Here is a 115343-nt window from a genome sequence, read left to right as displayed (position 1 = left end):
TCGGACCCAATGAATGTGACATAGTCGCGCCCCGCCTGAGCGACGGCCTGATCGACATTGCGGTCAAGCAAAATCACCGGAATGCCCGCACGCTTTGCCGCCATGACAGCCGGAACCAGCGGCTTTTCTTCGCGTGGCGCAATCAGGATGACGTCAACGCCCTGTGCAATCAAAGAGCGCACATCCGATACCTGTTTGGCAGCGGAACCCGCCGCATCCGTGAACACCAGCTGATGCCCCAGATCGGCTGCTGTCGACTTGACGCTTTCGGTTTCGGCCAAGCGCCACAACCCGTTACTTTCCGCCTGCGCGAAACCAACCTTGTAGCTTTCCTTCATCGTCAACGTCGGCAAATCCTGTGCCATTGATGCGGTTACACCAAATACTGACGCAATCATCCCTGCAGCAATTTTCTTGAACATGTCGCCCTCCCTTTCGTAAAAATCCCACGTAATTATGAGATCACAGATCGCAAAAATAGTATGACGTCCCCGAATTTGTCAACATGGGACCGGAACCCGGAAAGAGAGCAAACAAACCCTTGGCGTGATTGGCGTTTTTGACCAACACGCCCTGTTCGGCCCCAAAATTGGTATTCGCGCCCTGGTGGCGGGGCGTCGCCATTGGCCCTGGCACTTGCACTGGCATCTGCGCCCACGCCCGCAGGTGGCAAGGGACATGGCGGCGCCCACGCCCCATTCGGCGCTTGCCGGAGCGGCGGCAGAAATGATCTAAGGAGGCCAGAGAAATCAAGGGCAGATGCGATGACGGAACTGATGTTCAAGGGCAAGGAATTTGTTTGGAATCATCACCTTGCCGTACCGTTTCGCCCCTTGATCACGCAGCCGGACAAGGGGATTGGCGATGCTCGGCTGGACGGCAACCTGATCGTCCAGGGCGACAATCTGCATGCGCTGAAGGCGCTGCTGCCGATGTATGCCGGCAAGGTGGACTGCATCTTCATCGACCCGCCCTATAACACCGGGAATGAGGGCTGGTCCTATAATGACAACGTCAACGCCCCGATGATCCGGGAATGGCTGGACGCGAACCCGATCGGGGTCGAGGACGGCCTGCGCCATGACAAATGGTGCGCGATGATGTGGCCAAGGTTGCGGCTGTTGCAGCAATTGCTGGCAGAAACCGGCATGATAGCGGTCGCCATAGACAACAACGAGATTGATAGCCTGTTGCGGCTGATGGATGAGGCCTTTGGCGCTGACAACCGGCTTGCGATTGCCTGCTGGCTGTCTGATCCCAGTGGCGGCAAACAAAAATCCGCGCTGCGGACAGGTCACGAATACATCGTATTCTATGGCGGCGGCGATCCTGTGCTGACGAAACAGGTCAGCGCCGAAATCGTTCTGAACCTGGAAGATTCGATTGGGGAATATGCCAAGGGGCGTGAGCTGAACAAATGGGGTGCGAACTCTCACCGGCGCGACCGGGAAACCATGTTCTTTCCTCTGACCGCGCCGGATGGAACGGTTGTCTATCCGATCAGAAACGACGGCAAAGAGGGCTGCTGGCGCTTTGGCAAGGACAACAAGCTGATGAAACAGCTGGAAACCTCGCCAGATCCGGCCCATTGGGAAATCAGACCCTTTGATGATGGCGTCGTCGTCAATGGCAAGACCGAACGCTGGGTTCCCTATGAAAAATTACGGGACCCGGACAAGGCATTCGGCTGGTCAACCTGGCTGGCGGGTCAAGGCAGCAACGCCGATGGCACCGCTCAGCTCAAGGCCATATTCGGCACCAAGGTGTTCGAAACCCCAAAGCCAAAAGCAATCGTTGACTATGTCCTGGGCGTCTGTGGCAACGAAAATGCCATTGTCCTCGACTCCTTTGCCGGCTCCGGCACCACCGGCCATGCGGTTTTGGACGCCAATCAGCGCGACAATGGCAACCGGCGCTTCATCCTTGTCGAGATGGAGGATTATGCCGACCAACTGACCGCGGAACGGCTGCGCCGGGTGATCAACGGCTATGACTTTACCGGCACACAGCGCACCGAATTGCTGCGGGAAAAGCTGTCTTGGTCGAAACTGCAAAAGGCCGACAAACTGACCGAAAAGGTACAGGCGGTCGAAGCCCTGCATGGCCACGCATACAACCGGATCAAGAAAGAGGTGAAGGGCGGGGAATTGATCGTCACCGGCGAAAAGCGTGTGGAAACGCGCGCCGAGGGGCTGGGCGGGGCATTCACCTATTGCACGCTGGGGGAACCTGTGGACCTCGACCACATTCTGACCGGCAAGGACTTGCCATCATACGATGCTTTGGCGGGGGTGCTGTTCCACATGGCGACGTCGCAACCGCTGGACCCGGCCACAACCCGGGCGGCGGCGTTTTATGTGGGCGCGGCCAGTGGCACCCATGTCTGGCTGATGTATCAACCCGATCTGGACTGGTTGAAATCGCCCAGCGCGGCACTCACCCTGAGCTTCGCCAAACAGATTTCGGCAACAGATGACGGCGCCAGACATCTTGTCTTTGCCCCGGCCCGCCATGTCAGCCAGCGGATGCTGGATACCGAAGGTCTGGCCGTCGAATTCGTTCCGCTGCCCTTTGCACTCTACCGGATGGCGGGCGATTGATGCGCGCACTCGACTATCAGGCGCGGGTGCTGGACACGCTGGATGCCTATCTGGACGAATTAAAGGCGCGCAAGGCCGAAGCGGATCAGATTGACGCCCTGCGCAGATCCAATCCGAACCTGCCGCTGCCCGCCTTCGACTTTGCCGAAGCGGCCTGGAACAACATGAAATCCGCCGGGCGCTTGCCCCCGTCGCGGGCGGCGATACCTTTTTCGCCGCGCAAGGACGGCATCGGGCGGTCGGTGCCCAATGCGACGTTCAAGGTGCCCACCGGCGGCGGCAAGACATGGCTGGCGGTCAATGCGGTCAGCCGCGTCATGGGGCGCTATCTGGCGAAAAACACCGGCTTTGTCCTGTGGGTCGTGCCGAATGAGGCGATTTACGCCCAGACGCTGAAGACCCTGAAGAACCGGCAGCACCCCTACCGCCAGGCGTTGGATCGCGCGGCGGCGGGCCGGGTCAAGATCATGGAGAAATCTGACCGGCTGGATGCGCGCGATGTGGCATCGCATCTCTGTGTCATGGTGTTGATGTTGCAGGCCGGCAATCGACAGAACAAGGACACGCTGCGCATGTTCCGCGACCGGGGGGACGTTCATGGCTTTTTCCCGCCCGAAGGCGATCAGGCCGGACATGCACGCGATCTGGCGCATGTCCCCAACCTGGACGGTTATGGCGGCCTGTTCCCGATGGTGAAGGACTGCTCGGCAATGCCCTGCGCAAGATCCAGCCGGTTGTAGTGCTGGATGAAGGCCAGAAAGCCACATCCGAACTGGCGCACAAGACCCTCTATGGTTTCAATCCGATCTTTGTTCTGGAACTGACCGCAACCCCCAAAGATGTGGCCGCCCGCAGCGGTGCCACCCCTGCCCCGGCGCGCTACGCCAACCTTCTGGTCGAAGTCACCGGACGCGAATTGCACGCAGAAGACATGATCAAGATGCCCCTGAACCTTGAACCAAGGCAGGGCACCGATTGGCGCGGAACGCTGACGGCGGCGCTGGCCAGATTGGACAGCCTGCAAGCCAAGGCAAGCGCCTATACGGCTGACAACGGGGCTGCGACCCATATCCGGCCAATCATGCTGGTTCAGGTGGAGCGCACAGGCAAGGACCAGCGCGACGGCCACCATATCCATGCAGAAGATGTAAAGGAATGGCTGTTGCAATCCGGTCTGGATGCGGCGGAAATCGCGATCAAGACGGCGGAGCAAAACGATCTGAAACAGCCCGAGAACCAGGATCTGCTGTCGCCCCTGAACCGGGTGCGGGTGATCGTGACCAAAGCGGCGCTGCAAGAAGGCTGGGATTGCCCCTTTGCCTATGTGCTGTGCTCGCTTGCGGCGGCGTCCAACCAATCCGCAATGACCCAGTTGGTGGGCCGTATCCTGCGGCAACCCCATGCGCTTAAAACCGGTGTGGCGGCGCTGGATGAATGTTATGTGGTGACACATCACGCGGCAACGCGCGACGTGGTCAAGGCGATCAAGACGGGGCTGGAACGCGACGGTCTGGCCGATCTGATCATCGAGGTGCCACAGGACGGCACCGACGCCGCCCCCAAAACCGCACACAGGGTCAATCGGCGCACGCCCCTCAAGAGCCTGCAAATCTACCTGCCCAAGGTTTTGAAGGTCGATGGCGATGAGGTACGTGAGCTCGACTACGAAACCGATATCTTGTCGGCCATCGACTGGCGCGGCTACACACCCACCGATGTGATCGCGGCGATCCCGGACACCCCCCAACAAATCGCGGCGCAGATGCAGCGCATTGCCCTGACCGAGGCAGGCGCAGACCAGCATTTCAAGGGAGAGTTGGGTGCCGCGGCGGCCGAGGCCCTGCGCTTTGATCCGCCTTATGCGGTGCGGGTGATCTCTGATCTTGTGCCCAATCCCTTTGTGGCGCGTGCGATCGTCGCGGAGGTGCTTCAGGGGCTGGAGGTTCGCGGATTTGACGCGGCGAAACGCGGCGAAGCCTCTGGCGTGATCATCGACCGGCTGCGCAGCGGCCTGACCAAGGAACGCGATGCACGCGCCGAAGCGGTCTTTCGCGCGCTGGTGAAATCCGGCGGCATTCAGTTCCGGCTTCGCCTTGACGGCAACAACTGGCAGATGCCCGATCACATCCTGTCTACGCAACCGCCCAATGCGCCACATCTGACCGGGGTTGATGGCGGGGCGCTGAAACAGAGCCTGTTTTCGCCAGTGTATCGCAATGACCTGAACGGCCAGGAACAGGGCGTCGCGGTCCATCTTGACGGCGATGCCGCCGTGACATGGTGGCACCGCAACGTGGCGAAATCGAACTATGGATTACAGGGTTGGAAACGCGGGCGCATCTACCCCGATTTCATCTTTGCCACGGGCAAAACTGCGGGCGCCGGGCGCATCGTTGTTCTGGAAACCAAGGGCAAACACCTGCAAAACCCCGACACCGACTACAAGCGGGACGTGCTGAAATTCCTGACCCAGAATTTCGCCTGGGATCAGGCCGTGCCCGCCGGTCAGCTTCAGATCGCCATGACCGGCGAAACCGTGGAATGCGCCCTGATACTGATGGAAGACATTCCCGCCGAACTTCCGCCACTCATTTCAAAGTAAGGGGGGCGGCACATGCCAGGTGCCGTCATCCCATATACGAATTGGGCGCCATCGTATTGGCCAGGAAATGCAAAGCGTCGCGCAGCGCATCACGTGTCACCGGCCCGCCAAGGCCGACACGGATATGTTCGCCCGGCGGCCCCGTCACGGTGAATGCGTCCGAAGGCATAAGACCAATCGGCCTGGCGCGCCATACGCGCAATCACATCGGCGCGGGTCACGCCCGTGGGCAGTTCGAGCCATAGGTTGAACGCATTGTCAGCCGCACGAAATTCGAACCCGCGCAGCACCTCTGCTGCGATGGCCTGTCGCGCGGCGCTTTCTGCCCGCACAAACCGGCGAATGCTGTCGGCGGTGCCATCTTCGATCCATTGGGTGGTCAGCGCCATCGACAGGGGCGAAGGCATGACCGACAACGCCCGGATCGCCTGGGTCAGATGAAAGGCACAGCGCGGTGAGGGCGCGATGGTATAAGCCAGCCGCAGCCCCGCGCCGATGCATTTTGCCAGCCCGCCAATATGCCATGTCAGTTCCGGCGCAGACAACGCCAGCGGCGGCGGGGCCTTGGCCGGAATAAAGCCATAGGCGTCATCTTCGATCAGGGTCAGATCATGGCGCAACAGCACCGCCGCAATGGTTTCCCGGCGCGGCGCAGGAATGGTCAGCGTGGTGGGATTGTGCAGCGTGGGATTGAGGTAAAGCGCCTTTGGCGCATGTTCGACAATCGCCGCGTCCAGCGCATCGGGCAGAATGCCATCGTCATCGGTGGCCACCCCCACCAGTTTGACACCAAACCGCCCCGCCACATTGCGAATACCCGGATAGGTCACCGCCTCGCAGAGCACGGTATCGCCCGGGCGGGTGATGATCGACAGGATCGCCGCCATCGTCGCATGGGCCCCCGGCGTCACCGCCACCCGTTCCAGCGCCGGCACCATGCCGCGCATCGACAGCCAGCTTGATGCGGCGGTTTTATCGCGATCCGATCCGGTGGTGGATTGATAGCGCAACAGATCAATCAGATTGGCGGACACATATCCCAACCCCTCCTGCATCCGGCGCAGCAGCTCTGGATCAGTGGGTTCGGGCGGCATGTTCATCGACAGGTCTTCTTCGCCGGCGCGGGCGGTGTCGGGGGTATTTGACACCACGCTGCCGCGCACGAATGTGCCCCGCCCGACGTGGCTTTCGACATGGCCACGTGCCTGCGCCTCGGAATAGGCGCGCGACACGGTGGTGAAATCAATGCCCAGAACCTCGGCCAATTTGCGTTGCGGCGGCAGACGGGTGCCATCGGCCAGACGCCCGCGACGGATGTCATGCGCAATGGCATCAGCAATCGCCAGATAGCGGGGTTTGCCGTTTTCAAGGCCGGTGGGTGTCCATGTGATCATTGCTGTGCCTTCGTCTTTTTGCCTGCTTACGCCAATTGCCCGACAATTTGAAGGGGTATTGTATGGATTGATGCGACTCAGCCGATTGCGGGACTGATGCGCCTTTGGGGCCAGAAATTGTAGGACCATTGATCGGTTTTGCACAAATTACAGGCTATTTTCGCCATATTTCGGAAAATCATCCGATAATATTGTATGCATATTGCACTGACAATTGATTCATACAATCGGACTGCTGCACCAATTGTTGCATCACAACGCAACAACAGAAAGCGGATCACACGATGCCCGAAGTCACCAAAGAGATGCACAAAGACGGCGATTTTTTCGTCAACTACGAAGAAAAAGTTTTCGAAGACGTCAAAGCAGATGAAGGCGAAAAGGCACTTGTGACCTTTCACACCGTGGCCTTCGAAGGGTCGATCGGGCTGGTCAATATCCTGAATGCGATCCGGCTGAACCGCAAAGGGTATGAAACCTCGATCCTGCTTTATGGCCCCGGCGTCACCCTGGGCATTCAGCGCGGGTTCCCGACACTGGGCGATGAGGCGTTCCCCGGCCACCAGAACTTTGCCGTCAATCTGAACAAATTCATGGGCGAAGGCGGCAAGGTCTATGCCTGCCGGTTTGCGCTTCAGGCGCTGTATGGCCACGGCGAACCATCGCTGTTGCCGGGCATCATCCCGATTGCACCGCAGGACGTGCTGGATTGCATCCTGCTGCACAAAAAGGCGGATGCGGTGATCCTCGACACCTGGACTGTCTGATCGCCGAGGGCCGGATTGGGCGTTCTCCCCCGTCTGATCCGGCCAAATTTTTCGAAACCAAAAAGGCCACCACGCATGAGAACCGACATCGTTCGCGCCGCCGCTGTTCAGATCGCGCCCGATCTGTCGGGGCGTGCCGGCACCATTGAACGGGTGCTGAATGCCATCGCCGAAGCGGCGGACAAGGGCGCAGAGTTCATCGTATTTCCCGAAACCTTTGTGCCCTATTACCCCTATTTCAGCTTTGTTCTGCCGCCGGTTCAGCAAGGCGCGGCGCATCTGGAATTGATGCAAGAGGCGGTTGTCGTGCCCTCGCCGGAAACCAACGCTGTGGCCGATGCGGCGCGCAAACGCGGGGTTGTGGTGGTGCTGGGGGTGAACGAGCGTGACCATGGATCGCTGTTCAACACCCAGTTGATATTTGATGCCGATGGCACGCTGGCGCTGAAACGGCGCAAGATCACGCCGACCTATCATGAACGCATGGTCTGGGGTCAGGGCGATGGCGCGGGGCTAAAGGTGGTGGACACCAAAGTGGGCCGCGTTGGGGCGCTGGCCTGTTGGGAACATTACAATCCGCTGGCGCGCTATGCGCTGATGACCCAGCACGAAGAAATTCACGCCGCGCATTTCCCGGGCAGTTTGGTCGGCCAGATTTTCGGCGAACAGATCGAAGTGACGATGCGCCATCACGCGCTGGAGGCGGGCTGTTTTGTGGTCAATGCCACCGGCTGGCTGAGTGAGGATCAGATCACATCGCTGCACCCCGACCCCAAGCTGCAAAAGGCGATGCGCGATGGGTGCATGACCTGCATCATCAGCCCCGAGGGTCGGCATCTGTGCGATCCGATCACCGAAGGCGAAGGCATTGCAATCGCCGATCTGGACATGCGGCTGATCGCCAAGCGCAAGCGGATGATGGACAGCGTCGGGCATTATGCGCGGCCTGAACTGCTCAGCCTCAATCACGATATGCGCCCCGCCGTGACGCGCCATAGCCAAGACCCGATTGCCACCACCGACCCAGAGGAGACGCCGGAAAATGTCTGATACTGCGACGCTTATCAATGACTTGCAAACCCGGGGCATGCGATTGGTTGATCCGCGTGCCGGACAGGAAAGCCGCCGGGGCGGGGCCGGGCCATCCGATCACAAGGCGATCACCATTGGCGACCGGACGGTCATGATCCCGGTGCATACCGCGCCATCCTTTGACAGCCCGTTTCTGGTAGAGGCGCCGGATGCCACCGGCGCGGCGCGGGTGCTGCGTGACGGGGCCGAGGTGGCGCAGGTGCGCTTTCCCACGCGAGCGAAATTCTATCAACGCAAGACGGCGGATGGCATTCCCTATAGCCATATTGCGACGTTGCATTCACGGGATGTGCTGGCGACCACGGTGCTTCAGACCTGTATCCGCTATGAAAGCCGCAAGAAGACCTGTCAGTTTTGTTCCATCGGTCAGAGCCTTGCCGCCGGGCGCACCGTTGCCCACAAAACCCCCGCGCAACTGGCCGAAGTGGCCAAAGCCGCAGTCGAACTGGACGGGGTGACGCATATGGTTTTGACCACCGGCACGCCCGCGGGCAAGGACCGGGGCGCCAAGGTGCTTTGCGAAAGTGCCGAGGCGATCAAGGCGGCGGTGAACCTGCCGCTTCAGGGGCAATGCGAGCCGCCCGAAGACGACGCATGGCATCAGCGAATGTTCGACGCCGGGATTGATACGCTTGGCATGCATTTGGAAGCGGTGACGCCCGACGTGCGCAACCGGATCATGCCGGGCAAGGCCAGCGTGCCGCTGGAGAAGTATTTTTCCAGCTTTGGGGCGGCGGTCAAGGTATTCGGGCGCGGGCAGGTGTCGACCTATATCCTGGCCGGTCTGGGCGACACTCCGCGCGCGATTCTGGAGATCAGCGAAAAGCTCTGTGATATGGGGGTCTATCCCTTTGTGGTGCCCTTTGTGCCGATTTCGGGCACGCCATTGGAAAGCCACCCCGCCCCGACATCGGAATTCATGGCGTCCATCCTGCGCCCGCTGGGCGCGATGATTGCGCGGGCCGGCATCAACTCGTCCAAGATGAAGGCGGGCTGTGGCAAATGCGGCGCATGTTCGGCGCTGGCAACCTATGAAAAGCTGAAAGTCCCGGCGCAGGTGCCCGCATGATCGAGCTTGAACCCCGCCAGTTTCAATGCCCCGGCTATTACATTCGCGCCGCATCCAAACCGTTTGAAGCCAGCGGTGCGGCGGCCCTGCGCCAGCGGGTCTTTGTCGAAGAACAGCGGATTTTCCCAGATCACGACCGGGACGAGACCGATTTGATTGCCACCCATCTGGTGGCGATGTCCACCTATGCCCATGAAGCGGACGAAGTTGTTGGAACCGTACGCATTCACGAAGAAACGCCGGGCGTGTGGTGGGGATCGCGATTGGCCGTCGATCAGAATTTTCGCCACGTCGGTCGGCTGGGCGCGGAATTGATCCGGCTGGCGGTGTCGACCGCCAATGCACGCGGCTGCACCCGGTTTCTGGCCCATGTGCAGATGCAAAATGTGGTGCTGTTTCGCCGGTTGCGCTGGGAACGGCTGGAAGAGGTGATGATCCAGAACACCCCCCACATGAAAATGCAAGCGGACCTGAACCACTATCCCCCCTGCGATGATCCGGTGTCCGGCTGGTATCACCGCCCCCGCATCAGAGAGATGCGGAAATGAGCCTCGCTGATCTGACCGACGCGCTGCGCGCACATCCTTCGGTCCAATCCAAACTGGGTATTTCCAGAACAACGGCGGCGCTGGGGCTTGCGGCCTCCAGCCCCGGCACCCCGGGGGACGATGCCGCCCCCCTGCCCCGTAACGGCGGTTATGATCTTTTGGCGGGCGAAGGTTTCATCCCGGCCTTTGTCAAAGATGATCCGTGGTTTGCAGGCTGGTGCGCGGTGATGGTGAACCTGTCAGACATTGCGGCGATGGGCGGACGGTCTGTGGCACTGGTGGACCAGATCTGGGCCCCGGATGACGACACAGCTAAGCCCCTGTTGCAGGGGTTGCGCGATGCGGCGGATCGCTATGGCGTGCCGCTGGTGGGCGGCCATACCAATCTGTCCGCCCCGGATCTGGGCATTGCGGCCACGGTGTTTGGCCGGGCCGAACAGTTGATCACCAGCTTTGACGCCCGCCCCGGCGATCTGTTGATTGCGGCGGTGGATCAGCGCGGCAGCTATCGCAACTTTGACAATTATTGCGCCGCTCTGGATGCGCCCGGCGATCGGCTGCGCCGCGATCTGGCGCTTTTGCCGGAACTGGCCGAGGCCGAATTGGTGCGCGCGGGCAAAGACATAAGCCAGGCCGGGATGATCGGAACCGCGCTGATGCTGGCGGAATGTTCGGGGGTTGGCATGACGATTGACCTTGATGCGATCACCCCGCCACCGGGCGTGCCAATGGACCGTTGGCTGCGCAGCTTTCCCAGCTTTGGCTTTCTTTTGTCGGTCGCGCCGGAATGGGCGAATGCGGTCTGTGGCCGCTTTGCCGCGCGCGGGATCGACGCCGCCCCGATTGGGCGCGTGACCGAGGGCAGCGCCGTGACGCTGACCCGTGACGGGGACAGCGCGCTGTTCTGGGACCATGCGACCACCCCTTACATGAACCTCGGAGAGTCTGATGCCTGAAACCATTTGGACCGTGCGCTGGCCTGATGGCCGCGAAGAAGCGCTGTATTCGCCCTCCACCGTGGTGGCCGAATTGTTCACCCCCGGTCAAAGCTATCCGCTGGCCGATTTCCAGACCCGGGCCCGCATCGCGTTGGAACGCGCATCAAACCGGGTCGCGGCGAAATATGGCTTTGCCTGTTCCTCGGCGATGGATCAGCTCGACAAGATCGAGGCGCGGGTGGCGGAATTTGACGGTGCCGCCACGGGCGACGTCACCTGTCTGAAGATCACCCAGTGAGACCCCGAATGAGGACAACATCAATGCAAGAGACGCAGATCAATCATATCCCGGTCGTTATCGTGGGCGGTGGTCAAGCCGGGCTTTCGACCGCGTGGTGCCTGAAGAAAAAGGGCATTGAAAGCGTGGTGTTTGAACGCCACACCAAGTTTCAATCCTGGCGGCACAATCGCTGGGACAGTTTTTGCCTTGTGACCCCGAACTGGCAGTGCCGGTTGCCCGATTTCCATTATGACCGCGATTATGGCGGGGCCGATCCCGACGGTTTCATGCTGCGTGACGAGATCACCGAATATCTTGATGCCTTTGCCGAAAAGACCCGGCCCGATCTGCGCGAAGGTGTCAGCGTCACGCGGGTGACGCCGCAACAGACAGGTTATATCGTCGAAACATCAGCCGGGGTTTGGGCCTGTGATCAGGTGGTGATTGCCACCGGCGGTTATGACACGCCGATTGAACCGGGCTATGCCAAGAACCTGTCGCCGGACATCTTTCAGATGCATTCGGTCGATTATCGCCGGGTGGATCAATTCCCCGAAGGCGGGGTTTTGATTGTCGGCACCGGGCAATCCGGGGTCCAGCTGATGGAGGATTTCACCCGCGCCGGGCGCGATGTGCATCTGGCCGTCGGCCCCGCGCCGCGCAGTCCGCGCAAATATCGCGGGCGCGATGCCACCGATTGGCTATTTGATGCCGGGATCTACGATGTGACGATTGATCAGCATCCCGATCCGGTCAAGGCGATGACCCAGACCAACCACTATATGTCGGGCCGGGATGGCGGCAAGGAAATCGACCTGCGCCAGTTTCATGTCGATCACGGGGTCGAGCTTTATGGCTCATTGGCCAATATGGACGGCACGCAGGTGGAATTCCTGCCCGATCTGGCCAAGAACCTGGATGATGCGGACAAATCCTATGTCGGCATCCGTACCCAGATCGACGCCTATATTGCGCGCGAAGGCATTGATGCCCCGTCAGAGCCACCCTTTGCCCCGGTCTGGACGCCCGAGGTGGAGCGCACCGAAATTGATCTGGCCGAGGCGGGCGTCACATCGGTGTTGTGGGCCATCGGATTTCGCCCGGATTATTCCTGGATCGAGGCCGATGTGTTTGACGCCCGTGGCAAGCCCCAGTTCCATCGCGGCGTGACGGCACAGCCGGGGTTGCATTTCATCGGCTTGGGATGGCTGAACACCTGGGGATCAGGGCGGTTCCTGGGGATCGAAGAAGACAGCAAATATCTGGCCGATCAGATCGCCGGACAATTGGCACAGGTCGCAGCATGAGTGTCGCCGTTCTGCGCCCAATTGCCCCCGCGCCCGAAAGCCGCGCGGGGCTGACCCTTGGCATGGCGCAATTGTCGCCTTTTGGTCTGTCGGAACAATGGCTGTTGCGCGATTGCGGCGACCGGCATTGGGGGTTGATCGCAGAGGCGGCAGGGTCCGGCATGGCGTTTCACAGCGCGGATGGCACCCCGGTTTATGCCGCCTTCTGTGCCACCTCGGTCACGCTGGCCACAGCCCCGAAGCTGGGTTCACAGGCAGAGGTTCAATCACGCCTGTTCGATGTGGCCCCGCACAGAATTGGATCGGTGCATCACGTCACCGGCCCGTCGGGCAGATTGGCCACGGTGCGGATGATCAGCTGTTTTCTGAGCCATGATGGCAGCGGATCGAACCGCCGCTTGTTCCGCAACACGCTGGCCGGGCTGGACGATCTGCCGCCACCGCCCGCGGATCTGGTGGGGCTGCTCGACCGTTCGCGCGTTTTGGCCCGCATGGCCCGCGCCACGCAGGGGGATGAAACGCTGTTGCAATACACGCCGCTGCCAGCGCTGGATTTCAACGCGGTTGGACTGCTTTATTTCCCGGTATTTTCCAAGATCGCCGAAATGGCCGCCCAAACCACACCGTTGCAGCACCGCACCGTGGTTCACCTCGGCAACATCGACCCCGGCGAAACCGTCACTGTGTCGCATGCGGGGCCGCAACTGTTGTTGCAGGCCGGGGATCGGACCATCGGCATCACCGAAAGCGGCTAGGGTCAGGCCCCATAAATCCTGCGCCCGCGCTCAGACATCCCAGACCATGCGAAACCCCTGATGGGTGGTGGTGCTGTCGGGTGAATTGCCCGACCGCGCGGCGATGCGGTATCGGTGGCAATAGCTGCTGTGGCACAGGAACGACCCGCCTTTCAGCAGCTTATAGCCCTTCATCCCGCTCATCCGCGCCTTGACCTGCTTTTTCAACGACCGGATGCGAAACGGCTCTGCGGTCCATTCCCAGATGTTGCCGACCATATTGAACAACCCGTATCCATTGGCCGCAAACGACTGTGCCGGGGCGGTCGCAAGATATCCGTCAACACCGTTGTTCACATCGGGAAAGCGCCCCTGCCAGATATTGCAGGGCAAGAACCCGGTATCATCGGGGTCTTCATCGCCCCAAGGATAGCGCACATCGCCCAACCCGCCACGCGCGGCATGCTCCCATTCGGCTTCGCTTGGCAAACGCCCGCCGGCCCATGCGGCATAGGCGCGGGCGTCATTCCACGACAGTTGAACCGCCGGATGATCAGGATGCCAGGCCGTCGCCGCGGTCCCCGGACCATTGATGTCACGCCAGTTTGCACCGTCAACACGCCGCCACCATTCGACACCAACCACCCCTTCGGTTGGGCCCAGCGTGTCAGGCACCTGTGACCAGAACACGAAGGACCAGCCGAATTGTTCCGCTTCGGTCACATAGCCGGTATCGGTGACGAATTCTTCGAATTCGGCATTGGTGACAGAGGTCTTGCCGATGCGAAACGGTTTGACCTGCGACTTGCGCAGCGGGCTTTCACCATCGTCTGGAATGATCTCATTGGCAGTGCCAACCAGACCACGGCCGCCGGGGATCAGCTGCGCCGTTGCGGCCAGATCTTTTGCGGAGGTCCGCAGGCCTTGCGGCGCGGCGGGGGGGCGGGGCGACGTCGTCGTTGCGGCGGCGGGCGCTGATGCCGCCGACCGACCGGCCGCGCACAGCAAGACGTTTTGGATGTGGTCACAGTTCGAAAGCTTCCTTGCACCCCGACGCCACGCGCCGGGAAAATCACGGATGGGCCGCCAGTGTCGGTCATTCTCCGGGGCTGTGCAACCGGGCATATCCTGAAACACCCGCCTGCGTCAGCCCGACCTCTGCCCCGCCCCGCCTTCACCTGGATCCTGTCATCTGGTCTACCCGGTTGCTTAGTCTCCGTCGGCCACACCAGCCGCGCGATTGCGGGCCACCCGTGCCCGATAGCTTGGCAGCAGGATCAGGATCACCGCAATCACCAACAGCCCCAATGTCATTGGACGCTCCCAGATAAACGACACCCCATCATAAAGCTGCATCGAACGGGCAAAGGCGATATAGGGGATCAATGGCAGGTTCAGGATCAGCAACACCAGATTGCCGATGAACATCGTCCTTGTTGCATTGATGGATGATCTTGTGCTGCGTCTGCCCCCCATCGCCGAAATGCAGGCTCTGGAATTGCGGCGACGGAGCGATACCAAAGTAAATTACCTCCGCGTTCCGATCCCCATGCGAAACGCGATACGCAATCTCGTCGACAAAGCGCTTAAATATTCCCCCGGCGAAAGCCGGGTCGACATTCAGGTCACAGCCGAGCCGAATTTCCAGATCATAGTCGGAGACAGCGAGTTGGGCTTTGCCCTTGGCGAAGTCGATACGCCGACAACACGGTTCAAATGCCGAAGGCACCATTGGCTCGGGGTTGGGATTGACCATTTAGCCTGTCAATGCTGCTCGGGCGCTAGCCAACACGCCTCCCATGGGACCAGACACCGCGCACCACCGGCAAGGCATGAGACGGACCATCAGACAGGCGCACCCGCACCAAATCGGCAACCAGCCCCGGTGCAATCCGCCCCCGATCCGTCAATCCCACGGCACGGGCCGGCGCATCCGAAACCGTGGCAATGGCACGCGGCAAATCCCCCCAAACCCCGGACAACCGAAACGCCGCCTGGATCAAACCGGCCGGCACATAATCCGACGACAGGATATCAAGCAGCCCGGCCTCGGCCAACGTGGCGGCCGCGACATTGCCGGAATGCGATCCCCCCGGATCAGGTTAGGCGCCCCCATCATGATCGCGATGTTCTGGTCACGACAGGCGGCGGCGGCCTCCTCGGTAGTGGGGAATTCCGCCAGCCGCACGCCATGATCCGCCGATTGCGCGACCTGCGCCGCCGTCGTGTCATCATGGCTGGCCAGCACCGCGCCCAACCGCCGCGCGGCGGCCACTGCGGCAGCTTCATGGGCGTCGCCCAACCGGTCGCGCAAATCCATAAGGTTTGCCACATGGGCGGTGTATTCGGCATCGCTCAGGCCGTATTTTCCCACCAGATATTCGCGCAGCTTGCTGGCATCGCGGAATTGCCGCTGCCCCGGCGTGTGATCCATCAGGCTGATCAGGCCGATGTCCTCGCCCACACCGAATTCCGCCAGCTCCTCGATCAGGGTTTCCGAACAGACCTCGGCGCGCAGATGGATCAAATGCGAAATCCGCAGCGCCCCCCGCCGCTTCATGCCCAGCAATTCCGAAGCCACATTCCGTGCATATTTGCCGTAACTCGACCGGTCCTCTGACACCACCGATCCGACCCGCAGGGCGTCAAACACCGTGGTGATCCCACAAGAGGCCAACTCGCCGTCATGCGCCAAAATGGCCGCATCATGCGGCCAATTCACCCCCGGACGTGGCTGCATATGGCGTTCCAGATTGTCGGTGTGCAATTCGATCAACCCCGGGATAAGCAGATCCCCCCCAAGGTCCACCGCCCCTGCCGGAACCGCATCCCCCTCTTCAACACCAACAATTTGACCGGCCTCCACGATGACACGGCCCGTCATTTCAGAATCCGACAGCACAATCCGTGCATTCGCCAGAGTGAAATCGCGATCTTGTTGCTGTTCCGGGGCCTCGACCCCGGTACTGACCATCACATCCATCTCATCTATCCTTGTTCTGCATCTGCCAAAGACAGCGCCGCCAATGCCGCGCGCACCGTCTCTTGCAAGGGGCCGTCATTGTTGATTGTCACCCCCGGCACATTGCCGGGAACGGGCGCGCCACTTCGGGCCAACCGGCGGGCAATGGCCTCCGGGGTTTCACGCCCGCGTGCCGCCAATCGCCGGGCCAGGGTTTCGGGGGCTGCCGTGACATTCAGCGCCAGCACCGCCGGAAACACCGCCTTGGCCACGGCCAATGCGCCACGCGACAGATTGGCGATCACACTGGTGCCATTGCGCGCCGCGACCACCGCCGACGTTGGAATGCCATACCGCAAATCATGCGCCCCCCAGCAGAGGCAGAACGCACCCGCCGCCGCCATCGAGGCGAATTCCGCGCTCGACACCGCGCAATAATCTTCACCGCCCAGATCGCGTGGCCGCGTGATCACCCGCCGCACCCTCACCAAGGTCGGCTGCGCCGCAACCAAGGCGTCGATCAGACTGTCCTTGCCCACGCCAGAGGGCCCCACAACTGCAATCAATCGCCCCGGCTGTGCCATCACGCGGCCCGCGCCGGGGTGTAACTGGTGACATCCACCTCGCGATCCGCAACCTGTGCGCGGGCCTCTTCGTCATGGAAAATCCCGACAATCGCCGCCCCGCCGGCCTTGGCCTCTTCGATCAACTCCAGCACAATCGCGCGGTTCGCCCCGTCAAGGCTGGCGGTGGGTTCATCCAGCAGCAGCGCCGGATAGGCCCGTGCAAAGCCGCGTGCGATATTCACCCGTTGCTGTTCGCCACCGGAAAACGTCGTCGGCGACAAGGACCAAAGCCGCTCCGGCACATTCAATCGCGCAAGCAATTCCGCCGCGCGGGCCTGTGCCGGGGCTTCTGCGACCCCAACGGCCCGCAATGGATCCGCCACCACATCCAGCGTCGACACACGCGGCACCACCCGCAGGAACTGGCTGACATATCCCAAAACCTCGCGCCGCATCGCCAGGATCTCACGTGGTTCCGCGCGGGTCACATCCACATCGCCCACCCGGATCACGCCAGACGCCGCAAGGTAATTGCCGTAAATCATCCGCATCAGCGTCGATTTCCCCGACCCCGACGCCCCGGTCAAGGCCACGCATTCACCGGCCTCCACATGCAGATTGGCCCCCCGCATCACCCGGATCACCGCGCTGCCCTGATTGTGCAGGGTAAAGGTCTTGGACACATCAATAAGGTCGATCATGATTTCATCTGACTCCAAATATCCCGGGGTCCGGGGCAGCGCCCCGGTTCCATCCTGTCAAACCTGCAAAACGCTTGAAACAAGCAGCTGCGAATAGGCATGCTGTGGGTCGTCCAGCACCTGATCGGTCAACCCGGCCTCAACCACATGGCCGTCCTTCATCACCATCAGCCGATCCGCCAACAACCGGACAACCGCCAGATCATGGGTCACAATCACCGCCGAAAGCCCCATGTCGCGCACCAATCCCCGCAACAGATCCAGCAGCCGCGCCTGCACGCTGACATCCAAGCCCCCGGTGGGCTCATCCATGAACACCAATCGCGGACCGGTCACCAGATTGCGGGCAATCTGCAACCTCTGTTGCATCCCGCCGGAAAACGTCGTCGGGCGGTCATCTATCCGGCTGGCGGCAATTTCGACCCGCTCCAGCCAATCGGCCGCCTGACCGCGAATATCACCGTAATGCCGCGCACCAACTGCCATGAGCCGCTCGCCGACATTGCCACCGGCGCTGACCCCCATGCGCAGCCCGTCGCGCGCATGTTGATGCACAAAGGCCCAATCGGTGCGCCCCAGCATCCGGCGTTCCGGTTCCGACATGGTAACGGTATCGCATGCGCCATGCGCGCGGGTGGCAAAGATCACCTGCCCCTCGTCCGGCGTCAGATGCCCCGCCATGGATCGCAACAGCGTGGTCTTGCCGGACCCGCTTTCGCCGACAATGCCCATGACCTCGCCGGGCCAAAGATCAAACGACACATCGCCGCAACCGATATGGTTGCCATACCGCTTGGTCAATCCGCGCACCGACAACAGCGGGCCGGTCGCAACCTCTTGGCTCAGATCCTTCATTGCGCCTGCTCCCCCAGATGGCCGGCATCGCGCCGTGCGGTGCAATAGTCAGTGTCGGAACAGACAAACATCCGCCCGCCACGGTCATCGGTGATGATCTCGTCCAGATAGCTGTCGTCAGCACCGCAAAGCGCACAGGGGTGCGGGGCCTTGCTGGGATCAAACGGATGATCCTCAAAATCCAGGCTGACCACCTTGCTATAGGGCGGCAGCGCGTAAATCCGCTGTTCGCGCCCGGCCCCAAACAATTGGATCGCAGGGCTTTCCAGTTTGGGATTGTCGAATTTCGGGATCGGCGACGGATCCATCACATAGCGCCCCTCGACCCGCACCGGATAGGCATAGGCGGTGGCGATATGACCGTGGCGCGCAATATCTTCGTATAGCCGCACATGCATCAACCCGTATTCCTCAAGCGCATGCATCTTGCGGGTTTCGGTTTCACGCGGTTCCAGAAACCGCAGCGGTTCCGGGATCGGCACCTGATAGACCAGGATCTGATCTTCGGTCAGCGGCTCTTCGGGGATGCGGTGGCGGGTCTGGATCACATCGGCCTCACCGGTGTGGGTGGTGGTCGCAACGCTGGCCGTCTTTTCAAAGAATTTGCGGATCGACACCGCGTTGGTGGTGTCATCCGCGCCCTGATCAATCACTTTGAACGTGTCATCCGGGGTCAGCACCGCCGCCGAAACCTGAACCCCGCCAGTGCCCCAACCATAGGGCATCGGCATTTCGCGGCTGGCAAACGGCACTTGATAGCCCGGAACAGCCAAACCTTTCAGGATGGCGCGGCGGATCATCCGCTTTGTCTGCTCATCCAGATAGGCAAAATTATAGGATTGATCGGTCATCCCCTGGCCTCTCTTTTGCCACGCTACGGGCGGCGGTTTGAATGGCACGTTTCACCGCGCCGGGATCATTCAGGACATCGCGGTGCCAGATCCGCAGAACCCGCAGACCGCGTTCCGCCATCCAGGCATGGCGCTGTGTATCGGCGCTGTTGCCGCTGTGCGGGCGGGCGGCGGATTCGATCACCAACTGGCACTCGGCACAGTAAAAGTCGGCCACATAGGGCCCAAGCGCCGCGTCACGGCGAAACCGCAACCCGTCGTCCACCTGAATATGACGCAAAATCTGCCAGAGCTGATTTTCCGAGCCAATGTCATGCGGACGCAGCCGCTTTTTGTCCGAGACGCGGGATTTGCTTTGGGGCATCGCCGTGTCTTGCCCGGTACGTGCGGATGTGGCGGGCGTGTCGGTCTGCGGGGCATTGGCAAGTCTGAAAGGCAAAGTCGGAGTTCCTGGTATCCTGGGGACATGCGCAGGGGCATGGTTCGGGGTGCTCAATCTCACTCCGCCGCCTCCTGTGCAATGCGCAGCTCTGCCTCGCGACGCAGTTTTCGGATCAATTCCAATTCTGATTGGAAATCCACGTAATGTGGTAGTTTTATGTGCTCAAGAAAGCCGGTCGCCTGAATGTTGTCGCCATGGGACAGGACAAATTCCATGTCCTGTGCGGGTGCGCCGACATTGTCTTCGCCCAATTCCTCCCAGCGCAGGGCACGGTCCACCAGCGCCATCGCAATTGCCTTGCGTTCGGATTGCCCAAAGACAAGACCATAGCCCCGGGTGAACTGTGGTGGTTCGGTCTTGGACCCTTTGAACTGGTTCACTGTTTCGCATTCGGTCAGCGTGACCTCGCCGATTTCGATCGCAAACCCCAGTTCCGGGATCTCCATCTCGACGGCCACGGTGCCGATGCGCAACTCTCCGACAAAGGCATGGTTGCGGGCGTAGCCGCGCTGGGTCGAATAGGCGAGCCCAAGGGTAAAGCCCTCATCCGCGCGGGCCAGCGCCTGAAGCCGCAGCGCACGGTCGGCGGGCAATTCCAACGGTTCGCGGGTCAGATCGCGTGGAGCTTCCCCGCGATCCGGTGCCGCTTCGATAAGGCCTTCGCGGTCAAGGAATTCCATCACATGTGGCACCGGGGCCGGGTCTGGCGCGGCCTCGGCTGCCGCATCCGGGGTGCCGCCATCTGCCGCCAGTTTGAAATCCAGCAACCGGTGGGTGTAGTCAAAAGTCGGCCCCAGGATCTGGCCGCCCGGCAGATCCTTGAACGTTGCCGACACCCGCCGATCAATCGCCATTTCGCCGGTGTCCACCGGCAGGCTCGCGCCAAATCGTGGCAACGTGGTGCGATAGGCGCGGATCAGGAACACCGCTTCGATCAAATCACCGCGCGCCTGTTTGAGCGCGAGCGCGGCCAGATCGGGATCATAGAGCGAGCCTTCGCCCATCACCCGCGCCACAGAAAGCGCCAGTTGCTCGCGGATCTGATCAAGCGACAGTTCCGCAACGCCCGGATCGCCGCGCCGTTCCTCGGCCAGCCATCCATGTGCATTGTCAATCGCGCGTTCGCCACCTTTTACTGCTACATACATCGCTCAGGCCACCTTTGTGCTGCGTGGCAACGCCGCGAGGCGCTCACCACAGGTGAAAAAGAAATCACATCCCAGCGGGAACCGCGCAGCATTGGCTTGGAATGCGGCGGTTTCCGGCAGGTTGAGCTGTGCCGTGTCGGCGATACCGGGCCCGGACAGGGTTGCGCCCGCGGCGTGCAGCTCGGCCGCCTCGACGATCAGGGTCGTCGAACGGTCCGGGTATTCAGCGGTGCCAAAAGGGTATTGGTCAATCGGGGTCAAAGCATCCCAAGTGCCCAGCGCAAAGACGCATGTCACCGGTCCGACCAGCGGCGCGCCGGTGTGGAACCGGACCCAGTTGCGCACCGCTTCGCAATCGGTCGCACCCGCCAGATACAGCGGCGTATCCGGGTCACATAGGGTCAGCAACAGGGTGCCGGCGGCAATCGACAGCGGCGCTGGTGGATTGGCCCCGCGCAGCGTCTCGACCAATCCGGGGCGCGCCATGGCGTTCATCGCCGCGCGAAACGCCATGGCAGAGGCCCGCGCCGGATCGCCAAACCCGCCTTCAAGCATTTGTGCCTGATCGCTCATGCGTCTTCTCCCCGTACCATGGTAAAGAAATCAACCTTGGTTGCCGCCGCTTTGGCCGCGCGTTTTGCGGCCTTGGCGCTGTGCTCGTCCCGCAAGGGGGTGATGATCGCCGCCGCGACGGTCGCCGCCGCGGATGTCTGCATCAATGCATCGACCAAGGCCGCATTTTCCGCCGCGCGCTTGCTGCGACCCTGGACGTAGCCATGGCCAACCGCCCCGCCGGGCAATTTCACAGAGGCGCGGGTCACGGTCATTTCGCCAAGGTTAAAGGCATCTCCGGTGCCCCCGGTCCGCCCGCGAACCATCACAGTTCCGATTTCAGCCGCGCGCAGCCAGGTCGCGGCACCGCCGCCCAAAACCCCGTCCAGCGCCGCGCCCAGCGCAGATGCGCAAAGCCCGTTCAACCGGTCATGTGGCGCACGCGCCAAGGTCGACATCCATGATTTTCGCTGAGCAATGTTGGCCGTCATGTGGGTTGCCTTTCTTCCTAGACAACTATACAAATTCAAGCGTTGTGTATCCTTCCAACCGCTGAGTTGGCAACACCCGAAACGCGAAAGTTTTGTGACATGCCCGACCCCTCCTCCGTGTCCTCGTCTGGCACAGCCCCGACACGCACCCCGATCTGGAAAGCGATTCACACCGACATTGCGGATGCGGTGGCGCGCGGGCAGTATTCGGTGGGGGACAAGCTGCCGACGGAATCCGATTTGGCGGCGCGCTTTGGTGTCAATCGCCACACCGTCCGGCGCGCGCTCAAGGAATTGGCGGCAGATGGTCTGGTCCATGCGCGGCGCGGTGCGGGGGTTTTTGTGACCGGGCGCCCGACGGACTACAAGATTGGCCGCCGCACAAGGTTTACCCGCAATATCGAAGCCCAGGGAAAGGTGCCGGCCCGCAGCATCGACGTGTTGGAAACCCGCACCGCCGATCCGACAGAGGCCGAGGCGCTGCACCTGCCCAAAGGGGCGCAGGTGCTTGTCTGTGAAGGGGTGTCCCTGGCGAATGAAGAGCCAATCGCAGTGTTCCGCAGCGTCTTTCCCGCCGACCGATTGCCGGGGTTCCCCGAGCATCTGGAGCAGATGAAATCCATCACCCGCGCCCTGCAGGCGATTGGCATCGCCGACTACACCCGTGAAGACACGCGGATCACCGCCCGCGTGGCCGATGCCACCCAGGCGCTGAAACTGCGCATCGACGAAGGGGATCCATTGATCCTGTCGATTGCGATCAACCATGCCGCCGAAGGCTGGCCATTGGAATATGGTCTGGCATGGTTCGTCGGCGAACGGGTTACGCTGCAAATCGAAACCTGAACGTTTCGCCCAAAACGGCTTAACCGCCGTATTTCTCCAGAAACGCCTCGGCGCTCAGGCTGCGAAAGTCACCCAGACGCGCCCGCAGGGTGTCATGATCCCAATCCCACCAGGCCAGCGCAATCATCCGCTCGGCCACATCGGCAGGTTGACGTTTTCGCATCGGCTTGGCCGGGATGCCCGCCACAATGGTATAGGGGTCGACATCGCGGGTCACAATTGCCCCTGAGGCAACAACCGCACCATGGCCGACCGTCACCTCTGGCTTGATCTGGGCATTGTGGCCGATCCAGGTATCATGGCCGATTTCCGCCCGGCGCGCGCGACGTTTGGCAAACCACGCGGCATCATTTTCGACCTCATCCCAATAATCAGCAGAACGATACAGAAAGTGATGCAGGCTGGCGGTGTCCAGCGGATGATCCGTGGCCCCGATCCGCACAAAGCTCGCCAGATTGGCGAATTTGCCGATCCGGGCGTTGGCGATATCGGTGCTGCGGTCACAATAGGCATAATCATCGAAATGGCTGGCTGCGATCCGGCTGCCGGCACCGATTTCGACAAACGCACCAAAGGTGGTGTCGGTGATGGTACAGCCGTCATGAATGACCGGCAGCTCAGCATTCAATCGCGGCATGTCATTTCCCGTCGCTGCTGCCGGCAATCAGCCGCTCGCGCAACTTGCCCGACACCCAATCCATCACCATGACCACACCGAGGATCAACAGAATGTAATAGCTGACCTCTTCCCAATCCTTATGTGTTGCCATGGCCTGGGTCAGCATCAAACCAATGCCACCACCGGTGATGGCCCCAATGATGGTCGCGGACCGTGTGTTGGATTCCAGATAATAGAGCACCTGACTAAGCAACACCGGCGTCAGCTGTGGGATCACACCAAAGCGATAGCGTTGCAGCGGCTTGGCCCCGGTCGACCGGATGCCCTCGATCTGTTTCTTGTCGACGTTTTCCAGCGCCTCAGAGAACAATTTGCCAAAGGTGCCGGTATCGGTCAGCAAAATCGCCAAAGACCCGGTCAACGGCCCCGGTCCAAAGGCCCGCGCCAGAATGATCGTCCAGATCAGGGCGTCGACACCGCGCAGGAAATCGAACACCCGCCGCACCGCCATACGCACCACCATCAGCGGGGCAAAGTTACGCGCCGCCATAAAGGCCAGCGGCAAGGCGACCATCGCCGCCCCGAATGTGCCAAGAAACGCCATCAACACAGTTTCAAACATCGCCCAGGCGACCTCGCCGTGGCGCCACATGGCATTGTTCCAGAAATCACTGAATATCGCCGCAAATTCGCCCGAAAAGGCACGCGTCACCAATTCGCCAAAGCCCATGCCATGATAGCGGCTGTCGAGGGTGAAGAAGAACAATTCCCAGCCGGTGAAATAGCGGAACACCTCTGACCGGTTACGGGTCACGGTCAGCCGGGCATTGTCCAATGTGACGGTCATGCGGTTTTTCGACAGGTTGATCCACTCTGGCAACGGACCTTCGGGCAAGACCGCCTGCACACCGTTGCGTCCAGGGGTGGCGGTGATGGTGCCATAGCCGGGGATCACCTGGGTGATGGTCTGTGCCCCAAAGGTCACCGTGCCATCCTCTGCCAGATCAATCACTGTGTCGGTATCGCCAAGTGTCACCCAGTCCGGCGATGTGCCTTCCGGGTATCTGCCCTTGCGTTCGCCTTCGATGGCCAGCGACACCTCGCCATTGCGGTTGTCGCGGGTCACATGTGTCTTGTAGCTATAGCTATCGGCCACCAACGCGCGGGCATTGTCGAGGCTGGCGCGCTGGCTCAGCCCCGGAATGTCAAAGGCAAAGAACACATAGGTCAGATAGACCAGGATCACGGCGGGCACCGCCAGCGCCACAATCTTCTTGCGTGACAAATGCGCCTGAGCGCGGCTTTTCAGCAAATCGGTCGGGGCGGCGTGGGTTGCATCGGTCATTGGGTTCTCTCCCCTGCGGCGCCATGGGTCAACCGGTCGCGATAGCGGCTGGACAATTGGTCGATCAACATGATGGTGGCGAACAACAGAATGAAAATCGCCGCCGCCTCGTCGTATTTGCCCTGCCCCCAGGACATGGCGTTCTTCAGCTCATAGCCAATGCCGCCGGCCCCGACAAAACCAAGGATCGCAGAGGCGCGAATGTTGATTTCGAACCGCAGCAGCGCATAGCTGAGATAGTTTGGTGCCACTTGCGGGATCACGCCCAGCACCATGCGCTGGGTCCAGGTCGCTCCGACGGAATGCAATCCTTCGATCGGTTTCAACGAGGCGTTTTCATTGACCTCGGAAAACAATTTGCCCAGCGCCCCAACCGTATGAAACGCAATGGCGATCATCGCCGGAACCGGGCCACCGCCAAGGACAAAGATCAGCACCAGCGCAATCACGATTTCTGGCACCGCGCGCATCACATCCATCATGCGGCGAAACACCGGGATCAAACGCGGCCAGCGCGCCAGCCCACGGGTGGCCAAAAGCGAAATCACGATTGCGACCAACCCGCCAAACAGCGTCGCTGCGGCCGCAATATTGATGGTTTCCAGCAAGGCCGGAAGAAAATGCAAAAGATGCCCAGGCAACAGCGCCAGCTTCTCGCCCGCTTCGCCGAGAACTTCGGCCGGGAAATCACCGATGCGATGCAACCCGTCCCAGAACCCGCCAGGCGTTGCGGTCATCGACCATCACAAAGCCCGAGGTCATCAGCGCCACAAAGACCAGCAACAACACGCCGCCATAGCGGCTCTTTTGGCGTTTCATTGCCAGGTAATCATTGCGCAAATCGCGCAAGTGTTCGTCAGCGGCGCTCATTTCGGCCATGGGGATCCTGCCTCACATAAGAAACGGGCCCCTCCCGAAGGAGAAGCCCGCAAAATCACAAATCGCGATCAGTTCGATTTCGACTGACGTGCCGCGATGATCGACAGATATGCGTCATGGGTGATCGGGTCGAAGCCCAGCGATTCACCGGCAGAGATGTTGTAGGTACATTCTTTGTCGGCGTCATACATGCCATCAACCATGGCGGTCATTTTGGCTTTGACTTCTTCCGGCAGCGACGTGCGCAGAACAATCGGGCCTTCCGGGATCGGCTTCGAGCGCCAGATTTCAACCAGATCGTTCATGTCGATCAGGCCAGCGTCAACCGCTTTGCGCAGCGCGCCCGAGTTGAAGCCGTCTTCCCATTCGCCCTGGCCGTCGGCCCAGGTCACACCGGCGTCGACATCACCATTGTTGACCGCAACGATGGTCTGCTCGTGACCGCCGGTGAATTTCACTTCACCAAAGTAGTCGCCGGATTCCATGCTGGCGCCGGTTGCGTCAGGGATCTCGATCGACGGGATCAGGTAGCCGGAGGTCGAGTTGGGATCGCCAAAGCCGAACACTTTGCCCTTCATGTCGTCCAGCGAAGCAACGCCGGCGTCTTTGCGGGCAAAGCCGATCGAGTGATAGCCGTAAGAACCGTCAAGGTTGATCTTGACCAGAACCGGTGTCACCGCTTCGGGGTCGGTCAGATAGGTTTTGGCATAGGCCGAGGCACCAAGCCACGCCATGTCGATTGTGCCACCCAGAAGACCCTGGATCACGCCGTCATAATCGGCAGGGGCGAACAGTTTGGTTTCAACACCCAATGTTTCTTCGGTGTATTCTTTCAGGCACTCGTGGCTGTTCAGACGGTCCTGGGCGTTTTCGCCACCAAGGATGCCGATGCGGAATTCGGTGATGTCCTGGGCCATGGCGGGGGCCGCGATGGCGGTTGTGGCCATCAGGGCAACAAGCAGATTTTTCATGAGTCTTCTCCGTGAAATACGCCCCATCGGTCATTCGGGGCTGGTGAAAAGGTGGGAAACGTCAGGCAGGCACCGCATCCAATGCGGTGATCTCGGTCGAGGTCGCCGCTTCGGAAAAGGCACCCGACGCGCCGTAGATGTCGCGCGCTGCGCCTGTGGTCAGCTGTTCGGGCAAGCCGTCAAACACCACGCGCCCGGCCCGCATACCAATGATGCGGTCGCAATAGCGGCGGGCGGTGTCGAGCGTGTGCAGGTTGGCCACAACGGTGCGGCCGTCTTCGTCGTGAATGCGGCGCAGGGCCTCCATCACGATCTGGGCATTCATCGGATCAAGCGAGGCAATGGGTTCATCCGCCAGAATGATCTGGGGATCCTGCATCAGCCCACGGGCAATCGCGACCCGCTGTTGCTGGCCACCCGAAAGCGCCTCGGCGCGTTTCGTGGCGTGATCCGCAATGCCGAGCCGGTCGAGAATATCAATGGCCCGGTGAATATCTTCGGTCGGATATTGATTGAACATCGTCGCCAGCGTCGAGCGGCGGTTCAACGTGCCGTGCAACACGTTCGACACCACATCCATACGCGGGACGAGGTTGAATTGCTGAAAGATCATCGCACATTGCGATTGCCAGTTGCGCATCTCTGCGCCTTTCAGCTTGGTAACATCATGTCCTTGAAACAGGATTTCGCCGCTGCTGGCGTCGGTCAGGCGATTGAACATGCGCAGGAGCGTCGATTTGCCCGCACCCGAGGCGCCGATGATCCCGACCATCATGGGCCGATCCACCGTAAAGCTGACATTGTCGACAGCTGTGTTGCCGCCAAAAATCTTCGTCAGCGCATTTACTTCTAGCATTCCATCCCCCGGCACCATGTCCGTGGGCCGGGTACTCAGGTTATGCGACCGATAGTTTGCAGTTTTGCGAAAGGTTTGTAACGCCGAGCTTTCCCTGGCGGAATCCTGTCACGCGCCCGCGGTCATCGGGGCAAATCGACCGCAGGGCGCGCAATAAACAGGCAACAGATCAGCGCACCACATAAACCGAGCAGGTCGAATGGCGCACCACCCGCGCGGCATTGGGGCCAAGCAGGTAGTCTTTGAAATCCGGGCGATGGGCGCCAATCACGATCAGATCGCTATCGGCCAGTCCCGCCGCCTTCAGCACCTCTTCATAGACCCGCCCGATCGCAACGATATGGCGCACCGATTTGTTACGCTCTGATCCCAGGCTGGCCTCCACCGTGGTTTTCAGGATTTCCCCGGCCTTGTCACGGGCGGTTTCGACCTGATGGTCCTGAAAATAGACCCCTACCAGACTGGCGCCGAAATCCGGCACCACGGTGATCACATCCAGACGGGCGCCATCCAGATCGGCCAGCCGTGCCGCCGTTTCCAGAACCCGCTTTTCATCTTCGGGGCGGTTGATGTCGATGGCACAAAGTACACTCGCGGTCATGCCGGTTCTCCTTCGCGGATCGTGGGTTGCGCCCGGCGGGACTGCAAGTAGGCAATCAGCGCCAGCAACATCAGCGCCGGGATAAAGATCAGCTCTTTGGGCCATTGATCGGCACTGGCCTGAACGCTGGCAATCGCCACCGGATCATCGCCGTAGAAATCAAACGACGCCAGAGCATCGCCCAGATCGGTGCCAAATCCCGGCTCGTCCAGCCGCACCACATCGCCCTCGGGGATCAGCACAAAGCCCAGGGCATCAAGCCGCGCCTCTGCGCCGTCCACATCCGGCACCGTGACAGGCACGGTCAGATCCTTCATCTCCAGCGTATCAAAATCCGGTCCCGACACGACAACCCGCAGCTGGCTGCCCGGTTCGGCATCCCCAACCGCCTGCGAGAATGCGGCGGGCTCGATCTGAACAAAGGGGGGTTGCAGCTGGTTCATGAAGACGCCGGGCCGGAACAGGGCAAAGGCCACCAGCAACAGCGCCACGGTTTCCCAGATCCGGGTCTTGGTCAGGAACCAGCCCATTGTCGCGGCGGTGAACACCAGAATGCCGATGGTCGCGACAATGAACACAATGATCCCCTGATACCAGGTCACGTCGATCAGCAACAAATCGGTGTTGAAGATAAACACAAACGGCAACGCCACGGTGCGCAGCGAATAGAAGAAAGCGACAAAACCGGTGCGGATCGCATCCCCGCCCGACACCGCGGCGGCGGCAAAACTGGCCAGCCCCACCGGCGGCGTCACATCCGCCATGATCCCGAAATAGAACACAAACAGATGCACCGCGATCAACGGCACCACCAGTCCCGATTGCGCGCCCAGTTCGACCACAACGGCAACCATCAGCGATGACACAACGATATAGTTCGCCGTCGTCGGAAGCCCCATGCCAAGGATCAGCGACAAGATCGCCACAAAGATCAGCATCAGGATAAGATTGCCGCCAGACAGGAATTCAACAAAATCCGCCATCACCTGGCCAATTCCGGTCAGCGACACGGTGCCGACGATGATACCGGCGGTTGCGGTTGCAAGACCGATGCCGATCATGTTGCGCGCGCCGTCAATCATGCCTTCGATCAGATCAACACCGCCCTCACGCAGGCGGGAAATCGCATTGTCCTCGCCACGGAAAAACGCCTTGAGCGTCTTTTGCGTCAGCAGGATGCCAAACAACAGGAAGGTCGCCCAGAACGCCGACAGACCCGGCGATTTGCGCTCGATCATCAGGAAATACACCAGCACGATGATCGGCAGCAGGTAATAAAGACCGGATTTATAAATTTTCGGGATCTCGGGAAGTTCCACAACCTCGGCGTTGGGATCATCGGGTTCAAGGTCCGCAACGGTCGACGCAAGATAGATCAGCGCGATATAGACCGCCGCCAACAGGGCCGCCAAAATCCAGCCCGATCCAGCCGGGAACATCGACGTGATCAGCTGCACCGGGAATTTTGTCGCGTAACACAGCACCGCAAATCCGGCAAAGAAGCCAAACATGCCAAGGATCGTGTTGAACAGGTTCACCACCTTGTTGCCGATCGTCGGCATGTTGTTTTTCACCGCCTCCAGGTGAACGATATAGACCAGCGCGATGTAGGAAATGATCGCAGGCAGGAAGGCGTGGGTGATGACCTCGACATAGGAAATGCCGACATATTCCACCATGAGAAAGGCCGCGGCCCCCATGACCGGCGGCATGATCTGGCCGTTGACGGACGAGGCAACCTCGACCGAGCCGGCCTTTTCCGCGCTGAAACCAACCCGTTTCATCAGCGGAATGGTGAATGTGCCGGTGGTCACCACATTGGCAATCGACGAACCGGAAATCAGCCCCGTTGCGGCAGAGCCGACAACGGCGGCCTTGGCCGGACCACCACGCAGGTGGCCAAGCGCACCAAAGGCCATTTTGATGAAGTAATTGCCCGCCCCGGCCTTATCCAACAGCGCGCCAAACAGCACAAAGAGGAAGACGAATTTGGTGGAAACCCCCAGCGCGATGCCAAAGACACCTTCGGAGGTGATCCACATGTGGCTCATCGCCTTGCGCAGGGATGCCCCGGCCCAGCGGATCTGATCCGGCACGGCCTCGGACGAGCCAAAGAAGACATAAAACAGAAAGACCACCGCCAAAACGACCATGACCGGGCCAAGCACCCGGTAAGAGGCGATGAACAACAAGATCAGCCCCGCCAGCGCGAAAAGCGCGTCTAAATCATCGGCCAAACCGCCGTTGCCGACGATCTTGGCGTAAAAGAAATACCCGTAAAGCGCCAGAAACGCCCCGGCGATGCCCAGCGCCCAATCGTACCAGGGGATATAGTGGCGCGGGCTGGATTTGAACAAGGGATAGGCCATGGCGGCCAGGAAAACAGCAAAGGCCAGATGGATCTGGCGGGAATTGTTGATCAGATCACCGGGCAGGATATAGGGCGCGGATGGCGACGCCAGCAGTACCTGAAACACCGACCAGATCAACGCCACCGCGGCGACAAATATGCCAACCGCCCCGGTCGGGCTGCGCGCCCCGCTGTCGCTGGCGGCGACAAGTTCCTGAAGCTCTTCCTCGCTTAATGCGCGATTTGCTTGTTCCGACATCTGACCCCCTGTTGCCGTTGTCCGGCAGACCTTGTTTGGTTCGTAAGCACGGCAAACCGGGGACGCGCACGCCCCCGGTTTTTGTCACGTCATCAGGCGCAGATCACTCGATCCAGCCTTTTTCCTTGTAGTATTTGGCCGCGCCATCATGCAGCGGCGCCGACAGGCTGGCAGAGACCATTTCCGCTTCGGTCAGATTGGCGAAGGCCGGGTGCAGGCTTTTGAAATCGTCGAAGTTTTCAAAAACACCGCTGACCAGCGTGTAGACCACATCTTCGGACACATCCGCAGAGGTCACAAATGTTGCGCGCACACCAAACGTGGTGGTGTCGGCATCATTGCCGCGATACATGCCGCCGGGGATCGTGGCGACCGAATAGAACGGGTTGTCGTTGACCAGTCCCGCGACCGCATCACCGGACACTTCCACCAGGACGGAATCACAGGCGGTTGTTGCCTCCTGGATCGAGCCCGACGGGTGACCCACGGTATAGACCATGGCGTCGATCTGGTTGTCGCAAAGCGCCGCTGACTGCTCGGCTGCCTTCAGCTCGGTTGCCAAAGCGAAATCATCGGTGGACCAGCCCATGGCCTCCATCAACACTTCCATTGTGCCGCGCTGGCCGGAACCGGGGTTGCCGATATTGACCCGCTTGCCCTTGAGATCCGCAAAGGATGCGATGCCGCTGTCGGCGCGGGCCACCACTGTGAAGGGTTCGGGGTGAACCGAAAAGACCGCCCGCAGACCTTCGAACGCACCCGCGTCAGAGAAGGACGAAGACCCGTTATAAGCATGGTACTGCCAGTCCGACTGGGCCACGCCAAATTCCAGCTCGCCTTCGCGGATGGTGTTGATGTTGTAGACCGACCCGCCGGTCGATTCCACCGAGCAGCGCACGCCATGATCGCGCCGGCCCTTGTTCACCAGACGACAGATCGCGCCGCCGGTCGGGTAATACACGCCGGTCACGCCGCCGGTGCCGATGGTGATGAATTCCTCAGCCACCAGCGCGGCGGGCGCCAGGACAGCCGCGGCGGCAATGCCTGCGGCGGTGAGTTTCAGTTGTGAAAACATTGAGTTTCTCCCTCTTGGATTGGATAGGCATCTGGGCTGCCGGTCCCGATCTTGTGCCGGAGCGCGGCTCTTACCTTCGATCCCAGGATAGGCGCTGGCGCATATCCTGTCTTTTGCGTCACACCGGTGCGCCGCTTGATCTGCGGGGTTCGGGTGCTGATGGCCGAGATGTGCGTGCTGTCCACTGCCGGTGGTCGATTTGGCACGATCGCCAACACGACCCCAAATTCAGAAAGCTGCCAAAGAGCACCGGTCAACATAGCATAACAATTGGCTGAGCGCGGCTCGATGGTCAGGGACAAAACAATCTCCACCAGGTACAGGGGGAATGTTCACGTTGTTTCCGGCATTGTCAACTTGCGGTTTTTTTGGTTCGATTGAACACCAGCCGGAGGTGACCTATGTCCCATGTGTTTCCACGCCATTGCCGCGCCACCCTGCCAACAGCCGTTCGCGGCGACGGGATCTATCTTTATGATGCTCAGGGCAAGGCCTATCTTGACGGATCTGGCGGGGCGGCGGTGTCCTGTCTTGGCCACAGTGACCCGGATGTGATTTCCGCAATAAAGACCCAATTGGACACATTGGATTTTGCCCATACCGGGTTTTTCACATCGGCCCCCGCCGAAATCGCTGGCGGATCGGTTGATTGATGCCGCGCCACAGGGGCTGGACCGGGTCTATTTCGGCTCTGGCGGGTCAGAGGCGGTTAAATCCGCCCTGAAACTGGCCCGACAATACATGATCGAAATCGGCCAACCGCAGCGCACCAAATTCATCGCGCGTCGGCAAAGCTATCACGGCAACACGCTGGGCGCGCTTGGCACCGGCGGCAATATGTGGCGACGCGCGCCATTTGACCCGGTGATGGTGTCCGCCAGCCATATTGCGCCCTGTTACGAATATCGCCTGCGCGCGGCTGGCGAAACCGAAGAAGACTATGGGCTGCGCGCCGCTGACGAGCTGGAAACCGAAATTCAGCGGTTGGGCCCGGAAAATGTGATCGGTTTTCTGGCAGAGCCGGTTGTCGGGGCGACCGCCGGGGCGGTGCCGGCGGTCAAGGGATATTTCAAACGCATCCGCGAGATCTGCGATCGCCACGGCATCCTTTTGATCCTGGACGAAGTGATGTGCGGCATGGGGCGGACGGGCACGGTATTTGCCTGTGAACAGGATGGTGTCAGCCCGGATATTCTGACCATCGCCAAAGGTCTGGGCGCCGGGTATCAACCCATTGGCGCAATGCTGTGCTCTGGTGCGATCTATGCCGCAATCGAGACCGGCAGCGGATTTTTCCAGCATGGTCACACCTATATCGGCCATCCCGTTGCCTGTGCGGCTGCCGATGTGGTGGTGACCAAACTGACAGAGGGCGGCATGGCGGCGCGGGCGATGCAGATGGGCACCCAATTAAGCAAGGCATTGGAGGCCGAATTCGGCCAGAACCCGCATGTCGGCGATTTGCGCGGGCGCGGCATGTTTCGCGGCATCGAATTGGTGGCGGATCGCGACACCAAGGCCCCTTTTGCCCCGGAAAAACAGGTGGCCGCGCGTTTGAAGAAGGCCGCAATGGCCAATGGTCTGATCTGTTATCCCATGAGCGGCACGATTGACGGCGTCGAGGGCGATCATATCCTGCTGGCCCCGCCGTTTATCATCAACGACGATCAGATCGGCGAATTGGTGGACAAGCTATCGCGCAGCCTGGCGACGGTTCTGGAATAACGCTGTCGCGGAGAGATGCGACTTCTGCAACGTGTGTGGGCGGCCAGTGTCGATGCAGTCCAGTGTGCAATGACGGCTGGGGTGGCCGCGCAGATCACAAGCCCCGGATCACGCCAGATTGCGCAAGGGTCCGGGCGCTTTATGCCTCTGCCGCCACTTCCAGTTTATCCAGCACATTGCGGAACACCCGCATTTCTTCTTCGGAAATGTCCGCTTGCAGCCTGCGTTGACGAACCTGTGTCACCGGCAGGGTTTTTTCAAAGATCTCCTGACCTTTTGCCGTCAGCTTCAGGATTTGTGCCCGGTGATCATGCTCATCAACACGCGCCGAAACAATGCCATCAGCGATCAATGTCTTGAGATTTCGGCTAAGCAACCCTTTGTCCAATGCGGATTCACGCGCCAAGACCGAAAGCCGCGTTGTGCCCGCCACCCCGGTCAGGGCAATCACCCGCCATTGCGTCACCGTCACGCCCGATGCTTCGCGCAGAATCCGCGAGGCCTGTGCATTCAGCTTTGCGTGAACGCGGGCAATCCGGTAAGTGACATATTGATGCAAGCTGATCGGCGCATTGGGGGTGTCATCAACAACTTTTAGATCTTCTGGTGGCATTTATCTCTCCATAACGCCTACGGTCCGCAAATGTTAAAATAGAACACCGACGCCGTTGATGCATCAACAAATTTTTGCATCACACAAGAACGCAGAAAAGGAATATCTCGTGACTTGGTTTATCAAAGCTCTGGCCGCAACCGGTTTCGTCGCAGCGTTGACAACGTCGGTCCATGCTTCGGATTGGTCACCCTCTGGTCCAGTCAAATTGATGATCGCCTTTGCTGCGGGGGGCGGTGCCGACACCCAGGCGCGATTGATTGCCGAGGATCTGGAGGCCAAGCTGGGCTGGGAATTGATCCCGCAGCAGGTCACCGGCAAAGGCGGGTTGAATCTGGCCAAGGCTTTGCACGACATGCCGGCGGATGGCACGGCCATTGGCATGGTTGTGACGGAAACGCTTGGCTACAACATGCGTGTGGCGGATGCCGGGATGACCCCCGATGATTTCACCGCCATTACCACCACATCCAGCTTCCAGATGGCCGTCGTTGCCCCAAGCACCAAGGGCTGGACCAGCTTTGCCGACGTGATTGCCGCGGCCAAATCCGGCGAAACGCTGCGGTTTGGGGTGATGTCCCCGAAACTTGCCGACCTTGCCTATCTTGTTAGTGAGGCACAGGGTGTCGAGTTCAATATCGTGTCGGTGCGCGGCGGTCGGGAAGTAATGAATGGTGTGATCGCGGGCGATATGGATCTGGGATTCATGGCCGGCATTCAGGGCAAGGCGGTCGACGCCGGCGAAATGGTCAATCTGGCCTCGGCGCTGTCGACCCCGCTGATCCAGACGCCGGACGCGCCGGTGTTTGCCGACCTTGGCGTGCCGTTTAACGCCGATGGCTATTTCCTGTTCATCGGCCCCAAGGACATGCCAACCGCGACCCGCGATGCGCTGGCGGAGGCTATTTCCGATGTCGTTTCCACAGAAGGTTACAAATCCAACGCCATGATCACCGCCGCCTTTGGCGGTGCCACGGTGATTGCCGGTGATGCGGCGCAGACGCTGGTGACCGAAGGGTATGATGCGGCGGGCGCATTGCTGGCCACGGTCGAAGCGGAGTAGTCCGCTGCACGACGCAAAATCAGAGCCCGCGCCGATCCGGCGCGGCGCTGTTTCCGATCAACTGTGGCTTGGCCTGGGGTGTACCGCCCTGGCGGCGGTGATTGCGCTGATCTGGATACCGATGGACAGCGGCACCGGGTTGATAGAGGTGCAGCGCCGCCGGATCACCCTGGGCGATGCGCTGGCGCCGACACTGGCCGCCGGCTTTATCGGCTTGGGCGGATGTGTCCTCTTGCTGCAAAGCCTCGCAGCGAAACCCGGGGAACCCGCCGCCAGATTGCAGCGCAGTCACCTGCTGTTTCTGCTGCGCTTTCTGGCGATCTGTGGTCTGGGGCTGGTGTTGATGCGCTGGGCCGGGCCCTTGGCGGTGGCATTGGCTGACCCCTTTGTTGCGGCAGATCTCAACTATCGCAGCCTGCGCGACACCGCCCCGTGGAAATACATCGGTTACCTGACCGGCGGGACCTTTATCGCCGCGGCCCTGATGGCAGGGGCCGAAGGCCGCTGGCGCCCGCGCCATCTGGCCCTTGCCCTGGCGACCTCTCTGGCGCTGGCGCTGTTGTTCGATCTGCCGCTGGACGGTTTGCTGTTGCCGCCAAATGGCGATCTCTGATGGGACTGACCGATTACATCTGGCTTGGTGTTCTGGCGGTGTTTCAGGGACCAGAGGCCTTTGATCTCTTTGGTCTTTCGGTGTCGATCACCGTGCTGATGGTGGTGGCGGGTTTCATTCTGGGGATTGTTGTCGGCGCAACACCGGGGCTGGCCGGGCCGATGGCCATGGCAATTGCCCTGCCGCTTTTGATTTCTGCCTTCGGCTTTACCCCCGATGCGCTGTTGCCGGTCATGGGGTTCCTGATCGGGGTGATGAAGGGCGCGACATTGGGCGGGGCGGTGCCCGCAATCCTGTTCAATACCCCCGGCACGCCGGATGCCTATCTGACCACGCTTGACGGCCACCCGATGACCCGCGCCGGACAGGCCCGCAAAGCGCTGAAAATCGCGCATGTCAGCTCGGCCACGGGTGACACTTTTTCGGATGTGGTGCTGATCCTGTGTGCACCGTTTCTGGCGGTGGTGATCGAGGGCTATCTCGACCTGCCGGAAAAAACCGCATTGCTGATCCTGTCGCTGGCCTTTGTCGCGTCGGTGATCGGGAACTCGGTTGGCAAGGGATTGATTGCCATGGGGCTGGGTCTGATGGCCGCCTATATCGGCACGGGCGAGGATTTTTATCCCCGGCTGTCCTTTGGCACCCAGTCGCTGGCGCGGGGGTTTCCGGTCACCACTGCGGTTCTCGGGGTACTGATCCTGGGAGAGGTGTTCAAATCGCTGGACGATCTGCGGCGCGATCGCCACAGACCGGACGCACCCAAGGCCCCAAAACCCACCGATCACGCGGCGCTGAGCCGGGCAGATCTGCGCCGTATCGCGCCCTATATTGCGCGGTCAGCGGTGATTGGCACCGCCGTGGGGGCGCTGCCGGGCATTGGGTCAACGCTGGCGGCGACCCTTGGCCATACCTCTGGCGCACGCCGTCATGCCCGCAAACACCCCGACCGCCTGCCCTTTGGCAAAGGCGCCCCGGAGGGCATCGCCGCAACCGAGGCCGCCAACAGCGCAGTGTCGGGCGCGAACCTGATCCCGGTGTTATCCTTGGGTATTCCCGGCAATGCCGCTGCGGTTTTTCTGATCCTGGCCACCGAAAGCATCGGCGGCTTCAATCCCGGCCCAGCGGTGTTCCGCATCCCCCCCGACCGGATCAACCCGGAACTTGTGGTCGCCTTTGGTCTGTTTACCATGATGATGCTGGCCAATTTGATGAATTGGACCATTGGCGGGGTGTTCATGCGGATGGCGGGGGTAATGGCACGCGCCCGCAAGGAATTCCTGATGCCGATGGTGTTGTTGCTGACCCTGACGGTGATCTATGTGCAAGATCCGCGAATGATCGCAATCTGCTTTGCCATCGGCTTTGGTGTTTTGGGGTATCTGATGCGCCGCGTCGGCATGTCGCCGTTGCCCTTTGTCATCGCCTTTTTGCTGGCCAGACGGCTGGAAGATACGGCGCGTCAGGCATTTTCGGCCACCGGCGGCGATGCCTGGTTCCTGTTCACCCATCCGATTGCTGCGCTGTTCATGGCATTGGCGGTGGTGTCGGTGGGGTTGTCACTGCGCAGATCGGCAGGGCAACAGCGGCCATAGCCGCCTTGCCCCACCAAGTGCAATTTTGCGTATTATTCGCCCTGTGTCGGCGTGTTGACCCCAACCGATTGCAGATACCGGCGCACATTGCGCGCGGCCTGGCGGATGCGCTGTTCGTTTTCGACCATGGCGATGCGCACGTAACCTTCGCCGCGCGGGCCATAGCCGACACCGGCGGCCACCGCGACCTTGGCGTGGGTCAGGAGCTGCTTGGAAAACTCAAGCGAGCCCAAATGCGCCAGCGCCGGTGGCAACGGCGCCCAGGCAAACATGGAGGCCGCAGGTGCCGGAATGTCCCAGCCAGCCCGCGCAAAACTCTCGACCAGCACATCACGCCGCTTCTGATAGCGTTCGCGGTTCTGCGCCACGATATCCTGTGGGCCGTTCAACGCGGCACAGGCGGCAGCCTGAATCGGGGTGAACGCACCGTAATCAAGGTAGGATTTCACCCGCGTCATCGCCGCGATCAGCCGGGGATTGCCCACCGCGAACCCCATACGCCAGCCAGCCATGGAATAGCTTTTTGACAGCGAAGTGAACTCAACCGCCACTTCCTTGGCGCCCGGCACTTCGAGGATCGACCGGGTCGGGTTGCCATCGTAGTAAAGTTCCGAATAGGCCAGATCGGACACCACATAGAGGTTGTTTTCACGGGCAAAGGCCACAAGCCGTTCGTAAAACGCCAGATCGACGGTTTCAGCGGTCGGGTTGGACGGATAATTGACCACCAGAACCTTGGGCCGTGGGCGGCAATCGGCAACCGCCTTTTCCAGGCTTTCGAAATAGAATTCATCCGGCGTGGTTGGCACCGCGTGGATCGTCGCGCCAGCCATGATGAAACCAAAGGTGTGGATCGGATAAGACGGATCGGGGGCCAGCACCACATCGCCCGGCGCGGTGATCGCCGTGGCCAAACTTGCCAGCCCTTCCTTTGACCCCATGGTCACCACGACCTCGGTCTCGGGGTCAAGGTCGACGTTGAAACGATTGCCGTAATAATTCGCCTGTGCGCGGCGCAGGCCGGGAATGCCCTTGGACTGGGAATAGCCATGCGCATCGGGTTTCATCGCCACTTCGACCAGCTTGTCGATCACATGTTGCGGCGGCGGCAGATCGGGGTTGCCCATGCCAAGGTCGATCACATCTTCGCCCGCGCGTCTTGCGGCTGCACGCATCGCATTGGTTTCGGCGATCACATAAGGCGGCAACAGGCTGAGGCGGTAGAATTCGTCTGACATGGCACTTTCACGATTTGAGGACAGATGCCATCGGCATAACGCCCCCCGCCACCAGTTGATAGCCCGATTTGCGCCGCCCGCCCGTTAGATGGCAAGGAATCCAGATCCGTTCCCGTCCATCGCGCCCCCAAATCCCGGTCTGTTCAATCCGCCGACCCCGACAGCATCGCCGCAACCATCATCAGATAGGTCAATTGATGCAGGCTCTGATCAATCCCGATGGCGCGCCAAAACCCCGGTTGTGCCGCCGTTACCGCGTGATGGCGCACCCATCGTTCCTTGGCCCAGTCGAGATGATAATGCACCAGCACCTCGGCCAGCACGATCAACAGCACCAGACCAAGGGACGGCCCGGCAAAGACCACAACCGCCAGCAACAGGATCGGCAAGCTCAACACCCCATGCAGCGCCGCATGGGACAGCCCGCCAATATGGCCATAGCGGCCTTTTCCCGCCAGCATGAACGGCGTTTGCAGGACGAAATCCGCCAGCAGATGTTTGACCTGCAACCCGGCCAACAACACCAGTGTCAGGATCATGTTGTCCATCACGGCGCAATTGCTTTGTAATACATCATCGCCCCCGGCATTTCGAGACTGCCATCGGGCAGGATATATCTGGTGAATTCAGCCTGAATCTCCGCGGCGATCGCATCGCGCTGCGCGGTGTCCGGCTGTTTCAACCGGTAAAGGGTCGAGATCGGCCCGACATATGAAAGCGATTGCATAAGCGCAGCAAGCCCCTGTGGATGGCGGATGGCGATGGTTCGGCGCTGGCCGGTCACCTCATCATAACCCGCTTTGGTCAATAAGCCTGTAACATAGGTCACATCCGCAAAAGCCAGGGGCCCCGGCGGCGGGGCGGCGCTGACAGGGGGGGGCTGATCGGGGCGGCGTTGTTAGGGGCGGGGCTGGCCGGTGCAGAGGGCAACGGCCCAAGATGGCGTTCCGCCACCTTCAGCGGCAGGGAAAACCACGGGTTGTCGTCCTGCCCCCAGCCATTGAACGCAATCACGGCACCGGGGCAAAGATGCGCGCGAATGCGCCGCAACGCCCGGACCGGATCGGAAAAGAACATCATGCCGATTTGCGACGCACAGAGATCGAACCTTGTCGCGGACTTTGCCCCCGGCTGATCCAGATCATCGGTCTGAATGTCGAGTTTGCGAAAGCTCGGGCTGTCGCGCCCCACGCTGCGCCTGCGTGCCAATTGCAACAGCGGCTCTGACACATCCAGCCCCAGGACCGCGCCGGTCTCTGCCACCTGATCCGCCATGCGCAGGCTGAGCGTGCCCGCACCACAGCCGATGTCCAGCACATTTGCGCCGGGTGTCAGCGGCAGGTCGGCCAGCAATTGATCCATTGCGTCACGCAGGAAAATATCCAAGGCACGCTGATTATCCGCCCAATCACGTCCTGATTGGCCATTCCAAATGTCATGGGTGGCGGTGTTCGCCATGTGTGCTGTCCTGTTCTTGTTCATGAACCGCCGCCAATGCCGCGCGTGCATCGCGCACATCGGGCACTTCCATCGTCGGCGGATAACCCGCCAATGCCACCGCCAGATCCGGCGCCTGTGTCGGGTCGACCCGCACCGCAGAGACCCGCGCGCGCAACGCACAAAAAACCGCCCCCTGAGCATCCGCCAATGTGGCGGCCTCATTGAACATAGCAAGCGCCTGAGCGATCTCGCCACGCTCCGCGAGCAACTCCCCCTGAACCCGCAACACTTCGGGCCGCACCAGGCCTTCGCCCGTCAACCGCAGCCGCTCCAACGCTTTTTGCGAAAAATCCCAGGCCTCGTCCGGTTTGCCACGGTCCCGGGCAATGCCGGCCATCAGGGTGAAATACAACGGCTGCAACATATGGCTGCCAGAGGCGGTATATTGCGCATATCCCTGTTTCATGATCTCCCAGCCGCGCGCCCGCGCGCCCTGTTGGCACAGACACCACCCCCAGAGAATACGCCCGACCCCGGCATGAAATGGAAATTCATAGCGGTCCGCATGGCGGGCGGCCTGTTTGGCAATGGGCAACAATCGGTCAAAATCGCGCATCAGATGAAAGGTAAAGGCCGCAAAGGTCAGCGACCGCGCCATGGAAAACGGATGCCCGATCCGGCGGGCGATCTCCAGCATTTCATCGGCACAGAACCCGGCCTGATCCGGTTCGCCCAGATACCAAAGTGTCGATGACAGATACGCCATACAGGCCAGCCCCGGATCATCGCCATAAAGCGCGGTATTGCCGGAACCGACCCCGCTTGCATAGCCGTCAATTGCCAGCCCAAGATGCCAGCGCGCCAAGGACAGTTTCCCCAGCATGAAGGCCGTGGCCCCCAAGGCCCGGTTCGCCTCGAGTGCGAGGGCCGGGTCAGACCCGTCTTCATCGACCCTTTGCAGCATATGTTGCGCCACCTCTTCGGCACCAACGTATTGCGCGCTCATCTGATAATAGAGCCACAGGCCGCGGCGCACCTTGAACCGGTCCAATGCGGTGCCCACACGATCGGCCAGTTCCGCCGCTTCGGTATAGACCGCCCCCACCTGTTCCGCGCCATACCCATCGTGCGACGACACCGCCGGGCCGAGCGCCAATAAAAGCGTCAGATGCCGCAGATCGGTGTCGCGCCCCTTTGGCAGATGTCCCACCAGATCAAGCCCGCGATTGTAAAGCTCAATTGCTTCGCTTTGGGCGGACCGGCGCACGGCCCGGTCGCCGGCCTCTTGCCAGCGGGCAATGGCGGCGTCAAAACGTTCCGCTGCGGTCAGATGGTTGGCCAATTGCCGCACATCATGGCCGGAATTGTCGTTCAACACATCGGCAATCGCCCCATGGCGCTGACGACGCAGCGATTTCGGCTGCGATTGATAGGCCGCCTCCTGAATCAGCGCGTGGCGGAAAAGATACCGCGTGTCGCCAAGGTCCACCGGCTCGATCAGCGCCAGTTCCTCCAGCTTGGCCAGACTGGGGCGCAGATCAGCCGGGGCCGCGCCCAGCACGCGGGCCAGCAGCCCCGTATCAAAAGCCCGGCCAATGCAGCTTGCGATCTGGGCGAGAGGTTTGGCAGACCCCGCACTGTCGAGACGGGCCGACAACACCCCCTGAAGCGTGGCGGGAATGGTCAATGCCCCATTGGGCTGGACCGTGTTGCCGCTGCGCGCCAGAAGATCGCGGGTCAGTTCCGAAATGAACAACGGCACCCCGTCCGAGGCTTCGACGATCTGGGTCCGAATATCATCGGCCAGCACCCTGCCGACCGCCAATTGATCCACCATCCGCGCCGCCGCCGACCGCCCGATCCGCGACAATTCCAACGTGCGGCTGGTGTCCGACGATTGCCAGGCCGGGCGGGTCTGAGGCCGTGACGTGGCCAATATCATCAGAGGCAGATCCTGACAGGAGCCAGCCAACGCCAACAGAAATTGATCGGTCAGCGGATCAGTCCAATGCATGTCCTCGATCACCATCACCACCGGACCACCGGCACAAAGCGCCCGAATGTCATCGACGATTGCGGCAAACCATGCGGTTTGGCGTTGATCGGTGGTCTGGCCTTTCGGCGGTGGCGCCAGATCCAGAAGATCCCCCAGCCCCTGAAGATAAAGATAGGGGGATACCCCGCCGCGCAGCGCCAAATCGACAAAGGCCGCCCGACGCTGGTCCAAGGGGGCATCGGGGCAAATGCCCGCCCGTTCGTACAACCACGCCACAAAGGGATAAAGCGTGGCATTGTCGTTATATGGCCAGCATTGCAATTCAAACGCGCCGGCGCCCTCTGCCTTGCAATTGCGCAGGAAATGCGCGGCCAGGTGGCTTTTGCCAATCCCCGCCTCGCCCACCAATGCCACCAACCGCAGACCGCCGCCCGCGGCCGTACCGCGCCACCAATCCTCTAGTCGGGACAGGGGGCCATCGCGGCCTTCAATCGGCTCGCCGCCCAACCGCGCCGCGGGCGAAGCGCCCGAGGTTTCATGACGCTGTGCCGTGTCCAGCCGCCAAACCCCCACCGGACGGGCAAATCCCTTGACCTGACGCGCGCCCAGATCGCTGCGCCGGAATTGCGGGTTCGGCAGCAATTCCGCCGAGGCCGCATCAATCAGCACCTCTCCGGGATTGGCCAGCGCCTCAAGCCGGGCGGCCAGATTGGGGGTTTTCCCAAAGACGGTTTCAAGTTGCCCGGTGCCGGCATCCAGCTTGCGCCCGACAAGGACCAGCCCGGTTGCCATGCCAACCCGCACCTGCAACGGTCGCCCGGACGGGCCGCGCAATTTCCCCACCGCCCGCACCAGCTCAAGCGAGGCATGCGCCGCCCGTTGTGGTGCGTCCTCATAGGCCTGAGGCCAGCCGAAATACACCAGCACACCATCGCCAAGGTAATTGCCCAGATGCCCGCCCCACAGCAACACCGTCTGCCGACAGATGTCGACAAACCGCGCCATCAGCACCTCAAGATCTTCGGGATCCATTTCGGTCGCAAGCCCGGTGAAATCGACCAGATCACAGAACAGCACCGTGATCTGACGACGTTCGCCATCGGCGGCATTCGCGGGATTGCCGCCCGGGTGTGACGTCGCGGGGGATTGGGTGGCATTGTGTTTGGCCTGCGGGCTTGGGGCGATTGATTGCTCTCGGCCAATCGCCCGCAGCAGACGTTTGCGGGCGCCCATCGGCAGGCCGATCTCGCGCAGGTCGGCGTCGGTCAATGTCCCCAGAACATCAAGCCCGATGTCGTGTTCCAGAAACCAGGCGGCGTATTTCTCAAGCCCATGACCACGAAGCCAATCTTCAACTTGCAAGTGGCCTCCTTTCGATGGCGCTTGTTTCGCTTGGAACTGACACCATCAAGCGCGTAAGTGACCCATATCACAAGTTAAATTGTTTAAGGTGGCAAGCAATACAGACGATAGTCGCTTTTTTTTCCGTTTCGTGCCAGAAACACCACCATAAGGGGAGACCCGTCATGCATAATCGCAGACAAATCATGGCATTTGGCCTTGGCGGTCTGGCCCTTGGCGGGGCCACGATCACAGGATTATCGCGCGCGTCGGCCAAGGACGGGCTGGCGGAACATGCGCTTGGCGGGGTCGGCGATCTGGCCAACCCGCCGCAAATCCACAGCCAGAACGGCCTGTTGCAGACCACCCTGCGCCCCACCCTGGCCGAGGTATTGGTGGACGAACAGCCCCGCAAGCTTCGCCGATACAATGATGGATTGCCGGGACCGACCCTGCGGGTGAAACCGGGCGACCGCATGGAAATCACGCTGGAGAACGCCCTGCCGCCCAATGCGCCGCCGTTGCGTGCGCTTGACACATTTCCGGCTTTCGGGCCGGGGGATATTTGCGGGCCGGTCGGCACCACCCATGTTGCGCCGCATGACCTCAACACCACCAACCTGCATTTTCACGGCATGCATGTCAGCCCCAAGGGCAACAGCGACAATGTATTCCTGACGGTCGAGCCGGGGTCCGCCTTCACCTATGAAGTGCAGATCCCCGACAATCACCCGATTGGTGCCTTCTGGTATCATCCGCATTGGCATGGCTCTGTTGCCGCCCAGATCGGCACCGGCATGGCCGGGCTGATCCTGGTTGAACCGGAGGATTATGTGCCGCCGGGCCTGCCCGAACGGCAGGTCATCATACAGACCGTGATTGGCAGCGATCTGGCGGCGTTTGACGATCCGCAACAATTCATGTCGCTGCAAGCGCCACGTATTTTCACCCTGAACGGTCAGTTTCGGCCCACCATTCGCCTGCGTCAGGGTGAGCGGCAATTCTGGCGCATATTGCTGGCCAATGATTTCCAATTCTGCCCGCTGAATTTTGCCGACATGGGCCTGCGTGCGATCCTGATTGGTCGCGATGGCATCCCCCTGCCCGCCCCCAAGGAGGTTGACCGCCTTCTGTTGTCACCCGGCAATCGGTTCGATGTAGTGGTTGAGGGGGCGCAGCCCGGCCTGCATGACATGGTGCGCCAACCCTATCGCCATGGGTTGGTGGATCTGGAGGAACGGATCATCGCCCAGGTCCAGATCGAGGCGGGCGGCATGCCCTCGGACCTGATGCCGGCCCCGGCCGCGACACCGCCCGACATTACCGATGCCGAGATTGTCCGCAGCCGAAAAGTGGTTTTGGGCGAGGTCCGCGATCCCCGTGCGGTCTTTGACCTGGCCTTTACCATTGACGGGCAATCCTATGATCCGAACACTTGGCATCTGGACCCGAAATTGAACACCGCCGAGGAATGGACCTTCGTCAACACCACCGCCTATCCGCACCCGATGCACATTCATATCAACCCGTTTCAGGTGGTCGCCATCAACGGTGTGCCGGTGCCGGACCGGCCCTGGTACGATACATGCGTGGTGCCCGCCGCCGGAACATTGACCATCCGCACAAGGTTCGAGGACTTCGATGGCGATTTCGTCACCCATTGCCACATCCTGCCGCATGAAGACGCCGGAATGATGATGAACATAAGGATCACCACATGAGCATTCTGCGCCTCGCGTTTGCCGCCTTTGCCGTTGCCGCCGCGCCAGTTCTGGCCGAGGTTCAGACCGTGAATGCCCAGACCTGCCTGTCCTGTCATTCGGTGGATGGTGTGGCGCATATTGATCATGTCCCGATCATTCATGGCCAATCCGAAACCTATCTGCGCCATGCTTTGCACGCCTATAAATCCGGCCAGCGCAGCGGCGGCACCGCCGATGTGATGCAGGCCGTGGCACAGGATCTGAGCGCGGCGCAGATCGACCAGCTGGCGGCGTTCTTTGGCACCGACGCCTCCATCGTGCAGACCGCGCCCATTTCCCATTTGATCAAGGCATCTGCCGAGGGCGCCGATGGTCGACTGGTCTATCTGACCACCAAAGAGGGCAGCGCGCGGGTCGTCGAAAGCCGGTTCAACGGCGATTATTTCCGTGTCGCGCCCTATGTCGAAAGCGAAAAGTTCCTGACATTCTGTTCCATCGCCACCATGGCGGCGGTGCTGAATTCCTTTGAAGACGCGCTGAAACGGCCCATCGACACCGCGCGTTACCCCTATCCCTATTTCACCCAGGACAATATCTTCAACGAAGACAACCAACAGGTCAAAACCTTCGAAGGGGTGGTGACCGACGGGCTGACCCTGGATCAGATCGGGCTGTTCCTGACCCATCTGGACGTGCGGCCCAGCACCATCTTTGCCGATGAAAACAGCATCGAACACATGCGCAATGCGATTATGGAAGGCCTGTCAGACCCGGCTGTGCGGGTGATCTTGAATTACAACCGCGGCATTGTCGGCCAGAACGGTTCTGGCCATGTCTCGCCCATCGCGGCTTATCACCAGCCCAGCAACTCTGTGCTGGTGCTGGATGTGGCGGGTTACAAATATCCGCCCGCCTGGATTCCGATGGACATGCTCTACAAGGCAATGCTGGACGTCGATACCTCGTCCAAGCGGTCCCGTGGGCTGGCACTGGTGAGGACATTCTGATGATGGAATTTGGTCGTCGCGATGTGATCCGCATTCTTGGGGCGGCCATGGCAATGGCCCCGGCCCCCGCTTTGGCGCGGCTCGGGGTTGCGGATGATCTGGCGGTGTTCCGCGACATCATCCGCGCCGTCGGCGGCACCAACTATATGCCACAAGCCTTGGCCACGGCCTGTGAAACTGAATTTGCCCGCGCCTTTGGGGTTGAGGCGATGTTTTCGCTGGTGGCCTTGGCCCGGCGTCGTCCGGTGCTGGATGACATGGCCGCAGATGCCAGCACCCGTGCCGCCGACCAACTGCGCTGGATTGCGACCTTCCTTTACACCGGCGAGGTCGATGGCGAGGTGCGATATTACGATTATTGCCTTGGCTGGCAATCGCTGACCTTTGCCACCGCGCCGGGGCTTTGTGGCGGGCCATTTGGCCATTGGGTGGAGCCGCAGCGATGACCATGCCAGTGCCGGAAAACGTCGATGTGCTGGTGGTTGGCGCCGGTATGGCCGGATCACATCTGGCGCTGGAACTGGCCAATGCCGGGCGACAGGTCACGGTGCTGGAGGCCGGGCCAAAACGACCGCGCCAGGATTGGATGTCGATTTTCACCAATAACCCGGTCAAAGGCCCGCAGGCGCCTTATCCATCGAACCCCTGGGCGCCACATCCCGAGGACAATGGCTATGCCACGTTTTACGACCAGGCCGGGCCGATGGAATTTGCCGGGGCTTATCTGCGGATCTACGGCGGGTCGACCTGGCATTGGACCGGCTTTGCCGACCGCCTGCGCCCGGCTGATTTCGCAATGAAATCCACCTATGGCGTCGCCGAGGACTGGCCGGTGACCTATGAGGATCTGGAACCCTATTATGCGCGCGCCGAAAAGATCTGGGGCGTTGCGGGCAGCATGGACGATGTCTGGGGCGCGCCGCGCAAGGAACCCTATCCCATGCCGCCAATTCCGGCGACCTATATGGACAGCCGGGTCGATATTGCCCTGGCCGAAATGGGCCTGCATTCCGGTATTTTCAGCCATGCGCGCAATTCCGTGCAATTCGACAGCCGACCGCCGTGTTGCGGCAACAATACCTGTGTGCCGATCTGCCCCATCGGGGCGAAGCTGGACGGATCGGTGATCGCCGACAAGGCCGCAGCGGCCGGCGCGCAGATCATCACCGAGGCGGTGGTGACGATGATCCATGTCGGGCCGGATGGCATGGTCAGCGGCGTCGATGTGCGCCGCCCGGATGGCACACAAACGCGCGTCACCGCCAATATCTATGCCCTGTGCTGTCATGCGATTGAAAATCCCCGGCTGTTGCTGATGTCAGCCCAGGAAAACGCCCCGAACGGCGTGGCAAACGGATCGGATGCGGTGGGCCGTTACCTGATCACCCAGGCCAATCAGGACACCAAAGGCGTGACCCGCGATCCGGTGTTCCCCTATCGCGGGCCGCAACAGACCAGCGGTTTGATCGAGCTGCGCGATGGTGATTTCCGCGCGTCCCATGCGGCCATTGGCACCAGCTTCATGAATTCCGGGCATTCCGGCAATTCCGATGGGACAAATGTGGCCAAGGATCTGATCGCGCAGGGGTATCTCGGGCAATCTCTGGCGCAGGAATTGAACCGGATTGTGTCGCGGCATCTACGGCTGAATTCCTCGGCCGAGATCCTGCCCGACCCGGACAATCGTCTGACCCTGTCGGATGAAAAAGACAGCGCCGGACTGCCGAAATCCCGCATCGCCTATTCCATCGACGCATATACCCGTGCGGGCATGACAATTTCCCAGAAAATGAACACCGAGATCCTGCAACGTCTGGGATCCACCGAAATCACCTCTAACGAGGTTTATCTGTCCAATGCCATCATCGGCGGCACAACACGCATGGGGCTTGATCCCGCGACTTCGGTGGTGAATGCCCAGCAACAGGCCCACCAGCATCCGAACCTTTATATCATGGGGTCATCGGCGCATGTCACCATGCCGGTGAATGCGCCGACCCTGACCATTGCCGGGCTGGCGATGCGCACCGCGGAACATATTCTGGCGTAGGGTCTCAGGCCCCCGCAGTTGCGCTGAACCCGGCAGATCCCAGAAAATACTGCGAGGCGATAGGCCGATACGCCGCGCCAAGAACGCGGGCATTGGCCCCGACCCCGCCTGCGCGAATGTCGGGCCGCAAAAGACCGATGGTCTCGATTTTCGCGATCTTATCAACGGTGCGCTGCACCAGCCGCTCGCGCACCCCTTCGGGGAAAGCGCCGTCAATCACCACCGCTTCAAAGTCGATCACAGCGCAGGCCGACAGGGCCGCCATCGCCAGCTCCTGGGCCGCCATATCAATCCACGGGCCGACCTGCTCTTCGAAATCGGACCAATCGGCACCCTGTGTCCAAAGCAGTTTCGGGTCGCGCCCGGCCAGACGAATGGTGTTTTCCAGCCAAAAGATCGACGCGTGATCCATCAACTGCACCGGTTTGCCCGTCGCATCGCGGTGCATCAACGATCCCAGCGCCCCCGCATTGCTGCGGTTGCCCTCGTACACGGCATCGTTCAACACAACACCGCCCCCGGCAAAGGCACCAATAAAGAAATACGCGTAGTCGCGCAGCCCGCGGCCATTGCCAAAAATATTCTCGGCATAACAGGCCGAGGTCGCGTCATTGAGGATCGACACCGGAAGATCGCTGAACTGCGCCACCTCCTCTGCGATGGCAATGCCGCGCCAGGATTGAAAATCGCTGTCGTCCGCGCCGATGATCTCATGCGGTTTCCACAATTCGAACGGGGCCGCGATCCCGATGCCACACACCCGTGTCTGTTCCGCAGACGGCAGGGTCGCAAGCATGGCCGCCAGACTTTCGCGCAGAAAGGGGAAGACCACTTCGGGCCGGGGAAAGCGGTAGCTGACCTGTTTTTGCATCCGCACGTTGCCCAGCAGATCCATCAACGCCACATCCGCCGAGCGCCGCCCGATCTTGAGCCCGACAGAATAGGCGCCCGAGGGGTTTAACTTCATCGGCACGCGCGGCTTGCCGACCCGGCCGCGCTGCGGGGCGCCCTTGATCAGAATCCCATCCGCCTCCAACGAACGCAGGATCACGGACACGGTTTGCGCCGACAGCCCAGCCTGGCGCGCAATGTCGCTGCCGGGCAATTGCCCCACCCGCTGGATCATCGAAAGCAACAGACGTTCATTATAGTCGCGCACACCACTTTGGTTCACACCACCACTGAAACCTCTGACGTCTTCTTGCGTCATGGCATTTCCTCCCTTACCTACCCTGCCATTTCGTAATTAATAAATCAACATGATTTATTAATTGACGCATGAAACAGAATCAGATCATATAACGGTGATCTCGCTCCAAAAGGGCGAATTCGGGGAGAAAGGCCCAGTTTCGGGCCAAAATCAAATGTCTCTGGGAGGACATCATGAAAAAACTACTTTTGGGTAGCGCAATTTCCTTTGCAACACTGGCGGGCGTCGCCAATGCCGAAAGCCACGCCGTCAACGCCTGTCTGATCACCAAGACCGACACCAACCCGTTTTTTGTCAAAATGCGCGAAGGTGCGGCCGCCAAGGCCGAGGAACTGGGGATCTCGCTGAATTCCTATGCCGGTAAAGTTGACGGCGACAACGACACCCAGGTCGCGGCCATCGAAACCTGCATCGCCAATGGCGCCAAGGGCATCCTGTTGACCGCATCCGACACCGCCGGAATCGTGCCCGTGGTACAACAGGCGCGGGACGCCGGCATTCTGGTCATCGCGCTCGACACCCCGCTGGAGCCGATCGACAGCGCCGACATGACCTTTGCCACCGACAACTTCCTTGCGGGTGAGCTGATTGGCAAATGGGCCGCCGCCACATTGGGCGACGAAGCCGCCAATGCGAAAATCGCGATGCTCGACCTTGCGGTCAGCCAGCCATCGGTTGGTGTTCTGCGCGACCAGGGCTTCTTGCAGGGGTTCGGCATTGATCTCGGCGATCCGAACAAATGGGGTGACGAAGACGATGCCCGCATCGTTGGCAACGACGTGACCCAGGGCAACGAAGAAGGCGGCCGCCGCGCGATGGAAAACCTCCTCGCCTCTGATCCGATGATCAACGTGGTCTACACCATCAACGAACCTGCCGCTGCCGGCGCTTATGAAGCGCTGAAGGCCATTGGTCGCGAAAATGACGTTCTGATCGTGTCGGTTGATGGCGGCTGCCCCGGTGTTGCCAATGTCGAAGAAGGCATTATCGGCGCGACATCGCAGCAATATCCCCTGCTGATGGCCTCCAAAGGGATCGAAGCGATTGCCGCATGGGCCAAGGACGGCACCAAGCCGCCGCGACCGAAGGCAAAGGTTTCTTTGACACCGGTGTGGCACTGGTGACCGACAAACCCGCCGACGGCGTTAACTCGATCTCGGTTGCCGAAGGCAAAGATCTCTGCTGGGGCTAAATACCTGAGCGCCGGGCCGCATCAGCGGTCCGGTTATCACATATATTCCCAGAGTTTCAGGTATCCGGGCCACGGCCCTGTCCCTTGCATCGTCTGACATCAGACCGATCATCCAGCGGCTGACGTAAGCGCATCCGCCACAGCAAGCTGAAGCATCCCGGGGGCGGGCAGCCTGTCCGTCCCCTTTTTCTATTCCCGAACGCCAAAACGCGTTTTTGATCTTACGGAGGGGAACATGTCCAACGCGGACAATTACGAATCCGTCATTCAGGAGGCGAACACCGACGTCGCATCCTTTGACGAGCACAACAAAGGCCTGGTGGGCCGCTTCCACCACTTGTTACACACAACCCCGGCGCTGGTGCCGCTGATCGTTCTGGTCGCCGCCATCATCGTCTTTGGGCTGGTGCTGGGCAGTAAATTCTTTTCACCATTTGCCATGACCCTGATCCTGCAACAGGTGCAGATCGTCGGCGTGTTGGCTGCGGCGCAGACGCTGATCATCCTGACGGCGGGCATCGACCTGTCGGTCGGGGCGATTGCGGTGCTCTGCACGGTTGTAATGGGTAAATTTTCCTTTGATTATGGCCTGCCGCCGTTCTTTGCGGTTCTGGGCGGTCTGGCCGTGGGCACCGGCATTGGCGCGGCCAATGGCTGGCTTGTCAGCCGGGTGAAACTGCCGCCCTTCATTGTCACGCTGGGTATGTGGCAGATCGTTTTGGCGGCCAACTACCTGTATTCCGCCAATGAAACCATCCGGTCACAGGACATCGAGGCCGAAGCGCCGTTCCTGCAATTCCTTGGCACCACATTCAGCGTCGGCGGCGCGCGGTTCACCCTGGGCGTGTTCCTGATGATTGCCCTGGTTGCGATCCTGGCCTATGCGCTGCGCTCGACCGCCTGGGGCCGCCATGTCTATGCCGTCGGGGATGACCCAGAGGCCGCAGAACTGGCCGGTGTCGATGTGCACAAAACCCTGATGTCGGTTTATATGGTTGTTGGTTTCATCTGCGCGTTGGCCGGCTGGGTGATGATTGGCCGCTTTGGATCGGTGTCGCCGTCGGCCACCACCGGGGTCATCGGCAACATTCAGTCAATCACCGCCGTGGTGATTGGTGGCATCTCGCTCTTTGGTGGGCGGGGGTCGATTGTCGGGGCATTCTTTGGCGCATTGATTGTGGGTGTGTTCGAACTTGGCCTGCGCATGGGCGGGGCGAACCCGCAATGGACCTTCCTTCTTATCGGCGCATTGATCATTGGCGCTGTGGCCGTGGATCAATGGATCAGAAAGGTGTCGGCATGAGCATTCTGCAAAATACTGCAACGGACCGTGGCACCCCATTGTTGAAAGGCCGCAATCTGACCAAACGCTATGGCAAGGTCACGGCGTTGGACAATTGTGATTTCGATCTCTATCCGGGCGAAATCCTGGCGGTGATCGGCGACAATGGCGCGGGCAAATCCACCCTGATCAAAGCAGTCTCCGGCGCGGTCATTCCCGACGAAGGCACGGTCGAGCTGGAGGGCAAGAAGGTGAAATTCCAATCACCGATTGATGCCCGCAACGCCGGGATCGAAACCGTCTATCAGACGCTGGCCATGTCCCCCGCCCTGTCGATTGCCGACAACATGTTCATGGGGCGCGAAATCCTGCGCAAGGATTTCATGGGCAAGTTCCTGCGCAAGCTGGACAAAAAGGCGATGGAGGAATTCGCCCGCGAAAAGCTCTCTGAGCTGGGATTGATGACGATTCAGAACATCAATCAGGCGGTCGAAACCCTGTCGGGTGGCCAGCGTCAGGGGGTTGCGGTGGCGCGTGCTGCGGCCTTTGGGTCAAAGGTGATCATCCTCGACGAACCCACCGCCGCTTTAGGGGTCAAGGAGAGCCGCAAGGTGCTGGAATTGATCCTTGATGTCCGCTCGCGCGGGATTCCGATCATCCTGATCAGCCACAACATGCCGCATGTGTTCGAGGTCGCAGACCGCATCCACATTCACCGGCTGGGCAAGCGGCTTTGCGTCATCAACCCCAAGGATTACTCCATGTCGGACGCTGTGGCCTTCATGACCGGTGCCAAGGTGCCCGAAGGCGCCGAAGCGGCCTGATCCGGGCCAAATCAAATCACCGCAAAGGCCCCGGAAAATTCCGGGGCCTTTGTTGTTCCCCCCTATCGCGCCATGGCGCAGTGGCGCTAGGATGACCCACACCCAACCTCGGATTTCATATGTTTCTAGGCATTGATATTGGCACCTCCGCCGTCAAAACCTCTCTGGTCGGGGCCGATCTGCACTTGATCGCAAGCGCCACCGCGCCGCTTGCAACCCACACGCCCAGCGCCGACCAAAGCGAACAGGACCCCGAGAGCTGGCGGCACGCAACGCGGCAGGCCCTGCGCGATCTGGCGGGGCAATACGACCTTGGCGCGGTGCGTGCGATGGGTCTTTCGGGGCAGATGCATGGCGCGGTGGTGCTTGGGGCCGACAATCGCCCGTTGCGCCCGGCGATCCTGTGGAATGATGGCCGGGCTGACGGGATCTGCAACGCGCTGACACAGGATCACCCCGCCCTGGCAGAGATCGCCGGCGTGCGGCCGATGCCGGGATTCACGGCGCCGAAAATCGCCTGGCTGGCCGCGCATGAGCCGGACACCTATGCCAAGATCCACCGCATTTGCCTGCCCAAGGATTATCTCGGGCTTTGGCTGCACAACACCCATGTCACCGACAGATGCGACGCCGCCGGCACATGGTGGTTTGATCAGGCCGCTGGCCAATGGTCGACGGCGCTTTGCAAGGCCACCGCAACCGATCCGGCCTGGCTGCCGCAGGTGAGGAATGGCACCGATCTGGCCTGCACGCTGCGGCAAGAGGCGGCAAAGGAACTGGGTCTGCCAGCCGGTCTTCCAATTGCCGTTGGCGGGGGGGATGCGGCGGCTGGGGCGGTATCGCTCGGCGCGGTTGATCCGGGGCGGGGCTTCATTTCGCTTGGCACGTCGGGGCAATTGTTTGTCACCACCGATGGTTATCGCGCGGCCCCGGAGGCGGGATTGCATTCCTTAGCCCACTGCCTGCCCAATCGTTGGTTCCAGATGGCGGCGATGCTGAATGGCGCCCGCCCAATGAGCTGGTTCGCCGGCGTCACGGATCAGCCCGTCGGCGATCTTCTGGCCAAGGCACAACAGGCTGACACCAACATCCCGCTGTTCCTGCCCTATCTCACGGGCGAGCGGACACCACATGGCGACAGCCGCATTCGCGGCGCGTTTTACGGCCTTGGCGATGCCACCGGATCTGGCGAGATGATGCGCGCGGTTGTCGATGCGATTGCCTATACCTTTTGTGACGCGGCGGATGCGATGCGCCAAACCACGGACATCCCCCAGCCGCTATTGGCCATTGGGGGCGGCACAAGATCGGATCTGCTGTTACAGACCATTGCCGATGCCACCGGCCTTACGTTGCATCGCGGGGCTGGCGCGGAAAGCGGCCGGCACTGGGCGCGGCGCGTATGGCCGCCGTTGCCATTGGCGCGGCGACATTGGCCGATCTGGGTCAAAGACCGCCAACCGACCGCATCTTTGCCCCCCGCATAGACAAGGCCGGTTATCACGCAGACCGCCTCGCCCGGTATCGCGCGCTTTACATCGCGCTGAAACCGCTGCGACAATAGCCACACCAGATCGCTCACAGGCACGTGACAGCATTGACAGATATTGGACAATTGCCCGCCAACGCCCCACATGAGCAAGATCCAAGACAGGAGGCCCTGCAAATGAGCTATCAGAAATCCGCCGACGCCATTGCCGCACTGACACCCGAAGAATATCGCGTGACCCAGGAAAGCGGCACCGAACGCCCCTTTACCGGCCAATACAACGACCACGCAGAACCGGGCATCTATGTCGACATCGTGTCCGGCGAGCCGCTGTTTGCCTCGTCCGACAAATTTGAATCGGGATGTGGCTGGCCCAGCTTTACCAAACCGATCGAACCGGCCCATGTGGCCGAATTGCGCGACACCAGCCTTGGCATGATCCGCACCGAGGTCCGGTCGACCCATGGCGACAGCCACCTTGGCCATGTTTTCCCCGACGGTCCACGCGACCGCGGCGGCCTGCGCTATTGCATCAACTCTGCCTCATTGCGGTTCGTTCACCGCGACGCAATGGTGGATGAAGGCTATGGCGATTATCTTGATCAAGTTGAGGAGGTCTCATCATGAGCGCACGTGCAGTTCTGGCGGGGGGATGTTTCTGGGGGATGCAGGATCTGATCCGCAAGCGTCCCGGTGTCCTGAAAACCCGTGTCGGCTATACCGGTGGAGATGTGGAAAACGCCACCTATCGCAACCACGGCACCCATGCCGAGGGCATTGAAATCCTGTTTGATCCTGACAAGGTCAGCTATCGGCAGCTTCTGGAATTCTTCTTTCAGATCCACGATCCCAGCACGATGAACCAGCAGGGCAATGACCGGGGATTGTCCTATCGCTCGGCGATTTATTACGTCGATGAGGATCAAAAAGCAGTGGCGCTGGACACCATTGCCGATGTCGATGCCTCTGGCATCTGGCCCGGCAAGGTCGTGACCGAGGTGGAACCGGCAGGTGCCTTCTGGGAGGCCGAGCCAGAGCATCAGGATTATCTGGAACGCCTGCCCCACGGCTATACCTGCCACTTCGCGCGGCCCGACTGGGTTTTGCCGAAACGCGACGCGGCAGAATAACGAGCGGTTGCACAGGATCAGGGGCGCCAGCACATGCGCTGCGCGCCCCTACCCCGCCTCTTGAAAACAAAACATGTTGCCTGAGGCCGAATTCAAATAGCACACGGCATTGTCCGGCAGATTGTCCCACATCCGTTCCGCCTTGGCCCCATTGATCTTGGTTGCGAAATTCAGCGTCTCCAGCACCGTTTTGGCCCCCGACGGCCAGACAAAGGTTTCCAGGACATAGAGTTTCAGATCGTCCATCATGGTTTCCGCAACCTGTTTGGTACAGGGATCGTTGTCCAGCATTTGGCCAGAACTCCAGACGCTGCAACGCCCCTGCATTTCACGCCGTTCAGTGGGATTGAAATCCGCCACATCCCGCAGGATGATCTGGTCATCATTTGGCCGTGCCAACGCCACCAGCGGCGTGCGCGGATCAAAAAACAGCGCGGGCGAGGCCTCGAATCCGATATCGTCGTCGCCGATCGACACATGGGCGAAACCGCCGCCAAAGCTTTGCAATTCATCCGCAATTGCGGTGTCGGGCGAAATCCACAACCGGCATCGCATCGCGCCTTCCTGCCCGAACCCTTCCATTTCGACCTGAATACTGTCGTTTTCGTGGGTGATTTTCGGATCCCAGCCAAATCGGTTGGCCGGATCAGCCACGAACCCCAGACCATTGGTGGCAAGCCGATCACCCACCCAGCCATAATACGCCCCACAGACATTGCTCGCGGCCAGGGCCGTGACCTCCTGTGGGCGCACCGTTCCGACAACCGGGATCAGCCAACGCCCGGCGCGATGCACCGTGTCGATATAAAACATGTCATCCGGCGGGGTGGCCAGCATTTCGGCAATCAGGGTTTGCGACAGTTTCATCACCCCCATGCGCTGCATCAGATCACCCAGCGCTGTCACGGCAATCCTGTAGGCCTTGTTGACCTGCGCTTCGCTGTATTGCCCGGCCGCCACTTCAAGCGAGGGCGCATGAAATCCCAACCGCCCGGCGGCATGCAATTTGCGATTGGCCACGACCCCGGCGTCGCTTTCGGTGGAAAAAGACCCCGCCATGAACACCATGGAACAGGCCGACAGGCATTCCGCCCCGCGCGGCACCGCCGTGCCCAATTCGCCAAAGATGACATCCACGATCCGCACGGCCTCGGCAAAGCTGCCGCCGGGGCTGTCGAGACACAGGCGGCTCTGGCCCAATTGTGATCCCGGCGGCAAGGTGCTGGTCCTGTCCAGAAGCCGCTGTTTTTCGGTTGCGATCCATGCCTTGATCTTGTCGGCGTCGCCGGGGCCAATCACCCCGCTCAACCGGGCGCGACAGCCCATGTAGCTGTCTGTATGGTCTTCGAGGGTGGCGGCACGCGCCCCACTGGCAAAAGACAGCATGCAGAAGGCGGAAATCCCCGCCAGACACAGGTTTCGGAACAATGACATGGGCAATGTGGCTCCTCTTTTCCGGGGCGGGCGGTCGCCGAGACGCGATGATATGGGCAAGAACCCCTTGGAAATCCGCCCGGAATGACCCACCTATGGGACATGAACCAGACTGCCATAAAATTTGCCTTCGACAATAGCTATGCCCGCGATCTTGACGGGTTTTACGTGCAATGGAAGGGCGACACGGTGCCCGAACCACGTATTTTGCTGTTAAACGCCGAATTGGCCACAGAATTGCAGCTGGACGCCGATGCGCTGGACAGCGACGACGGCGCGGCAATTCTGGTCGGCGCACAGGCCCCGGAGGGGGCCGAAACCCTGGCCATGGCTTATGCCGGGCATCAATTTGGCGGGTTTTCCCCGCAATTGGGCGATGGCCGCGCGATCCTGTTGGGGGAACTCATCGACCGTCACGGCAAGCGCCGCGATCTGCACCTCAAGGGATCGGGCCGCACGCCGTTTTCACGCGGCGGCGATGGCAAGGCGGTGCTGGGCCCTGTTCTGCGCGAATTCCTGATGGGCGAGGCGATGCATGCGCTTGGCATCCCCACGACCCGGGCGCTGGCCGCGGTGACCACCGGCGAAACGGTCTACCGCGACACGGCCAAACCCGGCGCGGTCCTGGCGCGGATCGCCGCCAGCCACCTGCGGGTCGGCACGTTTCAGTTCTTTGCCGCGCGGGGCGAACATGACCGGGTCCGGCAATTGGCGGATTATGCCATTGCCCGTCATGATCCCGATCTGATCGGGAATGACGACCGCTACCTTCAGTTCCTGCGCGCGGTGATCCGGCGTCAGGCCGATCTGGTCGCGGGCTGGATGCAGGTCGGTTTTGTCCATGGGGTGATGAATACCGACAACATGACGATTTCCGGCGAAACCATCGACTATGGTCCTTGTGCCTTTATCGACGATTACGACCCGGCGACGGTGTTTTCATCAATTGATCACGCTGGGCGCTATGCCTTTGGCAACCAACCCAATATCGCGCAATGGAATTTGGCGCGTCTGGCGGAAACGCTGATTCCGCTGCTCGACCCGGATCAGGACAAGGCGATTGAAATCGCGACACGGGAAATCCAGCAGTTCCCCGAACGCTATGCCAAGGCCTGGACAGATGGCGCATCCGCCAAGATCGGGATATCGGGCACCCAGCCGGGTGACCGTGACCTTGTCAACGCCCTTTATGCGGCACTGTCCGCGCAACATGTGGATTTCACGTTGTTTTTCCGCCATCTGGCCGATGCCGCAACCGGCGATGACGACGCCCTGCTTGGGTTGTTTGACGATGCCACCGCAATCACCGCCTGGCTTGCCACATGGCGGCACCGCCTGACGCACGAGGCCGTCAGCGCCGAAGATCGCAGGGATGCAATGAACGCGGTCAACCCGCTTTATATCCCGCGCAATCATCTGGTCGAAGCGGCGCTGACCGCAGCCGAAGCTGGCGACATGACCCCGATCGCCACATTGCTGGACGTGCTGCGCGCACCGTTCACCGAACACCCTGACCACAAGGAATACGCCCGGCCCGCGCCACGGGACTTTGGCCCTTACAAGACATTTTGCGGCACCTGATTTGGATTTGGAGATTTCGTTTTGCGCCTGCTTATTGTGATTGCCTTATCTCTTTTGCCGCAAATGACCCTGGCGGCGGGATGTGTCGGTTCCGACCTGCGCACCCAGCTTGAGCCTGATCAGATCGCGGCACTGGCCGCCGCAGAGGCCGAAACCCCCTTTGCCAATGGCAACCATTGGCGGGCGACGCGCGGCGAACGGGTGATCCATGTGATTGGCACGGTCCATATCCCCGATCCGCGTCTCGACCCGGTGAGCGCCAAACTTGCCCCCTTGATCACGGCCGCAGACCGATTGCTGGTCGAGGCGACCGCCGAAGACCGCAAATTGCTGGAACAAAATCTGACCTCAGACAGTTCGTTCCTCTTACTGCAAGACACCACCCTGCCAGAACTGATGGAAGAGGAGGACTGGCAAAAGCTGGCCGAAGCGGCCCGCAGCCGTGGCATCCCGGCGTTTATGGCGGCCAAATTCCAACCCTGGTATCTGTCGTTGGTGTTGGCCCTGCCCGGCTGTGCCATGGAGGTGATGGGCACAGGCGAAGGGTTGGACGCCAGAATAGAAACCATGGCGCAAAACGCCGATCTGGCGCGTCAATCGCTGGAACCCTTTGATACGGTGTTCAAGATGTTCAACGAGGACCCGTTGGACGAACAATTGCGCATGCTGCAATTGGGTATTTTCCCCGAGGAAACCGGCGCCGATCTATTGGTCACGACGTTGAACAGCTATTTCGATCAGGCCCATTCCGACAGTTGGCAATTGTCGCGCATCTTGACCCTGGCACATCTTGACCTGCCAGAGGCCGAAGTCGAACAGATGCTGACCGAGATGGAAGAAAAGCTATTGATCCGCCGCAATCTGGCCTGGATCGACGTGATCGAAGATGCGCCCGAAGACCGCCTTGTGGTCGCCGTCGGCGCGGCGCATCTGATGGGAGAGAGCGGAATTCTGAACCAGTTGCAGAGCCGCGGTTACACCCTGGAACGTCAGGCGTTTTGATCGCCCGGGAGGGAGGGGGCGCTGCCCCCGCCGCCAAGGCGGCCCCCCGGGATATTTTTGAACAGAAGAAGCCAGCGCGACCTCAACCGACGAGCCCGCGCCCCTTGAGCAGCGCCTCGACACCCGGCATCTTGCCGCGAAACGCGAGATAGAGCGTTTCAGCGTCGTCGGAGCCCCCGGCAGACAGGATGTGTTTTTCCAGTTTCTGCGCCATTTCCGTATCAAACGCACCGCCCGCTTCTTCGAATGCCGCGAATGCATCGGCGTCCATGACTTCGGACCACATGTAGCTGTAATAGCCGCTGGAATAGCCGTCCCCGGCAAAGACATGCGCAAAATGCGGCGTGGCATGGCGCATGCCGATGGCATCCGGCATCCCCAGATCCGCCAGCACCTCTGCCTGTTTCGCCATCGGGTCGCTGGCGGCCGCACCTTCGTGAAAGGCCAGATCCACCAGGGCGGAGGCGACATATTCGACGGTCTGGAACCCCTGATCAAAATTCGCAGCCTCCAGGACCTTGTCCAGCATGTCCTGCGGCATCGCTTTGCCACTGTCGACATGGGTGGCAAAGGCGCGCAGCACCTCGGGCACCTCAAGCCAATGTTCATACAACTGGCTGGGCAATTCGACGAAATCGCGCGCCACGCTGGTGCCGGAAATCATCTCATATGTCACATCGGAAAGCATCTGATGCAGCGCATGGCCGAATTCGTGGAACAGCGTGCGGGCGTCATCATAGGACAGCAGCGCCGGATCGCCCTTGGCAAAGTTGCAGACGTTCACGACGATGGGCCGTTGGTCGGTCGGAAATTTGCGCTGCGACCGCATGGCCGAACACCACGCGCCAGACCGTTTTGAACTGCGCGCGAAATAATCGCCGATGAAAACCGCAACATGTTTGCCGTTGCGGGTCACATCCCATGCGCGCGCGTCGGCGTGATAAAGCGGCAGATCCAGCGCCGCAAATTCCAGCCCGAACAAACGGTCGGCACAATCGAACGCCGCTGCAATCATCTGATCCAGCGAAAGATAGGGTTTGAGCGCGGCCTCATCCAGATCATGTTCGATCTTGCGGCGTTTCTCTGCGTAATAGCGCCAATCCCAGGGTTGCAACGCGCCATTGATGCCATCGTCGCGCATCATGTCGGCAAGGATCTGGCCATCGGATTCAGCACGGGCCTTGGCCGGAGCCCAGACCGCCATCAGCAATTCGCGCACCTTGTCCGGTGATCCCGCCATTTCGGTTTCCAGCTTGTAGCTGGCGAAATCGGCGTATCCCAGAAGCTTGGCACGTTCCTCCCGCAGGGCCAGGATTTCCCCGGCGATTGCGCGGTTGTCGGTCGCACCGCCATTCGCCCCCCTCGCCACCCAGGCCTTGTAGGCCACTTCGCGCAGGTCGCGGCGGGTAGAGAATTGCAGAAACGGCACGATGATGGACCGTGACACCGTCAGCACCGGACCATCCGCCCCGCGTTCTTCGCCCGCAGCCCGCGCCGCAGCAATGGCAAAATCCGGCAGACCATCGAGGTCATCCTCTGCCAGAGGCAGGAACCAGTCCCGTTCATCCGCCAAAAGGTTTTGGGTGAATTCCGTGCCAAGCGTCGCCAACCGCTCCTTGATGGCCTTCATGCGCGTGGCATCATCCCCTTCCAGCGCCGCACCAGCGCGGATGAAATTGCGATGCACCAGCATCAAAACACGTGCCTGTTCAGCGCTCAGGTCCAGGTCGTCGCGGGCCGCCCACACGCGGCTGATCCGATCAAACAGCGCCCGATTGCCAAAGATCGCCGAGGAATGCGCTGCAAGTTTTGGCGAAAATTCCCGCATCAGCGCTTCGCGGTCCGGGGTGCTGTCCGCACCGGCCAGGTTGAAAAACACCCCCGTGACCCGATCCAGCGCAGCGCCGCAGCGCAACAGACCCTCGATGGTATTGGCAAATGTCGGCGGCTCTGGATTGTCGGCCACCGCCGCAACTTCGGCCAGATCTTCGGCCAGGGCCACCCCCATCGCGGGGGCAAAATCGGCGTCTGAAATCGTGGCAAAAGGCGGCAAGCCATAGGCGCCGGTCCAATCCGAAAGCAGTGGATTTGTCATGTCAGTCTTCCTTGTTCTCGCCGCAGACCGGGCAATCATCGCGCGCCTTCAGCGCGATTTTGCGGGTCTCGGACCATAGGGCATCGTAAATCAGCATTTCACTGCGCAGCGGCGCTCCCGCATCGGCCAGCACCTTGATCGCTTCGACCGCCATCATTGCGCCGACAACGCCGGGCAGCGGGCCAAGCACCCCCGCCTCGGCACAGGACGGGGCAAGACCGGGGGCTGGCGCCTCTGGGAAAATGCATTGGTAACAGGGGGTTCCACGTGCAGGATCAAAAACCGAAAGCTGGCCTTCCCATTGTGACAAGGCACCGGAAATCAGCGGAATACCGGCCGCGACCGCCGCGCGATTGACCAAATACCGCGTGTCAAAATTATCAGTCCCATCCAGCACGAGATCATAATCGACGCATAATTCCGCCGCCATCCCGGCCTCAAGCCGCCGATGATAGGGCCGCACAGTCACAAAGGGGTTCTGCGCCAGCATCGCCGCCTCAGCCGAGAACACTTTGGGTTTGCCAATGTCGGCATCGCGGTGAATCACCTGCCGTTGCAGATTGGCGTTTTCGACCACGTCATCGTCAATCACGCCAATGGTGCCCACACCGGCCGCCGCCAGATACTGTAACGCGGGCGCGCCCAACCCACCGGCCCCCACCACCAACACCCGCGCTTTGCGCAGCCGCTGCTGGCCCGGGCCACCCAATTCCCGCAGGACGATGTGGCGGGCGTAACGCTCCAGCTCGGTCTCGCCCATGCGGTCGCGGGTCGGTTTTACCGGGTCCGCATCGCGCGCCATCGCACGGGTCTTGAGATGCAGAAGCACCTGCCGGTAGGCCATGACCAGCACCGCAAACCCCGCCAGCAACAGCCAAAGCGCCGGATCCCCCCCGTCGCGTCGCGAAGCGCGTGACCATCGGGAAACAGAAACTGAATGCCCAAAACGGCGACAAACAACAGCCCGATCAACGGCCAACGCGCGGATGCAGGCAGGCCAATGGCCCACCCCAGCCCCCAGATCGCCGCAGCAATGACCAGAACCAGCAACATCAATCGCGCCCGGTCGACCCGAAACCGCCGGTGCCGCGCGCGGTGTCATCCAGAACCTCGACCAAGGCGAATTGCGCCTGCACCACCGGGGCAAGCACCATCTGGGCGATCCGCATGCCATGGGTGATCTCGAACGCATCTGTGCCGGCATTCAACACAATAACCCCCAGCGGCCCGCGATAATCGCTGTCGATCGTGCCGGGGCTGTTGGGCAGGGTGATGCCGTGTTTCAGGGCCAGACCGGATCTTGGCCGGATCTGCACCTCATAACCCTGCGGGACGGCCAACCGCAGACCGGTCGGCACCAACACACGGGCATTTGGGGCCAACACGACCGTGGCGCGATCCTGAAAATTCGCCCGAAGATCCGCGCCCGCCGCACCGGCCGTCTCATATCGCGGCAGGCCCAGCGCCCTGTCTGCGCCTTCATCCCATGTGACGTTCAGCTCAACCAAATCCTGCCCTTCTTCTCTTTTATAAATACGCAAATCCGAACCCATCAACCAAGCGCATCAGCCAGCCGCAACGCCAATCTCTGCGCCACCTGATCCTTGCCCATACGCGGCCAATCCTCGGATCCATCGCCGGTGATCAAAACCACTGCATTGTCACTGCCGCCCATGATGCCGGTCTCAGGGCGGACATCATTGGCCACAATCCAGTCGCACCCCTTGCGCAGCCTTTTCGCCGTTGCATTGGCCACCACATCATCGGTCTCGGCGGCAAAGCCAACGACCAGCTTGGGTCGCCCGGCATCCATCTGCGCCACATGGGCCAGAATATCCGGGTTCTCGGTGAACTCCAGCGTCGGCAGTTTGCCGGCCTGCTTCTTGATCTTGGATGTTGCATGCTGCGCCATACGCCAATCCGCCACAGCCGCGGCAAAGATCGCGGCATCCACGGGCAAGACCGCCTGAACTGCGGTCAACATCTCTTGCGCCGTTTCGACGCGATGCAATTCCACACCCTCGGGTGCGGCTACATCCGCCTGCCGGTGACAAAAACCACCTCTGCGCCCAAGTCCCGCAAAGCGCACGCAATCGCCGTGCCTTGCGCGCCTGACGACCGGTTGGCGATATACCGCACCGGGTCAATCGGCTCATGCGTTGGGCCAGAGGTCACCAAAACCCGTTTACCCGCCAGTGGCCCCGCTGCAAAATGCCGCTCAACCGCGCCAAGGATATCCGGCACCTCCGAAAGCCGCCCGGGCCCATATTCGCCACAGGCCATATCACCGGACTCCGGCCCCACCACTGTCACGCCATCGCCGCGCAGAACATTCAGATTGCGCTGGGTCGCCGGATGTTGCCACATCCGCACGTTCATCGCAGGAACAATCATCACCGGCGTATCCGTCGCCATCAACAGCGTCGTCGCCAGATCGCTGGCCAGACCAGACGCCATTTTCGCCATCAAATCTGCGGTCGCCTGGCGCCACCAACACCAGATCGGCAACGCGCGACAATTGAATATGGCCCATTTCGGCTTCTTTGGTCAGGTCAAACAGGTCGCGATGGACCGCCTCCCCCGCCAGGGCCGACACGCTGAGCGGTGTCACGAATTCCTCGGCGGCGCGGGTCATCACCGGGCTTACCGACACCCCGCGTTCACGCAAACGCCGGATCAGATCCAGACATTTATAGGCCGCAATGCCACCACCAATGATCAAAAGAACCCGCTTGCCCGACATCATTTCTTTCAGCCTCCGCCAGTACCGCGCCATTGATACATCTGTAACGCGCCTGACCCTATGTCCAATGCGATGACGCCTGCAAGGGCGGAAGAGCGGCGCTTGCCCCGCATTTGCCAAAGAAAATCCCGACCCCAAAAGGGGCCGGGACGCAGGGCGGAAACCCTGAAACTTGTTAAATCACGCCAGAAAGGCGTGTACTTCTCCGCTCTGCCCTTCCAACGATTTGCGCATCTTTTGAAAGGCTGCCGCCTCGACCTGACGGATACGTTCCTTGGACAGGCCCAGTTCGGACCCCAGGCTTTCCAATGTCCTTGGCGCGTCGCGCAGTTTCCGTTCGCGCACGATGAATTGCTCACGATCGCTCAGGTCATGCATCGCCTCGACCAACCATGCCCGCAACTGCGCGGTGTCATGGTCATTTTCCACCATTTCAGCGGCCTGAGGCGCATCATCCTCGATAGTGTCAATCCATTCCCGGCCTTCGTCTTCGGCGGATTGTGTCGCATTCAACGAAAAGTCAGAGCCGGACAAACGCCCGGACATCATCACGACATCCGCCAAGGGCACGCCGACCTCTGCCGCGATCTTGTGCTGGATCTGATGCGGATCCAGCGTTTCACCCTGCGATGCGGCTTCGCGCTCGATCTGGGACTGCACGCGACGCAGGTTGAAAAACAGTGATTTCTGCGACGAGGTCGACCCCGTCCGCACCATCGACCAATTGCGCATGACGTAATCCTGGATCGACGCCTTGATCCACCACACCGCATAGGTCGAAAACCGCACGCCCCTGTCCGGGTCGAATTTGTCTGCGGCTTTCATCAAACCCACCCCAGCCTCCTGGATCAGGTCATTCATCGGCGCCCCATAGCGCCGGTACTTTGCGGCCATCGAAATGGCCAACCGCATATAAGCGGTAATCAGACGGTGAAGCGACGCTTCGTCGCGTTCGTCCCGCCAAGCATAAGCAAGCTTTCTCTCTGTCTCAGCATCCAGCAATTCGGCTTTCATTGCCGCGCGGGACAGGGCTCTGTCGTGCGTAGCATTTTGGGCCATTTGAATAATCTCCAATTTTGTCTGTTGCAGTGATAGTGATACGTCGGGTGATCGTGCTTGGATCTAAATCTTACCCGGATCGCGCGAAAAAATATGCGCACAAGCGATCACAATCCTTCACGTTCCGTGATGACGCGCCGCAACAATTGCAATTGGACCTGTGAACCCCCTGATACTAGGATGTTTTCATGAGCGATATTTTGCACATTGGCGATTACGCCTATTCCAGTTGGTCCCTCAGGGGATGGTTGCTGTACCGCCGGTTTGGCCTTGCGTGCCGGATCAATCTTGTCAATTTTGCACAGAGCTCTGTGGAAGAGCAGTTGAACCTTGCACCAGCGCGCACTGTGCCCAGCGCCGAATTGTCGGGTGGCGGATTGGTCTGGGATTCACTGGCCATGGCCGAAGAACTGGCCGCGCGTCACCCGGATCGTGGGTTCTGGCCCAAGGATCCAACGCGGCGCGCAACCGCCCGGTCACTGGCCGCCGAAATGCATTCCGGATTTGGCAGTTTGCGCAGCTTGTGCCCGATGAACATGCGGCTGGCCTATGACGATGTGCCAGTGCCAGACGCATTGGCGGCGGACTTGGCCCGCCTTGAAAAGGTCTGGGACTATGCGCTGACACAATCCGGCGGACCTTGGCTTTGTGGTGAATATTCGGTCGCAGATGCTTTTTATGCCCCGGTCGCGGCGCGAATTGCGGGATATGGCCTGCCGGTTGGTGACAAGGCTGCCGCTTATGTCGCGCGTCATCTGGCCGATCCGGCCTTTCGCCGGTTTCGCGCCATGGGGCTGGTACGGGGGGAAACCCTGCAACGGTATGCGATGCCCTACCCGACAAAATCATGGCCCGGCCCCACGCCAGAGCCCGCCGCAGCGGTCGCACATGGCCCGTCAGTCAATGCAACCTGCCCGTATTCCGGCGATGCGGTCACCGATTTTCTGGAATTTCGGGGTAGTATCTGGGGGTTTTGCAACCCTTTCTGCCGCGACAAGTCCATGGTCGACCCAACGGCCTGGCCAGACTTCATCAAGATGGTCGATGCCGCCGGATAGAAAGCGTCATTGCCGGGCCGAATGACATCAACCTCGGTTAACTTTCTGTTACCGCGTTAACCTTTCCTCAACGCCTCCTTCCCCAAAGTTGGTTAATCACATCAGGGGAAGGGGCAATATGGTCGCCCGCGCCTATACCGTCGCCTTTGAAGGCGTGACCGCGCGCACGGTAGAAGTGCAATGCGCCGTCACGCCCGGCATGCCCGCGTTTTCCATCGTCGGCCTGCCGGACAAAGCGGTGTCCGAAGCCCGCGACCGGGTGCGCACGGCGTTGAATTCAATGTCGATCGCGTTGCCGTCGAAACGCATCACCGTCAACCTTTCCCCGGCTGACCTGCCCAAAGAGGGGTCACATTTCGACCTGCCCATCGCGCTTGGCCTGTTGGCCGCATTGGGCATCATCCCCGAAGACGCGGTCGCCGGCATTGTTGCGCTTGGCGAATTGTCGCTGGATGGCGGGTTGGTGCCGGTGATCGGCGCCCTGCCTGCCGCCATGGCCGCCGCAGAAGAGGATCGCGCCCTGCTCTGTCCGCGCGCATCCGGCCCCGAAGCGGCCTGGGTCGGCGCAACGCAGGTGATCGGCGCGGCGAATCTGGCTGATGTGGTGCGCCATTTCACCGGCCAATCCCCGTTGTCCCCGGCCGCACCCGGCGAAGTGCCCCCCGCCACGAGTGACCGTAACTTCCGCGATGTGCGGGGTCAGGAACGCGCCAAACGTGCGCTGGAAATCGCCGCAACCGGGCGGCATCATCTTTTGATGGTGGGCACACCGGGATCGGGTAAATCCATGCTGGCCGCGCGGTTGCCAACCATCCTGCCAGAGCTGTCGGCGCAAGAGGCCCTGGAAACCTCGATGATCCATTCGCTGGCCGGACTTCTGGATCAGGGCGGGATTTCACGCGTGCGGCCGTTCCGCGAACCGCATCACACGGCCTCTATGGCGGCAATCATTGGCGGCGGACGCAGCGCCAAACCCGGCGAGGTCAGCCTGGCCCATAACGGCGTGTTGTTCCTGGATGAATTTCCGGAATTCCCCCGTGCGGTGCTGGAAACCCTGCGCCAACCCATCGAAACCGGAGAGGTCATGGTCGCCCGCGCCAATGCCCATGTGAAATATCCTTGCCGCTTCATGCTGATCGCTGCGGCAAACCCCTGTAAATGCGGCTATCTGCCAGATCCGGCGCGGGCCTGCACCCGCGCGCCGGTCTGTGGCGAAGACTACATGGGCCGCATCTCAGGGCCGTTGATGGACCGGTTTGACCTGCGCGTTGACGTGCCGCCCGTGTCGTTCACCGATCTCGACCTGCCCGAAACCGGCGACGGCTCTGCCGCAATTGCCGCGCGGGTCGCCGCAAGCCGGGCCTTGCAAACGGCGCGTTATGAAGCATTGGCGGACACAGCGGTCAATGCCGACCTTCAGGGCAAGGCGCTCGCGGCTTTTGCCACCCCGGACGCCGAAGGCCGCGACCTTCTGCTGAAGGCCGCCGACCGCTTCGGCCTATCGGCCCGCGGCTATCACCGGGTGCTGCGGGTGGCACGCACGATTGCCGATCTTGAAGGGTCAGAAACCATCCATCGGCCCCATGTGGCCGAAGCGCTCAGCTATCGGCTCATGGCAGCAACAGACCCGTGACGCGCCTCAGGCCACTTTCGCCTCAATCGCCTCCCAAATCTTGGCCGCGACATTGATGCCGTCAAATCGTTCCAATTCCTGAATCCCGGTGGGCGAAGTCACGTTGATTTCGGTCAGATAATCGCCAATCACGTCAATCCCGACAAAAACCTGGCCTTTTTCCCGCAACAACGGGCCAATCCGGGCACAGATCTCCAGATCGCGCTCTGTCAGGCCGATTTTCTCCGGCCGACCGCCCACATGCATATTCGACCGGGTTTCGCCCTTGGCCGGCACCCGGTTGATCGCCCCGACAGGCGCACCATCAACAAGGATCACCCGTTTGTCGCCTGCGGACACCGCTGGCAGAAATTTCTGTACAATCAAAGGTTCGCGCGAAAAACCGGTAAACAGCTCAAACAGCGACGCCAGATTTCCGTCCCCTTGCACCAGCTTGAACACCCCCGCCCCGCCGTTGCCGTAAAGCGGTTTCAAAATGATATCGCCATGTTTGGCCCGAAAAGCCTTCAACGTATCAAGATCCCGCGAAATCGCCGTCGGCGGTGTCAGGTCAGGGAAATCAAGCACCAGCAATTTTTCCGGGTAGTTTCGCACCCAGAATGGATCATTGACCACCAATGTCTGTCCCTTCAGCCGATCCAGCAGATGGGTCGAGGTGATGTAATGCATATCAAACGGCGGGTCCTGGCGCAGCCAGACAACGTCAAAGTCTGCCAGATCCACTTCGCGCATCGAACCCAGTTCGGCATGATCGCCCTGCACCCGTTTGACCCGCAGATCCTGACCACGCGCGGTGATCCGCCCCTCTTGAAAGGCGAGTTGATCCGGGCCGTAAAAGAAAAGTTCATGCCCCCGGTTCTGTGCCTCTTCCGCGATGCGGAACGTGCTGTCGGCATTGATGTCCACGGCCCCGATCGGGTCCATCTGAAAGGCGATTTTCATGGGCTGCCCCTGTTCTGTTTCAGCCTCTTACATGGCCCATGAACCCATGGTGTTCAATGCCAGCCGCACCAACAGTCAATATCCCAGCAATGCGCCTTTCAATATTTGGGTCTGTCCCATGCTATCCACCAGGGCCGCATCAAAGCGCACATCACTCAGAAGCCCCTGCGGGCAATCGCCGAGAAAAACCTCGGCGGCGGCATGAATACGCGCCACCTGTTGTGGTGTGATCCGGGCCAATGCACGGTCAAATGTGGCGGATTTTTTAACCTCGGCAAACACATAGGTGCCGTTGCCGTCCTGAAGGATCAAATCAATCTCGCCACCGCGCGCACGCCAGCGACGGGCCAGAACCCGGTGCCCAGCCGCGACATAGGCCCTTTCAATCGAGCCTTCCGCAGAGACACCCGCCAATTGATTGCGCCGACCGCGCCGCGCACGTGCGTCACCGACGTCCACATGGCCAATATCCGCAACACCGCAATCCAATGGCATGTGAAAATCCTGAGATTACCCCTCTTTCGACAGGTCTAAGGCCATTTGGTAAACAAAGCGTTTCTTTTGCCCAAAGGCATTGGCCACCATTTCCGCCGCATCGCGCACCGACATGGTTTGCAGGGCTTTACGCAACGCGGTTTCAATGTCTTCGTCCGTGTCCTGCGCGCCCCCGCCCTTGCCGATCACAACGACAAATTCGCCTTTTGGGTCTTTTTCCGTCAGCTTTTCCGCCAATTCGCCCAGCGGCGCGCGGACCACCTCTTCGAATTTCTTGGTCAATTCGCGGCATGTCGCGGCGGGTCGATCCGGGCCCAGAACCTCGGCCGCATCGGCCAGCATGGCCGCCACCCGGCGAGGTGATTCGTAAAACACAAGGGTCGCGGCCACATCCGCCAGCTCGCCCAGCGCGGTACGCCGGGCGGTTGTGGCAGATGGCAGAAACCCTGCAAACAGAAATCTGTCGGTCGCAAGCCCCGCGACATTCAAGGCCGTCAACACCGCCGAGGCGCCCGGCGCCGCCGTGACCGGCAAATCCGACGCCACCGCATCACGTGCCAGATCGAAACCAGGGTCCGAAATCAGCGGTGTGCCCGCTTCGGACGCATAAGCCACCGATTGCCCCGCCGCCAAGGCTTCTAACAGGGCGGGGCGCATGCGGGCACCATTGTGTTCATGATAGGCACGAATCTGCCGCCCGTTCATCGGGACACCGTGCAATTCCATCAACCGTCGCAATGCGCGGGTGTCTTCTGCGGCCAGTACATCCGCCCCGGCAAGGATATCCAATGCCCGAAGCGTAATGTCGCGTGCATTGCCGATCGGCACCGCCACAAAATACAATCCTGGCGCGATCCGACGGGAATCTCTTTGCCAGTTCCGACCCTCATTCACATTCGCCACTGGACCCGCTCCGCTCTGTGTTTATTATCGCATCAAATCACACGGTCACCGCCGTGTCGTCAAACCACGAAGTGAGATGCCCATGTTTGCCGTTTTGTCCGCCGCCCGCAAGCGGTTGCGTCTGCCCCGGATTTTGCGCCTGGCTGTCGCCAGCTTTGGCGTTCTTGCACTCGCCGCCTGTGAACCGATCCAATTTGGCGGTGTCGGCGCGGGTGACAACACCGGTCAGCGGATCAACACCGATAACCCGGTGCCTGTGGCGCTTTTGCTGCCCAAAAGCGACGCCGGGGCCAGCGGCGTGGCGCAGGCACTGGAAAACGCGGCGCGCCTTGCTGTTGCCGATCTTGACGGGGTGCGCATTGATCTGCGGGTTTACGACACGGCCTGGCAACGCAGGTCAGGCCGCAGCCCAGGCGCAAAAGGCCGTCGACGAAGGGGCGAAAATCATCCTTGGCCCTCTGTTCGGCGAGGCGGCCAATGCGGTCGGCGTTGCCGTGTCTGATGACAACGTGAATGTGCTGAGCTTTTCCAACAACCCGTCGATCGCCGGGGGCAACGTATTTGTTCTGGGCCCCACATTCCGCAATACGGCCAATCGCCTGTTGGGCTATGCTGCACGCAACGGCAAATCCACCGTCGCAATTGTGTACCCCAACAACGTCGAAGGCCAGTTCGGCAAGGCGGCGATTGAATCCGCGGCCAGCACAAACGGCCTGCGCGTCACTGCGGCGGAATCTTTTGAATTTTCCCAGGCCGGCGTGCTGAATGCGATGCCCCGTATCGCCGCCGCCGCACGGCAATCGGACGCGGTGTTCCTGACATCCAATGCCGCCGGGGCCTTGCCGCTTCTGGTGCAATTGCTGCCAGAGAACGGCATCGCGCCTGACACCACGCAGTATATCGGCTTGGCGCGGTGGGATGTTCCCCCCCAAACCCTGGCGTTGCCCGGTGTTCAGGGCGGCTGGTTTGCCCTGCCGGATCAGGCGCGCACCGCAAGTTTCAACAGCCGCTATCAGGGCGCTTATGGCACATCCCCGCATCCGCTGGCCGGATTGGCCTTTGACGGGATCGCCGCAATTGGTGCCTTGGTCGCCCAGGGCAAATCCGACGCGCTGACACGTGGCGCATTGACGCAAACCGCCGGTTTCCAGGGGGTTGGCGGGGTGTTCCGTCTGCGGCCCGACGGCACGAATGAACGCGCGCTGGCGGTGGCCTCTGTGCGCGGCAACAAGGTGGTAATTCTTGACCCAGCCCCCAAAGCATTTGGCGGAGCAGGCTTCTAAAGCCGCCCAAAAGTCTAACGCTGCACGAAAGACCGAATTGACCGATTTTCTGATATGCCCCGCGGCAGAGATCTTTGACTCTGCCGCGGTCGAAACCCTGATCGCCCAATTTGACCGTGATCAGCCGGGCGAATTCCGCAAGCTTCTGGTGAAACACCTGCTGGACGCGCGCAAGGCCGGGATGGAAACCATCGCCGCCGCGTTTCACGCCAACCCACTGGCCGCTGAATCCGCCAAACGCACCTATACCTGGCTGACCGACCAATTGGTGCTGACCGCATGGCGGGTCGCGACCGAAATGCTGCATCCGCTGTCCAATCCCACCGCCGGTGAACGGCTGTCGTTGATTGCGGTGGGCGGCTATGGCCGCGGGGAAATGGCGCCGTTTTCCGATGTGGACTTGTTGTTTCTGACACCCCACAAGATCACCCCTTGGTCCGAGAGCGTGATTGAATCCATGCTCTACATCCTGTGGGATCTGCGGTTGAAGGTTGGCCATGCGTCGCGCACGGTGCGCGATTGCATTCGCCTCGGCGGCGAAGATTTCACCATTCGCACCGCGTTGCTGGAACACCGGCTGCTGGCGGGCGACAAGCGGCTTGCGCGGGATCTGGACACCAAACTGCAAAAAGACCTGTTTCAGGGCAGCGAACGGGAGTTCGTCGAGGCCAAGCTCGAAGAGCGCGACGACCGCCACAAGAAGCAGGGCGGCCAACGCTATATGGTCGAACCCAACATCAAAGAAGGCAAAGGCGGGCTGCGCGATCTGCAATCCCTGTATTGGATTGCAAAATATGTGCACCACGTAGACCACTCAAGCGAGCTGGTGGACCTTGGGGTGTTTCGCCCCGAAGAATACGAAACCTTTGTGCGGGCGGAAAATTTTCTTTGGGCGACCCGCTGCCATTTGCATCTGGTGTCAAACCGGCCACAGGAACAGCTGGCGTTCGATCTCCAGGTCGAGGTCGCGTCCGCCATGGGCTATGTCGACAAGGGCGGGCGACGCGCGGTCGAACATTTCATGCAGGACTACTTCCTGCACGCCACCGAAGTGGGCGATCTGACCCGCATCTTCCTGACCTCGCTAGAGGCAGACCACACCAAGGGCCCGCCGCTGATCGACCGTTTCTTTCGCCGCCAACGCCGGGTCAAGGCAGGCTATTCGGTGATCCACGGTCGGCTGGCAATTGTTGATGACACGGCATTTCTGGCTGACAAGCTGAACATCCTGCGCCTGTTCGAAGAAGGCCTGCGCAGCGAATTGCTGATCCATCCCGATGCCATGCGATTGGTCAAGGCGAACCTGCATCTGATTGACGACGACATGCGCCGCAATCCGGCGGCGGCGAAACTGTTCCTGGATCTGCTGCTACGTCATGGCAACCCGGAACGCGCCCTGCGGCGGATGAACGAATTGGGGGTGCTCGGGGCCTTCCTGCCAGAGTTCAAAACCATCGTCGCCATGATGCAATTCAATATGTACCATCATTATACCGTCGACGAACACACGATCCAGGTGATCCACCATCTGGCGGAAATCGAACGCGGCGAGCTGGGCGAAGAGCTTCCTGTATCAACCGACATCATCGAATCCGGCATTGACCGAAAGGTCCTGTTTGTCGCGCTTCTGCTGCATGACATTGGCAAGGGGCGGGACGAAGACCACTCGATCCTGGGCGCGCGTATTGCCCGCACGGTTGCGCCGCGGTTGGGATTGAACAAGAAGGAATGCGAAACCGTCGAATGGCTGGTGCGCTATCACCTTTTGATGTCCGACATGGCCCAGAAACGCGACATTGCCGATCCACGCACCGTGCGCGATTTCGCCAAGGCGGTGAAAACCGTGGAACGGCTGAACCTGCTCTGTGTGCTGACGGTCTGTGACATTCGCGGCGTCGGGCCCAACACTTGGAACAACTGGAAAGCGGCCCTGCTGCGGGCGCTGTACCGCCAGACCCGCCGCGCGCTTGAGGGCGGAATGGAGGCGCTGAACCGCGAAAACCGCGGGGCCGAGGCCAAGAAGCTGCTGCGCCAAACGCTCAAGGATTGGCCGGTCAAGGATCTGCGGGCGGAAACCGCGCGCCACTACCCGCCTTATTGGCAGGGCCTGCATGTGACGGCGCATCTGGCCTTTGCCAATCTGTTGCGTGATCTTGGCGATGCTGCAATTGCCATCGACCTGCACCCCGACGAAGACCGCGACGCCACCCGGGTATGTTTTGCCATGGCCGACCATCCCGGTATCTTCAGCCGCATGTGTGGCGCGCTGTCGCTGGTCGGGGCGAATGTGGTCGATGCCCGGACATTTACCACCAAGGACGGCTTTGCCACGGCGGCCTTCTGGATTCAGGATGCCGAAGGCTCCCCCTATGAGGCCAGCAAACTGCCGCGCCTGCAATCCATGATCCAGAAAACCCTTCAGGGCGAGGTCAAGGCGCGCGAAGCCATCAAATCGCGCGACAAGATCAAGAAACGCGAACGCGCCTTCCGGGTGCCAACACATATCACCTTTGATAACGATGGCTCGGAAATCTACACAATCATCGAGGTCGACACCCGCGACCGCCCCGGCCTGTTGTTCGACCTGACCCGAACATTGGCCAATGCCAATGTCTATATTTCATCGGCGGTGATTGCGACTTACGGCGAACAGGTGGTGGACAGTTTCTATGTCAAAGACATGTTCGGCTTGAAATTCCACTCGCCCACCAAACAAAAGTCGCTGGAAAACAAATTGCGCGACGCGATTGAAAAAGGGGCCGAACGGGCACGGTCCTGAAGCGGGCAATCACGTCAACCAAAACCCGAAACCGGGCGCCTGCCCGGCTGCTCCCGGTTCAACCCCCTGTCTTTCATCTGACCTTAAATATCCCGGGGGGTTTGGGGGGCTGGCCCCCCATCTGCCCTGTGGTTTGGGGGGCTGGCCCCCCATCTGCCCCCCATTTGACCTATGGTTTGGGGGCTGGCCCCCAAACCTGTCGACACGCGAAGGCGTGGCGAAATCCGGGCCCGTTAACCGATCCGGCCCAATGTCTCTCCCACGTCGCCGCCCATCTGGCCGCGATGCATCAGGATATGATCCAGCAACACACAGGCCATCATCGCCTCGCCCACCGGCACCGCGCGGATACCGACACAAGGGTCGTGACGGCCCTTGGTGATGATCTCGGTCTCTTCGCCGGATTTGGTGATTGTCTTGCGCGTGGTCAGGATCGACGACGTCGGCTTGACCGCGAAACGCACCACCACATCCTGACCCGTGGAAATCCCACCAAGGATACCGCCCGCGTGGTTCGAGGAATAGACCGGCCCATCCGGCCCCATGAAAATCTCGTCGGCGTTTTCCGACCCGGTCAGCGCCGCCGTCGCCATGCCGTCGCCAATTTCCACCGCTTTGACCGCGTTGATCGACATCATCGCCGTGGCCAGATCGGTGTCCAGCTTGCCATAGACCGGCGCGCCAAGGCCCGCGGGCGCGCCCTGTGCGACGACTTCGATTACCGCACCCACCGAATTATGGGCATCCTTGCGCAAATGCCCAAGATAGGCATCCCATTCCGGCACCGCCGCTGCATCGGGCACCCAGAAATCATTACGCCCGATTTCGTCCCAATCAAACCGCGACCGATCAATGTGCTTTTCGCCCATCTGCACCATATAGCCGGTGATTTTCAGCCCCGGCAGCATCTGCGCCAGCACCGCCCGCGCCACGCCACCGGCCGCAACCCGTGCTGCGGTTTCGCGCGCCGACGACCGCCCACCGCCGCGATAATCGCGGATGCCGTATTTCTGCCAATAGGTGATATCGGCATGACCGGGGCGGAATTTTTCAACAATATCGCCGTAATCCTTGGACCGCTGATCGGTATTGCGGATCATCAACTGGATCGGCGTGCCGGTGGATTTGCCTTCGAACACCCCCGACAGAATCTCGACCGCGTCCGGCTCCTTGCGCTGGGTGGTGTTCTTGTTCTGGCCCGGCTTACGTTTGTCCAACCAAATTTGCAGGAACTCTGCATCAATCTCCACGCCCGGGGGGCAGCCATCAACGGTCGCGCCCAATCCCGGTCCGTGGCTTTCGCCCCAGGTGGTGACACGGAACATGCGGCCAAAGGTGTTATAGCTCATGACAAACCCTCCATTTCCTTTCGTCTAAGCCGCCACTGGCCGGGTCTCAAGCACAATTGGCTTGTGGCGCATAGGGCAAAGCCCTAGAAATGGCCTCACCTCGGGGTGCTGATCCATATGACCAGCTGAGATGCACATGCGAACCCGTTGAACCTGAACCGGCTAGAACCGGCGGAGGGAAGGTCGATTGCGCAAGCATGCCCCTACTCCGCCCACAACATTTGGAGAGCCCCATGCTGGGACGCACCATCGTTGCGGGACTTGTTGCAGCTTCGGCCACCGTGGCCGCGGCGGATACCCCCGTTTTGACAGTATACGCAGGCGATTATTTCAATTCCGAATGGGGCCCCGGCCCCGGGATCGAAGCCGCGTTTGAGGCCCGTTGCGACTGTGATCTGCAATACAAGACCGGCGATCTTCTGCCCCGCATCCTGTTGGAGGGCGAACGCACAGAAGCCGACGTCGTGATCGGTCTGACATCGGACATCACCAAAAAGGCGCGCGACAGCGGGCTGTTTGCCCCACATGGCGCCGACATGTCGGCATTGACCCTGCCGGTGGACTGGACGGATAAGATCTTTTTGCCGTTCAACTATGGCCACACGGCGTTCATCTATAACAACGAACTGATCGACACCCCGCCAGCCTCGTTCGAGGCACTGCTTGACGCGCCGGATGACCTCCGGTTGGTGATCCAGGACCCGCGGTCGTCGATTTCCGGTCTGGCCCTCGTGCTTTGGGTGCAGGCCGTCTATGGCGACGGGGCCAAGGCAGCCTGGGAAAAGCTCGCGCCGAAAATCGTGACAGTGACCAAAGGCTGGTCAGAGAGCTACGGGCTTTTCACCGATGGTGAGGCCGACATGGTGCTCAGCTACACCACATCCCCAGCCTATCACATCATTGCCGAAGAAGACCTGACCAAATCGGCGGCGATTTTCCCCGAGGGGCATTACTTCATGGTCGAACTGGTGGCGAAGCTGGCCGGCACGGACAACCCCGATCTGGCCGATCAATTCATGCAGTTCATCCTGACCGAGGAATTCCAGTCGATGATCCCGACCTCGAACTGGTCATTGCCTGCGGCGCTTCCGGTCGAAAAATGGCCCGAAGGGTTCCGCGAACTGCCGATGCCGGAAAAGGTGCTGTTCTATTCAGAAGATGAAGCGGCCTCGCTGCGGGATACAGCGATCGAAGCATGGCGCAGCGCGCTTTCGCAGTAACGCTGCCTTTCGTTTGGGCGCTTTTCGCTGCGGGGCTGGTGATCGGCCCCGTGGTTGCGGTGATTATGCGTGCCGGGGGCCTTGGCGGCCTTGGCACGCCGGAATATGCCGCCCTGTGGTTCACGATCTGGCAGGCGGCGCTGTCTGCGGCGGTGAGCGTCGTTCTGGCCATTCCGGTAGCCCGCGCCCTGTCGCGGCAACAGTTTCCCGGGCGCGGCGCATTGATCGCCCTGCTTGGCGCGCCGTTTATCCTGCCGGTGATTGTCGCGGTTCTGGGCTTGTTGGCGGTTTTTGGCGGCAATGGTCTGGTGAACCAGATCGGCGGCTGGCTGGGCCTGCCGCGCATTGATATTTACGGCTATCACGGCGTGATTCTGGCGCATGTGTTTTTCAACCTGCCGCTGGCCACACGTTTGATTTTGCAAGGCTGGCTGGCGATCCCGGCGGAGCGGTTTCGCCTGGCCGCGTCGCTTGATGCGCCGATGGGCCGGGTGCTGGAACGTCCGATGCTGGCGCGGATCGCGCCGGGGGCTTTTGCGGTGATCTTCGTGATTTGCCTGACGTCGTTTGCCGTGGCGCTGACGCTTGGCGGCGGGCCAAAGGCCACAACCGTGGAACTGGCGATCTATCAGGCGTTCAAATTCGATTTCGATTTGGGCAAGGCCGCGACCCTGGCGCTGGTTCAACTGGCCATGGGCATGGCCGCCGCATTGGCCCTGTTCGCGCTGTCGCCCCCCGCTGGGTTGGGCGCCGGGCTGGACCGGGTGCCGCAGCGCTGGGATGGGCGCGGCCGTGTGGTGCGGATCGCCGATTTCTGTTGGATCGGCTTTGCGGCACTGTTCCTTTTGACACCGCTTGCCATGATCATTGTGTCCGGCCTGCCGGGGCTTTTGGCGCTGTCTGCGGATGTCTGGTCGTCTGCGTTACGATCGCTGAGCGTTGCGCTCGGCGCGACCGCATTGACGATCCTTTTGGCCCTGCCGCTGGCCACCAAACTGGGTGAGCTGGCCGGGTTATTGGGGGTCGCCGTGTCGGGATTGGTGCTGGGCACGGGGCTTTTTCTTTTGGTGCAACCCTTCGTGCGCCCGGCAGAGGTCGCATTGCCAGTCACATTGCTGGTCAATGCTCTGATGGCGCTGCCCTTTGTATTGCGTATCCTGCGGCCAGAGCTGGACGCTGCCCGAGAGGATTACGGCAGGCTGGCTGCGACGCTTGGGATCACCGGCTGGGCGCTGTGGCGCATCGTGCTATTGCCGCGCCTGCGCCGCCCCTTGGGCTTTGCTGCCGGTCTGACAGCGGCGCTATCCATGGGGGATCTTGGGGTGATCGCCCTGTTTGCCGATGGTGAACATGCCACTTTGCCCTTTCAACTCTATCAGCTGATGGCGGCCTATCGGATCGAGGCGGCACAGGGCGCGGCGCTGTTGCTGCTGATGATGAGCCTCGGGCTGTTCTGGATCTTTGACAAGGGCGGACGAGCCAATGCTTGAACTGCGTGACATCACCCTGCACCTGGAGGGCTATCACCTCGCCGCCAATGCCGAATTCAAAGGACGGTTCACCGCCCTGATCGGCCCAAGCGGGGCAGGAAAATCCACGATTTTGAGCATGATCGCCGGCTTTCTGTCGCCAAGTCGTGGCCAGATCCTCTGGGACAATCGCCCATTGGATGGGTTGGCACCGGCCAAACGCCCGGTCAGCATTCTGTTTCAGGACAACAACCTGTTCCCGCATCTGACCATCGCAGCCAATCTGGCACTGGCGTTGACCACCAAACGGCCCACCCCCGCCCAAATGGAACGGATCAACGCCGCTCTGGCGCAGGTCGGGTTGGCCGACATGGGCACAAGAAAGCCCGCCGCGCTGTCCGGCGGACAGCAAAGCCGCGCGGCACTGGCGCGCGTTCTCTTACAGGACCGCCCCCTGATGATGCTGGACGAGCCGTTTTCGGCGCTTGGCCCGGCATTGCGGGCAGAGATGCTCGACCTGGTGGCGCAATTGGCGGCGGATGCGGGAATCGCGGTTCTGATGGTCAGCCACGCCCCCGAAGACGCCAAGCGGGTCGCAGATCAGGTCGCGCTGGTCGCCGATGGCCAGCTTTTCCCGCCGCAATCCACCGACCGGCTTTTTGCCGATCCACCGCCGGAATTGCGCGCCTATCTGGGCGTTTGATCTGGACCTTTGATCTGATGCCAAAGAAAAAGCCCCGCCAAAACGGGGCTTTTTACGTTCAACAGGCTGAGCTTGCGCTCAAACCATCCGTTTACTTTGCGGCCAGTTTGGCCTGCTTCTTGATCGGCGCCCAGATGCGTTTGTTGGTCAGATAGAGCAGCACCGACAACAGCACCAGGAACAGAACACCGGTCAGACCGGCCTGTTTGCGCGCCATCATCTTCGGCTCTGCCGTCCACATCAGGAAGGCGGACACATCTTCGGCAAGGTGGTGCAGATCGGCAGAGTGGCCGTCGGCAAATTCCACCAGATCGTCATCAAGCGGCGGTGCCATCGAAATCCAGCCACCCGGAAAGGCGGTGTTTTCGTACAGCGTCACACCTGCCTCGGTCTTCTCTTCGCCGGTGTAGCCGGTCAGAAGCGAGGTGATGTACTCTGGTCCGCCCATGCCGTTGAACAGCTGGCTCAGACCGGTGCCATAAGGACCGTGGAACCCGGCACGCGCCTTGGCCATCATCGACAGATCCGGTGCACCCGCAGCCGTGTTTTTCGGGAAGTTGTCGGTTTCCGCCGCCGGGCGATAATCGTCCAACGCGGCATCGAAAACTTCAAAGTTCTGGGACGCATAGGCGCGCACCTGATCTTCCGGCAATTGCGGGCCACCTTCGTCGGCCAGCGTGCGGATCGGCACATATTGCAGACCGTGGCAGGCAGAACAGACCTCGGTATAGACCTGAAGCCCGCGTTGCAGCTGCATCTGGTCAAAAGCACCAAAAGGCCCTTCGAAAGAGAAATCCACGTCGTGGATATGCCCTTCGTCGCCGGCGGCCAAGGCCGCCGAAGTTCCGATTGCCAGCGCCGCTACCGCGGAGAGGGTGAGTTTCTTGATCATCATTCTCTCGTCCTCTTACTCAGCCGGTTGCTGGGATTTACGACCAGCAGCCTTGGCGGCCTTCTTGGCCATTTTGGCATTGAAGTCGGCTTCGATGGTCTCTGGCGGGGTTTGCGGTTTCTCGATCACACCCAGAAGCGGCAGGATCACCAGGAAGTAGGCAAACCAATAGGCCGCGGCAATCAACGAGAAGGTTGCATAAGGCTCTTCTGCGGGCATGGCGCCCAGCCACATCAGCGCGACAAAGTCGATCGCCAGAAGCCAGAACCACCATTTGAACATCGGACGGTATTTGCCCGACCGCACAGACGAGGTATCGAGCCACGGCACAACCGCCATCACACCGATCGCCCCAAACATTGCCAACACACCAAAGAATTTCGCGTCGACGATGCCGCCGGTCACAAAGCTGGCGAATTGCACGACCCACACCTCAGAGGTGAAGGCACGCAGGATTGCGTAGAACGGCAGGTAATACCATTCCGGCACGATATGCGCGGGCGTCACCAGCGGGTTGGCTTCGATATAGTTGTCCGGGTGGCCCAGATAGTTCGGCATGAACCCGACGATGGCAAAGAACACCACCAGGATCACCGCCAGGGCAAAGACATCCTTGATCACGAAATAGGGCCAGAACGGCACGGTGTCTTTTTCGGCTTCGGCTTTCGACGTGCGGCGCACCTCAACCCCTGTTGGGTTGTTGTTGCCGGTGGTGTGGAAGGCCCAGATATGCACCGCCACCAGTGCCGCAATGACGAAAGGCAGCAGATAGTGCAGCGAGAAGAAGCGGTTCAGCGTGGCATTGTCCACCGCCGGTCCGCCCAGCAGCCAGGTCTGGATCGGTTCACCAATGAAGGGGATCGCGCCAAACAGGCCGGTAATCACCGTAGCACCCCAGAACGACATCTGACCCCAAGGCAACACATACCCAAGGAAGCCGGTCGCCATCATCAACAGATAGATCAACATGCCGATGATCCATGTGATTTCGCGCGGTGCCTTGTACGAGCCATAGTAAAGCCCGCGGAAGATGTGCAGATAAACCGCGATAAAGAACAGCGACGCGCCGTTCATGTGCAGATAGCGGATGAAATGGCCGCCATTCACGTTGCGCATGATATGTTCGATCGAAGCAAAGGCCAGATCAACATGCGGCGTGTAATGCATCACCAGAATGATGCCGGTGACGATTTGCAGCGCCAGACAGAATGTCAGGATAATGCCCCAGATCCACATCCAGTTCAGGTTCTTGGGCGTCGGGATCATCAGGGTATCATACATCAGCCCAACAATGGGCAGACGGGTGTGAACCCATTTTTCGATACCGGATTTCGGTTCGTAATGGTCGTGAGGAATACCAGCCATATGTCCGCTCCTTAACCCAGTTTGATTGTTGTGTCGTCTTCAAAGACGGCGGGCGGCACATGCAGGTTTTCCGGTGCCGGACCCTTGCGAATGCGCCCTGCTGTGTCGTAGTGCGAACCGTGGCAAGGGCAGAACCAACCACCGAAATCGCCAGCGCCGTCCCCCAAAGGCACACAGCCGAGGTGGGTACAAACACCCATCATCACCAGCCATTCATGCGCGTCGTCCATGGTGCGGTTCGCGTCGGTCGCGTCCACTTCGCCCTTGTTCGGGTTGCGGGCCGAGGTATCAATCAGCTGGCTCATCTCGACAGCTTCGCCTTCGGCAATCTCGTCTTCGGTACGGCGGCGAATGAACACCGGCTTGCCCAGCCATTTGACCGTCAGCTGGGTTCCGACCTCTACGCCCGACACATCAACCCGGATCGAGCTGAGCGCGCGCACATCGGCGGAAGGATTCATTTGGTTGACCAATGGCCATACCGCAGCACCTGCGGCTACGGCCCCCGCCCCTGCGGTGGCGTAGTAGAGAAAATCTCTGCGGGTGCCTTCGTGATCGTCTGCGTGGGACACGAGTGATCTCCATTTCAGCGCCAGTAGTCTGGCTGTAAATTCCCGTCCATGCCTTCCCATAGGAAAACACAGCTCTCCGGTGCGGTGTTTAGCGCCGTGCCAATTGGGCGTCCAGCGTTCAAAAGAGCGCAGGCCCCATCGCGCCGTAATGTCGCGCCAAAAACACGTTGAAATCAACCGGTCGAATGCCCAATGCGGCAGATTTCGGCATTTTTCGCTGGCCGATGCTGCGGAATTATTGCCGGGCGGCGGCCTTTGCCGCCGCGCAACGCGAATCTTTGGCGGCTGACCGCCCCCGGATCTGTCGGATCGGCTGTCACCCCTTGGGGGTGGTCGCCATCATTGATGGACGCTGGCAAAAGGCCGCATGCCAATCCGCCAATGCGGTATACCCGGTGCGCCAGCTGCGCGCGTCATGGCGAAAATCCAGATAGGACAAGGCGCAGGCCACCGAAATCTGTCCCATATCCAGCGGACCGTGCAAATGGCTGATCCAGCGGGTGTTCAACGCCGAAAGGGCGCGATCAACCTTGGTCCATTGCGCCTCGATCCAATCCTGTGATTGCTGGGCTTCGTCGCGGAACCGAATTTCATAGACCATCAGCACCGCCGCATCCATGATCGCATCCCCCGTCGCCTCAAGCGTCAGAGTGTCCCATTGGCGCTGCTGCGGATACAGGCCGCCATTAACCCGCGAATCCAGGAACCGGCAAATCACCCGGCTGTCGTAAAGTGTCGGCGCATCCGGGCGCACCAGCGCCGGGATCTTGCCCACCGGATTGGCGGCGATCAATTCGGCGGACGGCCCGGCGGGCGCGGCGACAACCGCCTCGTATTCGACCGCGTTCACCTGATCGGTTTCGTGCAATGTCACCATAACCTTGCGGACAAAGGGTGACGTGCCAGCCATCAACAATTTCATGTGGAATTTCCCGGTCTGATTTCAGCCAGTTGCAAATGGCAGCCAGCATTGGAACATATGTCATTCGGCCGCAGCCTAGCACCTTAGGCGTCCTTGTCCACGCCCCACATCAATGCGGACAGCGCGGCAATTTCCTGACCCTGACCATAGGCCGCCACACCCCCCGCCGCCCTGTCGCGCACGGCATCGGTTTTGTTCTGGCCCAGCTTCCATGTGCCATCAATCTTATCCACCACAAACCGGAACGGCGCGATCATGCGCATCATCCGGTCCAGCACCTCTGGTGTCATCTTGTCCGTCGACCAGGGTGGTTTGGGCAACAGCCGCTCTTCGAACAGCGCCGATTGCCGGTTCAGAATGTCCCACAGCCGGTCCAACGGCAGCGGCTCCAGCCGCCCGACCAGATGCACCGCCACATAGTTCCAGGTCGGCACCTGATCCTCGACCCCGTACCAATCGGGCGAGATATAGGAATCCGGCCCGTTGACGGCGATCCGGGCGGGCATTGCCGCCTTGCAGGCCCGCGCAATGGGGTTTGAGCGAACAAGATGCAGTTCGGCCTCGGCGCCATCTTCGGCCAACAGGAACGGCACATGGCTGAGCATCGGCGCAGCATCCGCCGCGCCAACAGCCAGCATTCCAAAGCCCCGCTCGCGCGCAAAGCCCAGGTTACGCTCCGCAGCTTCGCCACGGAAAATCGGATTTGGGTGCATCCCTCAGACCACCAATTGGTGGCCATCAAAGCCGGCAATCGTCGCTGTCACGATCTGGCCTTCTGGCTGGGGCGCGGCAAAGCGGACTTCGGCAAATTGTTCGGTGCGGCCCATATTGGGATTTTCCATCAGGATCTGATGGCTGCGGCCCTGCTGGGCACCAAGATGCTGCGCCACGCGCAAGTCGCCCGCAGCCCGCAGCCGCGCAGCGCGGTCCTTGATCGCCCGGCCATTGACCTGCGGCATCCGCGCCGCCGGCGTGCCGGGACGGGGGCTATAGGGAAAGACATGCAGCCAGGTCAGGCCGCAATCCTCGACCAGTTTCAGCGAATTGTCGAACATCGCTTCGGTCTCGGTCGGGAAACCGGCAATGATATCGGCCCCATAGGTCATGTCCGGGCGCAATTTGCGCGCCTCTTCGCAAAACGCAATCGCATCATCGCGCAGGTGCCGCCGTTTCATCCGCTTCAGGATCATATCGTCACCGGCCTGCAACGACAGATGCAAATGCGGCATCAGCCGGGGTTCGGTGGCAATCGCCTCCATCAGCGCCGGATCGGCCTCTATCGAATCAATGGACGAGATCCGCAATCGCGACAGATCCGGCACCAGCTTGAGGATGCGCCGCACCAGATCGCCCAAACGCGGCGTTGCCGGCAGGTCGGCCCCCCAGGACGTCAGGTCCACCCCGGTCAACACCACCTCGTTATAGCCGCGATCCACCAGCCGCTTGATCTGGTCCACCACCACACCGGCGGGCACCGACCGCGAATTGCCCCGGCCATAGGGAATGATGCAGAAGGTACAGCGATGGTCACAGCCGTTCTGCACCTGAACATAGGCCCGGGACCGCGTGCCAAATCCGTCGATCAGGTGACCAGCGGTTTCGGTGACCGACATGATGTCGTCGACCATGACCTTCTCGGTCTCGCCAACGAAATCGGCCGCCATCCCCTGCCATGTCTCTGGCATCATCTTTTCGGTATTGCCAATCACCGCATCGACCTCTGCCATCGCGGCAAAGGTTTCGGGCTCGGTCTGGGCGGCGCATCCGGTCACGATCAGCCGTGCCTCGGGATTGTCACGCCGCAGTTTGCGAATTTCCTGGCGGGCCTTGCGCACGGCTTCGGCTGTGACGGCACAGGTGTTGACCACAACCGCGCCCTGCAAACCGGCCTCGGCGGCCAGTTCCTTCATCGCCTCGGTTTCATAAGCGTTCAAGCGACAGCCCATGGTCGAAAAGACCGGCGGCTTCACCGCAGGTTTGTGCGGGGCGTTCATTCCAGACTTTCCAAAAATTGCGTGGTCAGCGTACCGGAAAACACGTGGCTGGTCGGTCCGGTCAGCCAGAGACCTTCATCCGAGATCTCGACATGAATCAAACCGCCATCCAGCTTTATCATCACCTCGCGCCCTATCAGCCCCCTTCGATAGGCCGCCATTGCGGTGGCACAGGAGGACGAGCCCGAGGCCAGCGTCACACCAGCGCCCCGCTCCCACACCCGCATCCGCATGGCGTTTTCGCCGGTCACCGTGGCAAATTGCACATTGGTGCGTTCCGGGAACAACGGGTGATGTTCCATTTCGGCCCCGCGGGTCTCCAGGTCGACCGCCATCACGTCATCGACAAAGAACGTGCAATGCGGGTTGCCCATGCCAGTGCCCACCGGATCCCCCGCGATCGGCAGGTGCAGCGTGTCCACGTCCTCTGCCAGGGGGATGTCCTGCCATTCGGTCTGGGCGTGGCCCATGTTGACCGCCGTGAACCCACAACCCGCATCGCGCGCCAACAGCACCCGGTCGCTGGTTTGCAGGCTCAGCTCTGACTTGCCGGTCTCTTCCATCAGATGGCGGGCAATACAGCGCGTGGCATTGCCACATGCGGCCGAGGTTGACCCATCTGAATTGTAGAAAATCAAAGCGGCATCGGCATCGCCACTTGGCAGGATGACCGCCAATTGGTCGAAACCGACACCACGGTGCCGATCCGCCAGCGCCTGGGCCAGCGTCGGCGTCACCTCGACCGTTCGCGCACGCCCGTCCAGGACAACAAAATCGTTGCCCAACCCGTGCATCTTCATAAACGGCCAATTGTTGTTTTGCGCATTGCTCATAGGGCGGCATATACGCCCCTGCCCAAACTTATTCCAGTCCCATGCTTTTTTTTGCGTTTTCGGGGTTGACCCCCGCCGCCGGTCTTTCTAGATACGCCGCCAGTGGGCCGTTAGCTCAGTTGGTAGAGCAACTGACTTTTAATCAGTAGGTCGATGGTTCGAACCCATCACGGCTCACCACTTTAATCAATAACTTAGCGTGTTGTGTGTGGCTTTGCCGAACCCGTTGGTTCCGTTCTGGGGACCCAAGAGGGACAAGCGCTGGTGTGTCAGCCTTTAGGTTCGCCGACGCCTGTAATCGCGGTAAAGCGGAAGCGGAACAGTTCGTCATTGAATTTGGATCGGCGACGATAAGGTGGCTGAATCAGATAGCCTGCAAATGAACTTTCATGAGGAAATATCCCAGACGCAGGTCGGCACTACCGGATCTCCAGAGAAGTACCTGTCCACGTCGCAAGCGTCCGGTTCTTTCGTGTGCCCAACTATGCAATGGATTGTATTGGAGCGACGTTAGATCAAGACTGCACCACCGAAGAAGCCCAAAACACACCCAGCGTTTTACAGGTAGGGCGGAAGGACGAAGCCGCTCGCGCGGCAATGGCGCTTGTGGCTGGCGTATTGGACCGATCCTGACGGCGCGCATTTTGTAATCTGGCTGGCCTGTTTGACGATTGGGGTTCTTCAATCTGACGACAGGAGGATCTCATGAAAGAGGAGAAGATGACTCCGCTGCGTGAGCGGATGATTGAAGACATGCACATTCCTGGAATGTCGCCGAAGACCCAGCAGGGCTATATCAAGGAGGTGCGGAACTTTGCGGAGTTCATCGGGCGCTCACCAGATATTGCAACGCCGGATGAGTTGCGCGCGGACCAACTCCACATGACCGATAACGGCGTCCCGACCGGCGTGCTCAACACGAGAATTGTATCGCTGCGGATCCTCTTCGGTATGAGCTGTGGGCACGAAGAGATGAAGCTGTATATGCAGTTCCGACGCAAGCCGATGAAGCAGCCCGTTGTTCTGGGTATTCAGGAGATGACCTGAGCCCCAAGTTTCCTCCAGCTTTGTGCGGAGTCCTTGGGGTTAAACCTTTGGCGTTAGGCCGCCATCTTGTCCATCGCCTTTCTCTGCAAAAATTCCATTGGTGTCAGGTTACCCAATGCTGAATGTGGTCTGCGCCAGTTGTAATCCTCCTGCCATTCTTCAAGCGTCTTGCGGGCCTCGCCCAATGTGCCGATGAGCGTTTCATTGAGGCATTCATCCCGCAGCTTGCCGTTGAAGCTTTCGATGAAGCCGTTCTGCTGGGGCTTTCCAGGCGCGATGTCGTGCCAATCGATGCCTGCATCCTGAACCCATTTTAGGATAGCCATGCTGGCGAGCTCGGTTCCGTTGTCTGAAATGATTGTCTTTGGCATGCCGCGTTCAGCGATCACGCGGTCCAGCTCTCTGGCAACCCGTTGGCCCGACAGGGATGTATCTGCGACCAGCGCCAAGTTTTCTCTACTATAATCGTCTACGACGGCCAGAATGCGGAAGTGGCGGCCATCCGTCAGGGCGTCAGACACGAAATCCAGCGACCAACGCTGGTTGGGCCATCAGGCAGCACCATTGGCTTCCTCGTGCCCAAAGTGCGTTTCCTTCCCCCCCTGCGGCGCACCTGCAGCTTTTCCTCGGTATAAATGCGCCTCACCTTCTTGTGGTTCACCGCAAAACCTTCTCGCGCGATCATGACGTGGACACGACGGCAACCAAACCGTCGCCGTTCCCGCGAAACCCGCTTAATTGCATCTCGCAGGTTGGCATCATCGCCACAACGCGACTGATACCGCACCGATGACCTATCAACTTGCAGAACATTTCACGCCCGCCGCTGGCTGACTTGATGAACTTCCATCAAATACACCACAGCTTTCCGCCTCCCAACGGGCGTCACCACTTTTTTGAATTGATGTCTCGTAGCATGGCGTTGTCCAACATCTGTTCTGCGAGCAGCTTCTTCAGCTTGCCGTTCTCGTCTTCCAAAGCCCGCAACCGCTTCGCATCCGACGGTTCCATGCCACCATACTTCGATTTGTATTTGTAGAACGTCGCTGAACTGATCCCGTGCCGCCGACACACATCAGCAGTCTTCTCCCCAGCCTCCTGTTCCTTGATCATCGCAATGATCTGTTCGTCCGTAAATCGTGCCTTCATTTGTCCGTCCTTTTGCTGGGCGGACTTTACACAAATCTGGAGGAGTTTTAGGGGCGCAGGTCAGTTCGACCAAACTTCCGCGTGAAAACGCTCTCCAATGTGGAACGTCCAATTCCAAATCCTTGATGTGCCAACCAGCGATAAACCAAGCTGGCTCTCTACACTTTAGCGCCTTGATCTTGGCAACCATTTGAAAGTCTACGCCTTCGGGGCCCCGCAGGGTTCTGGTTCCGTGATAGTTGATTTCAACATAACGACTTTTTTAAATCTTCAAATGACCGTTTGCTAAGCTTACCGCGAAGCTCTTGTTTGATACCTTGAATGTCTTGGCTGAATTGTTCTGCCAGCTCTGGGAACTTTGGCCCAACCGACGGTCGCGCTTCTGGCTTGTTCCAATCTGACAGACTGCCCAGCGCGTCGTTGATGATTTCGTCGACAAGTTTTTCTTTGGCGTGAGCTGCCACTGAACTGGTCTTTTCATCTGATCAAGAGAACTTGCCCACCAATCTGCGAGCTTCACTCATTCCTCCCAATGATCCCCTCTTGCATAGGCCCGCCGCACTTCGCTCCTCTCGACTTGCGCCAACGCCCGTTCAATCGCGTCTGGATGCCAAAGCCCGCTTTCGTTTGCTAAGGTTGAGAATGATACGCGAAAGCCATGCGCAGTCATTTCGTCTCCAGAATATCCCATGCGGCGCAGCGCGGCGTTCAGCGTGTTTTCCGACATAGGACGTTTCCATGTACGTAGGGACGGAAACAAGTACTCGCCGTTGCCATTCATCCGACGCAGCTCGTCAAGAAGCGCAATCGCTTGTGCAGGAAGGGGCACAACATGATCACGGCGCATTTTCATCTTTTCAGCTGGGATGGCCCAAACCTTGTTGGAAAAGTCTATTTCGGCCCACTTGGCATGGCGGATTTCTCCGGGACGTTGGGCAAGCATGGCTAGAAGCTGCAAACCGATGCGCGTCGTAGCTTGACCGTCGAAAACGTCGATCTCACGTAACAATTGGCCCAGCGCCTTGGGTTCTGTAATTGCGGCGCGGTGAACACGTGTCGGACGGATCAGTGCATCGCGAAGGGCATAGGTTGGATCAACCTCTGCCATACCGCCAGCGACGGCTTAGCGAAACACAGACCCGATCCGCGCCCGCAGGCGGTGGGCCGTTTCATAGTTACCCTTCGCCTCAACCTTTCGCAGGGCCTTAAGAAATCATTGGTGCGGTGATCTCGGTTATCGGGCGACGTCCAAAATCGCTATTGGCAAGTTTCAGATGGTATGCCGTCTTGTCCAGCGTGGCCTTTGTCTTGCCCTCCTTGCGCTGTTTTTCCAAAAACTGAGCACCGATCTTTTCGAACGTCTGCCCCGCTTCTTCCCGCTTCACCCTTTTTTCGGTTTGCTTGGCTTCGCTGGGGTCAATCTTTGCCGCGACTTTGGCGCGCGTCTCGTCTTTGGCCTTGCGGGCCTGTGCCAAGGACACGTCTGGATACACGCCAATCGAAAGCAGGCGCTCTTTTCCGTAAAGCCGGTACTTCATCTGCCAAAGTTTGGAGCCGTTCGGCTTTACCAACACGAACAATCCCTCAAAATCAGAGACTTTGAACGCCTTTTCACGGGGCTTAAGGTTGCGGACCTGAATACCTGACAATGGCATGGTTGGGGGTATCACTTTGCCGACTCAAATTTGATATCCCCCACAATCACCCCCAATCAGGGGGTATTGTATCGGATGCAGCTAAACAGCATCGGACAAAGGGTGATCACGAAACCCTTATAAACAAGGGTTAATCGGATGTCATTGGATGATTTTGGATAAGAAAATGGTGCCCCCACACGGGTTCTGCCGTATCCACAATCCTTTGTTTACACTCAATTATTAGCAACGGTTTTGGCTGTTGTGTAGTGAAATGTGGATACAGCCGCAGGCCGATGTTGGAGACTTCCACCCTCGGAATGCCTTTGGCAATCGTGGCGGGGTCTAGCGCGATCACGCCGCCCCGATATTAGCACCCAGACGGCATTGGTAAGCTCTCAGAGGCCCCTAAGGCTCGATCTAACACGCTGGGCAGGGCCGCATAGGCTGCACCGCAAGCCCCTCACATCACCGCTCAGAGTCCCTGCCATGTGGTCGCGGGAAAGGTGCGATGGTGACACCTTCCCCGGTTCTTTGCGGTCTGCTTACCAAGTCAGCCGCACAGCCCATGACGGCAGGCACAGTTGCCATTCACCGGGCCAGCGGATGAGGTAGACCCATGGCTCATGCCGGTGGATGCGCGGGGATTTCTCGAATTGTATGGTCATGGTCGTGCCCTCCAAGGCGATGGTTACATCTGTCAGAAGGAAGGTGCCGCCGGTCGTGGAATAAACCCACAAGTGGACTGGTCGTCACCCTTCCACCGGATACAGGATTAGGCCGATCAAGGGAAGACCATCGGACGGGGAACGGACTGTCTCGGGGGAACCTTCAAGGGGACGAATTTGGCCAGACCCATGTTGTCGTTTGAGGTGTCTTCTAAGGTGGTCGGTCTGTCGGGTCATCCAGAACAAGAAGCCCATTACAGGGAACAGACCCAGCCAGCTTTGATAGTCTTTCATGTGCCGGGGTCTGTATCCCAGATGGAGTGTCTTGTCGGACGATCTCCGACCGATGATCCACCCTCACAACTCCGAGCCAGTCATCCGTCATGTTCGTTGCGGTGCCGGGGTCGGTATCCTGTCACATCTATTCTTTGTCAGGTGATCCCCGACCGATCGACATCTTGAAGGCCACCCCCGACGATCCCGCAACGCACCCTTATATATATTGGGTGAGGGTGGATTGTGCCGCCATCGCTCTTGTTCGGTCGTCCGGACACCCCGGAAGTAACCCCGGAATGTCCCCTATATATACTGGGTGAGGGCGGATTAGCCGTTCCGCCCCGCCCGTTCCTGCGCCAGTCGCATATTCCGGATACGTTGCAGGAACGCCGCCGGGTCTTGTTCGTAGCAGGCTGTTGCCGGTCTATCCGACCCCCTTGGGTGAGGGTGGATTTCTCGAACTTGGTCACTGTGCGGCACTGGGCTGTTTTCCACCTTGCCTGTTTCAGGTTCACCGGCGCGGCCTGACACCCAATCCCAGACCCGGCAATTCAGAAGACGTTTGGCAAACCGATCTGCCAGATACGGCACAGGGGGATAAGCACGGCTGTTGCGGAAACATGTGGCTCTGTCGTGGTCCGCCTTGGTGAAGTCTGGTCGGGACAGAACGCACCGCAGATGCGTATCGCCGCCCCGGGCCGCGTCCAGCCAGGCCTTGAGAAGCCCCAGACGTTGCCTTGGCGGGGTCGCATGGTAGGTTTCGTTCAACCATGCCAAGGTGGCCCTTTGACGGCGCTTCACATACCGGCGGTCGGGGCTGTCACTGGCGGACGTTGACCCACGAGCACTGTTTCGGCTGGCCTTCTTCTGACAAGCCGGGATGCAATACATCTGGTTCTTTCGGCGCGGCTGAAATCTGGAACCGCAGCTGGGGCAATCCCGGGTCGTTGAAGGGACACGGTCGCCCGCACCCCCCATCGCAAAGCCCTCGATAGGGTCAAGGCTCATTGGTCGGCCGCGCCACGGCTTTTACGGGCCAGCGCCCGGCGCACTTCTACGGACGCCCTGTAGTTGCCCAGAGTGTCAGTCTTGGCGCGACCCACGCGGCCCTGTGCTGTTCCGGGCTGGCCGAGAATGTAGAGGTTGGAACGCCGCAGGTTGAGTGGGTTGCCATCCCGTGTCCGGGCTTGTTGACCTGCCTTGGCGTTGGTGATGATCCGGGTAACCGCCGCTTTCTGATAACCAGCCGCGACCGGCACAGCGATGCGCACCTGACCAAACCGGCGGTTTTCGCCCTTGTGATTGTAGACCCAAGCCGCATCGAAACCGCCTTCCAAAAGGTCAATCCAGATACCGAAATCTGTCACGGCCCAGACAGGACGACCGGAACGCGGGTCGTTCATCGGGATAGAAACCAAAAGCTGTCCGCCTTCGATTGTCAGGCGGGCTTTGCGGCGCTGGTGGCCAGCCGTGCGGATAACACGGTTTGCCTGGCATTGGATCAAATGTGCCGTGCTTCGGCGGTCGATCAGGTCGAAGTATTCGGTCAGAGTTGTGACGCCATAGACCCGCCCAAAGTCACGGGCAATGATCTGGTCGGCTGCGGATCGTGCGAAAGCACGGGGGTTGATAGGCTGCATGTGGATGCTCCTTGAATGCAGATGTATGAGGGGAAGCCCACGAGGGTGACGTTGGGCGTGAACGCAAGAAGCCCCCCAAGCGGAACTCGGGGGGGTACTTTGCGGGGGGAGGGGTCGTCTAGCGCCGCCTCAAGGGCGGGCGTTCTGTCGATTGGCCCAGGATGAGGAGCCCTTTGAGGGGGCAAAACCGGCGAGCCTTTATGGCTTTGCAGGTGCTGGGGTCAGTCCGCTATTCCGTTTGTTCTGTCAGGTGATCTCGAACCAAAAGGCGCACCGAAAGATAACGAACCAGCCAATTTTAACGATCCCAACGGGACGGGGGTAGTATTTCTCAAAATGCTCGCGTCTCTGGGTTATCTGTCAGGTGTGAGAACGAGAGGACAGGTCGAATGAAACCAAATAGGTTCTCCAACTGGGGCAACCCTAAATTGATGCGGGCGGGTATTCCAATTCTATGCAACTTTCGGATTCGTGAGCTTTGTCAGAGGCTAACAGCTCCCCTGCCTGCGCGACATTGAAATCTTGATTCAAACTTTCCTGTCACCAAGTATCCGATAAACAGACGCCCTCCCTATGCCCAGACGCCGGGAAATCTCGGTTGCGCCGACCCCATCTGCCGCCAGTGCTATGACTTCATCGGCCTTCGCCCGTGCGGTCGGCTTGCGGCCCTTGTATTTCCCCGCAGCCTTGGCCTTGGCGATGCCTTCGCGCTGGCGTTCCAGCATGATCTCGCGTTCAAACTCTGCCACGCCGCCCATGATCGTCAGCATCAGCTTGCCCGTGGGGGTGCCCGTGTCGATCCCCATATTGAGGATACGCAGCGCAGCACCCTTGGCGGTGAGCGTTTCAAGTATCTCCAAAAGGTGCTGCGATGACCGCGCCAAACGATCCAGACGGGTCACGACAAGGGTATCCCCCGCCCGGATGTGATCCAGCGCCCGCGCCAGCTCATGCCGTTCTTTCACATCGACCGACGACACCTGTTCGATGAAGAGCCGCTGGCATCCGACCCGTTCAAGATCACGGCGTTGGGCCTCCAGCCCTGCCTTCTGGTCAAGGGTGGACGTGCGGGCGTATCCGATCATCTGGCCCGTATGCGGGGCCGTCTGGGTGTCGCTGCGGTCGGGGATGGTCTCAAGGGTCATGGCGATGCCTCACTGTATCACACGGGTCTTAGATGTTCTCTGCTGATTGCCTCAAAACGTCAATAGACATTCTTGTGAGACGCTTTCGAGGTGTGACTGAGACGACTCACTGGGGCTTGCCCTATTGAGACAGGTCACCCTGTCGGGCCACAGTTCCCCACCCCCGGCCTGACGATTTCCCCATCCCGCACGGTCGCACGATGGACCGTCAAGCACCCCGCCCCCTACAAGGTCACACCCCACGGCACCCTCGCGGGCGCGTGTGCAAGGGGCATGGGGGGAAACCTGTGATCAGTGATAGAGCGGTTGGGGCTTCAGAAATGCGACCCAAAAATAGGGCGGGAATCGGAAGTTCGCTGAAGAAGCGGAACGCACAAGCCGTCGACTTATGAAGCGGACATTCAATTCGTTCAGACAGCCTGAGCGCTACCGGGCCCCGCAAGTCAAGCAAAGGCTTAGACATTCGCAGAGCATGTGATACCTCAGCCCTTAGATATCGATCATTCGGTGCTACGAATGTAGGCTGAACGCATTGTAGCGTCCGCGACGAATAATGACATAGAAGGCTTGAAATGATCGGAGTGATCATGGTCCAACGACCCAAATGGACTTGCAAAACTATGCTGCTCAGGAAAGGCTGCTTGGTCTGAACCCCGTCCGTTTCGAATGGGTAATTCGATCGGAAGGCTCTGAAATGAGGTCGGAAGCGATTGTTTGTATTAGATAGGAATGCGAAGAAATGACGTCAACTGGCCTGACTGACGAACCAAATGAAGTGCTACCATTCGAAGAGAACTTCGTTGAGCAGGCGGAGTATATCGACAGAGACAAGTTTCTATTACTTGCCGCTGAACACCCGAACGAGGCCAGTATCCTAAAGAAGCTGATGGGCGGCGGGGCAAAGTTGCTAATCGGGCCCAGAGGGTGCGGCAAAAGCACCCTGATGCGCAAAGCGTTCTATCGGATTCTTGAAAATGATGCGGAAAAAGCGGTTCCGATTTACGTGAATTTCAAGCTAGCACTGAAGCTTGAGCCATTCTACGTGAGCGGGCCAAACGCTTCGTATTGGTTTAAAGCTTGGTTAGTTCTGAAGGTGATTGCGGCGGTTTGGGACACAGAAGAACAATCAGACAGTCTTACACTGCCGGGTGACTTCCCGTCAAAGGCCAAGATTACTAGGTTAATCGATGCACTTGAAGCTAGCCGGGCCGACGGAGACCTAGTCGAACAATTCACCATTAGCTTCCTCTCCGAGCTTGTAGATGACCTTTCTGTTGAAAATGGTCTGAGGAGGGTAGTCATCTTGATTGATGACGCGGCGCATTCATTTTCGGAGAAACAACAAGAAGATTTCTTCGATTTTTTCAGAGCTATAAAATCACGCCTAATTTCACCAAAGGCAGCTGTATATCCTGGAATCACGTCTCATTCGGCCAGCTTCCATGTTGGTCATGATGCCGAACAAATTGACGCTTGGGTAAGGCCTTCAGGAATTGAGTATGAAGACTTTATGGTTTCACTCGCTAAAAAGAGGTTTGAGGGCACCGGGCTCGATTTTGTTTCCAAGAATGAAGAAGATATTAGATTTCTAGCCCATGCGTCATTTGGCATTCCTAGAGGTTTTTTGGGCATGCTAAGATCTATCTACAATTCTCCCGATTCCTATACGACGTCAGATGGATCGTTGAATAAAAACAAAGTGCTGCGCCTGTCGCGAGCAGGACGGGATATGTCGCACGCGGTCTTTGATTCATTGACTGCAAAGCTCCCTTCTTACGAAAGCTATGTCAGAAATGGATCAAAGGTTTATCAAGCCATCCTTTCTCAAATAAAAGAATATAATAAAGGTAAAACACTAGAAAAACAGGGATTCCAATTTGCCATCAAGACACCTGTCGGATCGGATATCGATAAGGTATTTGGGTTTTTACAGTACTCCGGTCTTATCATGCCATCAGGATCAATATTGAAAGGTGAAAAGGGCTCGTTCCAGCACTATCAAGTTCACACCGGTGATATTACCACTGAAAACATCATTGTGGGCAGCAGGACCAAATCCATTTCCTCTTTTCTAAAGGTTATACGCGCTCCTAAGCATCAAGCTTGGCCCCGACTTACGACGACATCAATCCTCGAAACCGCTGGGGTCGGTGCCGAAGATTTCGTCCTCTCGCTACCTCTATGCCATGTTTGCTCAACTCCCCGAAGCAATCCTGAAGCCAGATTCTGTTCCAACTGTGGTGAGCAACTCAAGCCGTCTTCGACGTATGAAGCACTTGTGCAACAGGACATATCGGTCCTTCCCATTTCAAAACGAATGGAAACGCGGATCAAGAAAAACTCCAGCATTCGTAAAGTGCGCGATATCCTTATTGATGCCAACAGAGAGGCATTGCTTGGCATTCCCTATGTTGGAAAAGTACGAGCTCAGAGGATTGTTGGACATGCTGAAGAGCACGTATCATGAACTTCTCTATCGTAGATTACGTGAATGCTGCGCCTTCTTCGAGCAGCATCGGTTCGATAGACGCATTTTTGAAAGAGACCCAATTTCCAAGCCCCATCGACGCATATGTTGAGCACTCACGCAGTTTACTTTCATATGGAACAGCGAAACGATTGTCTGAAAACCAGCACCTAGGAGGTTTGCTCTTGCTGGGCTCGGTTTCAGCGGCAGAAGCATACTTTCGTTCTATATTATCGGTGACACTGGAATCATGTCCCATCTGTCGGCAGGTGGCTGCGGAAAAGCAGATAAATCTTGGTGGAGTGCTCTGGCACGGGCATGCAGAATTCAGAAGGAGCGCGTTCGAACACCTGTCTTTCAGCTCCAAAGCCGAGCTTGTTAAAGCCGCCCGAGGTTACTTGAGTTTCGAATTGAAGGACTCAAGCTTCAAGGGCCCCCTTGAACAATTCGATATAGCTTGTCATTTGCGCCACGGGATCGTCCATAACGGTGGAGTCCTGCCCGGGAGGAACGCAGTTCAGATCGAGGCCAGAAGGTATAGCAATCCGGTTCGGATAGCTGTGGACTTTGCTTTACTGCAGAGAACTATCGAAGCTGTGGATACTCTGGTGCTCACATTCAACCGTGAATTGTTTGGGGAGATGTGTAAACGTTGGGCTGTTGACTGGCGACAGCGAGGGGATTGGGACTTTTCAAAAGAAGAAAAGACCTTCAAAAGACTGTGGGACACATTTTTTTGCAAAGAACTTAATAAAACTAGAACTGGAAGATCAAAGTTATCGCGCAATCGGTGCCTCGCTGAAGTTCGCAGTGAATACAATCTTTGAAAGGCTTGGGCCAATGGTGCAGTTTTAGCGAATGCCGAGTTCGCCCGTATTACCGTCAAACGCTTATTGAAATTGCTGCGCTTGTGCGTCAATTTCTGCTTCCGGGAAGCTGCAGTGCAGCGACGAGGAACAATGCGGGCGGCCCCAATGTGCCGAGGCTGTGTGAAAACGCAGATTTCGCGCAACGCGCCCGAATAATTTCCCGGGAGAGCGTCAATTTCCGGCCCCAAGGAGGGCGAACGTGTACTGATTCCGGCTTGACGAGAACATCGTTCCGGCACTCGGAGGCCGCGGGGGAGTTTTCACACAGCCTCGGCCGATTTCGACGTAGATCATGGCGCAAAGAAGTGGACGTTCAAACTCCGTTCAAGTGCGAATCGTTTTTGTTCCAGCGACACCGCTCCACCATAAGCCGCATCCTCTCCCCGCCCAAAGGCATGGCCCATGATCGCCGTTTGGGTATCGTGGAAAACCTCCGCCGCCCGAAGCCTGTCCTTCATGTTGTGGCGCAGGCTGTAGCAGACGTGGCGCGAGTCTTTGGTCAATGCCCGTATACGCTTGTTCAAGGCCGCTGACAGCCGGTCCATCCCGCCCTCACCGTAGACACGCGGGAACGCCGGGGCAGTCGGATCGTTCACGCCCCTCACGGCTTGCTTTGCGGCGTCCAGTGCGGGACCGATCAAGGGCACCTTTCGGGTAGACCATGAGGTTTTCAGCGTCCGGTCGTCGCGTTCGTGGATCACGATATGCGGAACGGGATGGCCCAGAACAATCTCACCTGCCTGTAGCTGACTGATCTCGCTTGGTCGTGCGCCCGTGAAGTCCAACAGCGTCCAGATGGGCAACAGGTCGGGTCGCTTCTGGCGCAGCGCTGCATAGACCCCCTGAATGACCTCTGGGGGCAATGCCTCACGTTCCATCTGGCGGCTGACCTTGGCCTTGGGCAGCTTCAATTTGCTGAACGGATTGACGCCGCCCGCGTCCAATTCACTTTGTGCCAGTCCGATAACGGCGCTCAGATCGTTCTTTTCGCGTTGGATCGTTGTGGGCGATGCGCCGCCCGCCAGACGCATATCACGCCATTTGCGGGCATCCTCTCGGGTCAGCTTGGACGTGGCCTTGTCCGCCCCCACAGCGGCGATCAGGTGGCGTTCGGCGCGGGCAAAGCGCTGCACCTGCTTCTTGCGCTGTTCGGGCAAGGTCTTGGCGTTTTCCTGCAAGTAGAACTTGAAGGCATCTGTCAGAGTTGGTTCGGGGGGCGTCTGGGGGACGCCAGACAACAAAGCGCTTGCCGTTGCCGCCACATCATCCGGGACGCCGTGATATTCTCCGGTATCGGGGTCTTGGTAACGGTCGATCAGCCGTTCGGCTTTGACTTCGCGCCACGTGCGTTCGTTGTCGTCGCGTCCGGGGCTGAAAGGGTCTGCATTCCATCCTTGCAGCATGGCCGTAAGCCGCGCCCGTTGTTCAGCAGGCGAAAGCCCCGTGACGCCATTCTTAGCCAACGCCAGCATGTGTTCGATTTTTTGGTGGAAGGGGCCATAGGCGATCAGCGCCTCTGCGGTCGTGCGACCCAGCGTCTTGACGAACTCTGTTTGACCAACGCTCGCCAACAGCGCTTTGGGGACGCGCCTGCGGTAGATCAGTTTTCCATTTCGGGGGTCAGGTTTGACATACTTCACGGCTATCAATCGCATAGCTACATCCGCCTTGTGGATACGGATGTGGATACAGACGCGCAAGAACCATCAACATATATCAACAAAAACAGATATATAGGAGAGAATTGATGGTGCCCCCACACGACTCGAACCGCGGACCTACTGATTACAAATCAGTTGCTCTACCAGCTGAGCTATAGGGGCACGTCGCGTCCGTTTAAATCCAGATTTGACTCTGGGCAAGAGGAAAATCACAGTTTTTTTTCAGGAATGGCAAAGCGGGTTTTCCCCGGCGCGGGCTGGGCTATAGTGGCGTGGAAATTGTTGACACTGTGAGTTCCATGCAAGTTATTCTCCATGCCAGCGCCCACGCCACCGACGAAGACAAGCTGCTGCGCTGTTTGTTGCGCAATGCGGATGCTCTGCGGGATCGTGGTGTGGCCGTGCCCGGGCCAAGCCGATACCGCCAGATTCTCAGCGGGGCGCTTGGTGCATTGACCAAGGCAGATCCGGCCCCGGATGCACGCGACATCATGCTGGACACGATCCTGGATGAGGATGCCGAGAATTTCGATCGCCTTATCCTGAGCCAGGACCACCTGTTTTGCGTGCCCAAGATTGCCATCAGCGCCGGCCTGCTTTACCCCAAGGCGCATGAGCGGCTGATCAATGCCCAGCGATTGTTCAAAGATGACACCCTGGAATTGTTCATCGGGTTGCGCAACCCGGCCACCTGGCTGCCAGCGGTCTTTGAAACAACGCCGCACCAGGACTTCCAAAGCTTTCTCAATGGCGCGGACCCGGCATATCTGCGCTGGTCAGAGCTGTTTGAACGCCTGCAGGAACATCTGCCCGATTTGAAAATCACCGCCTGGTGCAACGAAACTCTCCCTTGATCTGGGGCGAAATCGTGCGCGCGCTGGCCGGTCTGCCATCCGGTGCCAAGATCAACGGGGCCTTTGATTTGCTGTCCCGGATCATGTCGCCCGAAGGCATGCAGCGGTTTCGCGGCTTCCTGCGGGACCACCCCGGCATTCCAGAAGTCCAGAAACGCAAAGCCATGCTGGCCTTTCTCGACAAATACGCGCTGGAAGACGAAGTTGACGAAGAAGTCGACATTGCCGGCTGGTCTGATGATTATATCGACCTGCTGACAGACATGTACGACGCGGACGTGGAACGCATTGTCAACATGCCAAATGTGACTTTTATCGCGCCATAAGCCCACACAATAAGCGATTCGCAGCGATAATCAGACCGTTTCTGTTTACCCCGGCATTCGGAACGTCTAGTTATGCTGCATTGCAACAAACGGAAGCCTGGAATGCCTGACTTCACCAAAATCCTTATAGCCAACCGTGGCGAGATCGCCATTCGCATCATGCGCGCCGCCAACGAAATGGGCAAAAAGACCGTCGCGGTCTATGCCGAAGAAGACAAATTGGGCCTGCACCGGTTCAAGGCGGACGAGGCCTATCGGATTGGCAAGGGCATGGGACCGGTTGCGGCCTATCTGAGCATCGAGGAGATCATTCGCGTCGCCAAGCAATGCGGGGCGGATGCCATTCATCCCGGCTATGGGCTTCTGTCTGAAAACCCTGATTTTGTGGATGCCTGCGACGCCAATGGCATCACATTCATCGGCCCCAAAGCGGCAACCATGCGCGCCCTTGGGGACAAGGCCAGCGCCCGGCGCGTTGCGGTCGAAGCCGGAGTGCCGGTCATTCCCGCGACCGAGGTTCTGGGCGACGACATTGCCGCAATCAAGAAAGAGGCGGCCGAAGTTGGCTATCCCCTGATGCTGAAAGCCTCCTGGGGGGGCGGCGGACGCGGCATGCGGCCGATCTTCTCCGAAGATGAGGTCGAGGAAAAGGTCCTGGAAGGCCGCCGCGAGGCCGAGGCCGCCTTTGGCAACGGCGAGGGTTATCTGGAAAAGATGATCACCCGCGCCCGCCACGTCGAGGTGCAGATCCTGGGCGACCAGCAAGGCAATATCTATCACCTGTACGAGCGTGATTGTTCCGTCCAGCGGCGCAACCAGAAGGTCGTCGAACGTGCGCCTGCCCCCTATCTGAGCGAAGCGCAGCGCGAAGAGATTTGCGAATTGGGCCGCAAGATCTGTGCGCATGTGAACTATGAATGCGCCGGCACCGTTGAATTCCTGATGGATATGGAAACCGGCAAGTTCTACTTCATCGAAGTGAACCCGCGCGTCCAGGTGGAACACACCGTCACCGAAGAAGTCACCGGCATCGACATCGTGCAGGCGCAGATCATGATCGCCGAAGGCAAGTCTCTGTCCGAGGCCACCGGCAAATCAAGCCAGTATGACATCCGCCTTAACGGTCACGCGTTGCAAACCCGCGTCACCACCGAAGACCCGCAAAACAACTTCATCCCCGACTATGGCCGCATCACTGCCTATCGCTCGGCCACGGGCATGGGCATCCGGCTGGATGGCGGCACCGCTTATGCGGGCGGCGTGATCACACGTTATTACGACAGCCTGCTGACCAAGGTCACCGCCTGGGCCCAGACCCCGGAAAAGGCAATTGCCCGCATGGACCGCGCCCTGCGCGAATTCCGCGTGCGCGGTGTCAGCACCAACATCGCCTTTGTTGAAAACCTGCTGAAACACCCGACCTTCCTCAACAATCAATACACCACCAAATTCATCGACGAGACGCCCGAGCTTTTCGATTTCAAAAAGCGCCGCGACCGGGGCACCAAGGTGCTGACCTATATCGCCGACATCACGGTCAATGGTCACCCAGAGGTTCAGGGACGGCCAATGCCGCACCCCGAATTGAAACCGGCAAAAGCGCCGGTTTCCCGCGCGGCACCGGCACCGGGCACCAAGACCCTGCTGGACGAAAAAGGCCCACAGGCAGTTGCCGACTGGATGCTCAACGAAAAGAAACTGTTGATCACCGACACCGCGATGCGTGACGGACACCAGTCGTTGCTGGCCACCCGCATGCGGTCAATCGACATGATTCGTGTTGCGCCAAGCTATGCCGCCAATCTGCCGCAGCTGTTCAGCGTGGAATGCTGGGGCGGGGCGACGTTTGACGTGGCGTATCGCTTCTTGCAGGAATGTCCGTGGCAGCGTCTGCGCGACCTGCGTGCGGCGATGCCCAATGTCATGACACAAATGCTGCTGCGCGCGTCGAACGGTGTGGGTTATACCAACTATCCCGACAACGTGGTGCAGTTCTTTGTGAAACAGGCCGCTGAAACCGGCGTTGACGTGTTCCGCGTCTTCATTCGTTGAACTGGGTCGAAAACATGCGCGTGGCGATGGATGCCGTGCTGGACGCGAACAAAGTCTGCGAAGGCACCGTCTGTTACACCGGTGACATCCTTGACCCGAACCGCGCCAAATATGATCTCAAATATTATGTCGCGATGGGCAAAGAGCTGAAGGCCGCCGGCGCGCATGTGCTGGGTCTGAAAGACATGGCCGGGCTGATGAAACCCGCCGCTGCCGGTCCGCTGATCAAAGCCCTGAAAGAAGAGGTCGGCCTGCCGATCCACTTCCACACCCACGACACATCCGGCGCGGCAATTGCCACCATCATGGCGGCGGCACAGGCCGGTGTGGACGCGGTTGACGGTGCGATGGATGCGATTTCCGGCAACACCTCGCAGCCGACCCTCGGCTCGATTGTCGAAGCCATGCGCCACACCGAACGGGACACCGGTCTGGACATCAGCGCCATCCGCGAAATTTCGAACTATTTCGAAGCGGTGCGCGGTCAATATGCGGCATTTGAGTCTGGCATGCAGGCCCCGGCGTCCGAGGTGTATCTGCACGAAATGCCCGGCGGTCAGTTCACCAACCTCAAGGCACAGGCGCGCAGCCTCGGGCTTGAGGAGCGTTGGCATGAAGTGGCGGAAACCTATGCCGATGTGAACATGATGTTCGGCGATATCGTCAAGGTCACGCCCTCGTCCAAGGTGGTCGGTGACATGGCCTTGATGATGGTCAGTCAGGGGCTTACCCGGTCACAGGTCGAAGACCCGAAAACCGATGTCGCCTTCCCCGACAGCGTGATCGACATGATGCGCGGCAACCTGGGCCAACCTCCCGGCGGCTTCCCCAAGGGCATTCTGAAAAAGGTGCTGAAGGGCGACAAACCCAATCTGGAACGCCCCGGCAAACATCTGAAGCCTGTCGACCTCGAAGAGGTCCGCGCACAGGTCTCGAAAGAGCTTGAGGGGCTGGTCGTCGATGACGAGGACCTGAACGGCTATCTGATGTATCCCAAGGTGTTCATGGATTACATGGGCCGTCACCGCACCTATGGTCCGGTGCGCACCCTGCCGACGCATACCTTCTTCTACGGCATGGAGCCGGGCGAAGAGATCACAGCCGAAATCGACCCCGGCAAGAAGCTGGAAATCCGGCTTCAGGCCGTCGGTGAAACCGGCGAAGATGGCGAGGCCAAGGTGTTCTTTGAACTGAACGGCCAGCCACGGGTGATCCGTGTGCCCAACCGCAAGGTCGCGGCCTCCAGCAAATCCAACCCCAAGGCCGAGGTTGGCAATGCAAACCACATTGGCGCCCCGATGCCCGGTGTGGTGGCCACTGTTGCGGTCAAGGCCGGCGACAAGGTGAAAGAAGGCGATCTTCTTCTGACCATCGAGGCGATGAAAATGGAAACCGGCATCCACGCCGAACGCGATGCAACGGTCAAGGCCGTACATATCCAACCCGCCGGTCAGATCGACGCAAAAGACCTGCTGATCGAACTGGAATAACCCTCCGGTCCGGTTTGCAAGGCCGGCGCACTTGGCCATAGGCCCCCTGACCCCCGCTGCATCTTCGGAAGCAGCGGGGGTTTTTATTTGCCGCCCAGGGTCTTTCCCGGCCTTGTGACCGTCGGTCCAGCGGCGCTGTCGCCTTGTCCCCCCTGTCGATCCCCTGCCCCCCTTCTGGTGGCGCACCAAACCTCAGGCCGCAGATGGTGCAATGATTTCGGGACCGACCAACCAATCCCGATGTGCAGCCCCCTTTGCCGGGGTCAGTTTCCTTGTGATCGGCGAAACCAGAGCCCCTCTGACAGGCCAAAGACAAAAAGATCGCCCGGAACACCAATTTCCTCTTGCAGCCCGCGCCAACAGTTTATAAATCCCGCACACCCAATGGTATGCGGGCGTAGCTCAGGGGTAGAGCATAACCTTGCCAAGGTTAGGGTCGGGCGTTCAATCGCCTCGCCCGCTCCATTAGGTAACCCCAGGTCAGAGATGGCCAAACGGATGCGGGCGTAGCTCAGGGGTAGAGCATAACCTTGCCAAGGTTAGGGTCGGGCGTTCGAATCGCCTCGCCCGCTCCAATACTTACGATAGATGACATCGGATCTTATCCGGCGGCCGAACGGACGGTATCAAAGAGATACCCCCCTTCGGGGTCGTCGTACGCAATGGCACTGCGCACAGCCCCCTCAATCACAAACGGCTTTCATTTCAACTCTTATGCGCAAGCCCAACCTGTGCGCGATCAATCCAGCCGCACTGGAGCAAGCCGGGCTTGGTCAGGAACATTGCCGCAGTGCCAGCCTTGAAGGCGGCTTAAAACGCCTTGAACGTCAGCGTGGTAAGCGACCGCTCAATACCGGGCAATGTCAGCAGATTGTCATTGATGAATTTGCCCACGTCCTGACCTTCGGGAACGTAAAGCTTCAGCAAAAGATCGAAATCGCCGGTGGTCGAATATAATTCGGAGTGGATTTCATGCCGCACGATTTCCTCCGCGACCTTATAGGTCTGGCCGGGGGTGCAACGGATTTGAACAAAGACACAAGTGGTCATGGCGCAGGTCTCCCTCTTGGCGCGGAGGCTGACACAGTGGCCCGGCACGCACAAGCCGCGAAAACCATCGCCCCGCCCCTTGGCCCGCCCGGGCGCGGGGCCTATAAGGCGCTGACCTGACAGGAAGACCCCGATGCGCAAAGCCACGATCACCCGCGAAACCGCCGAAACCAAAATCAATGTCACGATCGATCTCGATGGATCGGGCAGCTATGACAATCAGACCGGCGTCGGGTTCTTTGACCACATGCTGGATCAATTATCGCGCCACTCGTTGATTGACATGACAATCCGGGCTGACGGTGACCTGCATATCGACGACCATCACACGGTCGAAGACACCGGCATCGCCATTGGTCAGGCGCTGGTCGCCGCCCTTGGCGACAAGAAGGGCATTCGCCGCTATGGCTCCTGCCTGTTGGCAATGGATGATGCGCTGGTGCGCACGGCGCTGGACCTGTCGGCGCGGCCGTTTCTGGTCTGGAATGTCGATTTGCCGTCCCCGAAGATTGGCAGCTTCGACACCGAATTGGTGCGCGAGTTCTTTCAAGCGCTCAGCACCCATGGCGGCATCACCCTGCATGTCGACGCGCTGCATGGCATCAACAGCCACCATATCACGGAAGCGGCATTCAAATCCGTGGCGCGTGCGCTGCGCGAAGCCGTGGAAACCGACCCGCGCAAGGCCGACGCAATCCCCTCGACCAAGGGCATGCTCTGACGGCAGGGACCGATTGGGCGGGTTACCCCGCCCCTTCCACTGTCTTTGCCACAGGTTTTGCCACCGTCTTTGACGGGGCCACGTTTCGCCGGATCATCCATTCCGCCAGGATGGCGTTTGGGATCCAGCAGGCCCAGGCCACGACCTGATACCCAAGGTCGATCCCCAGCGGCATCGCCAACAGCGGCAATTCCAGCCGCAGGGTCACCCCGGCAAAGGTCAGCGCAGCTGACCGGATCATCCAGATCCGATGCGCGGCCAAACGCCCTTGCATCGCCAGCCGCACTGCCTGGGCCGTGACGCCCATCCACAGCACCGCCAGCACAGCAAACCCCAGCCCCGCGACCGGCCCCCCCGAGGTATGCGCCGCAAGCGGCAGCGACGCCACGCCCGACACCAGCACGCCAACCGCATAAATCCGCCCGAACCACCGGTGCAGCTTTGGGCGGCGGATGCGCAGGTCGACACTGAATTGAAACGGCAACAGAAACAGCACCAACGGCGCAACACCGATATGGGCATAGAGCGCCAGGGCACGCGGTTCGATGTGATGCGCCATGAAATCCATCGACGCCTCTACCCCCAACGGAATGAACCGCCAGGCAACCAGCGCAACAAGGATCGACAACCCCCAGAACAGGGCATTTCGGATCTTTTGAAAGTTGAATGTGACCATGGGCTTTGTCCTTGCGATAAATGTGTCGATGTAAACTTGACAGTGTAAACTTGACACCGTCAATATTCGACCGCACTTGACGCTGTCAAGTCACAATCCTATCCCCGCAGGATGAGCCAACACCCAGACAAAACCGGCCACCACCACGGCAACCTGCGCGCCGCGTTGATCGAAGCGGGAATCGCGCTTTTGACCGAGGGCGGGTTGGATAATCTGTCACTGCGCAAATGCGCCGCGCGGGCCGGTGTGTCACATGCCGCCCCGGCACATCACTTTGACGGGGTGGACGGGCTTCGGATGGCCATTGCCGCCGAAGGTTTCGCCCGGTTTCGCCAGAGCATGCTGGATTTCGCGGACACCGGGCCGCAAACGCCCCGCGACCGTCTGCGCAATATCTGTCGCGGCTATCTGGCGTTTGCCCGCAACAATCCCGCGCTCTATGACCTGATCTTCAGCTTTCGGGCCAATTCAAAACTGATTGATCAAATGCGGTTGAATTCCGCCCCGGCCTATCAGGTGCTGCGCGACACCTGTGCGCCTTTTGTACCCGCCGGCAAAGATCCGGTCGAAATCGAAACCCAGGTCTGGTCGCTGGTGCATGGCTATGCGCTTTTGAATTGTCAGGGCGATTTGGCGGCACACCCACGCCGGACGATGCGGTGCTGTCCGTGCTTGACCATATTGGCAGCCCCCCTTGACCCTGCGGGGAAATTGCGCGACGCCTTTGGCGGATGCGCACCGCACATCTGCACATACCAATAGACCAAAGGCCGCCCCATGCTAACTGCCCTCATCGACTATGAATCCGGCAACCTGCATTCCGCCGAAAAGGCGTTTCAACGCATGGCCGCCGAAGTGGACGGCGGCGATGTGGTGGTGACCGGCGATGCAGATGTGGTGGCCCGTGCCGACCGCATCGTCCTGCCCGGGGATGGCGCCTTTCCCGCCTGCTGGAAACAGCTGAAGGGGCATTCCGGCCTCTATGATGCCATGGTCGAGGCGGTCGAGGTCAAAGGCCGCCCCTTCATGGGAATCTGTGTCGGGATGCAGCTGATGGCCACCTGGGGGCGCGAATACGAAGACACGCCGGGGCTGGATTGGGTAAGCGGCGAAGTGGTGAAAATCACACCACAGGACGACAAGCTCAAAGTGCCGCACATGGGCTGGAACGATCTGGTGGTCAACCATCCGCATCCGGTTCTGGCCGGGATTGAAACCGGCACCCATGCCTATTTCGTGCATTCCTATCATTTCCGCGTGGAAAACCCGGCGGAACGGCTGGCCCATGTTGACTACGCCGGCGATGTGACTGCGATGATCGGGCGCGGCACGATGGTCGGCATGCAATTCCATCCGGAAAAAAGCCAGGCCAACGGGCTGCGCATGATCGCAAACTTCCTCAACTGGGCGCCGTGACACACCCGAATTGAGGCTACGGCAAATTAGTTTGCCCGTTGCCAATGCTGGCTTTTGCAGACCCCGACCGCACAGCCCTTGACCGTGAGTTTGGTGCCGGACACCTGCATCGTGGCGGCATAATCGCGACCAAACAGCGGCACATAGACCCGGCCCCCGTCATAGTGCCCCGGGCCTGCCGCCTTCATATCCCAGATCAGCTGCTTGCCCACATTGGGCGTCACAATCGGCTGGCCGTTCGGGTCAAATGCCTTGATCAAGGTGCCACAAAGCGCCGCGCCACAGGGCGTGATCTGGACAATGCCGGTCTGCCCCTTGGGGTCCGGCGGTGACGCCCAAAGCCCCTCGGCCGATTGCGCTGATGCGGCTTTGGCCAATGTCATCGCCAAAACCGCCGTTACCAGAATTCGGCCCATGGCCGATCTCCTATCCATATACGACGCATCCGCTGCGCCGAGTGGATTGAAGTACGTTATTTCACCCGTGTCCAGACCTGAGAGCTGCACAACAGCCCGCCGGCCACACATCCCGAAAGTTTGAGCGAGCTGCCGCTTATCTGCATCTTGCCGACATAAACCTTGTTGTTGGACGGTCGCCAGACGTTGCCGGTGTATTTGCCACCGCCCTTTGGCTCCATGCCGCGCACCAATTGCTTGCCTTTGTTGGGGGAATTGTATTCCCCGCTGTTGTTGAAGGTGCGGCTGATGACACCACAGACCTTGGCGCCACAGGGCGCAATGGTGACATGGGCATAGCTGCCATCGTCGACTTCGGTTTTCCAGACGCCTTCGGCCGAGTCCGCAAAGGCCGGGCCGGCCATCAACCCCAGTGCGGCAATCGCCATCATCATTGGTTTCATTTATTACTCCTCCCTGAGCGATGGCCGGGATGTTGGGCGCGAATTGCCGCATCTGGCAAGCGTGACGTCGGGTCGGTTGCATTTCGCCGCGGTTCGTGCAAAACGCCTTCGCTAGTGCAGCATAAGGGTGCTCAAACCATGATCCTCTACCCCGCTATCGACCTGAAAGACGGCAATGCCGTGCGACTGCTGCGCGGCGATATGGACAAGGCCACTGTGTTCAACAACGACCCCGCCGATCAGGCGCGGGACTTTGTCGATGCGGGCTGTGAATGGCTTCATCTGGTGGATTTGAACGGCGCCTTTGCCGGCGCACCGGTGAATGCGGGCGCGGTTGAGGCAATTCTGGCCGCGACCGCCGTGCCGACACAACTGGGCGGCGGCATTCGCGACATGGCCACCATCGAAAGCTGGCTGACCAAGGGATTGGCGCGGGTCATTTTGGGCACCGTTGCAGTCGAGAACCCGAAACTGGTGCGAGAGGCGGCCAAGGCGTTCCCCGGTCAAGTCGCCGTCGGCATCGACGCCCGCAATGGCCGGGTCGCAACCAAAGGCTGGGCCGAAGAAACCGATGTGCTGGTCACCGATCTGGCGCGCAGCTTCGAAGACGCCGGCGTCGCGGCGATCATCTACACCGACATCAACCGCGATGGCGCAATGCAAGGGCCCAATATCGACGCCACGGCGGCGCTGGCCAATGCAGTGGCGATCCCGGTGATTGCATCCGGTGGCGTGTCATCAATCGAGGATCTGGTGGCGCTGAAAAACTGTGGCGCGGCGCTGAACGGTGCAATCTCTGGTCGTGCGCTTTATGATGGCGCGATCGACCTGCGCACGGCGCTGGCCACTCTGGCAGAATAAACATGTGCTGCGCTGGACAGTCCCGGACCTGATCCGGGACCTCCTGCCAGATTGAAATGAGGTCCCGGAGCACGTCCGGGACCACAAAACGCTAGACCACGCCAGCCTCGACAAAGAAATCCTGCGCCGTGCACATCCGGGAATCATCGGATGCCAGGAACAGCACCATTCGCGCCAGATAGACCGGTTCGATCAGCTCTTTAAGACATTGCGTCTCAAGATTTCTTTCCAGAGCCTCCGGTGTTGCCCACAAGGTCTTTTGCCGTTCGGTCATCACCCATCCCGGCACCACGGTATTGACCCGGATGCCATGCGGCCCAAGATCGGACGCCATGCCACGTGTCAGCCCATGCACCGCGGCCTTGGCGGTGGTATAGGCGGGCATGCCCCCCAACTTCTGCCACCAGCTGCAAGAGCCCATATTGATGATTGACCCGGCCCCGGCGGCAATCATTCCCGGCGCCACGGCCTGAATGGCAAAGAACTGGTGCCGCAGGTTGGTGGCTTGACGTTCATCCCAGAATTCCGGTGTCACCTCTTCCCAGCCGTGGCGGTCGTCCCGCGCGGCATTATTGACCAGCACCGTGGCGGGACCAAGTTTAGCTGCCAGGGCGGCAAAGGCCACTTTCAGCGCGTCAATGTCGCGCAGATCGCACACCTCAAACGCGACATCCCCGCCCAACTCGGCGGCAAGCGCCTGTCCCGCCGTCGCATCCAGGTCGACAAACCCGACTTTGGCCCCCTGCTCGGCAAAGGCGCGCACAATCGCCGCCCCGATCCCCGACGCCCCACCGGTGACAATCACCGATTTGCCGTTCAGGCTGGGATAATTTGCAAATTCCGGTGTCATATCGCCTCTCCGATTCCGCTTTGGTATACCATTTCGCAACATGGCCGAATATGCAATCGCTTGCTTGCCCCATACCGCCGGGCGGATTAAGAGACGCATATGCTCAAGACCCGTATCATCCCCTGTCTCGATGTGGCCGATGGCCGCGTGGTGAAGGGTGTCAACTTTGTCGACCTGCGTGATGCGGGCGACCCGGTGGAATTTGCCCGCGCCTATGACGCCGCGGGCGCGGACGAACTCTGTTTCCTCGACATTCATGCCACGCATGAAAACCGCGGTGTGATGATGGATGTGGTACAGCGCACCGCAGAGCAATGTTTCATTCCCCTGACCGTCGGCGGCGGTGTGCGCACGGCGGCGGATGTCCGCAAGCTTCTGCTCGCGGGCGCAGACAAGGTCAGCTTCAACTCTGCGGCCGTTGCCAACCCCGATGTGATCGCCGAAGCGGCGGATCAATTCGGCAGCCAATGCATTGTCTGCGCCATCGACGCCAAAACCGTGGACCCCGGCAAATGGGAGATTTTCACCCATGGCGGCCGCAAACCCACCGGCATCGACGCGGTGGAATTCGCGCAATTGGTAACAGAAAAAGGCGCGGGCGAAATCCTGTTGACCTCGATGGATCGTGACGGCACACGCGCCGGGTTCAACCTTCCGCTGACGCGGGCGATTTCCGACGCCGTGTCGGTGCCAGTCATTGCCTCGGGCGGGGTTGGCACCTTGGACCATCTGGTCGAAGGCGTGACCAAAGGCGGCGCATCAGCGGTCTTGGCGGCCTCGATCTTTCACTTTGGCGACTTCACCATTGCCGAGGCCAAGCAGCACATGGCCGACGCAGGTATCGCGATGAGGCTGTCATGAGCGTTCTACACGACCTGGAGGCGGTGATCGCCGCACGCAAAGACGCCGATCCAGAAAGCTCCTGGACCGCGAAATTGCTGGCCAAGGGGCCGGAAAAATGCGCGGAAAAGTTTGGCGAAGAGGCGATCGAAGCGATCATTGCCGCCGCCAGGAACGACCGCGAAAACCTGACCTATGAATTGGCAGATGTGCTGTATCACCTGCTAGTGATGCTGGCCGCACGGGATATTGCGCTGGACGATGTTTTGGCCGAACTGGCCCGCCGTCAGGGCGTGTCCGGCATCACGGAAAAGGCAGGACGCACGTAGCGCCCCCAACCGGACCGTCGCATGGGCGCGCCGATGTTTGTTAAGCGGGACTTTGCGCCCGACCGGTCAACGACCGCTCCCAGCCCGAAGCGGACATAAACAATGGGAGGGTTGATTTTCAGTTCCCGTCAGCCCAACAGTTGTACTGTCGTGATTATTCCTGAGCGAACCTTTCAATGTCAAATACAGTTAGACTATTTCACTTTACCTGCGACCACTGGGCGGCTGAGAATGTGAAAAACCGTCGTTTGAAATTATCCTTTCCTAACGATGTTAACGATATCTTCGAATTCATGCCTTTTGATTTTGGCGATAGCGAAAAGGCACGATCATTCCGGACGGCTTGGAAAACGGCGATAGACGGCTACTCAAAGTCACAGGGCTTCATTTCATTTTCTGAAAGTTGGGCGGTTCCTACCATGTGGGGGCACTATGCCAACAATCACAAAGGTGTCTGCTTGGGTTTCGACCTCCCCATTCGTCGGGGGGAATCAATCGCATACGCTGATAAAATTCGCTATATCGACAAACTACGACCCATAAGTGAACGTGATTTAGCCGACACCAAATACAAGGATCAATTGGTAAACTTTGCGCGTATGACTAAGAGTAACCATTGGTCTTACGAGGAAGAGTGGCGCTATTGGTTTTCGCTTTCTCAGACAGAAAAAGAGCTAAAGCTCACGAAGCCGAATGAAGTGTTTTTTGCTAATTTCGACGCAAACCTTGTTCTAAGAGAAGTGATATTTGGAGCTAGATCGACCCATACCACAGAGAGTTTCAAAACATTACTTCGCGAAACGGACGATGTGAAATTCACCACAGCAAGACCCTCTTTCCGTCGTTTTGCGATGGTCACACAACAGCTCGCGAGCCTCAATAAGTAGGCGATTCCTCTCTGGAAAATTTCATCCGTGCAGCGCAAATCGAACACTCTGCAAACTCCGCCATCTACGCATCGCTTACAGTCGCGCATGATGCGGCATCTAGCAAATTCGGGCTCTGAACGGACGTCGCCCAGAGGTAGATCGCAGATGCGATGACCTGCGATAACCCTTTATCCGAAAAAGGGCGGGCGAAAAACGCCGCGCCCTCTTCACTCGGTCGAAATTATTCCGCCGCCCAGCCCGAGACTGCTTTGACCTCCAGGAATTCTTCGATCCCGAATGTGCCGCCCTCGCGGCCATTGCCGGATTGTTTGTACCCACCAAAAGGCGAGCCCTGGGCAAAGCCCGATCCATTGGTTTCGATCATCCCGGCCCGCAGACGGCGCGCCACGCGGCGGCGTTTGTCGTCATCCGTGGTCTGAACATAATCGGCCAGGCCATACGGCGTGTCATTGGCAATTGCGATTGCCTCTTCCTCGCTGTCGAACGGCAGGATCGACAGGACGGGGCCAAATACCTCTTCCTGGGCGATGGTCATGTCGTTGCTGACATCGGCAAACACCGTGGGCCGGACATAATAGCCCCGGTTCAGCCCCTCGGGCCGTCCCGGACCGCCCGCAACCAGCCGGGCCTCTTTCATCCCGACCTCGATGAGGCCTTGGATCTTGTTGAACTGGACCTCGGACACCACCGGACCGATGAACCGCCCGCTTTCGGACGCCGGGCCAACACGGGTGGCATTGGCGACCTCTGCGGCGATTTCCACCGCTTCGTCATATCTTGACCGTTCCACCAGCATCCGGGTCGGTGCGTTACAGGACTGGCCGGAATTGGCAAAACAATGCCGCGCGCCGCGTTTCACCGCGTCTTTATCCGCGTCGGCAAAGATGATGTTTGCCCCCTTGCCGCCCAGTTCCAGCGAGACGCGTTTCAACGTATCCGCCGCAGCCTTGGAAATTGCAATTCCCGCGCGGGTTGAGCCGGTAAAGGAGATCATATCGACGTCCTTGTGTACCGAAAGCTGGCTGCCGACGCCGGGGCCATCGCCGTTCACCAGGTTGAACACGCCCTTCGGAAATCCGGCCTCATGCACGAATTCTGCAAACAGCAGCGAGGACAGCGGCGCGACCTCGGACGGTTTCAACACCACGGTACAGCCCGCCGCAAGCGCCGGAACAACCTTTAGCACAACCTGATTCATCGGCCAGTTCCACGGCGTGATCAGCCCGCAGACCCCGATAGGTTCCAGCAGGTGTTTTTCAGTGGCGGTAAAATCGCGTTCCCATTTAAAGTCCTGCAGCGCCTTTAGAAAACCGCCCATGTGCCAAGAGCCGGCACCAACCTGATTGGCCTTGGCGTAATCAATTGGCGCGCCCATTTCGAGGCTGATCGCCTCGCCCATTTCATCGGACCGGTCCTGATAGATCGCGGCCAGCTTTTCCAACAGCGCGATGCGATCCGCCACGGGGCTGGTGGCCCAACCGTCAAATGCGGCGCGGGCGGCGGCCACAGCGGCGTCGGTATCGGCCTGATCGCCAAGCGAAATGACCGCGCAGCTGTCCTCGGTCGAGGGGTCGATCACGGTAAAATCATTGCCGGTGGCCGGGTCGACCCAGGCACCGTCGATATAGAATTGGCGTTTCTCGATCATAGGTTGACCTCCCTTGGATTCCCGGCACTGTGTCACCACATCAGTAGCGTCGCAATATGCGACACAAGAAATTTGATCAAATTTTCGGGTCCCCCCGAAACACGCAAGCGACAGGAGACGATCATGGGACTGCGCATCAACGACACCGTGCCGAATTTCACCGCCGAAACCGACACCGGCACCATCACATTCCACGACTGGATTGGTGACAGCTGGGCGATTCTGTTTTCCCACCCCAAGGATTTCACGCCGGTCTGCACCACCGAATTCGGAGCGGTCGCGCAACTGGCCGATGAATGGGACAAACGCGGCACCAAGGTGCTGGGCGTGTCTGTGGACGGGGTCGAAGATCACATCGGCTGGAAGAAAGACATTGCAGTGGTGGGCGGCGCCGAGCCGAAGTTCCCGATCATCGCGGACAAGGATCTGGCGGTTTCCAAAGCCTTTGACATGCTGCCCGCCGAACATTACCTGCCCGACAACCCCAACCCGAACGACAGCGCCACAGTGCGGTCTGTGTTCATCATCGGACCAGACAAGAAGCTGAAACTGTCGATGACCTATCCGATGAATGTCGGCCGCAATTTTGCCGAGGTCTTGCGCGCATTGGACGGTTTGCAAACCGCCGCCCAACATGGCGTGGCCACCCCGGCGAACTGGGAAGTGGGACAGGATGTGATCATTCCGACAGCGGTCAACAATGATGCTGCGAAGGAAAAGTTCGGCACATTCGAAACCGTGCTGCCCTATCTGCGGAAAACCAAGGTGCCCGGTTAACCCAACGGGTAAAAAGGGGGCTCTGCCCCCGGCCCTTGGCCTCCCCCGGGATATTTTCAAACAGAAGAAGGCCTGGACCGCTGCAAATCGTAGACAAGTGTTTCCTGATCTCTTATCGGCAATCAAACGGATGACAGGAATGCACAATGACCAGCCAAGCGGCCTTTGAAATCGGTGGTGCCCGCATCGCGCCGGGCACGCGCCAAAGCGTTGAATTGCCGGTCAGCCAGATGCCGGATCACACGCCCGTCACAATGCCGGTGCATGTGGTGCATGGCAAACGTCCCGGTCCGGTCATGTTCGTGTCGGCCGCCATTCATGGCGACGAGGTCATCGGCGTCGAAGTTGTGCGCCGCCTGCTGCGTGCCAAACCAGTGGAGCGGCTGGCTGGCACGCTTCTGGCGGTGCCGATTGTCAATTCGTTCGGCTTTCTCAACCATTCGCGTTATTTACCCGACCGCCGGGATTTGAACCGGTGTTTTCCCGGCCATGCCTCGGGGTCATTGGCGGCGCGTTTGGCGCATCTGTTCATGACCGAAATCGTGGCCCGGTCGGATATCGGCATTGATCTGCACTCCGCCGCGATCCGGCGCGAGAACCTGCCGCAGATTCGGCTGACGCCCGGCAATAAACGGTTGGCGGAATTGGGCCGGGCCTTTGGTGCGCCTGTCATGTTGCAATCGAAACTGCGCGAGGGATCGCTGCGCCATGCGGCAGAGGACATGGATTGTGATGTCTTGCTGTATGAAGCCGGCGAGGGCCTGCGGTTTGACGAATATGCTGCGCGGGCTGGGCTGTCGGGCGTTTTGCGGGTGATGCATGCGCTGGACATGATTGGCGCGCGCGGCGTGCCCCAGGCCAAGACGCCGCCGCTGTTGTCCGAACGTTCCAGCTGGCTGCGTGCGCCGCTGGGCGGGCTGCTGCGCACCTATCGCACGATTGGCGACTATGTGTCCGAGGGCGAGGTGCTGGGCGTTGTGGCAGACCCCGCAGGAGACGTCGAAGAAGAGATCATCAGTGATATGGAGGGCATCATCATCGGTCGCACCAACATGCCGGTGGTGAACGAAGGTGACGCGCTGTTTCATATCGCCCTGACCCCATCCGAAGCGGTGGCCGAAGCGGTGGTCGACGAAATGTCTGCGCAACGCGAGGCTGCACCGCTGTTTGACGAGGATGAGATCATCTGAGACCACGTCCGGCGGTCTTTGCGTCACTCTATGCTGAAGTGAACTTTGAAATCAGAGACTTCGCCGCGCCGCGCCGCAGATCGCATCATGAAGACCATGATCGAATAGGCGCCGGAATCCGGCAAGATACTGTCGAAACAATTCACTTCCGGGACAACTATGCTGGTGAATTGCGCGTTTGCCCAAGCCTCCATTCCCGGACCTTTGCCCGGCACATAGACGTTGAAATATGTCTCCAGGTTCGACGGCTCCAACTGGACCTTCAATCGCTGACCCTGGCGGGCCGCGACCTCATAGACCGCAATTTCCTGTCCGGTAATCTGGTCATTGATGGTCGCCTCGCTGGCCCCGCGTTCGAATTTTACGGTTTCGGTGCGCGGCGACTGTGCCAGGGTTGAATTGGCGATGCCCAGGGCCATGCACG

Annotated in this window: 100 protein-coding genes, 4 tRNA genes, 11 pseudogenes and 1 riboswitch (2 of these 116 cut by a window edge); of the genes and pseudogenes, 53 read left to right on the top strand and 62 right to left on the bottom strand. The window is 59.8% G+C overall.

The annotated features are described in order from the left end of the window. Positions 1–422 carry the 5' portion of an ABC transporter substrate-binding protein gene (locus AC0L4F_RS10520; protein ID WP_244688136.1) on the bottom strand. 544 nt of this gene lie to the left of the window's left edge, so 422 of the gene's 966 nt are visible here — the first part of the coding sequence; its start codon is at positions 420–422; its stop codon lies off the left edge, out of view. A 342-nt stretch (positions 423–764) separates the two neighbouring features. On the opposite strand from AC0L4F_RS10520, the gene AC0L4F_RS10515 reads away from it, so the two are divergent. Genes AC0L4F_RS10515 through AC0L4F_RS10505 form a run of 3 tightly spaced genes read left to right on the top strand, consistent with a single transcriptional unit; the run spans position 765 to position 5202 of the window. Beyond that, positions 765–2600: a site-specific DNA-methyltransferase gene (locus AC0L4F_RS10515; RefSeq protein WP_244688134.1), complete on the top strand. Its 1836-nt coding sequence runs from the start codon at positions 765–767 to the stop codon at positions 2598–2600. Further along, complete coding sequence (locus AC0L4F_RS10510; RefSeq protein ID WP_244688131.1) at positions 2600–3340, top strand: DEAD/DEAH box helicase family protein; 741 nt, start codon at positions 2600–2602, stop codon at positions 3338–3340. The genes AC0L4F_RS10515 and AC0L4F_RS10510 overlap by 1 nt, the downstream gene beginning before the upstream one ends. Then, positions 3340–5202: a DEAD/DEAH box helicase gene (locus tag AC0L4F_RS10505; RefSeq protein WP_244688129.1), complete on the top strand. Its 1863-nt coding sequence runs from the start codon at positions 3340–3342 to the stop codon at positions 5200–5202. The genes AC0L4F_RS10510 and AC0L4F_RS10505 overlap by 1 nt, the downstream gene beginning before the upstream one ends. 25 nt (positions 5203–5227) lie before the next feature. Here the strand turns inward: AC0L4F_RS10505 and AC0L4F_RS10500 are convergent. Next, a pseudogene (locus AC0L4F_RS10500) lies at positions 5228–6596 on the bottom strand (aminotransferase-like domain-containing protein). A 284-nt stretch (positions 6597–6880) separates the two neighbouring features. On the opposite strand from AC0L4F_RS10500, the gene AC0L4F_RS10495 reads away from it, so the two are divergent. From AC0L4F_RS10495 to AC0L4F_RS10460, 8 genes are all read left to right on the top strand, one after another. Then, entirely contained in the window at positions 6881–7363 is a 483-nt protein-coding gene (locus tag AC0L4F_RS10495; protein ID WP_244688125.1) for an MSMEG_0572/Sll0783 family nitrogen starvation response protein, read from the top strand. A 75-nt stretch (positions 7364–7438) separates the two neighbouring features. Continuing rightward, positions 7439–8413, top strand: coding sequence for a Nit6803 family nitrilase (locus AC0L4F_RS10490; RefSeq protein ID WP_244688123.1), 975 nt, complete (start codon positions 7439–7441; stop codon positions 8411–8413). Further along, complete coding sequence (locus tag AC0L4F_RS10485) at positions 8406–9524, top strand: MSMEG_0568 family radical SAM protein (RefSeq protein WP_244688121.1); 1119 nt, start codon at positions 8406–8408, stop codon at positions 9522–9524. The genes AC0L4F_RS10490 and AC0L4F_RS10485 overlap by 8 nt, the downstream gene beginning before the upstream one ends. Beyond that, positions 9521–10072: an MSMEG_0567/Sll0786 family nitrogen starvation N-acetyltransferase gene (locus AC0L4F_RS10480; RefSeq protein WP_244688119.1), complete on the top strand. Its 552-nt coding sequence runs from the start codon at positions 9521–9523 to the stop codon at positions 10070–10072. The genes AC0L4F_RS10485 and AC0L4F_RS10480 overlap by 4 nt, the downstream gene beginning before the upstream one ends. Further along, positions 10069–11028, top strand: coding sequence for a sll0787 family AIR synthase-like protein (locus tag AC0L4F_RS10475; protein WP_244688117.1), 960 nt, complete (start codon positions 10069–10071; stop codon positions 11026–11028). The genes AC0L4F_RS10480 and AC0L4F_RS10475 overlap by 4 nt, the downstream gene beginning before the upstream one ends. After that, positions 11021–11308, top strand: coding sequence for an MSMEG_0570 family nitrogen starvation response protein (locus AC0L4F_RS10470; protein ID WP_244688114.1), 288 nt, complete (start codon positions 11021–11023; stop codon positions 11306–11308). Before AC0L4F_RS10475 ends, AC0L4F_RS10470 begins: the two co-directional genes overlap by 8 nt. Before the next feature lie 23 nt (positions 11309–11331). Continuing rightward, positions 11332–12597: an MSMEG_0569 family flavin-dependent oxidoreductase gene (locus AC0L4F_RS10465; RefSeq protein WP_244688112.1), complete on the top strand. Its 1266-nt coding sequence runs from the start codon at positions 11332–11334 to the stop codon at positions 12595–12597. Beyond that, positions 12594–13352 carry a Pnap_2097 family protein gene (locus AC0L4F_RS10460; protein WP_244688110.1) on the top strand — a complete coding sequence of 253 codons (759 nt, stop codon included), beginning with the start codon at positions 12594–12596 and terminating at the stop codon, positions 13350–13352. The genes AC0L4F_RS10465 and AC0L4F_RS10460 overlap by 4 nt, the downstream gene beginning before the upstream one ends. A 30-nt stretch (positions 13353–13382) precedes the next feature. Here the strand turns inward: AC0L4F_RS10460 and AC0L4F_RS10455 are convergent, their stop codons facing one another. The 11 genes and pseudogenes from AC0L4F_RS10455 to phnG form a co-directional block, all read right to left on the bottom strand. Further along, positions 13383–14456 (bottom strand): formylglycine-generating enzyme family protein, encoded by a 1074-nt coding sequence (locus AC0L4F_RS10455; protein WP_244688108.1) that lies wholly within the window; start codon positions 14454–14456, stop codon positions 13383–13385. A gap of 84 nt (positions 14457–14540) precedes the next feature. Further along, a pseudogene (locus AC0L4F_RS10450) lies at positions 14541–14762 on the bottom strand (hypothetical protein); the annotation flags it as partial. Positions 14763–15112: 350 nt separating this feature from the next. Then, positions 15113–16305, bottom strand: a pseudogene (locus AC0L4F_RS10445) (alpha-D-ribose 1-methylphosphonate 5-triphosphate diphosphatase). A 14-nt stretch (positions 16306–16319) separates the two neighbouring features. Beyond that, positions 16320–16877 carry a phosphonate metabolism protein/1,5-bisphosphokinase (PRPP-forming) PhnN gene (gene phnN / locus AC0L4F_RS10440; RefSeq protein ID WP_244688106.1) on the bottom strand — a complete coding sequence of 186 codons (558 nt, stop codon included), beginning with the start codon at positions 16875–16877 and terminating at the stop codon, positions 16320–16322. Further along, on the bottom strand, positions 16877–17560 hold the full coding sequence (gene phnL, locus AC0L4F_RS10435) for a phosphonate C-P lyase system protein PhnL (protein ID WP_244688104.1): 684 nt from the start codon (positions 17558–17560) through the stop codon (positions 16877–16879). Before phnL ends, phnN begins: the two co-directional genes overlap by 1 nt. Positions 17561–17617: 57 nt before the next feature. Continuing rightward, on the bottom strand, positions 17618–18415 hold the full coding sequence (phnK, locus tag AC0L4F_RS10430; protein ID WP_244688102.1) for a phosphonate C-P lyase system protein PhnK: 798 nt from the start codon (positions 18413–18415) through the stop codon (positions 17618–17620). After that, complete coding sequence (locus AC0L4F_RS10425; protein ID WP_244688100.1) at positions 18412–19266, bottom strand: alpha-D-ribose 1-methylphosphonate 5-phosphate C-P-lyase PhnJ; 855 nt, start codon at positions 19264–19266, stop codon at positions 18412–18414. The genes phnK and AC0L4F_RS10425 overlap by 4 nt, the downstream gene beginning before the upstream one ends. Continuing rightward, a complete protein-coding gene (locus AC0L4F_RS10420) occupies positions 19247–19705 on the bottom strand; it encodes an endonuclease domain-containing protein (RefSeq protein ID WP_244688098.1) in 459 nt (152 codons plus the stop codon). The genes AC0L4F_RS10425 and AC0L4F_RS10420 overlap by 20 nt, the downstream gene beginning before the upstream one ends. Before the next feature lie 59 nt (positions 19706–19764). Further along, on the bottom strand, positions 19765–20856 hold the full coding sequence (locus AC0L4F_RS10415) for a carbon-phosphorus lyase complex subunit (protein WP_244688096.1): 1092 nt from the start codon (positions 20854–20856) through the stop codon (positions 19765–19767). Positions 20857–20859: 3 nt separating this feature from the next. Continuing rightward, positions 20860–21429, bottom strand: coding sequence for a phosphonate C-P lyase system protein PhnH (phnH, locus tag AC0L4F_RS10410; protein WP_244688094.1), 570 nt, complete (start codon positions 21427–21429; stop codon positions 20860–20862). Next, on the bottom strand, positions 21426–21899 hold the full coding sequence (phnG, locus tag AC0L4F_RS10405) for a phosphonate C-P lyase system protein PhnG (RefSeq protein WP_244688092.1): 474 nt from the start codon (positions 21897–21899) through the stop codon (positions 21426–21428). The genes phnH and phnG overlap by 4 nt, the downstream gene beginning before the upstream one ends. A gap of 99 nt (positions 21900–21998) precedes the next feature. Between phnG and phnF the strand changes: the two genes are divergently transcribed. Then, positions 21999–22745 (top strand): phosphonate metabolism transcriptional regulator PhnF, encoded by a 747-nt coding sequence (gene phnF / locus AC0L4F_RS10400; RefSeq protein ID WP_244688090.1) that lies wholly within the window; start codon positions 21999–22001, stop codon positions 22743–22745. Positions 22746–22764: 19 nt separating this feature from the next. Here phnF and AC0L4F_RS10395 read toward each other — a convergent pair whose 3' ends face one another. From AC0L4F_RS10395 to AC0L4F_RS10355, 9 genes and pseudogenes are all read right to left on the bottom strand, one after another. Beyond that, positions 22765–23382 (bottom strand): LbetaH domain-containing protein, encoded by a 618-nt coding sequence (locus AC0L4F_RS10395; RefSeq protein WP_244688088.1) that lies wholly within the window; start codon positions 23380–23382, stop codon positions 22765–22767. A gap of 1 nt (position 23383) precedes the next feature. After that, positions 23384–24709, bottom strand: coding sequence for a phosphonate ABC transporter, permease protein PhnE (gene phnE / locus AC0L4F_RS10390; protein ID WP_244688086.1), 1326 nt, complete (start codon positions 24707–24709; stop codon positions 23384–23386). Next, positions 24706–25528, bottom strand: a pseudogene (gene phnE, locus AC0L4F_RS10385) (phosphonate ABC transporter, permease protein PhnE). The gene phnE (AC0L4F_RS10390) and the pseudogene phnE (AC0L4F_RS10385) overlap by 4 nt, the downstream one beginning before the upstream one ends. A gap of 128 nt (positions 25529–25656) precedes the next feature. Continuing rightward, positions 25657–26559, bottom strand: a complete 903-nt coding sequence (gene phnD / locus AC0L4F_RS10380) for a phosphonate ABC transporter substrate-binding protein (RefSeq protein ID WP_244688084.1) — start codon at positions 26557–26559, stop codon at positions 25657–25659. Positions 26560–26620: 61 nt separating this feature from the next. Next, complete coding sequence (phnC, locus tag AC0L4F_RS10375; RefSeq protein WP_244688082.1) at positions 26621–27415, bottom strand: phosphonate ABC transporter ATP-binding protein; 795 nt, start codon at positions 27413–27415, stop codon at positions 26621–26623. 169 nt (positions 27416–27584) lie between these two features. Further along, entirely contained in the window at positions 27585–28016 is a 432-nt protein-coding gene (locus AC0L4F_RS10370) for a universal stress protein (RefSeq protein ID WP_244688080.1), read from the bottom strand. Continuing rightward, positions 28013–30625: a TRAP transporter permease gene (locus AC0L4F_RS10365; RefSeq protein WP_244688077.1), complete on the bottom strand. Its 2613-nt coding sequence runs from the start codon at positions 30623–30625 to the stop codon at positions 28013–28015. The genes AC0L4F_RS10370 and AC0L4F_RS10365 overlap by 4 nt, the downstream gene beginning before the upstream one ends. Before the next feature lie 103 nt (positions 30626–30728). Then, positions 30729–31700: a TAXI family TRAP transporter solute-binding subunit gene (locus AC0L4F_RS10360; RefSeq protein WP_244688075.1), complete on the bottom strand. Its 972-nt coding sequence runs from the start codon at positions 31698–31700 to the stop codon at positions 30729–30731. After that, positions 31685–32002: a hypothetical protein gene (locus AC0L4F_RS10355; protein WP_244688073.1), complete on the bottom strand. Its 318-nt coding sequence runs from the start codon at positions 32000–32002 to the stop codon at positions 31685–31687. The genes AC0L4F_RS10360 and AC0L4F_RS10355 overlap by 16 nt, the downstream gene beginning before the upstream one ends. Positions 32003–32101: 99 nt before the next feature. Between AC0L4F_RS10355 and AC0L4F_RS10350 the strand changes: the two are divergent. Next, a pseudogene (locus AC0L4F_RS10350) lies at positions 32102–33425 on the top strand (aspartate aminotransferase family protein). Positions 33426–33564: 139 nt separating this feature from the next. On the opposite strand, the gene AC0L4F_RS10345 reads toward AC0L4F_RS10350, so the two are convergent. Then, positions 33565–34038, bottom strand: a complete 474-nt coding sequence (locus AC0L4F_RS10345; RefSeq protein ID WP_244688071.1) for a MarR family winged helix-turn-helix transcriptional regulator — start codon at positions 34036–34038, stop codon at positions 33565–33567. A 109-nt stretch (positions 34039–34147) separates the two neighbouring features. On the opposite strand from AC0L4F_RS10345, the gene AC0L4F_RS10340 reads away from it, so the two are divergent. The 3 genes from AC0L4F_RS10340 to AC0L4F_RS10330 are packed head-to-tail and all read left to right on the top strand — an operon-like array spanning position 34148 to position 37306. Then, on the top strand, positions 34148–35101 hold the full coding sequence (locus tag AC0L4F_RS10340) for a Bug family tripartite tricarboxylate transporter substrate binding protein (RefSeq protein ID WP_244688069.1): 954 nt from the start codon (positions 34148–34150) through the stop codon (positions 35099–35101). After that, entirely contained in the window at positions 35061–35714 is a 654-nt protein-coding gene (locus tag AC0L4F_RS10335; RefSeq protein WP_244688067.1) for a hypothetical protein, read from the top strand. The genes AC0L4F_RS10340 and AC0L4F_RS10335 overlap by 41 nt, the downstream gene beginning before the upstream one ends. Continuing rightward, a complete protein-coding gene (locus tag AC0L4F_RS10330; protein WP_244688064.1) occupies positions 35714–37306 on the top strand; it encodes a tripartite tricarboxylate transporter permease in 1593 nt (530 codons plus the stop codon). The genes AC0L4F_RS10335 and AC0L4F_RS10330 overlap by 1 nt, the downstream gene beginning before the upstream one ends. Before the next feature lie 32 nt (positions 37307–37338). On the opposite strand, the gene AC0L4F_RS10325 is transcribed toward AC0L4F_RS10330, so the two are convergent. The 5 genes from AC0L4F_RS10325 to AC0L4F_RS10305 form a co-directional block, all read right to left on the bottom strand. Next, positions 37339–38544 (bottom strand): LL-diaminopimelate aminotransferase, encoded by a 1206-nt coding sequence (locus tag AC0L4F_RS10325; RefSeq protein ID WP_244688062.1) that lies wholly within the window; start codon positions 38542–38544, stop codon positions 37339–37341. 143 nt (positions 38545–38687) lie between these two features. Further along, entirely contained in the window at positions 38688–39083 is a 396-nt protein-coding gene (locus tag AC0L4F_RS10320; RefSeq protein WP_244688060.1) for a DUF3307 domain-containing protein, read from the bottom strand. A gap of 8 nt (positions 39084–39091) precedes the next feature. Continuing rightward, the gene (locus AC0L4F_RS10315; RefSeq protein ID WP_244688058.1) at positions 39092–39373 is read right to left on the bottom strand and encodes a hypothetical protein; all 282 of its coding nucleotides are present in this window, start codon (positions 39371–39373) and stop codon (positions 39092–39094) included. Then, positions 39370–40002: a class I SAM-dependent methyltransferase gene (locus AC0L4F_RS10310; RefSeq protein ID WP_244688056.1), complete on the bottom strand. Its 633-nt coding sequence runs from the start codon at positions 40000–40002 to the stop codon at positions 39370–39372. The genes AC0L4F_RS10315 and AC0L4F_RS10310 overlap by 4 nt, the downstream gene beginning before the upstream one ends. Next, positions 39980–43342: an adenylate/guanylate cyclase domain-containing protein gene (locus AC0L4F_RS10305; RefSeq protein ID WP_244688053.1), complete on the bottom strand. Its 3363-nt coding sequence runs from the start codon at positions 43340–43342 to the stop codon at positions 39980–39982. Before AC0L4F_RS10305 ends, AC0L4F_RS10310 begins: the two co-directional genes overlap by 23 nt. 164 nt (positions 43343–43506) lie before the next feature. Here AC0L4F_RS10305 and AC0L4F_RS10300 point away from each other — a divergent pair, with 164 nt between their 5' ends. The 4 genes from AC0L4F_RS10300 to AC0L4F_RS10285 are packed head-to-tail and all read left to right on the top strand — an operon-like array spanning position 43507 to position 48081. Next, positions 43507–45042, top strand: coding sequence for a multicopper oxidase family protein (locus AC0L4F_RS10300; protein ID WP_244688051.1), 1536 nt, complete (start codon positions 43507–43509; stop codon positions 45040–45042). Then, positions 45039–46031 (top strand): phytochelatin synthase family protein, encoded by a 993-nt coding sequence (locus AC0L4F_RS10295; protein WP_244688049.1) that lies wholly within the window; start codon positions 45039–45041, stop codon positions 46029–46031. Before AC0L4F_RS10300 ends, AC0L4F_RS10295 begins: the two co-directional genes overlap by 4 nt. Next, positions 46031–46477, top strand: a complete 447-nt coding sequence (locus AC0L4F_RS10290) for a hypothetical protein (RefSeq protein ID WP_244688047.1) — start codon at positions 46031–46033, stop codon at positions 46475–46477. The genes AC0L4F_RS10295 and AC0L4F_RS10290 overlap by 1 nt, the downstream gene beginning before the upstream one ends. After that, positions 46474–48081 carry an FAD-dependent oxidoreductase gene (locus AC0L4F_RS10285; RefSeq protein ID WP_244688045.1) on the top strand — a complete coding sequence of 536 codons (1608 nt, stop codon included), beginning with the start codon at positions 46474–46476 and terminating at the stop codon, positions 48079–48081. Before AC0L4F_RS10290 ends, AC0L4F_RS10285 begins: the two co-directional genes overlap by 4 nt. A gap of 4 nt (positions 48082–48085) precedes the next feature. Here the strand turns inward: AC0L4F_RS10285 and AC0L4F_RS10280 are convergent, their stop codons facing one another. Continuing rightward, complete coding sequence (locus AC0L4F_RS10280) at positions 48086–49291, bottom strand: ROK family transcriptional regulator (RefSeq protein ID WP_244688042.1); 1206 nt, start codon at positions 49289–49291, stop codon at positions 48086–48088. 173 nt (positions 49292–49464) lie between these two features. Between AC0L4F_RS10280 and AC0L4F_RS10275 the strand changes: the two are divergent. From AC0L4F_RS10275 to msrA, 6 genes and pseudogenes are all read left to right on the top strand, one after another. Further along, positions 49465–50483 (top strand): annotated as a pseudogene (locus AC0L4F_RS10275) (substrate-binding domain-containing protein). A 235-nt stretch (positions 50484–50718) separates the two neighbouring features. Further along, a complete protein-coding gene (locus tag AC0L4F_RS10270; RefSeq protein ID WP_244688040.1) occupies positions 50719–51786 on the top strand; it encodes an ABC transporter permease in 1068 nt (355 codons plus the stop codon). Then, entirely contained in the window at positions 51762–52589 is an 828-nt protein-coding gene (locus tag AC0L4F_RS10265; protein WP_473446357.1) for an ATP-binding cassette domain-containing protein, read from the top strand. Before AC0L4F_RS10270 ends, AC0L4F_RS10265 begins: the two co-directional genes overlap by 25 nt. 119 nt (positions 52590–52708) lie before the next feature. Beyond that, positions 52709–54076 (top strand): xylulokinase, encoded by a 1368-nt coding sequence (xylB, locus tag AC0L4F_RS10260; protein WP_244688035.1) that lies wholly within the window; start codon positions 52709–52711, stop codon positions 54074–54076. Positions 54077–54255: 179 nt separating this feature from the next. Next, entirely contained in the window at positions 54256–54705 is a 450-nt protein-coding gene (gene msrB / locus AC0L4F_RS10255) for a peptide-methionine (R)-S-oxide reductase MsrB (protein ID WP_244688033.1), read from the top strand. After that, positions 54702–55208: a peptide-methionine (S)-S-oxide reductase MsrA gene (gene msrA, locus AC0L4F_RS10250; protein ID WP_244688031.1), complete on the top strand. Its 507-nt coding sequence runs from the start codon at positions 54702–54704 to the stop codon at positions 55206–55208. Before msrB ends, msrA begins: the two co-directional genes overlap by 4 nt. A 48-nt stretch (positions 55209–55256) precedes the next feature. Here the strand turns inward: msrA and AC0L4F_RS10245 are convergent, their stop codons facing one another. Continuing rightward, a complete protein-coding gene (locus AC0L4F_RS10245; protein WP_244688029.1) occupies positions 55257–56642 on the bottom strand; it encodes a COG3904 family protein in 1386 nt (461 codons plus the stop codon). A gap of 117 nt (positions 56643–56759) precedes the next feature. On the opposite strand from AC0L4F_RS10245, the gene AC0L4F_RS10240 reads away from it, so the two are divergent. Together AC0L4F_RS10240 and AC0L4F_RS10235 are read left to right on the top strand one after the other, a co-directional pair. Next, positions 56760–58223: a protein adenylyltransferase SelO gene (locus AC0L4F_RS10240; protein ID WP_244688921.1), complete on the top strand. Its 1464-nt coding sequence runs from the start codon at positions 56760–56762 to the stop codon at positions 58221–58223. 21 nt (positions 58224–58244) lie between these two features. Continuing rightward, positions 58245–59225: a TraB/GumN family protein gene (locus AC0L4F_RS10235; RefSeq protein ID WP_244688026.1), complete on the top strand. Its 981-nt coding sequence runs from the start codon at positions 58245–58247 to the stop codon at positions 59223–59225. 82 nt (positions 59226–59307) lie between these two features. On the opposite strand, the gene AC0L4F_RS10230 is transcribed toward AC0L4F_RS10235, so the two are convergent. The 5 genes and pseudogenes from AC0L4F_RS10230 to AC0L4F_RS10210 form a co-directional block, all read right to left on the bottom strand. Continuing rightward, positions 59308–61320 (bottom strand): M3 family metallopeptidase, encoded by a 2013-nt coding sequence (locus AC0L4F_RS10230; RefSeq protein ID WP_244688024.1) that lies wholly within the window; start codon positions 61318–61320, stop codon positions 59308–59310. Between the two features lies 1 nt (position 61321). Then, a pseudogene (locus AC0L4F_RS10225) lies at positions 61322–62373 on the bottom strand (HesA/MoeB/ThiF family protein). Next, positions 62373–62828, bottom strand: coding sequence for a dUTP diphosphatase (gene dut, locus AC0L4F_RS10220; protein ID WP_244688022.1), 456 nt, complete (start codon positions 62826–62828; stop codon positions 62373–62375). The pseudogene AC0L4F_RS10225 and the gene dut overlap by 1 nt, the downstream one beginning before the upstream one ends. A 44-nt stretch (positions 62829–62872) precedes the next feature. Next, a pseudogene (coaBC, locus tag AC0L4F_RS10215) lies at positions 62873–64066 on the bottom strand (bifunctional phosphopantothenoylcysteine decarboxylase/phosphopantothenate--cysteine ligase CoaBC). A 177-nt stretch (positions 64067–64243) separates the two neighbouring features. Then, complete coding sequence (locus tag AC0L4F_RS10210; RefSeq protein ID WP_244688020.1) at positions 64244–65122, bottom strand: RNA polymerase factor sigma-32; 879 nt, start codon at positions 65120–65122, stop codon at positions 64244–64246. 188 nt (positions 65123–65310) lie between these two features. Here AC0L4F_RS10210 and AC0L4F_RS10205 point away from each other — a divergent pair, with 188 nt between their 5' ends. Together AC0L4F_RS10205 and AC0L4F_RS10200 are read left to right on the top strand one after the other, a co-directional pair. Continuing rightward, positions 65311–66180, top strand: a complete 870-nt coding sequence (locus AC0L4F_RS10205) for a glutathione S-transferase (RefSeq protein ID WP_244688018.1) — start codon at positions 65311–65313, stop codon at positions 66178–66180. A gap of 118 nt (positions 66181–66298) precedes the next feature. Then, positions 66299–67813, top strand: a complete 1515-nt coding sequence (locus AC0L4F_RS10200) for a YifB family Mg chelatase-like AAA ATPase (RefSeq protein WP_244688016.1) — start codon at positions 66299–66301, stop codon at positions 67811–67813. Positions 67814–67819: 6 nt separating this feature from the next. Here the strand turns inward: AC0L4F_RS10200 and gshB are convergent, their stop codons facing one another. The 3 genes from gshB to rsmI form a co-directional block, all read right to left on the bottom strand. After that, a complete protein-coding gene (gshB, locus tag AC0L4F_RS10195) occupies positions 67820–68755 on the bottom strand; it encodes a glutathione synthase (protein WP_244688013.1) in 936 nt (311 codons plus the stop codon). A 75-nt stretch (positions 68756–68830) separates the two neighbouring features. Then, a complete protein-coding gene (locus tag AC0L4F_RS10190) occupies positions 68831–69250 on the bottom strand; it encodes a YraN family protein (RefSeq protein ID WP_244688011.1) in 420 nt (139 codons plus the stop codon). 15 nt (positions 69251–69265) lie between these two features. Then, positions 69266–70084: a 16S rRNA (cytidine(1402)-2'-O)-methyltransferase gene (rsmI, locus tag AC0L4F_RS10185; RefSeq protein ID WP_244688009.1), complete on the bottom strand. Its 819-nt coding sequence runs from the start codon at positions 70082–70084 to the stop codon at positions 69266–69268. Between the two features lie 151 nt (positions 70085–70235). Here rsmI and AC0L4F_RS10180 point away from each other — a divergent pair. Both AC0L4F_RS10180 and AC0L4F_RS10175 read left to right on the top strand, forming a co-directional pair. Beyond that, a pseudogene (locus AC0L4F_RS10180) lies at positions 70236–71436 on the top strand (penicillin-binding protein activator). After that, positions 71396–74215: a [protein-PII] uridylyltransferase gene (locus AC0L4F_RS10175; protein ID WP_473446352.1), complete on the top strand. Its 2820-nt coding sequence runs from the start codon at positions 71396–71398 to the stop codon at positions 74213–74215. Before AC0L4F_RS10180 ends, AC0L4F_RS10175 begins: the two are co-directional and overlap by 41 nt. 233 nt (positions 74216–74448) lie before the next feature. On the opposite strand, the gene aroC is transcribed toward AC0L4F_RS10175, so the two are convergent. Then, positions 74449–75564 carry a chorismate synthase gene (aroC, locus tag AC0L4F_RS10170; RefSeq protein ID WP_244688005.1) on the bottom strand — a complete coding sequence of 372 codons (1116 nt, stop codon included), beginning with the start codon at positions 75562–75564 and terminating at the stop codon, positions 74449–74451. 91 nt (positions 75565–75655) lie between these two features. Then, positions 75656–75761, top strand: a riboswitch (TPP riboswitch). Between the two features lie 36 nt (positions 75762–75797). On the opposite strand from aroC, the gene AC0L4F_RS10165 reads away from it, so the two are divergent. From AC0L4F_RS10165 to AC0L4F_RS10155, 3 genes are read left to right on the top strand one after another with little or no spacing between them, the layout of a single operon-like run. After that, on the top strand, positions 75798–76784 hold the full coding sequence (locus tag AC0L4F_RS10165; RefSeq protein WP_473446350.1) for a thiamine ABC transporter substrate-binding protein: 987 nt from the start codon (positions 75798–75800) through the stop codon (positions 76782–76784). Then, positions 76760–78274, top strand: coding sequence for a thiamine/thiamine pyrophosphate ABC transporter permease ThiP (locus AC0L4F_RS10160; RefSeq protein ID WP_244688003.1), 1515 nt, complete (start codon positions 76760–76762; stop codon positions 78272–78274). The genes AC0L4F_RS10165 and AC0L4F_RS10160 overlap by 25 nt, the downstream gene beginning before the upstream one ends. Continuing rightward, positions 78267–78956: a thiamine ABC transporter ATP-binding protein gene (locus AC0L4F_RS10155; protein ID WP_244688001.1), complete on the top strand. Its 690-nt coding sequence runs from the start codon at positions 78267–78269 to the stop codon at positions 78954–78956. Before AC0L4F_RS10160 ends, AC0L4F_RS10155 begins: the two co-directional genes overlap by 8 nt. A 91-nt stretch (positions 78957–79047) precedes the next feature. Here the strand turns inward: AC0L4F_RS10155 and AC0L4F_RS10150 are convergent, their stop codons facing one another. The 7 genes from AC0L4F_RS10150 to dapF all read right to left on the bottom strand — a co-directional run bounded on the left by AC0L4F_RS10150 (position 79048) and on the right by dapF (position 85534). Beyond that, the gene (locus tag AC0L4F_RS10150) at positions 79048–79848 is read right to left on the bottom strand and encodes a cytochrome c1 (protein ID WP_244688919.1); all 801 of its coding nucleotides are present in this window, start codon (positions 79846–79848) and stop codon (positions 79048–79050) included. 15 nt (positions 79849–79863) lie between these two features. Beyond that, positions 79864–81213 carry a cytochrome b gene (gene petB / locus AC0L4F_RS10145; RefSeq protein ID WP_244687999.1) on the bottom strand — a complete coding sequence of 450 codons (1350 nt, stop codon included), beginning with the start codon at positions 81211–81213 and terminating at the stop codon, positions 79864–79866. Positions 81214–81224: 11 nt separating this feature from the next. Continuing rightward, the gene (gene petA / locus AC0L4F_RS10140) at positions 81225–81785 is read right to left on the bottom strand and encodes a ubiquinol-cytochrome c reductase iron-sulfur subunit (RefSeq protein WP_244687996.1); all 561 of its coding nucleotides are present in this window, start codon (positions 81783–81785) and stop codon (positions 81225–81227) included. 316 nt (positions 81786–82101) lie between these two features. Next, positions 82102–82707, bottom strand: coding sequence for a glutathione S-transferase (locus AC0L4F_RS10135; protein WP_244687994.1), 606 nt, complete (start codon positions 82705–82707; stop codon positions 82102–82104). An 83-nt stretch (positions 82708–82790) separates the two neighbouring features. Beyond that, the gene (locus tag AC0L4F_RS10130; protein WP_244687992.1) at positions 82791–83420 is read right to left on the bottom strand and encodes an FMN-binding negative transcriptional regulator; all 630 of its coding nucleotides are present in this window, start codon (positions 83418–83420) and stop codon (positions 82791–82793) included. Between the two features lie 3 nt (positions 83421–83423). Next, positions 83424–84701: a tRNA (N(6)-L-threonylcarbamoyladenosine(37)-C(2))-methylthiotransferase MtaB gene (mtaB, locus tag AC0L4F_RS10125; RefSeq protein WP_280520551.1), complete on the bottom strand. Its 1278-nt coding sequence runs from the start codon at positions 84699–84701 to the stop codon at positions 83424–83426. After that, the gene (gene dapF, locus AC0L4F_RS10120) at positions 84698–85534 is read right to left on the bottom strand and encodes a diaminopimelate epimerase (protein WP_244687990.1); all 837 of its coding nucleotides are present in this window, start codon (positions 85532–85534) and stop codon (positions 84698–84700) included. The genes mtaB and dapF overlap by 4 nt, the downstream gene beginning before the upstream one ends. Positions 85535–85638: 104 nt before the next feature. On the opposite strand from dapF, the gene AC0L4F_RS10115 reads away from it, so the two are divergent. Together AC0L4F_RS10115 and AC0L4F_RS10110 are read left to right on the top strand one after the other, a co-directional pair. After that, positions 85639–85714: transfer RNA gene (locus tag AC0L4F_RS10115), tRNA-Lys, on the top strand. Positions 85715–86239: 525 nt separating this feature from the next. Beyond that, a complete protein-coding gene (locus AC0L4F_RS10110) occupies positions 86240–86581 on the top strand; it encodes a phage integrase N-terminal SAM-like domain-containing protein (RefSeq protein WP_244687988.1) in 342 nt (113 codons plus the stop codon). 53 nt (positions 86582–86634) lie between these two features. Here the strand turns inward: AC0L4F_RS10110 and AC0L4F_RS10105 are convergent. From AC0L4F_RS10105 to AC0L4F_RS10075, 7 genes and pseudogenes are all read right to left on the bottom strand, one after another. Beyond that, positions 86635–87730: pseudogene (locus tag AC0L4F_RS10105) on the bottom strand (IS3 family transposase). A 245-nt stretch (positions 87731–87975) separates the two neighbouring features. After that, positions 87976–88194, bottom strand: coding sequence for a hypothetical protein (locus AC0L4F_RS10100; protein WP_244687986.1), 219 nt, complete (start codon positions 88192–88194; stop codon positions 87976–87978). A 56-nt stretch (positions 88195–88250) separates the two neighbouring features. Next, positions 88251–88838 (bottom strand): tyrosine-type recombinase/integrase, encoded by a 588-nt coding sequence (locus AC0L4F_RS10095; RefSeq protein ID WP_244687984.1) that lies wholly within the window; start codon positions 88836–88838, stop codon positions 88251–88253. Between the two features lie 15 nt (positions 88839–88853). Then, positions 88854–88931 (bottom strand): phage integrase central domain-containing protein, encoded by a 78-nt coding sequence (locus AC0L4F_RS10090; RefSeq protein ID WP_473446469.1) that lies wholly within the window; start codon positions 88929–88931, stop codon positions 88854–88856. Between the two features lie 4 nt (positions 88932–88935). Continuing rightward, a complete protein-coding gene (locus tag AC0L4F_RS10085; protein ID WP_244687982.1) occupies positions 88936–89385 on the bottom strand; it encodes a tyrosine-type recombinase/integrase in 450 nt (149 codons plus the stop codon). 1927 nt (positions 89386–91312) lie between these two features. Then, the gene (locus AC0L4F_RS10080) at positions 91313–91948 is read right to left on the bottom strand and encodes a hypothetical protein (protein ID WP_244687980.1); all 636 of its coding nucleotides are present in this window, start codon (positions 91946–91948) and stop codon (positions 91313–91315) included. 527 nt (positions 91949–92475) lie between these two features. After that, complete coding sequence (locus AC0L4F_RS10075) at positions 92476–93093, bottom strand: recombinase family protein (RefSeq protein ID WP_244687978.1); 618 nt, start codon at positions 93091–93093, stop codon at positions 92476–92478. A gap of 739 nt (positions 93094–93832) precedes the next feature. Between AC0L4F_RS10075 and AC0L4F_RS10070 the strand changes: the two genes are divergently transcribed. Continuing rightward, complete coding sequence (locus AC0L4F_RS10070) at positions 93833–95560, top strand: ORC-CDC6 family AAA ATPase (protein WP_244687976.1); 1728 nt, start codon at positions 93833–93835, stop codon at positions 95558–95560. After that, entirely contained in the window at positions 95557–96387 is an 831-nt protein-coding gene (locus tag AC0L4F_RS10065; protein WP_244687974.1) for a hypothetical protein, read from the top strand. Before AC0L4F_RS10070 ends, AC0L4F_RS10065 begins: the two co-directional genes overlap by 4 nt. A gap of 332 nt (positions 96388–96719) precedes the next feature. On the opposite strand, the gene AC0L4F_RS10060 is transcribed toward AC0L4F_RS10065, so the two are convergent. Together AC0L4F_RS10060 and AC0L4F_RS10055 are read right to left on the bottom strand one after the other, a co-directional pair. Further along, a complete protein-coding gene (locus tag AC0L4F_RS10060; protein WP_244687972.1) occupies positions 96720–98084 on the bottom strand; it encodes a site-specific integrase in 1365 nt (454 codons plus the stop codon). A gap of 93 nt (positions 98085–98177) precedes the next feature. Then, positions 98178–98252 (bottom strand) — tRNA-Thr (locus AC0L4F_RS10055). A 137-nt stretch (positions 98253–98389) separates the two neighbouring features. On the opposite strand from AC0L4F_RS10055, the gene AC0L4F_RS10050 reads away from it, so the two are divergent. From AC0L4F_RS10050 to AC0L4F_RS10030, 5 genes and pseudogenes are all read left to right on the top strand, one after another. Beyond that, entirely contained in the window at positions 98390–98944 is a 555-nt protein-coding gene (locus AC0L4F_RS10050; RefSeq protein ID WP_244687970.1) for a hypothetical protein, read from the top strand. Further along, positions 98941–99270 carry a hypothetical protein gene (locus tag AC0L4F_RS10045; RefSeq protein WP_244687968.1) on the top strand — a complete coding sequence of 110 codons (330 nt, stop codon included), beginning with the start codon at positions 98941–98943 and terminating at the stop codon, positions 99268–99270. Before AC0L4F_RS10050 ends, AC0L4F_RS10045 begins: the two co-directional genes overlap by 4 nt. 102 nt (positions 99271–99372) lie before the next feature. Next, positions 99373–102812: pseudogene (locus tag AC0L4F_RS10040) on the top strand (pyruvate carboxylase). Between the two features lie 391 nt (positions 102813–103203). Continuing rightward, a tRNA-Gly gene (locus AC0L4F_RS10035) sits at positions 103204–103277 on the top strand. 35 nt (positions 103278–103312) lie between these two features. Further along, positions 103313–103387 (top strand) — tRNA-Gly (locus AC0L4F_RS10030). Positions 103388–103622: 235 nt separating this feature from the next. Here the strand turns inward: AC0L4F_RS10030 and AC0L4F_RS10025 are convergent. Further along, the gene (locus AC0L4F_RS10025; RefSeq protein WP_244687966.1) at positions 103623–103862 is read right to left on the bottom strand and encodes an Lrp/AsnC ligand binding domain-containing protein; all 240 of its coding nucleotides are present in this window, start codon (positions 103860–103862) and stop codon (positions 103623–103625) included. A 133-nt stretch (positions 103863–103995) separates the two neighbouring features. Between AC0L4F_RS10025 and hisB the strand changes: the two genes are divergently transcribed. Beyond that, positions 103996–104583, top strand: coding sequence for an imidazoleglycerol-phosphate dehydratase HisB (hisB, locus tag AC0L4F_RS10020; RefSeq protein WP_244687964.1), 588 nt, complete (start codon positions 103996–103998; stop codon positions 104581–104583). A 22-nt stretch (positions 104584–104605) separates the two neighbouring features. Here the strand turns inward: hisB and AC0L4F_RS10015 are convergent, their stop codons facing one another. After that, complete coding sequence (locus AC0L4F_RS10015; RefSeq protein WP_244687961.1) at positions 104606–105259, bottom strand: DUF2306 domain-containing protein; 654 nt, start codon at positions 105257–105259, stop codon at positions 104606–104608. A 111-nt stretch (positions 105260–105370) separates the two neighbouring features. On the opposite strand from AC0L4F_RS10015, the gene AC0L4F_RS10010 reads away from it, so the two are divergent. Both AC0L4F_RS10010 and hisH read left to right on the top strand, forming a co-directional pair. Further along, positions 105371–106021 (top strand): TetR/AcrR family transcriptional regulator, encoded by a 651-nt coding sequence (locus AC0L4F_RS10010; RefSeq protein WP_244687959.1) that lies wholly within the window; start codon positions 105371–105373, stop codon positions 106019–106021. Positions 106022–106036: 15 nt separating this feature from the next. Further along, on the top strand, positions 106037–106675 hold the full coding sequence (gene hisH / locus AC0L4F_RS10005) for an imidazole glycerol phosphate synthase subunit HisH (RefSeq protein WP_244687957.1): 639 nt from the start codon (positions 106037–106039) through the stop codon (positions 106673–106675). A 26-nt stretch (positions 106676–106701) separates the two neighbouring features. On the opposite strand, the gene AC0L4F_RS10000 is transcribed toward hisH, so the two are convergent. Beyond that, on the bottom strand, positions 106702–107091 hold the full coding sequence (locus tag AC0L4F_RS10000) for a DUF2147 domain-containing protein (RefSeq protein WP_244687955.1): 390 nt from the start codon (positions 107089–107091) through the stop codon (positions 106702–106704). Between the two features lie 56 nt (positions 107092–107147). Then, the gene (locus AC0L4F_RS09995) at positions 107148–107534 is read right to left on the bottom strand and encodes a DUF2147 domain-containing protein (RefSeq protein ID WP_244687953.1); all 387 of its coding nucleotides are present in this window, start codon (positions 107532–107534) and stop codon (positions 107148–107150) included. Between the two features lie 138 nt (positions 107535–107672). Between AC0L4F_RS09995 and hisA the strand changes: the two genes are divergently transcribed. After that, a complete protein-coding gene (gene hisA, locus AC0L4F_RS09990; protein WP_244687950.1) occupies positions 107673–108395 on the top strand; it encodes a 1-(5-phosphoribosyl)-5-[(5-phosphoribosylamino)methylideneamino]imidazole-4-carboxamide isomerase in 723 nt (240 codons plus the stop codon). A gap of 91 nt (positions 108396–108486) precedes the next feature. Here the strand turns inward: hisA and AC0L4F_RS09985 are convergent, their stop codons facing one another. Then, on the bottom strand, positions 108487–109245 hold the full coding sequence (locus AC0L4F_RS09985) for an SDR family NAD(P)-dependent oxidoreductase (protein WP_244687948.1): 759 nt from the start codon (positions 109243–109245) through the stop codon (positions 108487–108489). A gap of 99 nt (positions 109246–109344) precedes the next feature. Here AC0L4F_RS09985 and hisF point away from each other — a divergent pair, with 99 nt between their 5' ends. The 3 genes from hisF to AC0L4F_RS09970 all read left to right on the top strand — a co-directional run bounded on the left by hisF (position 109345) and on the right by AC0L4F_RS09970 (position 111301). Continuing rightward, positions 109345–110106 carry an imidazole glycerol phosphate synthase subunit HisF gene (gene hisF / locus AC0L4F_RS09980; RefSeq protein WP_244687946.1) on the top strand — a complete coding sequence of 254 codons (762 nt, stop codon included), beginning with the start codon at positions 109345–109347 and terminating at the stop codon, positions 110104–110106. Continuing rightward, positions 110103–110414 carry a phosphoribosyl-ATP diphosphatase gene (locus AC0L4F_RS09975; RefSeq protein ID WP_244687944.1) on the top strand — a complete coding sequence of 104 codons (312 nt, stop codon included), beginning with the start codon at positions 110103–110105 and terminating at the stop codon, positions 110412–110414. Before hisF ends, AC0L4F_RS09975 begins: the two co-directional genes overlap by 4 nt. A gap of 176 nt (positions 110415–110590) precedes the next feature. Next, positions 110591–111301, top strand: coding sequence for a DUF2971 domain-containing protein (locus AC0L4F_RS09970; RefSeq protein ID WP_244687942.1), 711 nt, complete (start codon positions 110591–110593; stop codon positions 111299–111301). A gap of 223 nt (positions 111302–111524) precedes the next feature. On the opposite strand, the gene AC0L4F_RS09965 is transcribed toward AC0L4F_RS09970, so the two are convergent. Next, positions 111525–112952 carry an aldehyde dehydrogenase family protein gene (locus AC0L4F_RS09965; protein ID WP_244687940.1) on the bottom strand — a complete coding sequence of 476 codons (1428 nt, stop codon included), beginning with the start codon at positions 112950–112952 and terminating at the stop codon, positions 111525–111527. Positions 112953–113075: 123 nt separating this feature from the next. Here AC0L4F_RS09965 and AC0L4F_RS09960 point away from each other — a divergent pair, with 123 nt between their 5' ends. Beyond that, the gene (locus AC0L4F_RS09960) at positions 113076–113729 is read left to right on the top strand and encodes a peroxiredoxin (RefSeq protein ID WP_244687938.1); all 654 of its coding nucleotides are present in this window, start codon (positions 113076–113078) and stop codon (positions 113727–113729) included. Positions 113730–113875: 146 nt separating this feature from the next. Then, complete coding sequence (locus AC0L4F_RS09955; RefSeq protein WP_244687936.1) at positions 113876–114919, top strand: succinylglutamate desuccinylase/aspartoacylase family protein; 1044 nt, start codon at positions 113876–113878, stop codon at positions 114917–114919. 23 nt (positions 114920–114942) lie between these two features. Here AC0L4F_RS09955 and AC0L4F_RS09950 read toward each other — a convergent pair whose 3' ends face one another. Then, positions 114943–115343 carry the 3' portion of a hypothetical protein gene (locus tag AC0L4F_RS09950; RefSeq protein ID WP_244687934.1) on the bottom strand. It continues 34 nt past the right edge of the window, so only the last 401 of its 435 coding nucleotides appear in the window; its start codon lies off the right edge, out of view — the gene reads right to left on this strand; its stop codon occupies positions 114943–114945.

This window comes from Marinovum sp. J2-8 (assembly GCF_055808435.1).
This window is presented reverse-complemented; position numbering and strand designations above follow the sequence as displayed.

What these genes read in the sequence shown, in the direction of transcription:
- AC0L4F_RS10070 (WP_244687976.1), top strand. Translation starts at nt 93,833, where the DNA reads ATGACGTCAACTGGCCTGACTGACGAACCAAATGAAGTGCTACCATTC.
- AC0L4F_RS10130 (WP_244687992.1), bottom strand. Translation starts at nt 83,420, where the DNA reads ATGCACCCAAATCCGATTTTCCGTGGCGAAGCTGCGGAGCGTAACCTG.
- AC0L4F_RS09985 (WP_244687948.1), bottom strand. Translation starts at nt 109,245, where the DNA reads ATGACACCGGAATTTGCAAATTATCCCAGCCTGAACGGCAAATCGGTG.
- AC0L4F_RS10465 (WP_244688112.1), top strand. Translation starts at nt 11,332, where the DNA reads ATGCAAGAGACGCAGATCAATCATATCCCGGTCGTTATCGTGGGCGGT.
- AC0L4F_RS10000 (WP_244687955.1), bottom strand. Translation starts at nt 107,091, where the DNA reads ATGGGCCGAATTCTGGTAACGGCGGTTTTGGCGATGACATTGGCCAAA.
- AC0L4F_RS10025 (WP_244687966.1), bottom strand. Translation starts at nt 103,862, where the DNA reads ATGACCACTTGTGTCTTTGTTCAAATCCGTTGCACCCCCGGCCAGACC.
- AC0L4F_RS10470 (WP_244688114.1), top strand. Translation starts at nt 11,021, where the DNA reads ATGCCTGAAACCATTTGGACCGTGCGCTGGCCTGATGGCCGCGAAGAA.
- AC0L4F_RS10325 (WP_244688062.1), bottom strand. Translation starts at nt 38,544, where the DNA reads ATGTCAGACGAATTCTACCGCCTCAGCCTGTTGCCGCCTTATGTGATC.
- AC0L4F_RS10210 (WP_244688020.1), bottom strand. Translation starts at nt 65,122, where the DNA reads ATGGCCCAAAATGCTACGCACGACAGAGCCCTGTCCCGCGCGGCAATG.
- phnC (WP_244688082.1), bottom strand. Translation starts at nt 27,415, where the DNA reads ATGCTAGAAGTAAATGCGCTGACGAAGATTTTTGGCGGCAACACAGCT.
- AC0L4F_RS10075 (WP_244687978.1), bottom strand. Translation starts at nt 93,093, where the DNA reads ATGACCCTTGAGACCATCCCCGACCGCAGCGACACCCAGACGGCCCCG.
- AC0L4F_RS10415 (WP_244688096.1), bottom strand. Translation starts at nt 20,856, where the DNA reads ATGTATGTAGCAGTAAAAGGTGGCGAACGCGCGATTGACAATGCACAT.
- msrB (WP_244688033.1), top strand. Translation starts at nt 54,256, where the DNA reads ATGAGCTATCAGAAATCCGCCGACGCCATTGCCGCACTGACACCCGAA.
- phnD (WP_244688084.1), bottom strand. Translation starts at nt 26,559, where the DNA reads ATGAAAAATCTGCTTGTTGCCCTGATGGCCACAACCGCCATCGCGGCC.
- msrA (WP_244688031.1), top strand. Translation starts at nt 54,702, where the DNA reads ATGAGCGCACGTGCAGTTCTGGCGGGGGGATGTTTCTGGGGGATGCAG.
- AC0L4F_RS10455 (WP_244688108.1), bottom strand. Translation starts at nt 14,456, where the DNA reads ATGCCCGGTTGCACAGCCCCGGAGAATGACCGACACTGGCGGCCCATC.
- AC0L4F_RS10425 (WP_244688100.1), bottom strand. Translation starts at nt 19,266, where the DNA reads ATGACCGATCAATCCTATAATTTTGCCTATCTGGATGAGCAGACAAAG.
- AC0L4F_RS10270 (WP_244688040.1), top strand. Translation starts at nt 50,719, where the DNA reads ATGTCCAACGCGGACAATTACGAATCCGTCATTCAGGAGGCGAACACC.
- AC0L4F_RS10085 (WP_244687982.1), bottom strand. Translation starts at nt 89,385, where the DNA reads ATGCCATTGTCAGGTATTCAGGTCCGCAACCTTAAGCCCCGTGAAAAG.
- AC0L4F_RS10285 (WP_244688045.1), top strand. Translation starts at nt 46,474, where the DNA reads ATGACCATGCCAGTGCCGGAAAACGTCGATGTGCTGGTGGTTGGCGCC.
- AC0L4F_RS10295 (WP_244688049.1), top strand. Translation starts at nt 45,039, where the DNA reads ATGAGCATTCTGCGCCTCGCGTTTGCCGCCTTTGCCGTTGCCGCCGCG.
- AC0L4F_RS10265 (WP_473446357.1), top strand. Translation starts at nt 51,762, where the DNA reads ATGGATCAGAAAGGTGTCGGCATGAGCATTCTGCAAAATACTGCAACG.
- phnL (WP_244688104.1), bottom strand. Translation starts at nt 17,560, where the DNA reads ATGATCGACCTTATTGATGTGTCCAAGACCTTTACCCTGCACAATCAG.
- AC0L4F_RS10135 (WP_244687994.1), bottom strand. Translation starts at nt 82,707, where the DNA reads ATGAAATTGTTGATGGCTGGCACGTCACCCTTTGTCCGCAAGGTTATG.
- AC0L4F_RS10370 (WP_244688080.1), bottom strand. Translation starts at nt 28,016, where the DNA reads ATGACCGCGAGTGTACTTTGTGCCATCGACATCAACCGCCCCGAAGAT.
- AC0L4F_RS10515 (WP_244688134.1), top strand. Translation starts at nt 765, where the DNA reads ATGACGGAACTGATGTTCAAGGGCAAGGAATTTGTTTGGAATCATCAC.
- AC0L4F_RS10110 (WP_244687988.1), top strand. Translation starts at nt 86,240, where the DNA reads ATGAAAGAGGAGAAGATGACTCCGCTGCGTGAGCGGATGATTGAAGAC.
- hisH (WP_244687957.1), top strand. Translation starts at nt 106,037, where the DNA reads ATGCTAACTGCCCTCATCGACTATGAATCCGGCAACCTGCATTCCGCC.
- AC0L4F_RS10200 (WP_244688016.1), top strand. Translation starts at nt 66,299, where the DNA reads ATGGTCGCCCGCGCCTATACCGTCGCCTTTGAAGGCGTGACCGCGCGC.
- AC0L4F_RS10365 (WP_244688077.1), bottom strand. Translation starts at nt 30,625, where the DNA reads ATGTCGGAACAAGCAAATCGCGCATTAAGCGAGGAAGAGCTTCAGGAA.
- AC0L4F_RS09975 (WP_244687944.1), top strand. Translation starts at nt 110,103, where the DNA reads ATGAGCGTTCTACACGACCTGGAGGCGGTGATCGCCGCACGCAAAGAC.
- hisB (WP_244687964.1), top strand. Translation starts at nt 103,996, where the DNA reads ATGCGCAAAGCCACGATCACCCGCGAAACCGCCGAAACCAAAATCAAT.
- phnH (WP_244688094.1), bottom strand. Translation starts at nt 21,429, where the DNA reads ATGAGCGATCAGGCACAAATGCTTGAAGGCGGGTTTGGCGATCCGGCG.
- AC0L4F_RS09970 (WP_244687942.1), top strand. Translation starts at nt 110,591, where the DNA reads ATGTCAAATACAGTTAGACTATTTCACTTTACCTGCGACCACTGGGCG.
- hisA (WP_244687950.1), top strand. Translation starts at nt 107,673, where the DNA reads ATGATCCTCTACCCCGCTATCGACCTGAAAGACGGCAATGCCGTGCGA.
- AC0L4F_RS10510 (WP_244688131.1), top strand. Translation starts at nt 2,600, where the DNA reads ATGCGCGCACTCGACTATCAGGCGCGGGTGCTGGACACGCTGGATGCC.
- petB (WP_244687999.1), bottom strand. Translation starts at nt 81,213, where the DNA reads ATGGCTGGTATTCCTCACGACCATTACGAACCGAAATCCGGTATCGAA.
- AC0L4F_RS10190 (WP_244688011.1), bottom strand. Translation starts at nt 69,250, where the DNA reads ATGCCATTGGATTGCGGTGTTGCGGATATTGGCCATGTGGACGTCGGT.
- AC0L4F_RS10150 (WP_244688919.1), bottom strand. Translation starts at nt 79,848, where the DNA reads ATGATCAAGAAACTCACCCTCTCCGCGGTAGCGGCGCTGGCAATCGGA.
- AC0L4F_RS10065 (WP_244687974.1), top strand. Translation starts at nt 95,557, where the DNA reads ATGAACTTCTCTATCGTAGATTACGTGAATGCTGCGCCTTCTTCGAGC.
- AC0L4F_RS10080 (WP_244687980.1), bottom strand. Translation starts at nt 91,948, where the DNA reads ATGCAGCCTATCAACCCCCGTGCTTTCGCACGATCCGCAGCCGACCAG.
- aroC (WP_244688005.1), bottom strand. Translation starts at nt 75,564, where the DNA reads ATGAGCTATAACACCTTTGGCCGCATGTTCCGTGTCACCACCTGGGGC.
- AC0L4F_RS10205 (WP_244688018.1), top strand. Translation starts at nt 65,311, where the DNA reads ATGAGCGATATTTTGCACATTGGCGATTACGCCTATTCCAGTTGGTCC.
- AC0L4F_RS09965 (WP_244687940.1), bottom strand. Translation starts at nt 112,952, where the DNA reads ATGATCGAGAAACGCCAATTCTATATCGACGGTGCCTGGGTCGACCCG.
- AC0L4F_RS09960 (WP_244687938.1), top strand. Translation starts at nt 113,076, where the DNA reads ATGGGACTGCGCATCAACGACACCGTGCCGAATTTCACCGCCGAAACC.
- AC0L4F_RS10335 (WP_244688067.1), top strand. Translation starts at nt 35,061, where the DNA reads ATGCGGCGGGCGCATTGCTGGCCACGGTCGAAGCGGAGTAGTCCGCTG.
- phnN (WP_244688106.1), bottom strand. Translation starts at nt 16,877, where the DNA reads ATGGCACAGCCGGGGCGATTGATTGCAGTTGTGGGGCCCTCTGGCGTG.
- hisF (WP_244687946.1), top strand. Translation starts at nt 109,345, where the DNA reads ATGCTCAAGACCCGTATCATCCCCTGTCTCGATGTGGCCGATGGCCGC.
- AC0L4F_RS10290 (WP_244688047.1), top strand. Translation starts at nt 46,031, where the DNA reads ATGATGGAATTTGGTCGTCGCGATGTGATCCGCATTCTTGGGGCGGCC.
- dapF (WP_244687990.1), bottom strand. Translation starts at nt 85,534, where the DNA reads ATGAGCAATGCGCAAAACAACAATTGGCCGTTTATGAAGATGCACGGG.
- AC0L4F_RS10320 (WP_244688060.1), bottom strand. Translation starts at nt 39,083, where the DNA reads ATGATCCTGACACTGGTGTTGTTGGCCGGGTTGCAGGTCAAACATCTG.
- AC0L4F_RS10280 (WP_244688042.1), bottom strand. Translation starts at nt 49,291, where the DNA reads ATGACGCAAGAAGACGTCAGAGGTTTCAGTGGTGGTGTGAACCAAAGT.
- AC0L4F_RS10475 (WP_244688117.1), top strand. Translation starts at nt 10,069, where the DNA reads ATGAGCCTCGCTGATCTGACCGACGCGCTGCGCGCACATCCTTCGGTC.
- AC0L4F_RS10300 (WP_244688051.1), top strand. Translation starts at nt 43,507, where the DNA reads ATGCATAATCGCAGACAAATCATGGCATTTGGCCTTGGCGGTCTGGCC.
- AC0L4F_RS09995 (WP_244687953.1), bottom strand. Translation starts at nt 107,534, where the DNA reads ATGAAACCAATGATGATGGCGATTGCCGCACTGGGGTTGATGGCCGGC.
- AC0L4F_RS10245 (WP_244688029.1), bottom strand. Translation starts at nt 56,642, where the DNA reads ATGTCATTGTTCCGAAACCTGTGTCTGGCGGGGATTTCCGCCTTCTGC.
- AC0L4F_RS10015 (WP_244687961.1), bottom strand. Translation starts at nt 105,259, where the DNA reads ATGGTCACATTCAACTTTCAAAAGATCCGAAATGCCCTGTTCTGGGGG.
- AC0L4F_RS10330 (WP_244688064.1), top strand. Translation starts at nt 35,714, where the DNA reads ATGGGACTGACCGATTACATCTGGCTTGGTGTTCTGGCGGTGTTTCAG.
- AC0L4F_RS10060 (WP_244687972.1), bottom strand. Translation starts at nt 98,084, where the DNA reads ATGCGATTGATAGCCGTGAAGTATGTCAAACCTGACCCCCGAAATGGA.
- AC0L4F_RS10310 (WP_244688056.1), bottom strand. Translation starts at nt 40,002, where the DNA reads ATGGCGAACACCGCCACCCATGACATTTGGAATGGCCAATCAGGACGT.
- AC0L4F_RS10010 (WP_244687959.1), top strand. Translation starts at nt 105,371, where the DNA reads ATGAGCCAACACCCAGACAAAACCGGCCACCACCACGGCAACCTGCGC.
- AC0L4F_RS10345 (WP_244688071.1), bottom strand. Translation starts at nt 34,038, where the DNA reads ATGCCACCAGAAGATCTAAAAGTTGTTGATGACACCCCCAATGCGCCG.
- xylB (WP_244688035.1), top strand. Translation starts at nt 52,709, where the DNA reads ATGTTTCTAGGCATTGATATTGGCACCTCCGCCGTCAAAACCTCTCTG.
- AC0L4F_RS10230 (WP_244688024.1), bottom strand. Translation starts at nt 61,320, where the DNA reads ATGACAAATCCACTGCTTTCGGATTGGACCGGCGCCTATGGCTTGCCG.
- AC0L4F_RS10480 (WP_244688119.1), top strand. Translation starts at nt 9,521, where the DNA reads ATGATCGAGCTTGAACCCCGCCAGTTTCAATGCCCCGGCTATTACATT.
- phnG (WP_244688092.1), bottom strand. Translation starts at nt 21,899, where the DNA reads ATGACGGCCAACATTGCTCAGCGAAAATCATGGATGTCGACCTTGGCG.
- phnF (WP_244688090.1), top strand. Translation starts at nt 21,999, where the DNA reads ATGCCCGACCCCTCCTCCGTGTCCTCGTCTGGCACAGCCCCGACACGC.
- AC0L4F_RS10460 (WP_244688110.1), top strand. Translation starts at nt 12,594, where the DNA reads ATGAGTGTCGCCGTTCTGCGCCCAATTGCCCCCGCGCCCGAAAGCCGC.
- AC0L4F_RS10485 (WP_244688121.1), top strand. Translation starts at nt 8,406, where the DNA reads ATGTCTGATACTGCGACGCTTATCAATGACTTGCAAACCCGGGGCATG.
- AC0L4F_RS10155 (WP_244688001.1), top strand. Translation starts at nt 78,267, where the DNA reads ATGCTTGAACTGCGTGACATCACCCTGCACCTGGAGGGCTATCACCTC.
- AC0L4F_RS10360 (WP_244688075.1), bottom strand. Translation starts at nt 31,700, where the DNA reads ATGTTTTCACAACTGAAACTCACCGCCGCAGGCATTGCCGCCGCGGCT.
- AC0L4F_RS10050 (WP_244687970.1), top strand. Translation starts at nt 98,390, where the DNA reads ATGCAAGTTATTCTCCATGCCAGCGCCCACGCCACCGACGAAGACAAG.
- AC0L4F_RS10495 (WP_244688125.1), top strand. Translation starts at nt 6,881, where the DNA reads ATGCCCGAAGTCACCAAAGAGATGCACAAAGACGGCGATTTTTTCGTC.
- gshB (WP_244688013.1), bottom strand. Translation starts at nt 68,755, where the DNA reads ATGAAAATCGCCTTTCAGATGGACCCGATCGGGGCCGTGGACATCAAT.
- AC0L4F_RS10490 (WP_244688123.1), top strand. Translation starts at nt 7,439, where the DNA reads ATGAGAACCGACATCGTTCGCGCCGCCGCTGTTCAGATCGCGCCCGAT.
- phnK (WP_244688102.1), bottom strand. Translation starts at nt 18,415, where the DNA reads ATGAAGGATCTGAGCCAAGAGGTTGCGACCGGCCCGCTGTTGTCGGTG.
- mtaB (WP_280520551.1), bottom strand. Translation starts at nt 84,701, where the DNA reads ATGAACGCCCCGCACAAACCTGCGGTGAAGCCGCCGGTCTTTTCGACC.
- AC0L4F_RS10395 (WP_244688088.1), bottom strand. Translation starts at nt 23,382, where the DNA reads ATGCCGCGATTGAATGCTGAGCTGCCGGTCATTCATGACGGCTGTACC.
- phnE (WP_244688086.1), bottom strand. Translation starts at nt 24,709, where the DNA reads ATGACCGATGCAACCCACGCCGCCCCGACCGATTTGCTGAAAAGCCGC.
- AC0L4F_RS10165 (WP_473446350.1), top strand. Translation starts at nt 75,798, where the DNA reads ATGCTGGGACGCACCATCGTTGCGGGACTTGTTGCAGCTTCGGCCACC.
- AC0L4F_RS09955 (WP_244687936.1), top strand. Translation starts at nt 113,876, where the DNA reads ATGACCAGCCAAGCGGCCTTTGAAATCGGTGGTGCCCGCATCGCGCCG.
- AC0L4F_RS10160 (WP_244688003.1), top strand. Translation starts at nt 76,760, where the DNA reads ATGGCGCAGCGCGCTTTCGCAGTAACGCTGCCTTTCGTTTGGGCGCTT.
- AC0L4F_RS10095 (WP_244687984.1), bottom strand. Translation starts at nt 88,838, where the DNA reads ATGGCAGAGGTTGATCCAACCTATGCCCTTCGCGATGCACTGATCCGT.